The sequence below is a fragment of the Streptomyces sp. NPDC046870 genome (assembly GCF_040704595.1).
Taxonomy (GTDB): Bacteria; Actinomycetota; Actinomycetes; order Streptomycetales; family Streptomycetaceae; genus Streptomyces; species Streptomyces argyrophylli.
Window position 1 is genome coordinate 55,972 of the sequence record NZ_JBEYXM010000022.1, and the last position, 85,685, is coordinate 141,656.

The window sequence follows — 85,685 nt, forward strand, 5'->3', positions numbered from 1 at the left end:
AGAGGGCTGCGCTGTCGACGCTGGTCCGGAACTGTCGGATGACGAGGTCCTGGCTCTGCTGCAGCACGCCCGTGCGCGCCTCTCGGAAGGCAAGCGCTCCGGTGCTCAGAGCGCTGACCACAGCCACCAGCGCGAAAGTCACTACCAGGCGGGGACGCAGGCCGCGCAGCGGCAGCGGAGCTCGCGCGAGAACTGCTCTGAGGAATCGCACCGGCCTGGGGCTCTGTCCGGCCATGACGGCCTCGCCTTCGCGTACAGCCTTGCGTACCCGAAGGGATCTCCTGCCGCTCACGGGGAGCCGAAGCGGTAACCGAAGCCGCGTACGGTCTGAACGTATCGAGGGGCCCCGCCCAGCTCACCGAGTTTGCCGCGCAATCGCGTCACGCACGCGTCCACGAGCCGTATATCACCGTGATAGCTGTGCTCCCACACCGCTTCGAGCAGTTGCTGGCGGCTGAACACCTGGCCGGGCGAGGCCGATAGAGTCAGCAGCAGCCGCAGCTCGGAGGGGGCGAGTGCGACGGGTTCACCACGATGAGTCACCAGGAGTCCCGCCCGGTCAATGACCAACTCGCCGTGCGACTCGGCCCTGGGACGGATGGAGCCGGAGACCGGTGCATCCTGCCGGCGCAGTACCGCCCGTATTCGCGCGTCGAGCACCCGGGCCTGCACAGGCTTGACCACGTAGTCGTCCGCACCGGCCTCCAGCCCGACGACCACGTCGATGTCGTCCCCTTTGGCGGTCACCATGATGATCGGCACTTGGTTGCGATCCCTTATCCGCTGGCATACGTCGAGCCCGGACATGCCGGGCAGCATGAGGTCCAGCACGACGACGTCCGGACGAAAGCGGCGAAGATGTTCCAACCCCTGTTCGCCTGTTTCGGCGGCCAGAATCTCATGGCCCTGATGCCGCAGGCCCAGCTGGACAGCATCACGGACATCTGGGTCATCTTCGATGATAAGCACTCGCGACACCGCGCCAGTGTACGCAGTTCGCGTTGGATGACCGTCCTGGAACGAAGCCCTATCGACGGCTGTTACAAAAGGATCACAAAGGAGTGAGTGCACGGCCGGCCGTTGGTCGGCGTGCCGTCGAACGAGCGACCCCGTCGAACAGACCCGCTCATGAGCGGCGGCAGTAGTCGTTACTCGTTCGTGCTCATCCGAACGTAGGGCGATCATCCGAGGTGCCCAATTTGAACTGCCATGCACTACGTACGAGAACGGGAATCCGCGCAACGTATCGACGGCACCGTGGCTTCCCGCCGCGAAGGCATTCCGCGCCGGTCATCTCATCCCGGTGGCCGCCACCGGTCCCCGCACCGCCGCATCCATCGCTACCTGGTCGGCACGCTGGTGACCGCTGTCCTGCTCGGTTTCACGGCGCACCTCCTGGACGGCAGACGGAACGACGCGTCGAGCGCTGCGCCGCGCCTGCCGGGCACGGTGCACACCACCCCCACGTCCACCCCGACTCCGACGTCGCCCCCCACCAAGATGCACGTCCCTACGAGGGGCACCGGCACCTTCGTCACAGCCGATGGCAGTGGCGCCAAGGCGGGTCATGGTTCACATCCGCTCCGCTACACGGTGAAGGTCGAAACCGGGCTCGACATCTCGCCGAGCCAAGCGGCGAACGAGATCGCCGACATACTTGCCGCCCCCCGCGGCTGGACCCATAACGGTGTCAACTCATTCCTGTTGGTGGGCGCGGGCGAGCCCTCCGACCTCGAAGTGAAGATCGCGACGCCGGGGACGGCAGACACCCTGTGCTGGGAGGGCATCCACCAGGACACCCAAGGCGAATACAACTGCGAGATTCCCAACGGGGTGGTGGTGAACCTCAAGCGCTGGGTCAAGGGCTCGCCCACGTTCGACGGTTCGATCCACGACTACCGGGCACTGATCATCAACCACGAGATGGGGCACTTCCTCGGATACACGCACATGACCTGCGCGGGCCCCGGACAACTGGCCCCCGTGATGATGCAGCAGATCAAGGGTCTGCACGGATGCATCGCGAACGCCTGGCCCTATGACTCGAGTGGTCACCTCGTAGCCGGGCCACACGTGCAGTGAGCCAACCCCGACGAGCAGACCCTTGGTGGGCAGTCCGTGCGCTGCTCTGAAGCGGCTCCCCCCAGCCGCCACGAACAGGTCCGAGCTCGCCACCCTGGTTGTCGTCGCTCGCCGGCGGCGCAGCCCCGCCAGCGGAGCAGACGGCCACCATCGGGTCGGTAGTGCACGTTCGGAGCCTCGAACGTCCTGCGGCGGCTACACATGCGCTGAAAAGGCGGGCCGACATGTGTCCGCACGTGGTGAACCGGCCGTTACAGCTCGGTCATGGGCCGAGCCAACGGCTATGACCTGAGGGCGACACGGTGATCTCCGAGGCGCCGGATCCCGTGCGCTGTCGGCCCATCCCCTCACGCTCCATGAAAGGGCTCGTAGTGTTCGCTCTCGTATTTGGTGGGCATCTGCTGTACGTCCTCCTCGTTACCCTCGTCTCCGCCGCGGTGCTGGGGGTCACCGCGCACGTCCTCCGTGGCCGCTCCGACCGGCCCTGGGTCTACGCGGCCTGGGCGGCGTCGACGACGGCCACCTTGTTCCTGACGCTCTGGTTCAGACCCGTCGGTACAGGGGCGGTAAGGTGCACGGTCAGCAAGGACGTGTGGGAGTCGTTCGGGACGGCCCAGGGCTGGATGAACGTCGCACTGTTCGTGCCGATCGGCTTCTTCGGCATGCGCGCGGCCCAGCGCCCGGTACCTCCGCTGCTGCTGTCCGTCCTCGTGGCCTGCGGGATCGAGGCCGTCCAGGCCGTCCTTCCCGTAATCGGCAGATACTGCGACACCAACGATTTGATCACCAATGTCGCGGGCGCCGCCGCGGGCGTGGGCGCCGGGGTCCTCTTCCCTCGCCTCACTGGATCGCGGCGGTCCCCCTGGCCCACGCGCCGCCGCTGGTTCACGGTCGCTACGACGGCGGCTTTCACGGCCGTCGCCTGCCTGATGACGATCGCCGTCGACGTGCGCGTCGTCGACCATGCCGAGCCGAGCAGGCAGGCGTCCGAGGAACAGCGTGAGGCGCTCAGGCAGGCGGTCCGCGAGGCGCTGGGTGACGACTTCAAGGTCGGTAGCGTCCTGGACAACACGCCGTGCGGTGTTGAGGGCTTGAACGAAACGGTCTGGGCCGGACTGCAACCGAGCGGTATGGCCTCCATGGACTGGCCCGACCAGAACCGGTTCCAGATCGATGTGTCGGCCGCTACCAAGGTCCGGGGCGTGCCGGCCGGCTACCCCATCCCGGGCTCCGCCGGGGCTGTGCGCCACGCGGCCGCCGCCGAGGAGGCCGCCAGCCGGTACCTAGCGGTGCACTACCCCACCGTCGACGCCGAGCGGGCGGTGGCGAAGCGTGCCGACAACGGTCCCGGCGGGGCGTGGAACGTCACCTACCCCTACGGCGACGGCCGGAGTGCGGTCGTCAAGTCACTGAAGGTGACAGTCAGCACCGCCGGACGCCTGCTTGGCGTCCGCCTCGCAGCACGCGTCGACAGCGGTCCGGATGAGGCAACCGAAGGTTGCCCGTGACGGCCCGGAGTGGGGCGCTGGAGATGCCAGACCGGCTCAGACCCGAGAAGAAAGGTAGGGCGTGATGAGCGCAAGCGATTCGTGGCCTTGTGGGTGAAGTAGCTGAGGCGGACCCCCTAGGAGATCGAGGAGATCTTCCACGGCTCGGGCAGCACCTACGGCTCGCCGAAGGTGTTCATCGAGCTGGTGCGCACAGGCTGGCGGGTATCGGTGAACACGGTCGTGAAGGTCATGGCCGAGCTCGGGCCTGCCGGACGTAAGATCCGCGGACGCCGCGCTGACGAGTCCGGGCAGACGGGCAGCCGCCCCGGACTTCGTGCGCCGGGACGTCGCCGCGGAGGAACCCGATCTTGTCTGGGTGTTCGGCCTCACCGAGAGCGAATCTGCACTACCGCACGCAGAGCCTGTTCTTGGTGGGAGACGGCGCCTTGGGGCGACGAGTGGGCGGGTCGTCAGGATTGCGATGGCGGGAGTGGAAACCGGCTGCCGTCACCATGACTGCGCGGCGCGCAGGAGGCATTCCCGTACGGCGGTGACGGCTGGGCGGGGCAGGGCGCCTGTCCGCTGGACCAGGAAGCCGGTGTTGATGGGCGGGTCCTCGGGGGACAGCAGTGTGACGAGCGCCCCCGAGGCGAGGTCGTCCTCGCACAGGTAGCGCGGCAGGACCGTCACGCCCGAACCGGCGGCGACAGAAGACCGCACCCCGCGCAGGTCCGGGACGACGACGGCGGGGCGCGCGGACAGGCGTGCCCGGAAGACGTGGCGCCAGTACCGGCGCAGCAGTGGCAGGTCCTCGGCGTACGCGACGAGCGGGACGTCCCGGAGCGGCCCCGGGTCGTCGCAGGTGAGCGGTCCGATCCGGCTGGCCCAGGCCGGTGCCGCGACGAGGACGAACTCCTCGTCCATGAGCGGGACCGCGGCCAGGGCGCGGCCCCGGGGGCGTACGGCGGATAGGACCAGGTCGAAACGCCCGGCCTGGAGGCCGTCGAGGAGTTCGTCGGCCAGGCCGGTGGTGACACGGAGCTGGACGCCGCCCACCGTCAGCGGGGCAAGGGCGGGCAGTGCCCGTACCGCGAGCATCTCGGCGGGACCGGCCAGATGCACCGGTTCGGAAAACGCCTGCACGCCAGGCCGTCCCCGGTCTGCGACAGCGGCCAGCGCGTCGAGCGGGGCGGCGATCTCTCCGGCCAGCGCATCGGCCACCGTGGTCGGGGCCACACCTCTGGGCAGGCGCTCGAAGAGCTGGCGGCCCAGTTGCGCCTCCAGCGCCTGTACCTGCGCGCTCACGGTGGGCTGGGAGATGCCCAGCTCCCGGGCTGCGGTCGTCAGTGAGCCGGCCCGGTGCACAGCCAAGAAGGTCCGCAACAGACCCAGGTCCAGGGACCCTTTGCCGGTCGGGCGGGGGCCGGGCCCAGTCTCGGAGCCATCGGACTTCTGTCGGGGCATATCGGCTTCCCTATTGGTTTGCTGATGGATTTGCGACCTAGTGTCGTTGACGTTCCGCCGCCGGTCCACCGGCGGCCCGTTCCCCGCCCGGTCACTCCGGGACGTCGAGAAGGCACATGCGACATGTCTGAGATCCTCATGGTGATCACCGGCGCCGATCGTCTGACGATGGCCGACGGCACCGAGCACCCCACCGGCTACTGGGCCGAGGAGTTCCTGGCGCCTTACCGCGCCTTCACCGAGGCCGGGTACCAGGTGTCCGTCGCCACGCCGGGCGGCGCCGCACCCACCGTCGACCCGGCCAGCCTCCGGCCCGAGGTCAACGGCGGCCCAGAGGGTGCCGCCGCGGTCGCGGTCGCGCTGGACGCCGCCGCCGCACTTCGCCGACCGCTCGACCTGGCCGGCATCGATCCCTCCCGTTACGCCGCGGTCTTCTACGTGGGCGGACACGGCCCGATGCAGGACCTTGCGCAGAACGCCGACTCCGCCCGGCTGCTGCGCACCACGCTGGACGCGGGCACGCCCCTCGGCCTGGTGTGCCACGGTGTCGCGGCACTGCTCGCCACCGGAGAGGAAGACGGCACCTGGCCGTTCGCCGGCTACCGGCTCACCGGTTTCAGCGCGGCCGAGGAGCAGCAGACCGGTCTCGCCGACGGGCTGCCCTGGCTGCTGCAGGACCGCGTGGTGGCCCTGGGCGCCGACTATTCCGCGGCCGAGCCCTGGGCGCCGCACGTGGTCGTCGACCGCAGCCTGCACACCGGGCAGAACCCCGCCTCCTCCGCACCGCTGGCCGAGGCTCTGCTCAAGACCATCGGCTGAACCGCCGGCCCGGGCACACCCCGACACACAGAAACGCCTCTTCATGACAACGCCGCTCCAAGATCATGGGCTTGGCCCCGGGCCCGGTCACTCCCCGGCCCCCCGGCGCCCGCGCGGCGGCCGGGGGCTCGTCCCGGCCCTGGGGCTGGGCGCCATGGTCGTATCGATGATGCAGACGCTGCTGGTACCGATCCTCGGCATCATCCAACGGGACCTGCACGCCTCCGCCGCCGACGTCAGCTGGCTGACCACCGCCACCCTGCTGTCCGCCGCCGTCTGCACACCGCTGCTCGGCAGGATGGGTGACCAGTACGGCAGGCGGCCCGTCCTGCTCGGCGTGCTGGCCGTCACCGTCGCTGGATCCGTGCTGGCCGCCCTCACCGACAGCCTGCCCCTGCTGATCGCGGGACGGGTCCTGCAGGGGGCGTCAACGGCCGTCTTCCCGCTCGCGCAAGCGGTGCTGCGCGAGCAACTGCCCGCCCGACGCCTCCCCGCGGCCATGGGCACGGTCAGCGGCACCCTCGCATTCGGAACCGGCCTGGCACTGGTGGGCGCGGGCCTGCTCACCCGCGGGGACGCACCCGACTACCACCGCGTTTTCTGGCTCGCGACGGCCGTTTCCGTGCTGAGCCTGGTGGCGATCGCGGTATACGTTCCCGCCTCCACTGCGACGAGCGGCGGACACACGGACTGGCGAGGTGCCGCGGGACTGACCCTCACGCTCGTCCTGCTGCTGCTCCCGATATCGCGGGGCACTGTGTGGGGCTGGACCTCCGGCTGGACGCTGGGGTGCCTGGCCGCAAGCGGTGCAGCCGCAACCATCTGGGTACGGGTGGAACACTCCGTGCCGGATCCCCTGGTCGACATGCGCGTCCTCGTCCGCAGGCCGGTGTTCTTCGCCAACCTCGCGGGACTGCTGCTGGGTTTCGCGATGTTCTCGCAGTTCATCCTCGTGTCGGCACTGGTGCAGGTCCCGCCGTCCGCCGGCTACGGCTTCGGTGCCTCCGCCCTCGGCGCCTCCCTGCAGTATCTGCTGCCGTCCTCGCTGGTCTCCTTGGTGGCCGCGCAACTGGCCGGCACCCTGGTGCGTCGCACCGGGCCGCGACGAACCCTCGCCATGGGCGCGGTCACGGGTGTCGTCGGGTTCGCGTTGCTCGCGGCCTGGCACAGCAGCAGTGCGGCGGTCCTCGGCTCCGGCATGCTCGTCGGCGTCGCGATCGCGTTCGGCTTCGCCGCGTTGCCGGCCGTCCTGCTCGCCGCGGTGCCGCCGGAGCAGACCGCAGTCGCCAACGGTGTCAATTCCGTGGCCCGCTCGGTGGGCAGCGCGGTGGCCAGCGCCCTTGTGGCCACACTCGTCGCAACGGCAGGTCAGGGCCATCCGCCCGCCGAGTCCCGCTTCACGACGTGCTTCGCCGCCGCCAGCGCCGCGTTCGCCCTGATCGCTCTCTTCGCACGCTTCGGCATGGCCGCACCCCCCGGCGCCCCCCGACACCCGGCCGCTCCCAAAGCCACGAGCAAGCCGGGCACCTGCCCGGCCCGCTAGGCCCCCTACCCCCACCCCCATCCCCCTCATGGGCGGGCGGCACACGCTGCCGCCCGCGCCCGAAAGGTGAACCACATGGCAACGATCCTGATCACTGGCGCCTCCGACGGGCTCGGCCGTGCCCTGGCGGAAGACTTGGCCGCCGACGGCCGGCACACGCTGCTGCTGCACGGCCGCAACAAGGCCCGGCTCGCCCGCGTCGCGGAGACCACCGGTGGCGTGGCCTACCAGGCGGACTTCTCGTCGCTCAACGAAGTCCGGCGCCTCGCCTCCGAGGTCGCCGCCGCGCACGACCGGCTGGACGTGCTCGTCAACAACGCCGGCGTCGGCTTCCACGTCGAGGGCACCGAACGGCTGACCTCCAAGGACGGCCACGAACTGCGCCTGGCCGTCAACTACCTGGCCCCGGTGGCACTCTCCCGGGCACTCCTGCCGCTGCTGCGCCGCGCCGCACCCTCGCGCATCGTCAATGTCGCCTCCATGGGTCAGCAGCCGGTGGACCTCGACGATCTCCAACTCACCCGCGAATACACGGACGTCGCTGCCTACTGCCGTTCCAAGCTGGCGCTGATCTGCCACAGCCTGGACCTCGCCCAGGAACTCTCCGGGAGCGGCGTCACCGTCAACAGCCTGCACCCCGCGGCGTTCATGCCGACCACCATGTCCGAGAACTCCGGCATGGACTTCGTCGAATCACTCGAGCAGGGGGTGGCCGCTACCCGGCGCCTGGTCGACGCTCCCGAGCTGGCCGGAGTGACCGGGCGGTACTTCGACGGCCGTCAGGAAGCCCGGGCGGCAGCCGAGGCCTACGACGCCGAATACCGGCGCCGGCTGGCCGCCATCACCGACCCGCTGCTCTGACGGGCGGGGATCGGACCGGCTGACGAAGACGGCAGCATGGAAGGCACCGGCCGCTTTCGGAACGCGGGTACGGTCTCACGGAAACCGACAGGCCCTGGAGATACCGGGCGTCACCGTCGGCATCCGCGATGACGTGCTGGGCCGTGAAGCCGTGACGCTGGTCCCCTACGGGCCGACAGGCCATCAGATCGCGCTCAGGTCTGGGGCCCGAGCGGTGGTCCGTGCGAACTGCAGGGCGGAGAGCGCGGCGCCACCGCGGCCGGTGGGGTCAGTTGCCGTTGGCTGCCGGACGGGCGCCGGTCGCACCCGAGGATCGGGCCCACGGTGGCGGTGAACGGCCACGAACTGTCGTACAGGAGCAAGTCACCGGGACCGAGTGACGAGTACGTCCGGGCCTGTTCGATGCTCTGCTGTCCGCTGAGGGTCAGCGCCAGCTGGTACGTCTCCGGATCGGACCCTTGGATGAGCCGCGCGGTGCGCTGGGACGCGAGCGGCGTGTAGGCCATAACCGACAGCTGGGCCGGCCCGAGGGCCATGGCCTGGATCCGGGCTTTGAGCCGCTCCGGTTCGAGGAAGGTGGTGCGGGTGGTGATCAGAGCATGCCCAGTGGCCGCCACCCAGGCCGCCGCCCGGTCGGGGGCCGGCAGGTGAGCGGTGTCGAGCACGGTGGTCAGCATGACGTCCTCTGAGTTGATGCCGCCAGGTGGCACGGATGCTAGGCGGACCTGTCCGCCCGTCACGGCACTCGAGGTGGACGTTCCAGCCGGCGCTGAAGGCGCCCTCGTTTGGGCTGCAGCGGCTGGCATCCCAGCCACAGCGCAACAGTCCGGGATCGAAGAGCTACTGCGCTCGCGGGACACCTTGCGGAGTACCTCTTCAGCGTGCTGCTGGACCAGTTGGGCTTTCCCCAGGCCGCCCAGCCCTCACCGGAGCCATAAGAAACGGCGTTTTAACTGACGGGCGTGGGTGATGTCTGCACAGCTGCCCGGCCTGGTCGGGCTGCAGAACAGCACGCGGCCGTTCTCGACCGTGACGACCATGGTCTTGAAGGCGTTTCTTCTTGTGCTCTTGCCGGAGTGAACTTGTCGCGGTCCTTGCGGCCGGCCGCCGGGCCCGGATTTCGGTGCCGTCGACGATCCCGGTCTTGCTGTCGGTGCCGAGCTGGCCGATGGCCTCCGCGGGAGTCCGCAAGCGCACACTGGGACTGATGGTGCAGCCGCCCTCGGCGAGCAGGCGCCGCACCTCGCCGATGGCACGGGTGATGGTGGAGCGGTCCCCACCCACCAGCAGGCCAGCACGCATGAGTGACGGCATGGCGCAGATGCACGAGCGTCGCCAGGAGCGCCGGTCGACGAGCACCAGCTGGTGCATGCACCCGCGCCCACAGCCCGCTTCCGCGGCCTGGACGAGAGTTTGGCCTGGTGTCGCTCGTGCCACAACGGTTCTACCTCAGCAAAGAGTTCAGCGATCACGTCAGCCGACAGGCCGGTGATCCTCCGATCGCTGATGATCACTGCACGAGACGCTTGGCATCCGGCCTGGTGGTCGCCTTTTCGGGTTCCGCCCTGAGGGCCTGGGTTATTCTTCGGGCCGCTGTTCGAACAGATGGCGCAAGCGCATGGACGGATTGGGTGCCGGCTCGGAAGCAGATCGACACTGCGGCCTCTACGGTGCCGTCCGGCCCGTATATCGGGGCCCCCACACAGTGGACGTCCGTAGCCATCATCCTGTCGCTGTTGGAGTAGCCGTTCCTGCGAACGGCGGCCAGCATGGAACGGAGTCGGCCAGGGTCCGTCACGGTTTCCTCGGTGTAGGGAACCAGCGGCTTGCTCAGGTATTCCTCCCGCACCTCGCTGGGGGCGTGTGCAAGCAATACCAGCCCGGCGCCCGTGGCGAAAGTACCGAACCGGCCGCCCGCACGGCTGACGGCCTGCGGGGCGTTGGGCGCGCTGAGACGCTCGAGGATGACGACGTCCATGTGATCTCGAACGGAAAGGTGGATGTGCTGCTGCTTCGTCACGTCGTACAGGCCCTGAAGGAACGGCAGCGCCACATCCCGAATACCATGCCCACGAGGCGCAAGGGCAGCCACCTCCCACAACCGCAGACCCACTGTGTAGCGTCGGTCACGGCCACGCTCAAGGGCTCCCCAGGCGACGAGTTCGGCGGCACGACGATGGACCGTGGGCAGTGACAGGCCCGTGCGCTGCGACAACTCGGTGAGCGTCAGCGCGCGCTCCTCCTGGGAGAAGGCTCCAAGCAGTGCCAGGATCTTGTCAGTGACCGACATACCGCGATCATCGGACATCTTCTCCGCCCCCTTTCGAATGGTCGCCGAATGGCACATTTTTCATTACGCCATCACGAGGGTCCCGTTCCGATCACCGACATCTTCCGGCCGCCGACGGAATCACACCAGGAGGCTAAACAAAATGTCGACTATATGAACATGTGGTCGCAGACGGACTCTGCACGGTCGCGGCCCGCCCTCTGGTCGACTTCCCGGCGAGAGCCGTGATCCACTGTGTCGGGCCGGCGACGCCCGCTGACCGGGTCCCAGTCGTCGCGGCAGCCTCACCTGGTCCGTTCGACCAGTGGGCTTGGGCTGGGAGCCGAGGGTTCGCCAAGGTGGGTCGGGCCGCCGCCGAGCGCCAGGGCGGTGGAGGCGGTCGCGAGGCGGAACCGTCATCTCGCGGCGCCGGTGTGCGGGCCAGCGCCCCGCCCGTTCACCTGCGGGTGGGTTTCCACGGGCGATTCCTCCCGGCTCAGCGCCGAGGTGGCCTCGGTGAACCCGGAGGCGAAGGGCGAGCAGTGCCGCTCCGCCTCCGGCGGCGCTCACGCCGACCGCTCTCCTCACCGGGCGGGACTCCGCCCTTGCCACGTGTCCGTGGGTCCGGTTACCGGCTGCTCTGCGCCGGACGCCTCCCTGCGGCTGAAGCCATGACCCGCGTACGGGTCAGGGTCGGTCGGAGACGGGAGCGGCGATGATCCGGGACGGACGGCTGCCCTTCGGGCTGTCCACCGCAACCGCGATGGCTCCGGCTGTGCGGTCGATGTCCCCAGTTGCGGCCTGTTGCGCGAGGACCGCATTCACTCTGTCGGCCAGGCCGGGGTACTGGCCGTCGTACGCCGAGATCGTCTCGGCGTCGGCTGGATGGACCAGCCCCGCATGCCGGTCGGCTTCCGTCGTGCGCGCATGCGAAACGACGGTGCAGACCTCGATCCCGAATCCTGCCAGTTCTCGTGCGTAGCTCGCCGCCAGGTGGTCGATCAGCGTGACGGTCTCGGAGTGCAAAGCGAGGTAGGGAGTCGTGTCCGCACGGTTCACGGCAGGCAGCACCCACACGAGCAGTCCGTCCCGGCGCTCGCGCATCTGTGGCAACACAGCTCGGTTCACCCGCTGGGTGGAGAGAACGTGCGCGTCATAGATCTGCGCCAGCTGGTAGGGAGTGAAGGATTCGACGGGCCCCCGGGGCACCGGGCCCATGCCATGGACGACCACGTCGATACGGCCGGCCTCCACGGTGATCTCCCTGATCGCGGCGGAAACCGAGCGCTGGTCGGCCACATCAAGCGCCAGGGGCCGCAACCGGATGCCTTCCAGCAACATCTGCTTCTCCAACTCACCAAGACGGGCGGCTGAGAGGCCGGAGGAGGGCCCGATCCCGGCGTACGCCATGTGACCTGCGCAGGCCAACGCCAGTGCTGTTGCGGCACCGAGCCCGGTGGAAGCGGCGGTGACAAGGGCGACCTTGGACATCAGGCTCCTCCCTGTCCGGTGCGTCCGCGCAGCGGAGCGCCGGCGTGGCGAAGCTCGGGCCGCGGGTGCCCGTCAGGCTGCGGCGCGGCTCGGGAGATCGCGTGTCCTCCTGTGTCCGTCGCCGTCGCGGGGTCCACCTTCTGGGTATCCGCAGTGATTTTCATACGAGACCTGGCCCAACATGCCTTGTGCGGCGGACGGAATGTGCTGCCCCTGCCGGGCTGTTCGCTCGGCACGGGTATCCCGGGCTGGGGTCCCGCCCGATAGATGCAAGGTGCACCTGACCACGTCCCCAATATCGGTCCGGCTTGGACCAAGTCGCCTCGGTCAAATGACTGTGCAGGAGACTGCGTCTCGGCGTCCGCGGCTGACCCGTGCGAACCCCGCGCCCCGACGATCCGGTCGCCGGAGCGGGGCGATGTCGAGGCGATTGGTTCCGATGGCCTCAGTGCTCACACGGTCATACAGCCTCACCTGCTGGAAACAGGGCCACTGCGGCCGGGAGCGGTGCACCCGGCGGTCCGCGCGCCCGTGGACCGCCGTCCGAACGGGACCGTCATGGACGATAGGTCCGGACGCCCCTACGTGAGGGGGGAGCGGGAAGTCCGCAGCGCGCTTGTGCCCCGGTAACTCGCACGACGGTGAGGGCTGGACGAACGGCTGTCCAGGACGGGGCGACGCGGTGGCCGATTGACAGATGCACGTCGGGCGGGGCCGGGGAAGCCTGGTGCTCGCCGCTGGACACGCCGCACTCGATGCGTGTCAGGGCGGCCCACGGAGAGTGCCGGTCCGGCTTCCCCTGCGTCGAGCAGCGGTTGTCGGCTGCGGACCGCTCCCCTTCGAGGACACGGCACACGATGCGGCTTCTCGTCCCGTCCATCTCGCCGTTGATCTCGCCCGATCGGGCACGCCTCCACCGCGTGCACAACGTTGACGCAGATGGGAGATCTGATGGACGACACCGGCGGCGGCCAGGGCGGCACGATCGTGCTGATCCACGGGCTGTGGGTGAACCCCCGCAGTTGGGAGGGATGGAAGCACCACTACGAGGCCCGGGGCTACCGGGTGCTCACACCTGCATGGCCCGGCCTCGACCGTGAAGTGGAGGAGATCCAGCGCGACCCCGTCGGAATCGCGGGGGTCGGCCTGGAAGAGGTGGTCGAGCACTACGAGACGATCATTCGCGGTCTGGACCGGCCGCCGATCATCATGGGCCACTCCTACGGGGGCGCGGTCGTGCAGATCCTGCTCGACAGGGGGCTGGGCAGCGCAGGAGTCGCCATCGACTCGGCAGCGGTCAAGGGCGTCCTCTCCCTGCCCCTGTCCACGCTGAGGTCTGCCTGGCCTGTCCTGGGCAATCCCGCCAACAGGAACAAGGCGGTCCCGCTGACGGCGGAGCAGTTCCACTTCGCCGTCACCAACACCTTGAGCGAGAGCGAGTCGGCCGCCCATTACCAGCGATATGCCGTTCCGGGTTCTGCCCGGGTCCTTTTTCAGGGGGCGTTCGCCAATTTCAATCCGAAGGCCGCCACACGTATCAACTTCCGCAACGGCCGGCGGGCCCCGCTCCTGTTCATCGCGGGAGGAGCCGACCGTATCGTCCCGCCCAAGGTGAACAAGGCCAATTGGCACCTTTACCGCAAGTCGCCCGCCATCACGGACTATCGGGAATTCCCCGGGCGTTCGCACTTCATCATCGGCCAGAAGGGCTGGGAGGAGGTCGCCGACTACGCCCTGAACTGGTCTGAGGAACACACTCCCGCCCGGGTGTGACGGCGGGTGGCCGGCCACGCGCCCGCCATGAGCGGGCCCTGCGCGGCACACGCCGACCGGTCCGGCCCTTTCACATCCAGCCCGCACCCTTCGCGCGAACCGAGGTCCCGCACAGTCATGACACAGCCAATCCTGGAGACAGCCATGCACAAGCGTCCCAAGCACCGTACCTTCCGCCTCACCGTACTGGGCGCCACCGGCGTCGCACTCGCGGTCGGTGCGACCACCCTCGCGTCGGCCGCGCCGTCGTACTTCGGCAACTCGGCCCCGAAACCGACTGTCATCCTCGTCAACGGAGCCTGGTCCGGTCCCGCGAGCTGGCATGGCGTGATCAAGCGACTGCAGAGCGCCGGTTACCCCGTCGCCGCCCCGCCCACCGGCCTGCGCAGCCTGCCCGGCGACTCGGCCTACCTGGCCTCCTACCTCAAGACCATAAGGGGCCCCATCGTCCTGGTCGGCCAGTCCTACGGCGGGTCCGTCATCACCAACGCCGCTACCGGCAACCCCAACGTCAAGGCCCTCGTCTACATCTCCGCCTTCGCCCCCGACAAGGGCGAGACCGTCAAGGAGCTGACCGCCAAGTTCCCCGGCACCCATATCACCACCGACCCCAATCCCGATGCCCTGCCGACCGCCCTCGACCCCGTTCCTTTCACCCTCGCGGACGGCACCGGCGGAGTCGACCTCTACGCCAAGGCCGACCAGTACCGCGACCTGTTCCTGAGCAACCGCCTCAGCAGCAAGGACTCTGCCGAACTCGCCGCCGAGCAGAACCCGGTCAACGCGCAGGCCCTCGGCGAGGCGTCCGGTGACCCGGCCTGGAAGACGATCCCCTCCTGGTACCTCGTCTCCAGGGAAGACCACCTCATCCCACCGGCCACCGAGCGCTTCATGGCCGCTCGCGCCCACGCCCACACCGTCGAGGCCGACACCCCCCACGCCGCACAGGTGACCAACCCCGCAACCGTCAGCAAGCTCATCGAACAGGCCACCGACACCATCCGTTGAGAGGACGGCACTCACGCGGTCGCCGGGCCCCCGGGACGCCCCCGCGCTCCGTTCACCGCCGACCGGTGAACGCCACCAGCGGGAAAGGCACCCGGGCCGCCCGGTCATAAGACCACCCGTCGTCCGACCGGACTTCGGAACCGGGCCGCCGGCGACACGGTCAGGAGCGGTGATGGCTCGGCCACCGGTCTGCGGTCCTTCCGGACCCGGATCCCGCAGCGTGCCGCCGTCCGGGCCACCCCAGCCCAAGCGTGCCGACGCCATGCAGTCAGGCAGCCGAGCCGGTATCCGGCCGACGACCCTTTGCGGTCACAGGACAGCCGCCGGCGCCCCCCTTCACCACCCGATACCGCCGGCCCCTGACGTCGGCCCGTCGGTCCCACACCAGCAAGCGAGTGCCGAGCCGCCGTGGCCGGCACGCGACAGTGAGGTAGAACCATGCCCGGAATGAAAGACGTCGCCACCAAGGCGGTGGATGTCGACGGAACGCCCTTCGCCTACCGCGAAACAGGAGCGGCCGGGGGTGTTCCCCTCGTGCTTCTGCACCACGTCACCGCCGTGCTGGACGATTGGGACCCGGCAGTCGTCGACGGCCTAGCGGCCGAGCGGCACGTCATCCTGGTCGACCTGCGGGGGGTGGGCGCTTCCGGCGGCGCGACACCGGACAGTTTCGAAGCCATGGCCGACGATGCCGTGGCGTTCATCGAAGCTCTCGGACTGGGGACAGTCGACCTACTGGGGTACTCCCTGGGCGGCATCGTCGCCCAGGTGATCGCCGAGAGGCACCCCGGCCTCGTCCGCCGGATCATCCTCGCGGCCACCACCCCCGCAGGCGCCCAGGGGCCTGCCGCCACCGGCGCCGTGCTCCAAGCCGCCTTCCAGAAGGCTGCCTCGGAGGGCAAGCACCCCAAGCACTACCTGTTCTTCGAGCCGACGCCCGCCGGCCAGGCAGCGGCGGACTCCTTCCTCCGGCGCCTGGACGAGCGCACCGAGGACCGCGACACTCCTGTGTCCGACGAGACGATCGCGGCGCAGTTGACCGCACTGACCAGATGGGAGAAGGGCGCCTCTCCCGTCGGCCTGAAGAGGCTGGAACATCCCGCCCTGGTGGTCAACGGCGACAACGACACGATGTGGCCGACCGCCGGCACGCTGGAACTCGCCCGGCTGCTGCCCAATGCGAAGCTGGCCATCTACCCGGACTCGGGCCACGGCGGCATCTTCCAGTACCACGAGCTGTTCGTGCAGCAGGCACTGGAATTCCTCCGCTCCTGACACACGCGCGTCAGCCGTCCGCTGCTGTCCCGGGGGCGATCCCTGCCTCACAGCCGTGATCCCCGAGTGTCCGGACACGGTTCGGACCGTGCTCGCTCGAAGCGAGAACCGCCACGTCGACCATCGACTCGCCGCGGCTCGGGCCGGGGGTACGGGGCCTGTGATCCGTCCACACCATCGGTGATGAACCCCATGCGCCCGTCCGTGCCCGCGCCACGGCCGGTCCCTGGCGTGGGTCGGGAAACCGCGACCTGTGATGTTCTCCGTTGCCGTGCGCGGTCTCGCGGTGGCAGCCCTCGTCGGCAGGGGTCCGGCCACCGACGGCTTTCCGCGACAGGCGCCTACCGAGCACCACAGGGATGCACCGCCGAGCGTCAGACGGCCGTGGTGGGCAGTGCCGCCACGGGAGCAGCCGCAACCGTTGTGGAAACACAGTCGTATCTCTCTCCCCGTACGCAGGCCACGTCCTCACAGACCAGGCTTCCCGCACAAGGGAGCCTCGCCTGTCTCATCAGGCCGCCGAACAGGTTCGGCTGGTTGCTCGACTGCCGTGAGTGCCAGCCGTTTGAAGAAGCCTCCAGGTCCAGCAGTTCGCCGAGGGCGCCCGGGAGGCCGCTGCCGTCCAAAGGCCGACGGCACGCGCCCGGGCAACCGCTACCGGTGCGAGATCAAGGCGACGAGGCGCGTCGCCAGGGCCTCCTGCGCGCGGTCGACCTCGTGCGCCCGCACCCCCGGCAACTGCCTTCACCGGGATCGCGCTCGCTCCTTCCAGCCATGCGGAGCTGCTCCTTCCCACTCCCCGGCCGCCGGTGGTCGGCCGAGTCGGTGATCGGGACGGCGACGGCTGCCCTGCGCCACCGACACGAGGAGAACTGCCGGCCCGTCACACGCACGACCGCTCGATCGGATCTCTCGCGCACGCAGTCCACGACGCCCGCCCGCGGTGTGCCCTCACACCACGAGTCACACACCACGAGTCACACACCACGAGTCGGACAGCACTTTCATCCAGTGAAAGTTTTTCGCGGTGCAAAGCCCGGCCGGTAGCATCGGCATCCCATCTTATTCAAGTCTCAAACGGCCCAGGTGTCTCGGTGGACCGGGCTCTGCGCGGACGGTTGACTGGAGCGTGACCGATGGGTGACCTGTTCGAGGGAGACGTGCGCGCCACCCTGGTGGGGCGCACGCGGGAAATCGGGCGCATCTGCGATTTCGTCACCTCCACCAACCGCGGTGGAGCGCTTTTGATATCAGGACAGGCGGGAGTGGGAAAAACGGCCCTGATCGATGCTGCTGCGGACATCGTGTCATCGACCGGAACACGGGTCCTGCGTGCCGCGGGAGTCGCGTTCGAGGCCGACGTGAGCTACTCGGGTCTGAACCAGCTCCTCTTCCCCCTGTCCGATTCGTTCAGCGCCCTCGACAGCGTCCACAACGATGCTCTGCGCATCGCACTGGGCTTCGGCAGCGGACCGCCGCCGGAGCGGCTCGTGGTGTCCAGTGCGACCCTGACGCTTCTGCGTCAGGTGGCCTCCGACGACCGATTGCTGCTCGTCATCGACGACCTGCCGTGGCTGGACCGCGCAAGCGCCGCTGTCCTGGGTTTCGTCGCGCGCAGGCTGGACGGCAGCCGGATTGCTTTCCTAGGGGCCATGCGCTCGGGGACCGAGACCTTCTTCAGTCGCATCGGGCTCCCCGAGTACGAGGTCCCGCCGTTGGACAGGGAGGCGTCGAGGGAGTTGCTGGACGCACGCTTCCCTCATCTCGCCGAGCGGGTGCGGCAGCGGCTGCTGACGGTGGCGGAAGGGAACCCGCTGGCTCTGCTCGAGTTGCCGACCGCGCTGACCGGGCAGCAACACGTTGCGTTGGAGGGTCTTCCGGCCGTTCTGCCCCTCAGTGAGCGACTGCAGGTGCTCTTCGTCTCACGGGTCCTGGCCCTTCCCGCTCCGGCACGGCACCTCCTGCTGCTCGCGACGCTCGACGGAACCGGTGACCTCGGCGTTCTCCAGGCGTCAGCACGCCAGACCGGCCATGACGGCGGTCTGGAGGCTCTCGCGCCCGCCGAGCGGGACCGGCTGGTGTACTTCGAGGAAGCCAGCCGACGTCTCGTCTTCCGCCATCCTTTGATCAGCTCAGCGGTGGTGCAGGCCTGCACCACCGCTGAGCGCCGCTCGGCCCATCTCGCCCTGGCCCACGTACTGGTGGAGCAGCCCGAGCGCCGGGCCTGGCATTTGGGCGAGGCTTCCGTCGAGCCGGACGAGGAGGTGGCCTCCCTCCTCGAACGGGCCGCGCACCTCATCAGCGCGCGCGGCAACGCCGTTGGGGCGGCGGCGGCCCTGGTTCGGAGCGCCGATCTGAGCCCCCGCGGTTCGGACCGTGCCCGAAGGCTGGCCGAAGCAGCCTATATCGGCGCCGATGCGACCGGCGACCTCCGGAGCGTGACTGAACTGCTCGAGAACGCCCGCCAAGCGGATCCGGGCCTAATGGACTCGTTGCACTCCGCTGCTGCCGCCGTCTACCTGACCATCAATGGCGGCGGAGACATCGACACCGCGCACCGACTGCTGGTAGACGCCATCGAGTCCGGCACCCACCGTTACGACGCCAAGGACGCCGCTCTCATCGAGGCGTTCCACCTTCTGCTGCTCCTCTGCTTCTACGGCGGGCGTGCCGAACTCTGGCGTCCTTTCTACACGGCACTCGCCCGCTTGCATCCGGAGCCGCCGGCGCTGTTGTCCGTAGCCGGCAAGACGTTCTCCGATCCGGCTCGCTCGGGGGTCGCGGCCCTGGGGCAACTGCAATCCATCCTCAGTGGACTTCCCGACGAGAGCGACCCCGGCCGCATCGTGCGTATCGGAACCGCGTCGCTCTACGCAGACCGGTTGGCAGACCTGCGCGGCCCTTCCTGGAAAGTCGTTCTCCAGGGACGGGACGGCGGTCCTGCCCGAAGAACTCTCGGCGCCCTCATGCATCTGTGCCTGGGTGACTTCCTGTCCGGAAGGTGGGACGAGTGCACGGAACTGGCCGACGAGGGGCTGCAGTTGTGCGAGGACTCCGGATACGGTTTCTTCGCCTGGTACTTCTGGTACTGCCGAGCTCTCGTCGCCGCCCCGCGCGGTGACGACGCCACAGTCGGCCGTCTGACCGACCAGATCGTCCGCTTCGCGACGCCGCGGGGAATCGGAACAGCGCTGCACTACGCCCGACACGTACGCACCGTCGCGGACCTGGGGCGCGGTGAGTTCGAAAGTGCGTTCCAGCACGCATCGGCCATCAGCCCTCCAGGTATCTTCGCATCCCATGTGCCGCACGCCCTGTGGGTGGCGATGGACCTCGTCGAAGCCGCCGTCCGTACCGACCGCCGGACAGAAGCAGTCGCCCACGTGCGCGCCATGCGCGAGACGGGTATCGCAGCATTCACCCCCAGGCTCGCCCTGCTCGCCGGAGGGTCGGCGGCGCTGTGCACCGAAGACGACGAGGAGGCGATACGTCTGTTCGACGCGGCCTTGGCGTCGCCCGGCGTCGAGCGGTGGCCGTTCGACCTGGCCCGGGTTCGGCTCGCTTACGGTGAGAGGCTGCGCCGGGCACAGGCGAACTTGGAGTGCCGAGGACCGCTGAGCATGGCGCTCGACGCCTTCACTTCGCTCGGCGCCCGTCCCTGGACGGAACGCGCGTACAAGGAGCTGCGCGCCTCCGGATGGATCGCCCCGAGAAAAGCAGCGGCCGGGAACACGTTGCTCACCCCCCAGGAGCGGCAGATCGCGGAACTGGCCGCATCGGGGCTGAGCAACAAGCAAATCGCCGCGCGGCTTTACCTCTCCCCCAGAACAATCGGCGCGCACCTGCACCAGGTCTTTCCCAAGCTCGGCATCGCCTCACGCGCAGCGCTGCGTGACGCACTGACGAAGTTGGATGAATGACCCGCATCCCGGGCACCGCGACCGGCACAGCCGCCGCATGAGCCGCATCACGACACCGAAGCCGTCGCGACAAAATCAATACCCTGTACGGCGAGGACTTTCATCATGGGTGACCGTGCACGCGTCCTCGGTTACGTCGGGTGCACGTCGGTGAGCGCACCTTGATCAGCATGGTGGTGGCTGCGGGAATCGACGTGGCGTACAGCGTGGTGGGTGAGCACGAACCGCTGATCGATCTGATGCGGTCTTTTCCCGGTCGTGTGCGCGTCGTCAGCCCAGGAGAGGCCGCCGAGGCGGGTGCCTTGCTGGTCCTGCTGATGCGATTCGAGAAGCACCGGTCGCTTCCCTCAGGCCTGGGGGCCGGAAAGCCGCTCATCGACATGACCAACCGTTACCTCCGGCGCGTACCGCTCGCCCGGGAACTGGATCGCGAGCGCACGACGAGCAGCGAGTTGCTGCAGCGTCACTTCACTGACGCACACGTCGTCAAGACCATCAACAACATCGGCTACAAGCACTCCAGGGACCTGGCCCAACCTCAGGTCACGGAGAACAAACGGCACTGCCCCTTGCCGGAGACGACGCTGCCGCCAAAGACGACGTCACCCGGCGGCTCCAGCGCCTGGGCTTCGACGTCGTCGACGTGGGCCCGCTGCGCGAAGGGTGGCGCTTTCAGCCCGGACAGCCGGCGTGCCACACTCCCTACGGCGCCGGCGACGCGAGTGACATCCGTCAGCAGTCGGCCGCCCCGGCGCCTGCGGCGAAGCTCAGGCAGATGCTCAATGCCGCTGAGCGCTGACGCCTGCGTCTCAGAGGTGTTGCAGAAGGCTTGGTGGCGGCGTCGGTGGGTGATGGCCGACCTGCTGTTTCACCCTGCCATGGCGAGGTTGTGCATGGTGGCGACGGCCCTGGACGGCGTGGTGGAGGCCGTCGCCGATCCTCCGCGACTGCCGCCAGAGGGTTCCTCCTGGCCGCGCAGGAGGGATCGTCCGGCTCGTCTGCGGTGCGGGACGATCAGGCCGGTACCCAGGCAGGCGCCGTCCGCGATCACCCTGGTGCCCGCCGCCACGGCTGGCGGGTCCGACTCGCGCCAGACATGCGCGTCTGCTTTGTCGCCGGGGGCCGGCCGGAGGGATGTCACCACCAGGCGGGTGTCAGCATGACGATGACCTGCACATTCGCCGAGAACCGGTAGGTGCGTGAGGAGGCTGCGACCTTACGGTCACGGACCGGGATCAGGGTGCCGTCCACGATCCATAACCGGTCGACGCCCGGCACCGGCCTGGGCGCCGGCTCCAGCGCGAGCAACGGCCGCGGACGCTGGATGTTCCGGCAGGCGATGGCAGGTGAGCGGCCGAAGAGCGTCGCGAGCTGCCGCATGGTGAGGTTCGTGCGGTGATACACGGCCACCAACAGCACCCACTCAGCCAGCGGAAGACACCACGGCCGACCACCACCCGGGCCATTGCCGCCCCGGCTCAGCCCTCAACACCCCACCCGTACAGGCAAAATGCCCGCTACCAAGCCTTCTGCAACACCCTTTCGCTTACGTTGCACAACTCACTCAGGAGCTCAGCCGGGCAGGTAGGTCCGCGGGAGGATGTCCGCTCGACGCATCTCATACCGACACCGGTTCGGTGCGGCGCGGTTCGACCGGCGGGCGGCGTGCAGGCGTGGCCTGGCGCCGACCCCGGTCCGGTCCCACGGCCGACGCCAGGCCGTCCGGAGCAGCTCAGGCACGCCGCTGCTGCCACCGGTCGTTCGGGACAAGATCAGCGCACCCGGACACCCCTGGCCTAAATCGCCGAGACCTCAACCCATTCCGGGACGATCAGCTACTCAGTGTTTTTCCCGGCGTGCAGCGCAGCTACGGCTGCGTCTACGTCCGCATCGTTGTTGAAGTAGTGGAAACCGAAGCGGACGCGGTCGGCGAGCGTGGTGGCTCGTATGCCGTGGGCGGCCAGCGTCTCGGATGTGCGTCGCGGGTGTTCGGCCCGCAAGACGACGATGTGGGACCGCGGACCTTGCGCGACCCGGTGGTATCCGAGAGCGGTGGCTTCGACGAGGAGTCGGTCGGCCAGGCGGAGGCAGTGGGCCTCGACCCTGGCCGGGTCCAGCTTCGTCAACAGGCGAAGAGACGCGCAGGCGCCGATCCAGGAGAACCAGGCGGGTGAGGTGTCGCAACGGGACGCCGTGTCGGCGAAGTCGGGTGGGCCCCCGAAATAGCCGTGGGGGGAAGGCGTGGACTTCCAACTCGGGGCAAGTGGTGTGAGTCCGGGCACGCGGCGTGGCTCGGTGACCAGCCACGCCGCACCACGGGGGCAGAGCATCCACTTGTATCCGTGGACAGCCAGGTAGTCCGGCCGCACTGCGTCGTAGTCGAAGCGCAGTGCGCCCAGCGATTGGGTGAGATTGACGAAGAGACGTGCCCCCACCCGGTCGGTCGCCACACGCAGCGCCGGGAGATCCATTCGTTGCCCCTCGCGTGTGGTGACTTCACTGATGGCGAGCATGACAGTGTCGTCATCGATCGCATCGATCAGGTCGGCAACGTGGGTGGTGCCGTTCCTCGGCGGCACTGCGACCACCTCGTGACGGGCGAGCCAGGGGAAGAGATTGCTCCGGAACTCCTCGGCCGCCAGGACGATTCGTCCCGCCGGCAGGGAACCCGCGACGGTCGCTGCTGCTTCGGATAGTGATCCGAGGGCGGTGACCGTCTCCGCCTCCACGCCCAGCAACCCGGCGAACAGCCGGCGCGCTTCGTCAGCGGCGGCGTCCCAGGAGAGCCAGTCGAAGTCGCCGGTCGCCCAGTCGGACAGAGCGGTCCGCAGAGCATCGAGAACGGGAGCGGCGCCAGGTGGGCAGCCGGGGGTGTCCAGCCAGACGGTGGAGGCGAGCGCGGGAAAAAGAGCGCGGAACTCCTCGGGGCTCATGAGCGGGGGATGGCCGCGACGGCCTCGATCTCGACGACGATCTCGGGCGACGCGAGCCCGGCGACCACGATGAGCGACTGTGCGGGCCAGTCCCCGTCGGGATACCAGCGTGCGAAGACGTCGCTACGTGCCGAGCGGCAGCCCGCCACGTGCTCCGTGCCGGCCACCATGGTGAAGACCTTCAGCAGGTGTTCCGGCCCTCCTCCGGCACCGGCGAGCAGGACACCGAGGTTGTCGAGGATCTGCCGGGTCTGGGTGGCGGCGTCGGAGCCTGCCAGGGTGCCGTCGGGCAAGGAGCCGACCTGACCGGAGACGAAGATCAGCTCGTTGTCTGCGCTGGTCGCGGCGAGGTGGCTGTACTGCCCGACCGGGGGGCCGATCTCGGTGGGGCTCCATCGGCGGATCACAGAGCACCCCCGCCGATCCGGTGAAAGCGGAGGGCTCGCCGGGGGCCGGCGCCCTGGTGCGGACGGCTGCCGGCCCCGCAGCAGCGGTGCAGGACCCTGCACCTCCCGTGTGCCATGACGTGTCGCCGATCAGGCCGGCGTGCAAGGCCCTCATGCGCCATGACGTCCTCCTGGCAATCGCAGTGGTGTGAGCTCGACACAGTAGGTCGCACAAAGGTCACGGTGAGCCGCAGGCCGTCAGAGTTTCAGATAATTGAAAAACCTCTTCGATTATGTGCAGATCCTTGGCTTCGACGCCGCATAGTGGTCGGACCGCGGCGACCCGATGCGAGGAGGTACTTCAGATGGCCGGCCAGCCCGAGGGCGAGCGCGTGCTGAAACGCGTCGAGGGGAGCGCAGTGGCCTCGACGAGGCTGCTTCCGGTGAGCGTCCGGCGGAGGAACAAGAGTGGTTGGGAACATCACCTCTGCCTACCGGTGGTCGCATGCGAGGCAGGAGGACAGCGGACACGAAGGGCGGCATCGCAGCCGGTCTCCGGCCACGCTCGATGATCTCGACTTTGGTTCCGATGTCCCTCTGTGGTGCCGCTTGCGGTCCGTGGAAGGAGAAGAAGTGATGGAAGCGGCGGGAGCCCCGGCACTCGCGTCGACCCGGCTGGCAGGTGAACTGGCATGAGCGATGACGACAACGATGAACGCCACACCCTTCTGCGCACACTCGACCGCGGACTGCGCGTGCTGGAGACAGTGGCCGCCGGGGACGGCAGCGCCACCGCCAAGGTGCTCAGCCGACAGCTCGACATCAAGATAGGCACCTGCTACCACTTGCTGCGCACGCTGGTCGTCGGCGGCTACGTGGTCCGTCTCTCCGGAGGACGCTATGACGTCGGCCCCAAGGCCGCGTCGCTGAGTCGGCACCTTCAGCGGCGGTCCGGGCCGTCTCCCGAACTCGCCGTCGTACTCGCCCGCCTGCACGCCAGGACCCAGGAAACGTCCTACCTGGCAGGGTGGTACCACGGCAGCCTCGTACTACAGCACTACCTGACTGGGGCACACACGCTGCACGTCGCCGCTCTCGACGTCGGATACTCCGCCCACACGCATGCCCGGGCCTCCTGCAGGGCGGTACTCGCCCACCTGCCCCCGGAACAGGTGGCTGTGATGTATGAAGGACTTCAGCTGGCGCCCCTCACTCCGCACACCATCACCGACTTCGAGCAGCTCACCGTCGAACTCGCGGCGGTCCGCCGACAGGGTTACGCGATCGAGCGCGAGGAGTTCACCCCGGGTGTCGCCTGTGTCTCGGCCGCCTTCTTCAAGGAGGACGGCGCTCCCGCAGGGGCCTTCGCCGTCGCTGTTCCGGTGAGCCGTTTCGACGAACGGCGGGATCAGCTGGTCGTCGGCGTGCGCGAGGCCGCCTCCATGGCGACCAGCCTGCTACGGACCGGCCGGCTGGGCGTACCGGCACGTTTCCCGTCCGTCCGGTCGGACAGCCACGCGTCGTGAAACCGCCGGAGGGTGCCCGCGCGGTGGTCACCGAAACAGCTCAGCTCGCGGGATCGATAGAGCGTGTGCGCTGCACCCGGCCTCTGCGGGTGCCTCGGTCGCGGCGCTCGACCGTGACCTCTCCTCGGGTGGCACAGCACCTGGCGAGGAGGGTCCGGCCTCACTATCGATCAGGCAGCACGCCGTCGCCTGCGGTGCGAAGGCCGTGCAGGGTCACTGTGATGCAACCGGCCGCGACCAGGTACGTTCGCGATCGGTGCCGTACTCGTCGTGTCGGGCCGGGTCGACGTAGCGGTCTGCAAGCGAAAGGGGGGCGCGGGCCCCGCACATGGCCCTCGGGCCGCTGAAACGGACCTCGCAGAGGTCGACCACGCCCATCGTCTCGGCCTGGTCGGACCGGGCACCGCTGCCAGGAGGCAGCAGGCTCGATGAAGCGGCAGGACGTCGGTTCCCTCGTCAGCCTCTCCTCGGGCAGCGGCCCGGCCCCGGCCCCGGCCTACCAGTGCGATCACACGTACTACGGGACCGCCGGGGCCGCGGTCACCCGGTACGCCCGGTATCTCGCACGCGACCTCGGCCCCCACGGGACCAGGGTCGACGTGATGGCCCCGGCCTGATCTCCACGGGGCGGCTCAAGGCCCGCCACGCCGAGACGGGCCGGCAACCAGATGTTCCTGACGCCGCACTCGGCCGTGCCGGGAACCCCGAGGAGGGGGCCGCCGCGGTCGAGTTCCAGCAACCACCCCACGGCCGGACACTTCACCGGACACGGCCTCGTCGCGAAGGCGACGTTCCCCGCGGAGCCTGACTGTCAGCCCCGCACCACCACCGAAAGGAGCGTGGCCACAGCCATGCCGGAAACAGCCGAACTGCTCGGCTATCTGGAGTCGATGCAACGCATCAGGTTCTTCGAGGAGGAGGTCGCTCGCCTGCGCGCAGCCGGCGACCTCGTCGGATCGATCCACCTGTGCAACGGCCAGGAAGCCATCTACACCGGAGCGTGCGCCGCCCTGGACCTGGACCGGGACGCGGTCTTCCCCACCTACCGCGGCCACGGCTGGACGCTGGCCTGCGGAGCACCGCCCTACCTGCTCTTCGCCGAGCTGCTGGGCCGCCGGACCGGCATCAACGGGGGACGGGGCGGGTCGGCGTACCTGACCGCCCCGGAGTACGGCATGTACGGCGAGAACTCGATCGTGGGCGCCGGAGCACCGATCGCGACGGGAGCCGCTCTGGCGGCCGCCTACGATGGATCGGGACGCGTCGCCCTGGCGGCTTTCGGTGACGGGGCCATGAACCAGGGCGCCGTGCACGAGGCGTTGAACTTCGCCGCTGTCCGTCGTCTGCCGGTGATCTTCCTGGTGGAGAACAACCGCTACTCCGAACTGACGCCGATCGCCGACATGGTGCGCGTGGGCAAGCTGTACAAGCGCGCCTCCGCATACGGCATCACCGGCATGCGTATCGACGGCAACGATCCGCACGGCGTGCACCTAGCGGTCCGGCACGCAGCAGAGCGCGCACGGGGCGGTGAGGGTCCGATCCTCCTGGAAGCGGTAACCCAACGGCTCGTCGGTCACTACATCGGCGACGCACAGCACTACCGGCCCGCCGGCGAACTTGACGAGGCTGCGGCGGACGAGCCCATCGTGCGGCTGTCCGCCGGACTGCGAGCCGCCGGCGTTCCGGCCTCCGAGATCGACGCCGTCGCACACCGAGTGCAGACGGAGATCGCCGAAGCGTCCGCACGCGCACTGGCCGACCCCCTGGCCGACCCCTCGACTGTGCTGGAGCACCTGTATGCCTGACACGAAGCACCTGTCCTATGCGGAAGCGGTCAACGCCGCATTGCGCCGGGCCCTGCAGCAGCGACCCGAGACACTGCTCTTCGGTGAGGACGTCGGCACGCCAGGTGGTGTCTTCGGCGTCACCAAGGGACTGCGCAAGCAGTTCGGTGAGCGGGTCTTCGACACCCCGATCTCCGAAGCGGCCATCCTCGGCGGCGCGGTCGGCGCAGCGATGCTCGGCCGCCGCCCCATCGCCGAGATCATGTGGGCCGACTTCTCCCTCGTCGCCCTCGACCAGATCGTCAACCAGGCTGCCAACGTCCGCTACGTATCCCGAGGCAGCCTCTCCGCGCCTCTCACCATCCGCACCCAGCAAGGCAGCGCCCCGGGGGCCTGCGCCCAGCACTCCCAAAGCCTGGAAGCGCTGTTCGCCCACGTGCCGGGGCTTCAGGTATGCATGCCCGCTACACACCAAGACGCCTACGACCTGTTGCTGGCATCGATCTGGTGCGACGACCCGGTGATCGTCATCGAGAACCGGACTCTCTACCACGCAAACAAAGCCGACGTCCGGGTCGACGGCGAGGTACCACCGATCGGTGGCGCAGCCGTGCGCCGGCCAGGAACCGACGTGACCGTGGTGACCTGGGGCGCAATCCAACAGCAAGTGCTCGACGTGGCGGACAACCTGGACACCGAGGGGATTCGGGCTGAGGTCATCGACGCCAGGTGGATCCGCCCCCTCGACCTGACCACCGTCTTCGCCAGTGTGCAGCGAACCGGGCGTCTGGTGGTCGTCCACGAAGCCCACACCATCGGCGGCGTCGGCGGCGAGATCCTGGCCGCCCTCGCAGAGGCGGGCATCCCCCAGCGCTCCGCCCCCGTACGCGTAGGAACGCCTCCCGTACGCATCCCGGCAGCCCCCGCCCTGGCCGCCGCTGTCATCCCCGGCCGCGACGCCATCGCGGAGGCCATCACACAATCCGTTCGTTCTTGAGCCCGAGCAGGCCGAAGAACATCCGTACCTCACGCGCCGAAGCGGAACCCGCCGAACCCACGCTCGATCCAGTCCCTGAGTGCCGCGCTCGTCGCCGCAGGCGTCGCGAAGTTGTCGGTGGACAAGCTGGGTGCGGTGAGTGAGCCGGAGTCGCCCTCCGGGGCCGAAGCCGTGCCGCATGCTGGGAGCTGACCGGAGCCACGCTCACCGCCTGGCCGGCTCGCTGACCAGGCGTCCGTCGCGGTGGAGGAGGTTGTCAGTGAGCCGTTCGTGCACTATGACCCTGAGAACGGTATGGGCGTGTGGATCGACCAGTTCATCACCGCCTGGCGCATCGATTTGACGGTCGTCCTGCGGACCCGCAGCCCGCGAACCGCCGCGCAGCTGGCGGGGTCCGGTATGGAGGTGACCATCGTGCCGGTGTCCGCACTGGCGGGACGGCCCTCGGCCGTGGTGCGCCGTCGGGAAACTCGGTGCACCGCGATGGCCTCGCCATCACGATGGTTCCCTCCGATGCGCTGGTGCGCAGGTTCATCGATGCGCTGGTGCGCAGGTTCATCGCCGACCTGCGGCGGGGGCTGCCCAGCGTGAACTCCGAGGCGCGGGACCAGCCCGGGGGGCCCGGCCGCGGAGCAGTGAGCCTCGCCACCAGTGACTGTGTGGGAGCTGATCCACGCGCCCGCCGACCGTGAACCGGAGCGTGCCGGCCTGCCTGGCTGTCACACCTACAGTGCTTGTCACGCCAACAGTGCTGGGTGCGTTCCCTGCACCACGCGAGACATGCCGCACGGTTGCTCGCGAAGTAGCATCCGGTACCAGAGGCTGGGGCGATGATAGAGCCTGTTCAGGAACCAGGAGAGTCGGCGCCGTTCGGCGTGGAGCGCGATCCGGCCCGGGTGGTCGCGTTCAGCGACGCCGTCATCGCCATCGCCATCACGCTGCTCGTCCTGGAGATCCGCCCGCCGCACGACACCCGCCACCTGTTGCACGGCCTCGCCACGCTCTGGCCGTCCTACCTGGCCTACGCTGTCACCTTCATGCTCATCGGGCAGGTGTGGGCCAACCATCACATCATGTTCGACCACATCCGTAGCGCCGACCGGGCGGTGCTATTCCTCAACACCGTACTGCTGATGGACATCGCGTTCCTGCCGTTCGCCGCCTCCGTGCTGGCCGACTCGTTCCGCGACGGGCACGGGCAGCGCACCGCCGTCGTCCTGCACGGCATCGCGTTCGAATTCGCGGCCGTTCTGTTCAACGTCATCTGGTGGTACGTCCGTCATGATCGTCGGCTACTCGCCGCCACCATCGATTCCGCCGGCGTGACAGCAATCGGCCGGCGTTTCCAGCTCGCCCTTATCTGGCTCGGTACCGGAACCCTGCTCGGTGCCCTGCTCCCCGTACTCGGCGTGGCTGTGATCAGCGCTTTTATCCTCTATTACTGGCTGCCCATCGCGGGCGAGATCGCCAAGGCAAGGCCTCGGCACGGCCACGGCGATCAGAGCTAACCACTGGAGGTGTCACCCGGCTGCGCCGTCGCGAGTGCGCTGGTAGTGGCGCCGCGCCTTCATGCGGTTGCCACAGACGGCCATCGAACACCATCGGGCCTTGTTCGTCTTGCTGCGGTCAATGAGGAACAGCCGGCACTCCGGGTTAGCGCATGGCCGCAACCGGCCGGGCATCATCTCCTGCAGCGCGCTCCAGGCCAGAACGGCCTCCACCGCGATCCGGCGCTCCGCGGGGGCGTCCAGCTCCCACGACACCCCTGCGGACGAGATGTGCGGGCGGGAGGTGACGTCCTCGAGTAGTGGGGTCAGCGACGCGGCCGGCCGACTGCCACGTACTACGTCCTGCAAGGCATCACGCGCCCGCAGGAGGTGCCGGCGCTCTTCTGCGCTGCCGCTGCCGCCGTGGGCTTGCTGCCAGGAGCCGGCCTCTTCGGCGTCGGCCAGCTGGTCCCGGACTTCCCCGTTGACCACCGGCGTCGTATTGAGGAGCTCCAGCAGTGCGTCCTGCTGTTCCCTGCCGGCCATCATCGCCTACTCCTAACCAGATTAATTCGCTTGACAGGTTACACGAACACAGTGAATGCCTGGGCCGTCGACCGCGTCAGCGGCGGTCGGCTGCGGCCGCCCGTCGGCTGGGCCGCCATCGCCGGTGGCGGTACCCTCGCCGGCATCGGCTTCAAGGTCTCCCTGCTGATCGCGAATCTCGCCTTCACCGAAAGGTCGCTGCAGGAGGCCAAGGTGGGCATCCTGGCCGCGGTCGTGGCATCCAGCCTGCACAGCTCGCCGGTCTACTGCTTCACCGCGCAGCTGCCCGCGCGGCCCGCCACCGCGCCCTACCGGTGCTGAGCCGCCTCTCACCGACCTGGCCAGCGGTGTCGACCCCGGCCTCGATCACGTCAAAGGTCCAGAGGTCGCCGCGGTCACCGTCGTCGAGTACGGCGACGCTGAGGTCGCGGCGGCCCAAAGAGCCTTCTGGCCCATGCACACCTTGCTGCTGCAGCGCCAGGACCGGCTGGAAATGAGCGCGACCTGCTCGGCTACGCCGCCGAACTCGGCCTGGACGTACACACGCTCCGTGAGGACCTGCGCCGCCGGATACACAGCGACCGGATCGAGCGCGACATCGCCTCGGCCGACCGCAGCAGGGTCTCCGGGACACCCGCCTTCTTCTTCAACGGTCAGCGCCATAACAGCGCCCCCGACCTCGGTGCACTCACGCAGGCCCCCGGCGCGGCACGCGAAGGCGCTGAGCGAGCCTGTTTGAGGCCGGAGCCCAAAGAGCAGCTCCGCGTCCTGCGCCTGGCCGTGCGCCGGCACCGAACCCGGGCGCAGCGCGGGCCAACCCGGCCGGGCCGCGCGGGCCGCCGGACCACGACCCGCGCGAGCACCAGGCCGGCGCCCACGCGTCTCAGGCCGGTCGCCAGGAGAGTCCACGGAGCCAAGCCGACGCCCTCCGATGCAGTGCGAGGCGGACAGGCGGGCGTCGACCGCCTGGGTGGGCGCCTGCGCCGGCTGAGGACCTTCCCCAGGCGGAGGCTGGAGCCAGCCACACCGCCCGGGCGTGGCGACACCCCGACCACAACCGCAACCTAACCAGTAAAATTCTATTGACAGGTTAGGATGGGCATGCTCGACTGGAACTGTAACCACTGAAGCTCAACGGAGGGGTTAGGTATATGATCCCCGCAGTTCACCACCGCACAGCCACCGTCAACGGTCTTGAGGTCTTCTACCGGGAGGCCGGTGACCCGCAGCAACCCGCCGTGGTTCTCCTCCACGGCTTCCCGACCAGCTCGCACATGTTCCGCCACCTCATCCCGGCCCTTGCCGACCGCTATCACGTCGTCGCCCCCGACCACATCGGGTTCGGCCAGTCGGCGATGCCCACCCTGCAGGCCTTCCCCTACACCTTCGACGCCCTCACCGACGTCACCTCCGACCTGCTCCAGCAGCTGGGCGTCGACCGGTTCGCGATGTACGTGCAGGACTACGGAGCCCCCATCGGCTGGCGGCTCGCGCTCCAGGCCCCGGACCGCATCAGCGCGATCATCACCCAAAACGGCAACGCCTACGAGGAGGGCTTCGTCAAGCCTTTCTGGGACGGCGTCTTCGCCTACGCCCAGGCCCCGGGACCGGACACCGAGGCACCCATGCGGGGCGCCCTGACCCTGGAGGTCACCCGCTGGCAGTACGTCAACGGTGTCACCGACCCGACCCTGGTCAGCCCCGACAACTGGGTGCACGACCAAGCGCTGTTGGACCGTCCCGGCAACGACGAGATCCAGCTCAGGCTGTTCCGCGACTACCCCACCAACGTGGACCTCTACCCGCAGGTCCACCAGTACTTCCGCGACTCCCGGGTCCCGCTGCTGGCGGTCTGGGGAGCAAACGACGAGATCTTCGGCCCTGCGGGCGCCGAGGCGTTCCGCCAGGACCTGCCCGACGCCGAGATCCATCTGCTCGAGTCCGGGCACTTCGCCCTGGAGAGCCACCTTCCCACCATCACCGAGCACATCCGCGACTTCCTCGCCCGCGTCCTCGCCTGACGCACACGGCGCCGGAAAGGCCGCGGCAATCGCCGGCCCGTCCCCTCCCGCCGCAGCCGACGAAGGACCCGCCAGGCGACACCTCGCCCAACAGGCCGTCGACGCTGACCCGCAGACCGTTCGCGCCGCACGCTACTTCGCGATGCGGGCCCTCGACAGCTGGGGCAGCTGCCGACGCGGTGACCACATCCGGCTCTGCGTCCCGGAACTGGCCGGCAACGCCGTCCAGCATCGAAGGCCGGACGGCCGTACGTACCTGGTCCGCCTCATCCGGCACCCGTACTGCCTCCACGTCGAAGTCCACGACACCACGCACAACTCCCGCGTCCACACCCCGCCCTCCTCACCGAGCGCAGAGGCCGAGCGAGGCATGCGCATCATCCAGGAGCTGTGCGACGACTGGGGAGTACGGGCCCTCACCGGCCAGGGCAAGACCGTCTGGACCTGCTTCCGCCGGCCAGAGGCCCACACCGCTGTTCCTGCACGCTCTGACCGCCGACAACCACCACCTCATCCGGGGTGCGGCCACTGGCGCACCCCGCACCCGGAAGGAACCCGTCATGGGACTGTCCTGGCAGCAAGGCCCCCTCTCCGCGGGTGCCATCGGACGCTTCCTCACCCCCGACCCCCTCCCCGAACGCCTCCTGTTCGCCGAGCGGCTGCGCCGTCGCATGCGCGTGCAGTTCAACAGCACCTGGATCGCCGACAGCGAGAACGTGGTCCTGCTCCACGAGCCAGGCCGCTACCCCGTCGCCTATTTCCCTCGCGAAGACGTGAATGAACAGGCCCTGGTCGCCAGCGACAAGGTCACCCCGCACAAAGACCTCGGCGACACCGCCTGGTACGCGGTGCACGCTGGGGAGCGCACCACCGAACGCGCCGCCTGGGAGTTCACCGCGCTGCCCGCTCACGCCGCCGAACTCCAGGGCCGTATCGCCTTCGCCTGGCGCGCCATGGACGCCTTCTACGAGGAGGACGAACGCATCCTCGGACACGCCGCGGACCCCTACCACCGCATCGACATCCGCAGCACCTCCCGCACCCTGGAAGTCCGCCTCGGCGATGCCGTGATCGCCCGCTCCGAACACCCCGTCGTCCTTTACGAGTCCGGCTTCGCCCCGCGCTGGTACGTCCCGCGCGCCGACATCGACGAAGCCCGGCTGCGCCCGGTGGAAAGCCAGACCTTCTGCCCCTACAAGGGCCTGTGCGGCTACTACGACATCGGCGATGCGCGCCGCGCCGCATGGTCGTACCGCAACGCCTACCGGGAGGTCGACCGCATCAGCGACCTGGTGTCCTTCGAAGCCGACAAGGTCGAGGTCTATCTCGACGGCACGCGCCTGCATCCCGAGCCCGGCCAGAACGTCGTCCCGCACGGTATCGACCGCGGCCTGGACGCCGACGAGGTCGTGCCACACTGACGACCGCGACCGCCGGCCCGTAGCCGCTTTCGGCGTTCGCAATACCTGGGACCGCACACGGAAAAGCGACCATCGCCAGGGCCAGCGCCGCCCCAAGGGTCCAGAGTCGTTTCATGCCCGGCCCGACAAGGCGACCCTGTCTGAGGTGTCGCTGCGGAACATGGCTGCCCCCAGACCCGGGGTCCGGGGTACAGCGGCCTGTCTGCCCGGGTCGGGGGAGCGCCAGCAGACGGGGGTTCAGGTTATCGACAGCAGCATCGACCTTGAGGCCCTGTAGGGCCATCTGACCGCCGTCCCACCTTGATGAGACGAACATCGAAACGCGGGGGACAGCCGCACAGCGGCCTTCCCAGGAGCGTTTGCGCCCCCGGGTCAGGCGGCTAAGCCGATGTTGGTGGCGTACTCGTACTGGCCCCACTCCAAGCCAGGGTCCACCGTCGCGTCGCCCACCCGCGTCGTCCGAGACCGCCTCGTCACCGGCCGCCCATCCGGCGACTATCCGGTCCCAGTGCCGGACGTTGAGCGTGCGGCAGCTCAGCTCCCGCTGCCTCGGGCGGGAGACCTGGGACTGGTTGAGCGGGTGGCACTCCACCCGGGTACCGCGGCCGGCACGGCTGAGGCGGGTCAGAAGGCTGCGGGCCACGTTGCTCCGTGCGGCAGGCGGCCTCGATGCGGACTAGGTTCTGCCGGGATGGGGCTCGTCGCCCTTCCAGCCAGGCCCTCAGGGTGCGGTCGGTGATCGTCAGGCCTGCCTCGCGGGCGGCGGCGCGGGCGCGGTCGGTGCGGGTGAGGTAGTGCAGGCGGGCCAGCAGGCCGCGCCGGACCGTGATAGGCGTGGCGATGAAGCCGGCGATCGCGTCAAGTCGGAGTGGCGCTTGCCCGCCCGGCGGCGAGCCGCTCGAATGCCGGATCTCAGGGCAGGGCCGCGGCGGGTACGGGTGGCTTGGCCCGGAAACGGACCGCGTCCTGGCTGGGCGGGGTGCCGAACATACGGCGATATTCGCGGCTGAACTGTGAGGAGCTCGCGTAGCCGACGGTGTGGCCGACACCGGTGACGTCGGAGGGGCGGCTGGCCAGGAGCAACCGGGCTTCCTGCAGGCGGATGCGCTTGTGGAACTGGATGGGGCTCATTCCCGTCACGGCGTGGAAGTTGCGGTGGAACGCGGACACGCTCATCCCCGCTGTCTGTGCGAGGTCTTCGACCCGGAACGACTCCGCGTAGTGCTCTCGGATCTGCCGGACCGCCCGGCTGATGTGGGCCAGTCCGCTGTCCGCCAGGCCGAGCTGCCGGATGGCGGGCCCCTGCTCGCCGCGCAGCAGGTGCCAGAGGATTTCCCGTTTGACCAGCGGGGCGAGGATCTTGCGGTCGGCGGGCCGGTCCAGCAACCGCAGCAGCCGGACGATGGCATCCAGCAGTTCCGAGGGGGCTTGGCTGACCGCGATGCCGACGGATGCGCTGAGTGCCGGGGCAGGCAGGTCGCGGGGGTCGGCGTCCAGGAGCAGCTGTGCGATGTCGGCGGGGTCGAGGGTCATACCGAAGCCGAGGGTGGGCTGCCCGGTGTCGATGACGTGGCCGGTGACGGGGAGATCGACCGAGCTGACGAGGTACTGACCGGGTCCGTACTCGTACAGGCGCTCGCCCAGGGCCAGACGCTTGCCGCCCTGGGCGATCACCGCCAGCACGGTGCCGGACATGCCCGCGGCAGGAGCGCTGCGCTGGTCGAATCGGCACGCCTGAACACCGTCGATCGCTGTCGTGAAATCGGGGCGCGCATGCCGGTTCAGCAGCTCGCGCATCTCGTCCAGAAGCATGCCTTCACCCTTGCACGGACCCGTCTCAGCCTGCTCTGTCGCAGCAGGATCGGGAAAGGGATGTCATCGCGGGCGCTTGGTCAGAGGTTCTGGCCGCCCGAGACCTCGATGTCCTGGCCGGTGATCCAGCGCCCCTCCTCGGAGACCAGCATGGCCACGACCATGCCGATGTCGTCGGGTTCGCCGATCCGGCCGAGCGCGAACGTCTTCGCCAGGTCCGGAATGATCTCGGGGTTCCTTGCGAAGGCGTCATCGGCGAAGCGGGTGCGGGTGGCGCCGGGGGCGACGGAGTTGACGCGGATGCCGCGGGCGCTGAACTCCTTGGCCATGTACCGGGTGAGGACCACCACGGCGCCCTTGAGGGCCGCGTAGACGGAGTAACCGGGCACGGTCACCTGGGGCAGAGTCGAGTTGCTGGTCAGATTGACGATGGCACCGCCGTCGGCCAGCAGCGGCAGCAGGGTCTGGGTGAGGAAGAACGGGCCTTTGAACAGGCCGTCTGTGAGCTTGTCGAATTCCTGCTCGGTGGCCTCCTCGATCATCGCCATCCCGGCGAAACCCGCGTTGTTGACCAAGTGGTCGAAGGAGTCCCGCTGGAACGTCTCGCGCAGGGCCCCGGCCACCGCCTCACGGAAGGCGGGAAAGCCGGCCGTGTCGCCGATGTCCAGGCGCAGCGCCACGGCGGTGCCGCCCGACTGCTCGATCTCGCGGACGGTGTCCTTCACGCCCTGCTCATTGGAGTTGTAGGTCAGGATGACACCGGGCCCGCGCCTGGCGATCTGGACGGCCGCGCTCTGGCCGATGCCGGAACTGGCGCCGGTGACGACGGCTACCTTCATCTGTGTGCCTCCTGGGCATCCGGAGCCCTGGAGGCTCCGTACGGAATGTGACACCTCAAGCCAACCGCGTCACCATCCTGGCGAACAGAAAGATCCTCCCGACCTCTTGCCCAATCCTGCTGCCCTCCTGAGCTGCGCCGGTGCGGGAGCGCGCCGAGCGGTTCGCCGCCGTGCCCGCCGAGTCCCTTGCCGGCCGCCGAATGCTGTGCGACCTGCTCAGCGCCAGGCCAGCGTGCTGGAGCACAACGTGTCCCCGGAGGAGCCGCCCGGTACAAGAGGGCGGCCATCGACAACGTGGCCGCGCTCGCCGCGCTGGCCCGGGCCAAGCTGCCCGAACCGGGCAACCAGACTGGAAGCTGGCGGCGGCCACCTTCATGGTCATTGGCACCGTGTGGCGGACGCGATGCCTCGCCGTCGCAGGCAAGCGCGGAAACAGCGGGAGCTGCAGGCATTACCGGCGACGATGTGGTCGGGTCTGTGACGAGGCTGGCCCTGACCGGTGCGGGTGACCCGGATGCGTGCCAGGACGGGGCGTGCACACGCACCGGGCAGCCGGTGCAGAGGGCCTTGGCTCTGATCTGGTGTCGCCGCCGGGTGACCAGCGCACGGCGGCCTCGTTGGCCAGGGCCTCGCGTGCATCACCATCCGCCTCTCGCGGATGCGCGAGTGTCAGTTCGCCTCCGGCCCGAAGCGGCGCTTGTATACCGACGGCGTGATGCCGGTCTCGCGGCGCATTAGCGTGCGCAGGTTGGCGGTTGTGCCAAGCCCGCTGCGCCGCGCGACCATCTCGAAACGGGACTCACCTCGCTCGATCAACCGGCACGCTAGGGCAAGCCGTTCCGCCGTGAGCCACGCCCACGGCGTCGTGCCCAGTTGCGCCTGGAAGCGGCGATGCAGCGTCGCCGGGCTGACCGCTGCACGCGCCGCAAGGTCAGACACAGTGAGCGGTGAGTCCAACCGCTCCTGTGCCCAGGCCAGGACAGGCGCCAGGGACTCGTCGGGCAGGTCGGGCATGGGGCGCTCCACGAACTGCCGCTGCCCACCGTCTCGGTGCGCCGCGAAGACCAGTCGCCGGCTCACAGAGTTGGCGATCTCCGCGCCGTAGTCGCGGCGGACGATGTGCAACCCGAGATCGAGCGCAGCCGCGCTCCCCGCGGCGGTGAGGATGTCACCGTCATCAACGAAAAGTACGTCTGATTCGAGCCGGACAGAGGGGAAGCGAGCCCGGAATGAATTCGCCCACTGCCAGTGCGCGGTGGCCCGGCGCCCATCGAGGACTCCGGCTTCGGCCAGCGTAAAAGCGCCGCTGCAGAACCCGACCAGGCGCGCGCCGCGTGCGTGCGCCCGCCGGATGGCATCCAGCACGGCGGGACGGCGGGGCACCTCGGTGTCCGGGCGGTTCGGGACGATCAAGGTGTCCGCCTCGTCGGCCGCTTCCAAACCGGCGACTCCTGTGAGCGTGAAGAATCCGTCTCGCATCATGGTGCGCGGCTCGGGGGAGCAGAGCCTGAAGTTGTAGAGATCACGGCCGATCTCTGGTCTGCGTAGACCGAAGACTTCGGTCGCACAGCCGAGCTCGAAGGGGTTCGAGTTCTCGTCCACGATCACGACGACTCGGTGTGTACCCGCCGTCTGAACAGCGTGCGAGGATTCTTTCGTCATGTGCGATTCTTAGCACTCACGCTGGCCATCCGAAACGGCTCAGTATGAGCCCCATGAGTAACGAGCCCATCCTCCTTCGCCAGGCACTGGCCTCCTTCGATGCCCTGTGGAGTCCCCGCATCGTCACACGTGTCAACGACTATGACGTCCGCATCGCCAAGGTCGAGGGCGAACATATCTGGCACGTTCACGACACCACCGACGAATTCTTCCTGGTAGTCGACGGAGAGCTGCACATCTCCTTGCGTGAGGCCGACGGGGAGCGCACGGTCCTGCTACCGCAGGGGGCAGTCTTCACCGTCCCCCGAGGCACAGAGCACAGGCCATACGCTCCGTCCGGCGCTGCAATCCTCATGTTCGAGCCCACCGGGACCCCGAGCGTGGGCGATCGCCACGATGAGATCCCGGACCACGTGGACTCAACGACCGGGCACGCACTCCCCGGCTGAGCCGGACAGGCTTCGCTCGTGCCCCTCCCCCGACGTCGGCCCGTCAGTCACCGGGTCGCTTACGTTGACCGAGTGTCCGGCGCGGGGCTCAGTCTTTGGCGGTGTCCGGCTCGCGCAGGGGAACTCCGCCGGTCATGACGTGGAATTGAAGGGCTGATGGACCCGCGTGTCGCGCGTGCCGCACAACGACGAGTCCGAGGGCGCCGATCTGGTCTTCCATGCCGTCCTGGTAGCGCTGCTGACGCTATCCAACATGGCCGTGGAAGATCATTCGGGTGAGCACGTGCCAGCCGAAGGGGGGTGGCCCGTGCACCTTGAGCGCGGCCGGTAGCCGGGCCCGTCAGCCAGTCTCAGGATCTTTACGATCTTGGCGATCCGCCCATGGTGGAGGATTCGCGTCGCCCGCCGAGGCCGGTGACCGTCGCGCGGAAGTATCCGCCTTCGCCTGCTGCGTTGCGTACGCGAAGCCAGCGAGGTGTGAGCACGTCGAAGACGATGCCGCTGTAGAAGGCTGTGTCGGCGACGCGCGGCCCAACCCAGGGCCAATCCTTCTCCGATCCGAGGAGCGTTCCAGTGGCTGGAACACCCGTTGAGCCGCTCGGCCGTACGGGCTTGTCTTGAGGAGGTCGTCCTAGGCGGGCTTGTCCCTCCTCAGGCGTCGTAGGCGGACTTCGACCAGCACGGTTGGAGTGCTGCGCCCCACGGCCCTGGCCGCTCGAAGATTCTGACCACCACCGGCGTGGACTGGCGCGCCTATCTGGACAGGGTCATCAGCTCGCCGGATCACCAGAGGACGATTCGAGACCGGAAGGTTGACAAGTGAGCAACGAGGCTGTGTGGGTGAGGGGCGTGACGGGCATCCAACTGCACCACGTCACCAATCTTCAAGATGCCCGGCGATTCCTGGGCAATGCCATCATGGCGCTGAAGGCGGCGCACGTGAGAACCGGCGACGCCAGGTTCTCCGGCTTCGCCGAGCAGCTCAAGGGCATGCTCGCCCAGGCGGGCACCCTGGAGGCCGAGGCCCGAGCACGCATGCAGCAACTGCACGCCATGGACCCCGAGCGCTTCACGCGCTGCCGGGAGGGCGAGGAGCCGTGGCCAGACGAGCTCCAGGCGGGTTTCGTCCCCCGCCACACCTGCCGTGACAAGTGCCTGTACCACGACCATGAAGTGCTGGACGGAATCCTGCAGTGCACCTGCGGTCGTCCCCCGTGCCGCGCCTGCGCGATCGCTGGCACTCCCTGAGCGTGCGTCCGTGCACGTCCGCCCGGGCCACGCAGGCGATGCGGCGGCGAAACGACGACGGGTTCGATAGCGCACGTGCAGCCGAACCATCATGTGGGAAGGGACGCAGCAGTGCTGAAACGATACGACTGCGTGGTGGTGGGGGCCGGGAGCGCCGGCTGTGTGGTGGCCGGTCGACTGTCGGAGGATCCGGACCGCAATGTGCTGCTGATCGAGGCGGGCACCGTGCACTGCCCGGAGGAGAGCCGTGTTCCCGCCCGGTGGCAGGAACTCCTCGGCGGCCCGTATGACTGGGCCTACAGGACTGTGCCCCAGGACGGTACGAACGGCGTCAGCCATGCCTGGCCCCGGGGCAGGATGCTCGGCGGTTCGAGTGCCATCAACGCGATGGCCTTCGCGCGAGGTGACCGTTCCGTCTTTGACGGCTGGCGGGCGGCCGGGGCAGCAGGCTGGTCGTACGACGATCTTCTGCCGTACTTCAAGCGCGGGGAGCACACCGTTGGTCGTGACCCGGCCCACCGCGGCCAGGACGGCCCCCTCAAGCTTGCGCCGGTCACCGCCCGGCACCCGCTGTCCCAGACGTTCCACGACGCCGTGCTCGCGGCAGGACATCCTCACACGGAGGACATCGACGGAGCTCAGCAGTACGGCGTGGGCTGGTACGACGTGAACATCGTCGGCGGTGCACGGCAGAGTGCCGCTGACGCCTACGTCCGCCCGCACCTCGGCCGCCCCAATCTGACGGTCGTCTGCGACGCCCTGGTGCGCAGGCTGCTCGTCAGGAGGGACGTCTGCACGGGAGTCGAGTATGAGATCGCGGGGCAAGCCCGCACCGTCCGCGCGGAGGATGAAGTGATCGTTTGTGCCGGAGCGATCGGTACCCCGCAGTTGCTCATGCTTTCCGGCATCGGACCGGCCGACCACCTGCGCGGCCTGGGGTTGAAGGTCGTGGCCGACGTGTCCGGCGTAGGCGCCAACCTCCACGATCACGTTCAAAGTGGCATTGTCTACGCGTCCCAGCGGCGCATCGAGCCGGGGGTGAACAACCATACGGAGCTGACGGCCCTGCTGCGCACGCATGACTCCGCGCCCGGTCCCGACATCCAGCTGTACCCGATCCACTTCCCCTATTCACCGTCGCTCACCCGGCCACCTGCCTACGGCTACACCCTGGCGGCCGCCGTGTCACTGCCCCGCAGCCGAGGCACCGTGCGGCTGGCGAGCAGCGACATACGGCAGCAGCCGCTGATCGATCCGCACTACCTCGAAGACCCCTACGACATCGACACGCTGGTGGCCGGACTCCGCATGGCCAGGCGGATCGGGACGACGGCGCCGTTCGCCCGCTGGGGGGCCACGGAAGTGAGGCCCTGTGTCGCCGAGGACGACGCCGACGGCTGGCGTGCGTACGCCCGGCACAGCGCGAGTACCCAGTTCCATCCCGTCGGCAGCTGCCGCCTGGGCACGGACGAGACAGCGGCCGTCGACCTCGAACTCCGTGTTCGTGGGGTACGGGGCCTACGCGTTGCGGACGCGTCCGTGATCCCGGCCATCCCATCCATGAACCCCAACGCCACCGTCATCGCGATCGCCGAGCGCGCCGCGAGCTTGCTGACCTAAACACCTCTCGGGACAACGCGGCTGTGGCGTAGCGGCTGATGTCGGGAGAACGGGTCAGTACTCGGACGGTGTTGCGCTGCTTGTAGGCGTCGCGGTCGAAGGCCGGGGGCTTCCCGCCGCGGCTGCCGGGCGTTTGGGGTTGTCGGCCGAGTCAACCGCGACGACCAAGCCGGGGTTGCCTTCGGCGTCGGCCTGGGCGAACAGGGAGGGGATTACCTTTTCCCCGGTGCCGTCGGCAGCTCACTTCCGCTGCCGGTTGAGGGCGCCTTTCCACGAGAGAAGCGCTCGGACAGATCCCCGGCGTCCCGGTGCCGTACCCGCGATCACGTGATCACGTGCCGGTGATCGCGCCACCGCCCGCCCCGCTTCGCAGTCCTGGCAGCAACGGCTCGGGCCGGGCGCGGAGCTGCGTCCAGCGTCTGATGGGCGCCAGGGCGCCGTCAGTCGCGCAGCCAGGGGCCGACGGAGGAGCGGCGGTCGGACACGGACTCCGACACCGGACGCCAGCGTGCGTCGGACTCGGCCTGGACGCGCGCCGCTGCCTCAACGTACTGGTAGGCCTGTGCGCCCAGCACCAGCCGGACGGGCGCGTCGTCGCGGTGGGCGAGGTCGAGGAGGACGTGCGCGACCCTGCAGGGGTCGGTCTCCTCGTGTCCCGAGCCACTGCGTACCGCCTCGGCGAAAGCACCGACCGTCTGCTGGTAGGCATCACTGACCGGGGGGACCGTCATGGAAGGGCCGGCCCAGTCGGTCCGCATCCCGCCGGGCTCGACGACGGTTACCTTGATGCCGAGGGGTGCGACCTCCTGCGCAAGAACCGACGAGAAGCCGCCCACGGCCCACTTCGCACTCTGGTACGCGCTCATTCCCACTGTGGCGAGCCGGCCGCCGATCGACGAGATCTGGAAGATGTGTCCGCCTCCCTGTTCCCGCAGCGTCGGCAGTACTGCCTTGGTGACGTGGACGACGCCGTAAAAGTTCGTGTCGATCTGAGCGCGGAAGTCGTCCAGTGTGACGTCCTCCACGGCGGCCATGTCACCGTAGCCTGCGTTGTTGACGACGACGTCGTAGCGGCCGAAGACCTCCAGCCCTGACCGGACGGCTCGCTGTGCCTGCTCGAAGTCGGTGACGTCGAGTGCTACCGGGTGAATACGGTCACCGTGGCGGGCGACGAGGTCGTCGAGCCGGGACGGCGTCCTGGCGGTGGCCACCACCTGGTGACCGGCGTCCAGCGCAGCCTCGACGACCGCGCGGCCGAGACCGCGTGAACTGCCGGTGACGAACCAGGTCTGAGTCATGACGACAACCTCATTTTCTGCGAGTGCGTGACTGGGCGGAGGGCAAAGAGGGCGTGTGACATCGGCTGCCCTTTTTCAGACCGCTGGTCTGTTGTCCTTGCCGTCAACGTAAGGGACCGGTGGTCTGATGTCAAAGGACCGGTGGTCCGTAGGATGAGGGCATGGCCACGTTTCAGCGCGCGCGCAGTGAACAACAGCGGGAGGTCAGGCGGCAGACCATCCTCGACGCCGCCGCCGCCATGCTCGCCGAGATGTCGGTGAACGAGATGAGCCTCAACGAGCTCAGCCGCCGGGTCGGACTGGCCAAGTCCAACGTGCTGCGCTACTTCGAGTCCCGCGAGGCCATCCTGCTGGAGTTGCTGGATCGCGCCTGGGACCAGTGGACGGCCGACCTGGCGAATCGGCTGCAGGACTCGCCGGACGCCACCACACCGGTGCGGGAGCGCGCCGAGCGGTTCGCCGCCGTGCTCGCCGAGTCCCTTGCCGGCCGCCGAATGCTGTGCGACCTGCTCAGCGCCCAGGCCGGCGTGCTGGAGCACAACGTGTCCCCAGAGGTAGCCGCCCGGTACAAGAGGGCAGCCATCGACAACGTGGCCGCGCTCGCCGCGCTGGCCCGGGCCAAGTTGCCCGAACTGGGCGACCAGGACTGGAAGCTGGCGGCGGCCACCTTCATGGTCATTGGCGCCGTGTGGACGCATGCCCGTCCATCCCGAGCGATGCTGGCCGCCTACGATGCCGACCCGGCCCTGGCCGCACTGCGTCAGGACTTCGAGGACTCCCTCCGAGACATGCTGACCACGGTCATCGCCGGCACGCTCGCTCGTGCCGCTGTCTGACCGGCACCCGCGACCGCTGGTCTTCGCAACCTTCGACCGGCAACGAGGCGGTGGGGTCTCTCGTCCTTGTGGCGGCCAGAGGTTGTTCTGAGTGAGCGGTGGAGCCCTCGTCGCTACGGAGGAAAAGCGGCCAGCAGGCCCGGGACATCACGCGGTACCTCCGAAACTGAGCGTCGACACAAGGCGCATCCCCACGGGCCCGCTGGCTTGTTCTGCTGGCCGGGACAGACCTTGAAGCGTGCGGGTCAGCGGATTTCCCTGAGAGAAGACGGCTCTTCGGTCGGCACCTGCAGGGCATCCGGCAAGCAGTACCGGCGCCCCGCGGCCGACCGCTGAAGTCGTCATCGCTGCGGACGGCCCGACCCTCTCTCTCAGTGCCGGATCCTGCCGCGGGCGCGTCAGCCACCTTCACGTCTCACTGAGGAGCATGTCATGACCCCTCATCCGCCCACCCTGCTGGAGCCCCACACGTCCCCTTCATTGCGCACACAACCTCATGTCATTGTCCGAGGTGAGGGGATAACGGTGTGGGACAGCGACGGGCGCTCCTACCTCGACGGCACATCCGGGATGCTGTGCACCAATCTCGGATACAGCCAGCCCCGGCTGGTGCAGGCCGCTGAACGCCAGATGGCCCGGCTTCCCTTCTTCGCGACCTTCGCTCACCGCACCAACGACGTCACGCTGGCCCTGGCCGAGGATCTCGCCCGGATGTCGCCCATCCCTATGGGCCGTACGTTCTTCGCGAATTCCGGCTCCGAGGCGAACGACAGCGCCTTCAAGCTGGCGTGGTACTACCACCGGTGCCTCGGCCGCCCCGGAAGGACCAAGATCATCTCTCAGGAGCGGGGCTACCACGGCACCACTACGGCCGCCGGGTCGGCGACCGGGCTGGAGTCCATCCACAGCGGCTTCGGCCTCCCGCTGCCCTGCTTCGTCAAGGTCCCGTGCCCGGACCCCCTCGCGCCTCAGGCGCAGAGCATGACACGAGAGCAGTACGTGGACCATCTCATTGCCCATCTGGAACAGCTCGTCGCAGCCGAGGGCGCCGACACGATCGCCGCGTTCATCGCGGAACCGATCCTCGGCGCGGGCGGAATCATCATCCCCCCGCCCGGTTACTACGCTCGCGTACAGGAAGTTCTCGCCCGGTATGACATTCTCTTCATCGCCGACGAGGTCGTGACCGCATTCGGCCGCACCGGGTCCACGTTCGCCACCGCCGAATTCGGGCTCAGGCCTGACCTGGTCACTCTGGCGAAGGGGCTCTCTTCCGCGTATGCACCGATCTCCGCGGTCATGGTGGCGCAGCGGGTCATGGACACCATCGCCGAAGGCGCGAAGAGCATCGGCGCCTTCGGTCACGGCTTCACCTACTCCGGGCATCCGGTGGCCGCAGCCGTCGCGCGCGAGGCCCTCGCCGTCCTCTCCGACGAGGACATTCCCGGTCACGTACGGGACACGGCGCCCCGGCTCATGGAATGTCTCGACGCCTTTCGCGGTGCGGAGGCCGTCCGTGACGTCAGGGGCTACGGTTTCCTCGCTGCGGTCACTTTCACTGCGGGCGTCGACGGCAGAAGGGAAGGCGACATGGGTGCGGCCGTCATGGCCAAGGCCGTCGACAACGGTCTTCTTCTGCGGGCCATCGGCGACACCGTCGCCTTCGCACCGCCGCTGATCACCACCGCCGAGGAGATCACGGTGATGGCGGACCTGTTCGAGAAGTCCTATCGCTCGGTTCTGGCCGAGCCACATGGCGTGTCCCGGTAGCGCCGGCGGCGAACGTCTGCCGTCAGCCCTCGAGGCGACGCATGTCTGAGAGGATCTTGGATGCGACCCTCTCCAGAGGACGCTTGAGGGACTCGACCTCCAGGTTGTCCGGCCGAACGAGGGTGACGACGCCGGTGTCACCGGACGGGAGGAAGAAAGGCGCGGCGATGCAGTTGCACCCCGGGTGCACCTCCTGATATTCGGCGGCCAGCTCCCCGAAACGGAGTGCACGCCAGATCGCGGAGGCCGGGTGGACGGCGGCCAGTCGTTGTTCTGCCGGGGGCATCACGCGGCGGAAGTGCGGTCCGAACCAGCACCAGAGGGTCTCCAAGGTGTCCCCGGACTGCCGGTGCAGTAACAGGGTCGCGCCGGTGGCGTGTGACAGGGCTTGCAGTCGCGGACGCGCAACGAGCGCCTCAGGCGAGGGCTGGTGCGCCGGCCGTGCCAGATCGCCGAAGCCCGGCGCGAGTGCCCACTTGTGATCGCGGCGTGTCACGATACCTTCCCGGGCCATCTGCTCCAGAAGCCTGTGAGCGGTGGTCTTCGGTATACCCACCACCGACGCCAGACCGGTCACGCCGACCGGCCGCTGCGCCTGGCTCAGGACACGTACGAGCGCGAACGTGTTGTGCACCACTCCTGCGGGCGTGGTTTCCTCGCTTGTCACCGCGGGAGCAGCGGTGGGGTCGTCGGTCATTTTTTCGCTCTTCCGACGGGTTCTTGACTCTTCCGACATCGGCCGGTCGGACTGCAGGTGCGGGAAAGCACGCCGACCCGGTTCTCCTCGGTGCCCGACGTCGAGTCTCGAGACACGTGAGAGATTAGCGGAATGTGCCACGGCGAGCGAGGGTCAATTTCGGAAAATACCGAATCAATGCGGGAGCACTATCGAATGACCCGAAATGACGGTCGCTGAGGGTGAGGGAGTTGACACTGGCTGCCGTATGAGAGGTTCCCAGACATGAGGTCGGCGGCCCGTTCGGCGATGGCGAGTACCGCTGCGTTCGTGTTGGCCGCAACGATGGACGGCATGACGGAAGCATCCGCTACACGCAGACCGCGGACACCGTGAACTCGCAGGTGATCGTCTACGACGGCCTCTTCATCGCTTCCGATACGACAGGTACCGGCGTAGTGAAAGTAGGTGGTGAGACTTTCATGTACATGCCGTCGCAGGGCTGATGCATCACGCAGGCCGGGGCCGGGAAGCACCTCCGATCCCCGCCACGCAGAAAGAGCACGCGCCTCACCGATATCGCGGACACATTGCAGACCCAGTACCAGGGCCTCGACGTCGCGACGGTCCTTCAGGTAGTTCGGGTTCACCAGCGGTGCCACGCCAGGCTCACGACTGGCCAGGCGCACCCACCCTCGACTCCGCGGCGCCATGAGGCTCACGGCGATCGAGTAACCCTCCGTAGGCCCGTGCAACGCGGGACTGTGATAAGGGAGCGTTATGAACAAAGCCTGCAGATCGGGCCGGCCGGTCGGTTCGCTGCGCCACAGAACACTGGCCTCGCCATGATTGTTGCGGCTCACCGGGATCGGTGCCGCAGCACTGTAGACAACACTGGTCATTGGATGGTCCTGGAAGTTGGCTCCTACTCCGGGAAGGTCCGCTACCACGTCGACCCCCACATCCCGCAGATGCTCCGAGGGCCCGATGCCTGACAGCATCAACAGGTGTGGTGAGCCGATCGCCCCCGCCGCCAATACCACTTCGCCCGAGCAGTCGACCGTCACCTCCTCCCCGCCCTGGGAGTAGCACACCCCGACGCAACGGTCACCCACCATCCGAAGACGATGTACGAAGGCATCGGTGACGATGTCCAGGTTCGATCGACACAGCACGGGCCGCAGGTAGGCGTCCGCCGCGCTCTGCCGGTGTCCTGCGACGATGGTGAGATCGTGAAGACCCGCTCCCTCCTGCAGACCGCCGGCAGGATCGGTGGCACGCGCATGGCCGACCTCGACGGCCGCTTCCACGCCTGCCACTGATACCGGATGGGGCCGGGACGCCGGCGCCACTCGCATCGGCCCGTGCACACCTCGCACGGACGGATCGCGCCCCCGAGTGCTTTCGCTGCGCCGGAAGAAGGGCAGCAAGTCCGCGAATGACCACCCCCGGGCGCCTGCCTGACCCCAGGCGTCGTAGGAGGAATGGTGCCCACGCAGGAAGACCATTCCGTTGATGCTGCTCGAACCGCCGATTCCCCGCCCACGGGGCAGCGGATACGACACACCCGTGGCCGCCTGCGTCACCGACACATCGTTCCAATCCACGGAAGACCCCATCAGCGACATCCATGCCCGCGGCGTCTGCACCGGTGCCTGGAACTCGGCGCTCCCTGCCTCGATCAGCAGCACTCGCACTGCCGCGTCTTCCGACAACCGAGCCGCGAGCACACTCCCGGCCGTCCCCGCGCCGACCACCACATAGTCGTAACCAGTCACACGAGCCATGATGAAAGGACCTTTCTCAGACGGTCCTCTCGATGGAACGCCGTGGGCTTGCTCCTCCCCCAGGCCTGTGCCAGTGAGCGGAACGGCCTCCGCGGTCCGCTTGGCCAGTCCCTGAGCAGCGCGGCGCCTACGAACGTTGGTGCGTGGGCGGCTGGCCGGTGGCCCGGCGCAACAAGGGCGTCCTTCTCTTGAGGCGGCACCGGGCGCACCGCGGAGCGGGCGGCGGGGTGCGTCTCCCGGCGGTCAGCCGAGAGGGAAGGACGTGGCCGTGAGCCGTTCGGAGAGGTCCCAGAGCTCGGCGGCCAGGCCGGTGTCCTGGGCGGTGGCGCTGCGGGAGACCAGGGTGGGCCGGCCGCGCTGTCCGCCCCGGCCGTCGGGGCCGACGTAGCTCGCCCCGGGCAGGTCCCGGACGGCCGCGAAGAGGGTCGGCTGCGCCCCGTCGATGCCGCTCTGCATGACCAGGCGGCCGGCGATCGCCGCGACCGCCTTCATGGCCGGGCCCAGATGCCGGTTCAGGCCGGTCGTCGCCGCCCCGGGGTGTGCGGCCAGGGCTCGTACGTCGGAGCCCGCCGCGGTCAGTCGGCCTTGCAGTTCGAGGGTGAACAGCAGGTTGGCGAGCTTGGACTGGCCGTAGGCGGCCGAGGAGCGGTAGCTCCGGCGTTCCCAGTTGGGGTCGGTGAGGTCCAGGGCGGCGCTCTTGTGAGCGTTGGAGGCGATGGTGATCACCCGGTCGGTGATCCTCGGAAGCAGCAGGTTGGTGAGGGCGAAGTGGCCCAGGTGGTTGGTCCCGAAGTGGGTCTCGAATCCGTCCGCGGTCCGGCCGAGCGGCACGTTCGCGACACCGGCGTTGTTGATCAGGATGTCGACCGGTTCGACGGACGCCGCGAACGCGCGGACGGACGCGAGGTCGGCCAGGTCAAGTGGACGCAGTTCGGTGGAACCGGGCAGTTGCGCGGCGGTCGGGCGAGCACGGGCGACGTCTCGCACGGCCATGATCACGTGGGCTCCCGCCTGAGCGAACGCACGGGCCGTTTCCAGGCCGATACCACTGTTCGCGCCGGTGATGATCACCGTGCGTCCGTTCTGCGGCGGAAGCTGGCCGACCGTCCAGGGGGCCGCGCTGGGTGAGCTGGTCATACCCTTCAATGTATTCATTGGGCACATTGTAGTCAATGAATACATTGAGCTAGGGTGGCCCCATGAACGAGGCCCGTCCCTACCACCACGGCAACTTGCGCAGCACCCTCCTCCAGCAAGCGGAAAGCGTTCTGACAGAACGCGGCATCGAGGGCCTGTCCCTGCGCGAACTGGCGCGTGCAACAGGGGTGAGCAACAGTGCCCCCCGTCGACACTTCGCCGACAAAACGGCGCTGCTGGATGCGCTCGCGGAAGAGGGTTACGAGCGGCTGGGGCGCAGACTCGACGAGGCCCTGGAGGCTGCCGAGGGCGACTTCACCCAACGGCTCGCCGTCTTCGCCCGGACCTACGTCGAGTTCGGCGTCGAACACCGCGCGCTGCTGAGCCTGATGCACCGCCCGAAGACCGAAGCACGCAACGCCCGCCTCCTGGCCGCCAACGACCGGGCGTTCGCCGCGCCGTTGCGGCTGCTCGCGGAGGCCCGGGACCAGGGTGACATCGAACCGGACACCAGCGGCCGGGTCGACATGACTCTCCTGGCACTCCTCCAGGGGCTGACCGTGCTCGCCTCCACGGGAATGCACGGCGACCTCCCCCTCGACGCGCTCGTCACCGGTTGTGTCGAGACACTGATGTCCGGTTTGCGACCACGCTGATCTGGCCCACACGGGCCTCCCTCACGGGACCACGCCGACAGCAGGCCAGGCACATGACCTTCGTCCAGGAGATGGCCGCCGGGTCGCTCACGCGCCGCCGACGAAGCTCCGTGTCTGGAAGCGCGGTGATCGGGGTGGAGCCGACGTAGGACTCGAGCGCTCCGACGCCTGGCATCGGCGAAGTGCTCAGGTCGCCGCCGACCTCGGCGAGGACGCGTGCGCGACACGCGCGCCTTGGGCCGGTCCGGAGCGGAGGGCCGGGGCGGTGAAGAAGAACTCCGATCCCGCCGGGATGATCGGGCCATGACCGACCGCCGCCCGCTGGGCACCAACACCCACCGTCGAACCGTCCCGCACACAAGAGGCCGATCCGCCGGCGCCGCGCGCCCAGCTCGCCGCCGAACGCCTCCCGTCCGTCCCGGCCACCGAGCCGAAACCCACGCGCCCGGCCGCCGGACGCCGCGCCCTGGGCGCCGGTCCCGCCCCGGACGCGCAGTGACGGCAGCAGAGACGCGGCAGTGGTGACAGCCACCGGGCCGTCCCGCACCTTGAGTTCCCCCGAAGAGGGGCGACGGCGCCCGCTATAGGCTCCCTGCGAACGGGACCGGGCTCCGCCGGTCCGGTCCCGTTCCCCTACAGCCCCCGTAGCGTCACCAGGTCGGCCGGATGCCGATGCACTTCGTCCGGTCGCACGCCACCCGCCGGATGCCGGCGAACCGAACGCACACCTGCACGCCGGCGCCCTGCTCGAAGCTCGCCCATATGTGGCTGAGCATGCCGCGCACGCGCCGGGCGGTCTCCACCGTGCCGTACTGCCGGCCGTCCAGGAACAGGCGCACCGCGCGCGTCTTCGCCTTCTTCGGTGGGTTGATCCAGATCGCCCTGACAGCTTTCCCACCGTTGCGGCCGTCCAGCCGGATGCACACCTGCGGGCCCGACCAGTGATGCGTGCAGGCGCTGGTATCGGCCGCCACCGGTACCGCGCTCGGCAACACCACCGCCAGAGCCAGCGCCACCCCAAGGGCACAGAGTCGTCTCATGCCCGGCCCAACTGCCCGGCCGGGTTCGAGATGTCGCTGGCGGGTACATGGCTGTCCCCAGACCCCAAGAAGAGATGGATCCGGGGGCCAGGGGGACAGGTCTGTCTGCCCACGACACTCGGTACCCAGGACCTTCCCCAGCGGGGAAACCACGGCGGCAACATGAACCTCGCCATGCGCGTCCACGCCCAGGACGACCTCGCCCGGAACAGGAGGATCCGTGGTGGAGGAGGTGCTGCGCTGTCTGGTCGCCATGGTGGTTCGCCTTCCGCGGGTGACGTGCTGGGTGGACGGCACCGGCCCGCTCGGGCGGTCTGAACCGTGATGGCGCCTGAAACTCGGCAAGGCCCCTATTGAGACACGCCCTGTGGCTCGGTACCTGCAGTTGCTGTCCCGCAACGAGAGTCGACACGCCTGTGACTGGACACTTCGGCCATATATCTCATGAGTCAGACCCCCGTCCGGGACGGCACCGCGCAACCGTCCCATCGAGCCCGGCACAACGGCATGACCCGACCACAGCCGAAAAGCTTCGCCCGAACCGGTGCTCAACATGGCCAGGACGAGCTGCCCTGTGTTGACTCTTCGTCTACTTACGGCCGGCATTGGCGGACAGCCTTGCCGCCCGCCTTACGGGCTGTCGTTCGTCGACCATGGCACGAACGGCCCGCCCCCCACGGGGCGGGCCTCGCGCAGCCCGGCGAAGGACTCCTCCCTGCCGAGGCGTCTCGGGTCGTCCCTCGTCGAGCAGCTGCGGGCGTGGCGTTCCCCGAGTCGGGCCAGTCGGGCTTCACTTCCTGCCTGAGTTGCCTGCTTTGCCTGGCCAGCCGGCACGAGGTGATAAGGGTGTCCTGCAACATCGCCTCTTCACCGTCTTGGTCGTTCTTGCCGTCCTCGGTGAGCCGTGCGCAGGAACGACATGCTTGCGGAGTCCGAGGCTCCCCGGCGTGTACCGAGGAAGCCCGGCTTTCTGCGCTGCCTCGGCACACTGGGCCCGTCGGCCGGGTGGGCCGGCCGGGCGCTGTGAGGTCTGTCAGCCTATGTCCGTCAGGAGGGCCGTCAGTTCCTTCTCCTGCTGCGCAGGCGGCATCGGCGGGTTGGAGTGGTCGATGCCGAACGTCTTGAGCACTTTGTCCATCTGGGCGTCGATGGAAGTCCAGCCGGTCTGGTCCAGCGGCTGCAGCGACGCCTGGTCGGCGTCCCATAGGTCTCGCAGCTTCTGGGCGGCCGCGTGGGCCCCGGTCGCGTTCCCCGAGCGTGCGTCCTTGAGCGAGGTGGAGGCGAGGGTCTTCAGCGCGGCGACCTTGGCGGGCGGGAACTTCTTCACCGCCTGTCCGGGAGCCATCTGGACGGCGGAGGTGTTGTCTTCCTCCGGCGCCGGGCCGACGTGCGGCCGGCCGTGGGCCCAGACCAGCAGGCCCGCGGTGGCGGCGGCGAGCAGTCCGAGGCCGGCCAGCGCGGTGCGCTCCTTGCGCGGGTTGCCGGTGACCGGTGCGTCGTGGCTCGCCTCGTGGGTCTCGGTCACGTCCGAGCGCGTCACCGTCAGGTAGACCACCGTCGCCAGGATCAGGCCCAGGAAGATCAGGCTGGTGGTGAACGTGCCCAGATCGAGACCGGTCGGGTCGCCCGGGTTCTGGGCGACCTTGGGGGAGGCGAGCCAGTCGCCGATGTTCGCGCCCAGCGGGCGGGTCAGGATGTAGGCGAGCCAGAAGGACAGCACCGGGTTCGCGCCGAACCTCCACAGCGCCGTGATCGCGGCGATGAGGCCGAGCGGCAGCAACACGGAGACGCCCGGGCTCCAGCCAGTGAGCTCGAGGGTCCAGTCGCCGGTCGCGGTGCCGAGCGCGAAGGTGACGAGTACGGCGAGCCAGTAGAACGACTCCCGCGGCAGCGTGGTGACCGAGTGGATCGAAAGCGTGCGCTCACGCGCCCACCACACGCCGAAGACCGCCGCGAGCAGCACCGAGAAGACCGCGGAACTGATCCACAGTGGCACGTTCAGCTGGTCGGTCAGGATGTCGGTGTACAGGGTGCCGGTGACGCTGACAACGACCACGGTCAGCCAGTAGGGGAACGGGACGTATCGCTTCAGCCGCAGCTGGAGGGCCAGGACCACCACGAAGACCGCGGTGAAGATCCAGGCCGTGTTCACCAGGCCGACGCCCAGCTTCATGTTGATCCAGTCGGCGAAGCTCTCACCGACGGTGGTGCACAGGATCTTGATCACCCAGAACCAGATGGTGACCTCGGGGACCTTGTTAAGCATGAGGCGCCCGCTGCGCGTGCGTGCTTCCGCTGTCGTTGTCATGCGGGGAGGTTTACGCGGGGAATCTGCACATAACCTGACTACGCGGTTGCGCGGGCGGCCGGGAGTGTCACCTCGACGTGACCGCGGCCGTCTGCGATCGCGCGGACCTCCACACCGGCCGAGGCGGCGATGCGCCGGACCACCGGCAGCCCCAGCCCGTATCCCTCGCCGCCGGTCACCCCCGCTTCGAAGACCCGCTCGACGTCCGCGGGATCGAATCCTGGGCCGTCGTCCAGGACATCGACCACGATGGCCTCGCCCTCATTGCGCGCGGTGATCCACACCCGGGACTTCGCATGTCGCAGGCCGTTGTCCAGCAGGGGTGCCAGCAGCGAGACGGCGACGTCGGCCGCCACGGCAACCTCGACCTTCGAGGGGAAGGCGACCTCGACCGCACGGCCGGCGATCGCCTGTCGTGCGGCGGAGCGCAGGTCGCACCGGGTCCCCTTGTCCGTCCGTGCGCGCGCGGCGCGCAAAAGCGTCGTGATCGCCGTATCGAGGCGGTCGGCCTCGCTCAGCACCGCCTCCGTCGGCACCGGCTCCCCGGACAGCTGCGCCAGCTGCGCCTCGGCCCGCAGGACCGTGAGCGGTGTCCGCAGCTCGTGGGCGATCTCATCGGTGAGCCGGCGCTCGTCCGCCAGCGCGTTGTCGACGCGCTCCAGGAGGTGGTCCAGGGTCCGCCCCAGTTCCCCGAACTCGTCGCGGGGGACGCCGAGGTTGAAGCGGCGCCCGGGTTCGTGCTGGCCCCAGTCGTCAGCGAGGGCGGCCATCTCGTGCACGACCCGCAGCGCGCGGCGCACCACGAGGTGTGCGACCCCGCCGGCGAGGAGGACCGTGAGGCCGCCCAGTATCAGGGACAAGGTCAGGCTGCGCTGCTCGGATGTCTCGTAGGGCGTGAGGTCCACCCGGCCGATCACCATGACGTGGTGGCCGTGGATCGGGATCTGCCGCGCGTACAGGAGGTATTTGCCGACAGACGCGGTCTGGGACCGCCCCGAGTCCGCTAGTTCTTCGACGCGATCGACCAGGCTCGGCGGGACGTTTCCGTCGATCAGGCGGCCGTCGGCATACACCCAGGCGACCTCGTCGAGCGCCTCGCTGCTGCTTTCCGTGAGGACGACACGGCCGCCTTTGGCGGTGACGTTCGCCGCGAGGGCCTCGGCGCGAGTACGTGCCAGGTCGTGCGCGTCGGCGTCCGTCACCCGGCTCAACAGTACGTGCGAGACCACGACCAAGATCGCGACCACGGCGGTGGCGATCACCACGGTGAGTGCGACGACCCGCTTACGGAATCCCGTCACTGCCATCGGTAGCCCACGCCGCGGACGGTCGTCAGACGCTCGGCCACACCCAGCGAACCGAGCTTCGCCCGCAGCCGGCGCACATAGGAGTCGAGGGTGTTGTCGCTGACCTGCGCCCCGTGCGGCCAGCCGGCAGCGACGAGCGTGTGGCGGCGTACCGCGTCGCCCGGCGAGGCGATCAAACGGCCCAGCAGCCGAAACTCCGTCGGGGTCAGGCTCATGCTCACCGAATCGTAGGTCACCACGTGTTTCGCCGGATCGAGGACGACCTCGCGCGGTGTGGGCGCCACGGTGGCACGGCGCAGCAGCGCCCGGACACGGACCAGCAGTTCCGGGATGTCGAAGGGTTTGGTCATGTAGTCGTCGGCGCCGGCCTCGAAGCCGCCCACCTTGTGATGCAGGCCGTCCAAGGCGGTGAGCATCAACACCGGCGCGTCGACGCCGCGAGCCCTCAGGGCCAGGCAGACGTCGCGGCCGTCGGCGTCCGGGAGCCCGAGATCCAGGACGACCAGATGGGGCGCCGGTGCGAGCTGCCGCAGCAGGCTGTCGGCCGTGGCGGCGACGGAGACGGTGTGCCCGTCGTGCTCCAGGGCGCGCTTGAGAACGCCGCGGACCGCCGCGTCGTCTTCACACACCATGATGAAAGCCACGCGCTGACCCTAGATACTCCTGTCCTAGTTCTCCATCTTCCCTGGTCAGCCGCCTGAGGGTGGGGAGCAGGCCACTGTTGACGGCCTCACGTGCGGGCTGACCCGCGCAGAACTGCTGCGGCAGCTTGCGCGCACGGACGCAAGCAGGTCTACGGAACTCAGATCGCCGGCGTGAAGGACGGGGCGCCCCTTTCATATGGCCCTGTGAAGAACTCGAGCGCATGGACGAACTCCGTGCGGAAGTCGGCAGCGAGCCCTTCGACGAGTACGTCGCGAAGCTCTCTATGGCCTGACGCTCCTTCCCAGGCTCGTCCGGTGGGTCACTGCCCGGGTTCACCTGCCGCAGGCAGTGGTCCGCCGGGCAAGCCCGGGCAGTCAGCGTGCCGAGCCTGGCCAGTGCGCCAGTCCGTCGAGGACTGGTGCCTGGCTGGTGGCCTCCTGCGGCGAGTCGTAGAACTCGTAGGCGTCGGCCAGGCCGCCGTGCTGGAAGACGGTGCGCATCCGGGCCGAGGGGCACGTGATCCGCAGCGAGCCCTCGCGTTTCCGGATGTGTTTGGTAAGCGTCACGACGGTGCCCAGGAACATCGAGTCCAGGAAGGGCACGAAGCACAGGTCGAGGACGAAGTTGCGGTGTCCCTCATCGAGAAGCCGGATGATTGCCTGGCGTATCAAGGCGTGGGTGTGGATGTCCAGCTCGCCGTCGACCTCGACAACGGTCCAACCGTTGACGAGGTCGCATGCGACGGCGATCTGCTCGGCGCGGACGATGCTCCGGCGCATGGTCCGTCCCTCCTCGCGGTGGCAGGAGACGCAAGGCCCCCTGCGACGCGTTGCACGCCTGTCCGCGGGGGCTTTGCGTGCAGATGCCGCCTGCCTCCATCCAAGGCGTTTCCCGGATGATCGCAAGCCGGGCAAGGCGTGGGCGCGGTGAGGAACGCAGGCCCGCGTGTGCCAGGCGATGCGCGCGAACGGCTTCCTCTCCCCCGTCGTCTTCCTGACCGCCCACCACCGGCCGGCGCGCGGATCCCGGCGACGGACACAGCGGCGCGGGGCTGGGACTGTCACTGGCGCGACGTCTGGGCCGCTTCGCCGGCGGCGAGGTGACGTACGACCCCGGGCACACTCCCGGGGCACGGTTCGTGGTCAGTCTGCCTGCCGGGTGACCACGCCGCACTCGACGCCACCGGAGCGTCACGGCGTGATGTCGCGCTGGACGTCCTTGCGGGAGACGGCCAGGTAGCCGACGAAGCCGAGGATCGCCACCGTCCAGGACAGCGTGACCGGCCCCAGGCCCAGGTCGAGTCCGCCCCGGCCGTGGCCGACGGCCATCCAGTCGGCGACGGAAGCGCCGAGCGGGCGGGTGATGACGTACGCGGCCCAGAACGCGGCGACCGCGTTCAGGCTCCCCCACCGGTGAGCGACGGCCGGGACAGCGATAGCGGCGGCGTACAGCACGGCGGAGCCCAGGTAGCCGAGGCCGATCGTCGCGGTGAGGTCGCCCGCGGCGGTGCCCAGCGCGAACGTGGCCAGCACGGCGGCCCAGTAGAAGCTCTCGCGGCGCCGGGTGTGGATGCTGTGGATGGACAGGGTGCCCTCGCTGCGGTGCCAGAGGGCGAAGACGGCGGACAGGGCGGCCATGAAGAACGGAGTCGAGAGCGTGTACGGCACGCCGAGGCCGACGTGCAGGACATCGGCGGCCATCGTGCCGAACACGCTGACCATGACGATCGCCGTCCAGTAGATCCAGGCCACGTACCGGCGGACGGCGAACTGCACCGCCAGAGCGGCCACCAGGGCGATGCCGCCGAGGCCGACAGCGGGGATCGGGCCGAGCAGGTGGGCCAGGAAGTCGGACGCCGTCTCACCCATCCCGGTGGTCAGCACCTTGATGATCCAGAAGTAGACGGTCACCTCCGGCACCTTGCTTGCCGCGTGACGAGTGTGGCCCGCGGGCCGGTTGTGAGTGAGGTGATCAGTCGACATGGCAGGCACCATGACATGGTGCCCGGCCCTCGCTCCAGACTCCTTTGCCAGAGTTTTGGCGCTCCAGGTACGGGAGTTGTCCAAGGCAGGGCCAAACCTGAACGCAACCTGAACATGGAGTCCGATGCGCTGGTCAGCAGCGTGCGGCCAGTGGTATCGGCTGTCCCCCGGTTCGGCTCGGAGCCGACGTAGGCAAGCAGAAAGGCTCCCGTGAGGATCTTGCCCGCGGGAGCCTTCCGTGTACCGCATGCCGTCGTGAAGGGTGAGAAGACGATCACGAGGCAGGATGCTTCTTGTGCCGTTACGGCTTGAGCAGCAGGCTGTCGCCGCGTTCTTCGGCGGCGGCGTAGCGCTTCGCCTCGTCCTGCCAGTTGGCGACGGCGCACATCGCCTCGATGAAGTCCACCTTCTGGTTCTCGTACTGAAGGTAGAAGGCGTGCTCCCAGGCGTCGAAGACCAGGATCGGGGCGGAGCCCCGACCGACGCTGCCCTGGCGGTGCGCACCGGTGCGGTCGTCGGTGCGTGGCGGCCGCGACCGCAGACACCACCAGCCGGGCTCCAGGCGAGCCCGGCACCGGCCTGGGTGCCGGCTCCGGTGCGAGCAGCCGTCGCAGACGCTGGATGACCCGGCAGACGGTGGCAGGTGAGCAGCCGAAGAAGCGGCGCTAGCTGCCGCATGGTGGGTTGGTGCGGTAGTACACGGCCACCAGCAGCACTCGCTCGGCCAGCGGTAGACATCACGGCCGGCCACCACCGGGGGCCCTTGCCGCCCCGCTCCCGCACCACCCGAAGCAGCTTCTCGAACGGCCCCGTCCGCAACCCGGTGAACGTCTCCACCCACACCGGCTCAGCCCTCAACACCCCACCCATACAGGCGAAATGCCCGCCGTCAAGCCTTCTGCAACACCCTCTAGGGCTGGCGCATCGTGAGTGGGTTCATGACTCACTCGAAAATCCCACGAGGGAGGCCTCTGATGACGTCAGCCACTGCAGCAAGGGCCTGCTGAGCTTCGGCCGTGGTGGCAACCGATTGGCCGGCCATGTCTTCCAGGTTTCCATTGCCGCGCACCACCTCCGCCAGGAATCCGACCACAGCATGCCGTTGGCGCGTAGTCCGGCAGTCGTCGAGGAGGGCGGCCACTCCGTCTAGTGATGAGTCGACCGAGATGAGTGCTCCCCAGGGCTCGGGGATGACGAGATCGGCACGATGGGCCAGCAGTTGCCGTGCGACTCGGTCCACCGCGACGAAGTGCTGGTCCTGGGTCTGGTTCTGACGTTCGAGCAGCTGCTCGGCTGCCACCAGAAGGCGGGCGACCTCCTTTGCCGAGTGTCCATCCGCGCTCATCGTGTGCCCGCCGGACAGTTCGAGGATGAAGCCCTTGTGTCTGTGCCGTTCGGCGAGTCCCCGGATGGCAGCGCGCAGGGCGAGCCAAATACCGGACCCGGCAGTAACCGCGATGACGGCATAGTCCGGAAGGCTGCGGGCGCTATGGTATTCGTCATGCGGCAAAGGCTCCGCGCCGGCTTTGCGTAACTCTTCTTCTAAGGCCGCGTGGCCAGTTACCCGCTCAAGCCGAAGGTAGATCCTCTGAGGCTCGCCAATTCGAGTCGGGCGAAAGTAGAAATTGTCAGCCTCCATGGTGATCACTGCGTAAATAAGACGGGACTCTTCTCGCATAGCCACAGAAGGAAGGTAGCGGAGCCACCTTCCGAGCCGCTACGTGGCGGGTTGAAGTCCACGCTTGATCACGGCGGGGCGGATCACCGGAGGGCCCGATGCCCCGTGCAGCCCTCGAACCTCTGTCGCCTGGCCGCCCGAAGATCGCTGCACTCTGAGGTCCGGTGAAGCCGGGTTCGACCACATGGTGCGGATTGGCCGGGTAGGACTCCCGCAGTCAATCGAGGTCCGCTTCGGCACGAGCCGGGCCGGGGCCGTCAACGTCGCGCTCTACACCACGGCCTGCGTCGACGCGGTCGTGCCCGCCCACCCCGAGGCCGACTGGGAGCAGCTGCGCACGGTGGGGAAGAGCTCGCACCGGGTGCGGAGGGCGTCGTCAGGGCCGCCGGCGGAACCAGTCGCGGCCCCGGACCGGTTCCTGGCCGGGGTCCGGGTCCGGCGGCGCGGCGGCTCGAGACGGGCAGCTTCGGCCGCGGCTTCCTCGCGGGCAACATCATCGGCATGGCGGGTGTGCCGCACACGGACACGTCCCCGGCTTTCCAGGCGGTCCGGTGCGCGGTGGTCTCCTCCCGACGCTGGTCGGTGAACAGCACGTGCATGGCTGAGGCGGGAGCGTGGAATGGTAAGTAGGTTGAACGAGCAAGCAGTTCGGACATATGAGGCAACTGGCCTGCGGGGGAATCAGTGGCACTTACCGCGAGTTGGAGCACCGGCCATGCACTCCACCCCTCATGTGCGCTTCCACGTACTCGGCCCCCTCGAGATCTGGGCGGGAGACCGGCGGATCAGACCTGGTGGCCCTATCAACGAACGCGTACTCGCCATGCTGTTGCTTGAGGCGGGACGGATCGTTCCCGTCGCGCGGCTGATCGAGGCGGTCTGGGAGGAGGAGCCGCCGTCCACAGCGGTCCACCAGGTCCGCAAGGCGGTCGCCGAACTGCGCCGGCGGTTACCGTCCGGGCACGAGCTCATCGTCACCGGACCACCGGGCTACCGCGTGATGATCGAGGACGGCCAGTTGGATCTGCGGATGTTCGACATCCGGTTGCGGCGCGCGCAGGAAGCCCGCACCGAAGGCCTTCTTGAAAACGCTGTCATGCAGTTGAAAGCCGGACTGGACGTCTGGCGTGGACCCATCCTCGGCGGCACGGGAGGCTCCCTCATCGACGCCGCCGCGGCCGCGTGGGAAGAGAAACGCCTGACCGCCACCGAGCAGTGCTTCGAACTGCGCCTCGACCTCGGCGAGGCGAGCGGGCTCATCGGCGAACTGCGCGAGGCCGTCACCGCGCACCCCTACCGGGAGGTGCTGCGGGGCCACCTGCTGCTCGCCCTCTACCGCGCCGGACGACAGGCGGAGGCGCTGGAGGAGTACACGCGGCTGCGGACCTCGCTGGCGGAGGAACTCGGCATCATGCCCGGTCCCAAACTGGCCGCTCTGTACGAGCAGATCCTGCGCGCCGACCCGGAACTGGACGCCCCACCGCTCGCCCGCGACACCGCCGAGCCGCCGTTCGCCGTCACCGGGGCCGCCCCCTGCACACTGCCGTACGACCTCGCGGACTTCACCGGCCGCCACGAGGAGATACAGCGACTCGTCGCCGCACCGTCCCCCGCCGGCGGCCGCACCAGCCCGCACATCCTGCTCGTCGACGGAATGGGCGGAAGCGGCAAGACGGCCCTGGTCGTGCACGCGGCACACCGGCTCGCCGACACCTATCCCGACGGGCAGCTCTACGTCGACCTCCGCGGCTTCACCCCCGGGGAGGAACCCCTCTCCCCGGCGACGGCGCTCGGCGTACTGCTGCGGGCGATGGGGGTGCCCGGTAAGTCCGTGCCCGACGATGTGCTCAGCCGCGTCGCGCTGTGGCGGGTCATCAGCGCCCGCCGACGGCTGCTGCTGGTTCTGGACAACGCTGTCGACGCGGCACAGGTACGCCCGCTCCTGCCCGCCTCCCCCGGCAGTCTGGTCCTGATCACCAGCCGGGTCCGGCTGCCCGAACTGGAGGGCGCCGAAGGGCTCTCCCTGGGGCTGCTGTCCGAGGAGGACAGCGTCGAGATGGTGCGCAGCATCCTCGGCGCCGACCGGGTGGCCGCCGAACCGGACGCCGCCGCGCACCTGGTCCAGCTGTGCGGCCGGCTTCCGCTCGCCCTGCGGGTGTCCGCCGCCCGCCTGCGCAAGCGTCCCCACTGGACGCTGCGCCACCTGACCGAGCGGCTCGGCGACGACGGGCGCATCATGGGCGAGCTGGAGTCCGGAGACCGCAGCGTCGCGACGGCCCTGCGGATGTCGTACGACGCCATGACACCTGAACACCGCGCCCATTTCAGGCTGTTGAGCCAGTACCCGGGAGTCGATTTCGCGGTGCCGGTCGCCGCCGCCCTCCTGGACACCGATCCGCACAGCGCCGAGCGGGTCCTGGAGTACTTGCTGGACGTGCACATGCTGCAGGAGTTCGAGTTCGGCCGGTACTCCTTCCACGACCTGGTGCACAGCTTCGCCCATACCCTGCCGGCCGACGACGCCCCACAGCGCTCCGCCGCGGTGCGGCGACTGGCCGCGCGCATGATGACCGACCTGGAACGCGCGTGTGACGCCCTGTTTCCCGGACGGGTGCGCTACAACTGCGCTCCGCCGACCGAGGCGGTGGCGGCACCGGCCCTGCGCCCCGAGGAGGCGCAGCGGTGGTTCGCCCAGGAGTGGCGAAACGTTGTGGCGGTCGTCCATCTCGCCGACCAGCACGGCCTGCACCGGCACGCCGCGTGGCTCAGTCGCGGCGTCGGCTTCCATCTGCATGCCCAGAACCACTTCTCCGATTTCGAGCACACGGCACGGCTGGCCGTGGACAGCGCCCGCAAGGAGGGCGATCCGGAGCTGCTGTGCGTATCGCTGATCAACCAGGCGGTCGCGCAGTGGCAGCGTGATCTGTTCCAGGAGGGCATCGCCTCGTCCGAGGAGGCGCTGGAGATCACCGCCACGCTGGAGGACCCCCGCATCGAGGCCGCCTGCCTGAGCCGGATCGGGGTGCTGTGCACCAGCGTCGGACGCCTGCGGGAGGCCGTCGGATACCTGGCGCGTGCGAGCGAGGCGCACCGCGCACTCGGATCCGCCCGGGAGGAGGCGCAGGCCCTGGCCAACCTGTGCTTCGCCAGGGAGCGCCTGGGGCGTCTGCCCGAGGCCGTGCAGGCCGGACAGCGGGCCGCCGCACTGGCCCGCGACACAGGTGACGCGGGGATCGAGGTGACCGCGTTGGCCAATCTGTCGCTCGCCCATCTCGGCCTGGAGCGGCTCGATGCGGCGGCCGAGTGCCTCGACCGGGCGCGGACGCTGTGCGAACCGCTGCGCGCACCGGCGCTGACCTCGCTGGTGCTGTGCAACCTGGCCGAGGCGGAACTGCGGTCGGGACGCCCGGACACGGCTCACGAGCACGCGGTGAACGCGCTGGACCTGGCCCGCGGCCACGGCTCGCAGGCCAGACAGGCCGCGGCCGAGAACGTGCTGGGCCGGATCGACGGTGCGCGCGGGGAGCACCGGCGGTCCGTGGACCGCCACCGGGCCGCGCTGGAGCGGGCCACGGGCATCGGGCTGCGCACGGAGATGGTCCGGGCGCACCAGGGGCTGGCCCAGTCGCTGCGTGCCCTGGGCGACGGGACCGCCGCCGACGGGCACGTCCTGGCGGCGCAGGAGCACGCCGCGGCGATGGCGCTGGACACGAGGCCGGAAATGGACCCGGCCGCCGGGCCCTGAGTGTGACGCGTCAGGGCGCGGCGGCCGGAAGCGGGCGGGTGGTGACGGATTCGGCGGTCAGGGCGCGGAGCCGGCCACGACGTCACCGCCCGGCACGTCCGCCGTCACCCTCCGGGCCGCCCGTGTCGCGGACGGGCGGCCCGCGGCCGGGAGCAGCCGTGCGGCGATCAGCCGGGACAGGGCTGCCGCACGGGCCGCCCGCGGGCCCGAGGGCAGCGTGACGAACTCCGTGCCGGACGTGGAGTGGCGGCACCACGCTTGCAGACCGGCTCCGTCGGACCGCGCCGACGTCCGGTCGGTGCAGACCACGAGCCGACTCTCGGTGACCGTGCGACGCACATGGGTCGGGACCGGCGACGTCGTGGTACGACCGGGGGCGACCGCGTCCGACACGAACAGGGTGGTGCAGACGGCGTGCCCGAGCGCCCGCTCGAACACCCCTGCCAGCGCGAGGCCCAGATGGGCACCGGTTCCCCAGCCGTGCACCGCGAAGGGGCCGCACACACCCGCGTCGCGTACCTGACGGGCGAGGACCTCCGGCGGGCCGGGCGGGGTGGACGCCCCTGTGCCGGGGCGCGGCACGACCGGTCGGAGGGCGGCGGGCAGGGCACGGACCAGACCGCTCACCTCCGTCGTCGGGGTGTCCGGTCCCGGCAGGAGAATCAGCGGAAACCGCTCTTGGTGCACCGTCATCACGGTCTCCTCCCGGCCCGGGGCGCGACGGCTGTCAGTGAGTGGGGCCGACATCGGTGGCCAGGACCAGGCTGCGGCCGTCGACGGTGTGCGCGCGGGCGGATTCCGCCGTACCCGCCCAGCCGATCACCGCCGCCATGACCACGGCCACTGCTCCACGTCCCAACCAGCGCATGTCGCGTTCCTTTCAGTTGCCCGTTCTCGATGTGCCACCACCGTGCAACCGACTGATCCCGACGACATCCCGGTCCGATACCGCCCGGTTACCCGGCAGCTCAGAGCCCCTCGCTCCGGTGTCCGACCGCGACGAACACGCGTCGTGCACCGGCACGGAGGACACCGTCGGCCAGCACGGCGAGGGCGTGGCGGCCTGGCGGCGGGCAGTGGCGGCGATCGCCGGGGACGCCGAGATCGATCACCTGGCCGTACGTCCACGGCAGCAGCAGCCGGCCGTGCGCGCAGGCGGTGGCCCGGACCCGCGAAACCGGGCCGTTACCCGCGGTCTCCGGCAGGTCGAGGACGGCCGTATCCTCGGCTCCGTCACCGACGAGGACGGCTTCCCTGAGGTCACCGCGCGGACGTCCGGTGCCTCCGCCGCCGCACTCCTGCCCGTCTCCGCGGGCGATCGCATGCCTCTCTTCACCGTCGGCATGCCCGGCGCCGACGGAGTCCTCCCCGGCTCGCCGGCGGAGCGAACCGACCCCCGATGACCGGCACCGGCTCTGCCTCACCACCGGAGCTGAGTCAGCGCGGCAGGTGGCACGCCTCCCCGCGCGCGTACAAGTACGCCTGCGTCAGAAGGAGTTCGACGACGGCCGACTCCTCATCGTCACGCGGGCCGAAGAGCAGCAGCGAACCGCGCGGTACGACGGTCACGCCCCACCCCGCCGCGACCGCCCGCCGCGCCCACCGGCCGGGCAGCATCAGGTGCACGCTGCCGTCGTACGGCGGATGCACGTGCCCGAACTCCGAACCGGCCAGGAACGCCTCGGCCGGCCCATGGGCGAGGACCGGCGCGAGATGGAACGCGCAGGTCCCCCGTACGCAGACGTACGAGGGACCCGTGCGGACCCCGTCGAGTGCGGCGACGGCGTCGACGAGCCGCTGTCTGAGCTCGGCCGGTGCCGGGTCGGTCAGCTGCTCCACCGGATCACCGGTCACGACCAGCGGGGCGGCGCCCCGGCGTAACGGCAGAGGCATCCGGCGTTCACCCTCTCCCCGTTCGGCTGCCGGTCACGGCGGCACCCTGCACATCGCCGCCGTGCGCGGCAGCGGACACGGATGGCGGCTCACGATCCTCACCCGGCCGCGATGCCCGGGGCGGGCGGTGTTTCGGCGAGGCGGAAGCCCATGGCGTAGATGTCGCGCCGGTACCAGCCGTGCCGGCGGCGGCAGCGGGCGAGGTCCGCGTAGCGGGTGAAGCTGCCACCGCGGGCCACCCGGTAGGTGGCGTCGGTGTCCGCGTGCAAGTCGTCGTCGACGTACTGACCGCCCGGGTAGGGGCGGTAGTCGTCGGCGACGTACTCCTCGACGTTGCCGGCCATGTCGTACGCGCCGAACGGGCTGCGTCCTGCCGGGTACATGCCGACCGGGGTGGTGGCCAGGGGTCCGTACTCCACGGTGTTGGCCAGGTCCTCGCCGGGTTCCTCGCCCCACGGGTAGGCCCGCCCGTCACCGCCCGAGGCCGCGTACTCCCATTCCGCCTCGGTCGGCAGCCTGAAGAGCCGCCCGGTGCGGCGGGCGAGCCAGGCCGCGTACGCGTCGGCGTCCTGCGGGGACACGCTCCACACCGGGTGGTTGGCCAGGTGGGCGGGGTACACGCCGAAGCGCCAGGAGGTGGGCAGCCCGGCCTTCGGGTTCTCGGCCAGGAACAGCCGGTACTCCTCGTTGGTGACGGGGTAGCGGGCGATGCGGAAGGCGGCGATGTCGGCGTCGTACTGCGGTGCCTCCTTCGCGATCCACGCGCGCGTGACGCCCACGTGCCGCCAGGCGGCCGCGACGGCGTCGACCCGGTCGGCCGGCAGGCCCAGCCGCACCCGGGCGGCCGGGACGTCCGCCATCGCCGGTGCCGCCGGGTCGATGCGGGGATCGCCGAGCAGGGCGAGGAGTTGGCCCGCGGCCAGCCGGAGCAGCCAGTCGGCCTCCGGGTCGGCCACCCGCGCGGCCAGCTCCTGCGGGTCCTTGCCCGCGAGCGAGCGGGTCAGCTGCCGCAGCCGGTCCTGGTCGACGCGGTCGGTGAAGGCCGCGGGCAGCCCCATCGCCGTGCGGTCGTCCAGTTCGTTGGGGTTGACCGCGAGGGTGCCGGCCGCGGTCATGGAACCGGCTCCGGCTGCGGCTGGAGGGGGTAGACCCGGCCGTCGTAGGAGGAGGCGAGGAACCGGCCGCGGGCAGCGTCGTAGTGCAGGCTGGAGATGCCCGCCGTGGTGGGCCGCCATACGTGCGGCCAGTCCCCGGTGGTCACGTCGTACACGGCCACCGTGCCCGCGTACGAACCCGTCGCCACCAGGCGGCCGTCCGTGGAGGCGGCGACGCACTTGACGGAGTGGTCGTGCGGCGTGGGCACGGTGCGGCTGGTGCGGCCGTCCCAGATCCGCAGGGTCAGGTCCCGGCTGACGCTGGCGAAGCGGCCGCCCGGCAGCGGGGCGCAGCCGTTCGCGATGCGCGCGTGGGCCTCGTCGACGCGGCCGGTCTCGGTGAACGTCTCCAGGGAGAACCAGGACACCGAGGCGTCCGCGCACACGGCGAACAGCGTGTCACCGGAGACCGCGACGCCCTTGACCGCGTTGGTGTGCAGCGGCAGTGTCGCCACGTGCTCGGGGTCCTGTCCCTCGCGGACGGCGAACACCAGGCCCTCTCCCGTGTAGGCGCCGACCACCACGTGCGGCACGCCGTCGCGGGTGAAGGCGGCCGCGCAGTTCAGCGGTGAGCGGTGCTGGTGCAGGACGCGGCCGTCGCGGGCGTCGAAGACCCGGCCGAGCTGGCCGCCGGTCAGGACACGGTCGCCGACCTCCACGAGGAAGTTGCACAGGCTTCCGGTGGCGGCGCGCTGCTGTCCGTCGACCCATACGATTCCGGCGTCGCCGGTCGTCCAGACCGCGCCGTCGGCGGTGGTGACGACGGCGTTGACGCACGCGGTGGGCTCCACTCCCGTCAGGTCCCAGGTGCCGTCGGTGACGCGGTACACGGCGTAGGACGAGCCGAAGGTGCCGAAGACGAGCGTGGAGTCGTCGAGGAAGGCGCACGAGCGGGCCCACACCTCGGCGGGGAACTCGGCGGTGTGCGTGAGCCGGAGCCCGGCGTCCGCGTCGGAGGCGTCCCATACCCGCAGGGTGCGGTCGTAGCTGAGGCTGACCAGGGACTCCGTGGCCGCGTTGTACACCAGTCGCTTGATGCCGGCCTCGTGGGCGGGGGCCTTGCCGGTGCGGCCGTCGGCGATGGTGATGATCTCGCCGTCGTCATTGCCCGCGTACACCACGCCGGCCCGGGTGATCGCGATGGTGTCGGTCTCCACACCACCGAGGTCGACCTCGCCGACCATGCCGCCGGCCGTCAGGGACCAGCGCTTGACGGTGCCGTCGTCGCTGGAGGTCAGCAGTTCGTCGCCCTCCCCCAGCCAGGCGACGGAGATGACGTCGGCGGTGTGTCCCTCGAACCGGGCCACCAGCGTGCCCGTGAGGTCGTACACCCGCACCAGGTGGTCCCGGGAGGCGGTGGCGACCAGGTCCCGGGTGGGGTGGAAGACGGACATCTCCACGTCGTCCTTGTGGTCGCTCAGGACGGCTTGCAGCTTCAGGTCGGGCACCGACCACAGCCGGGCGGTGTAGTCGCTCGACGAGGTCAGCAGCAGCGTCCCGTCGGGGCTGAAGGCGACCTGGTTGGCCAGGTGGTCGTGGACCGCGCGGGCGAGCGGTACCCGTGCCGCCACGTCCCACAGGATGACCTGGTTGTCGTAGCCGGCCGTGGCCACGTACGCGCCGCCGAAGGCCGCGACGCCGCTGATCGGCCCATGATGGCGTATCACGCTGACTCCTCCAGTCGGATGGTGTGCGAGGTGCGGGCGACCTTCGCCGTCAGGTAGCCGGTGTTGTGCGGGTTGACGAAGACGCCCGTGGCGACGGTGCGCCGCACCCGGATGCCGTAACGGCGCAGCTGCTCGCACTTGTTGGGGTTGTTGGTGAGCAGGTCGATCTCTTCGTGCCCCAGAGCGAGCAGCATCTGCGCGGCCGCCGCGTAGTCGCGCATGTCCTCGCCCAGTCCCAGGGCCCGGTTGGCCTCGTAGGTGTCCAGGCCGCGGTCCTGCAACCCGTACGCGTCGAGCTTGTTGTACAGGCCGATGCCGCGCCCTTCCTGACGCAGGTACAGCAGCAGCCCGCCGGCGGTGTCGATCATGCGCAGGGCCTCGCGCAGCTGGGGGCCGCAGTCGCAGCGGGCGGAGCCGAACACGTCGCCGGTCAGGCACTCGGAGTGCACCCGCACCAGCGGCACGCCGTCCTGGACGCTCCCCAGGCGCAGCGCCAGGTGCTCACGCCCGTCCACCAGTCCGCGGAAGGTCATGACCTGGGCGGTGATCGGCTCTCCAGTCGCCGGGTAGAGGGGGATGCGCACGCTCTGGCGCACCTCCGCCCGCGGCGGCGGGTCACCGGCGCCGTCGCGGTGCCGCCGCCCGGGCACGGAGGGGGACCGGAGGCCAGTGGTGCGGGTGTCGCCGGATATATGGGGCATGTCTTCCTCCTCCTAGGCCGGCTCGGTCGTCGCCGGGTTCGTCGGGGTCCAGGCGGTGCGGGCGCGGTACAGGTGGACCATCACCACCGACGAGACGGCGCCGAGCGCCAGGAACGTGGCGTGCGGGCCCGCAACATGGTCGAGCGGGGGGATCACAACAGGGGACAGCAGCGCGGCGGATCCGGTCAGCAGCCACATCAGGCCCGAGGCCCGGCCCATGACGGCCTGCGGCAGGTAGCGCACCCGCAGCATCACCACGGCGGCCAGCAGTGCGCCCTGGGCGACGGCTCCGAGGACCAGTGCGGTGAGGAACAACGGCCACACCGGCAACGCCAGCAGGGCCAGGGACACCGCGCGGGCGGCGAGGGCCACGGGCAGCAGCGTTCTGGGGCGCAGCCGTCGGCGCTGCGAGACGAGTAGGTTGCCGGTCAGCAGGCTCAGGTTGACGGCGGCGACGACCCAGCCGGCCTGCTGCCCGGACAGCCGCCAGGAGTGGCGCAGTTCGAAGAGGACCAGGGACGTCAGGCCGGTGCCGCAAACGGCTTCCAGCACCATCTGCAGGACGAGCGTGACGGCGATGCGCCGGTCGGCGGTGACGTCGTGCCAGACCTTGCGCAGGCGCGCGGGTTCGTGCCGCCGGACGCCGGCGGCGGCGCGGCGCGGTGGACGCACGCCCGCCGCCCACACCGCCAGCGGTGCGAAGAACGTCGGCAGGTTCAGCCACAGCACGCCCAGGTAGCCGAGCCACGGCAGGCTCGCGGCGACCAGGACCGGCCCGGCCAGGGTGGTGGCGAGGTACAGGCTGTTGAGGGTGCCGCGGGCCCGCGCCGGGCAGCGCGGGAACATCACGGGTACGTCCGTCATCCAGCCGGTCCGGTAGGCGACCCCGCCGGCCGCCACCACCAGGGCGCACACGAACAGCGTCCAGGTCTGCGGACGGCCCCTCCACAGCAGCAGGTTCATCGCCAGGGCCGCCGACGCCTGCGCAAGCAGCCCGTACAGGACGAGGCCGGACGTGCCGCGCCGGTCGGCCACCGAGCCGAACCAGGGGGCGAGGAGCATGCTGATCGGCACGGCGGCGGCCAGCCACGCCATCACCGTCAGCGAGCCGGTCAGCCGGTACGCCAGCAGCGGCAGCGCGGTCGCGTAGAGGGCCTCGCCGACGTTGTTGACGGCGTTGCCGGCGGCGAAGACGAGGAAGGGGCGCTCGGTGAACGGGGAGGGCTCCACCACCTCGTCGCCGCGGGCGGTGCCGTGCCCGGAGCGCACCCGGCCGGCCGTGGTCACGGCCGTGCAGCGCCGGCCGCGGCGGGGAAGGGGCGGGCGCCGGAGGAGCGCGGCAGCCACAGGTCGCGCAGCACGGTCAGCACCGGACCCTCGCCGCTGCGGTCGAGCCGGTACAGGCGCAGGTAGCCGCCCCGGCCGCCGACCACCACGTACGCCCGGCCGTCGGCGCCGCGCAGCGCGGTCATCCCCTTGGGGAAGTCGGGCAAGTCCTCGTGCAGGGCGAGCAGTTCGCCGCTGCCGTGATCGTAGGCGGCGATCTGCATGCCGTAGGTGACCACGCACATCGTGCCGTCGATCAGCGCGCAGTTCTCGGCCGTGTTGTCGAGCAGTTCCACGAACTGCCGCCGCGGCTTGTCCTCGCCGACGACCAGTTCCTTGACGCCGCCGCCCCCGGTGACGCACAGCCGGTCGCCGTCGACCAGCAGCCGCTTGGGGTAGCTCTCCAGTTCCGTCTCCCAGGAGACGCGGCCGCTCTCGTCGTAGGCCGCGAGCCGGCCGGTACGGCAGCCCAACACCCGTCGGCCGTCCGGCAGATAGGCCGACGCCCACGCGCTCGCGGGCAGATCGTCCACGTGCAGCAGCTGCCGGCCGGTGGTCGCGTCGAACTCGAAGCCGCCGGCGTTGCAGGCCACCAGGACGCGGCCGTGGTCCGGCGAGACCGAGACGGTGTGGACGATGCCGGGCAGGCGGGCCTCCCACACGGTGGTGCCGTCGGGGGTGAACCGGCGCACCGTGTCGGGCCAGAAGATCGCCACCCGGTCGTCGCCACACGGCTCGGCCCGGCGGGCGAAGCCCGGCGCGCCGTGATACTCGTCGACCAAGTCCAGCCGGGCGTGTTCGCCGCGGGTGTCGAGGCGCACCACGGCGGTTCCGTCGTCGGTGGCGGCCAGGACGGTGGTGGGGTCACCGGGCAGCGGGTGCAGGTCCCACACACACTGGCGGGAGTAGTCGAGCCGGTGCAGCATCTCGCCCTCCGGGGACAGCGCCGTGATCTCGCCGTCCTGGGTGAGGGTGTAGACGCGCCCCTCCTCGTCGATGGTGACGTCGATGATCTGGTGGCTGAAGCCGGTGACCCGCTTGCGGACGGTCAGTTCGGGGGTGGTGTTGTCGAACAGGAGCAGTTCCCCGTCGAAGCCGCCGATGTAGGCGGTGGCGAAGTCCGGTGAGAAGACGAGTCCTTCGACGTCGTTGCGGGCGAAGTGCATGCGCTGGTCGACCGTGCCGTCGAGCCCGATGGTGACCACGCCGTTGGAGACGTTGTGGGTGTCGCCGATGCCGGCGTCGCCGATGGCCCAGAAGCGGTGGTGCCGGGCGTCGTAGACGACGCGGTGCACGTTGGAGGTGTCGATGCGCACCGTGGTGGGGAACGACCACTCCTCCAGCGAGCCGAGGTGCACGCACCCGTGCCGGTCGGCGACGGCGTGTACGCCCGGGGCGTCGGTGCAGAACCACTCGAGCATGTCGTAGCCGTGGGGCCAGGGCACGATGCGCTCGACGGTGAAGGTCTCGACGTCCAGTACGACGACCTGGAAGTAGCCGTTGTCCACGTACGCCTTGCCGTTCCACACGCCGATGCCGCGCAGCATCGTGGGAGAGGGCTGTTCGCCCTCCAGCAGCAGGGAGCGGTCGGCGGTGGTGCGGGCGTCCAGGCGGTCGGCCAGGCGCAGCGTGTCGGCGTGCCAGCGGCAGATGGTTCCGGTCTTGTCCCGGGTGATGATCCAGTCGCCGGCGAGGGCGACACCGTACACCGGGCAGCCGGCCGGGTCCTGCGCCACGGCGGGCAGACCGGACGACCGGCGCAGGGTCAGGTCGTGGTCGAGGCGGTGCAGGCCACCGCGGACGTCACAGGCCAAGAGCCCGCGGCCGGGCAGGCTGACGATCCGTGTGATCCGTTCGGGGATCTCGGGGATCTCCATGGTGAGACTCCACTCCTGTCGGACGGGCTGAAGCGGCAACAAAAGAGTGAGCAAGGAAATGAGAAGCAAGAAAGAAGGCCGCGCCGGCGCATCACGAGCCGACCTGCGGTGAACGTGGACGTGCCCCCCGGGGCTGGGGTGACCCGGCCCCAGGGGGCGATTCCTCACTGCGTTACAGGGTGAGGACGCATCAGATGGCGGCGCGGGTCACGCGGCGGACGAGCTTCGTCATGGGACTGCACCTCCTTCGCATTCTTACCTCGTGGCAGGGGAACTGACAGGGCGCCTCAGATGGCGGCGCGGGTCACGCGGCGGACGAGCTTCGTCATGCGGGGCACCCCCTTTCCTGTATCCGGGCTCCACGTGACGTGGTGCCGAGGTGAAGTGCCGTCCATGGCCGGACGGACGTTCCTGCCACCGACGCGTACCCTGAGGGCACCTCGCCGGGGGCAAGTCTGTGAGGGACGCGGCGCGTCACGGCACCGCGCCGAAAGCGGCGGTCTCAGGCGACGACCGCGGGGTGCAGCCCACCGTCACCGGCCGGGCGGATCACCTCGGCGTCGGCCGCGCCGCGCCGGGCCGCCCATACGGCGTCGGCCAGTTCCTCCAGCAGGGCGAGGACCGACGGATCGGTGAACCCCTGGTCCGTACGCGGCAGGACTTCCGCGTCTCCGAGCGCGAGGGGCCGGTGGTCGATGAGGACCGCTCCGGAGCGTTCGAGGTTCACCCGCAGTCCCGGCTGGGCGTCCGCCGCACCGCGGGGCCCGGGTGAAGCACTCATCAGCGCCGTCGGCAAGCCGGTGAGGGCGCTGTCGCCCCAGGGCCGGGAGAGCCAGTCCAGGGCGTTCTTCAGGACACCTGGAGCGCCTCCGTTGTAGGAGGGGGTGCTGATCACGAGGGCGTCCGCCGATCCGAGCAGCCGCCGCGCCCGTGCCACCGCGGCCGGGCCGTCGGCCGTGTCGAGGTCCTGGTCGTAGTACGGCACGGTCCGCAGATCCAGCAGCGGAGTGCGCACCTGTGCGCCCCGACGCGCCAGCAGTCGGCCGATCGTCGCGACGGCGGTGCTGTTCACCGAGCCGCGCCGCAGACTGCCCGACATCAGTACGATCCTGGTCACCTCGGTCTCCCTGTCCTTCGGACGGTTCCCCATCGGGCCCCGCCTTCCGATGACTTGAGAGTGCCGGAGCGGGATCCCGACGCGATCCCGATCCGATACCGGAGGCGTGGGACGGGTGGACACACCTGCCGAAGGCCGCGGTTCAGTCGCTCGACCGGTGGTTCATGAACCAGTGGGTGCCGAAGCAGTGGGCCATCGTGAACGGGTGGCGCGGGACGACCACGACCCGGCGGACGAACTCCGCGGCCCGGCGATCGAAGGCGACGTCCTCGCCGTGGAGGACCGGACCACGACGGTCCAGCGATCGGGGTCGTCGCCGTCGGCCTTCCAGCAGTGCGGGTTCTCGTGCTCCGTGCCCGCCCGGTGAACCAGTCCGACACTGCGGATGCCGCGGCGGAGGCTTCAGGGGCGAGTGCGCTACTCACCCGCTCTCGCCGTGATGAAGCCTTCTACGCGTCCGCGACCCAGCTGCCGTGGAAGCCCAGCGGCACACGGCCGGGCAGGTGAACGCGGGCCAGCGGATGGCCTTCGAAGTCCTGGGCCGCGAGGATGAACAGGTCGGTCGCGCCACGCGCGGGGTCGTTCACGTACGACAGGACGTAGCCGTCGTCCTCGTCCCGTGCGCCGTGCCGCGGAACGAACACCGGCTCGCTGACCGCCGCGTCCACGGGAAAGCGATGGACCTGCCTGCCACCGCGCGGCACATCGTGCTTCATCAGGTAGTTGGTGAACTTCTCGTCCGGCCGCTGCCCGTCGACGGTCTCGTACGCACGCCACATCTCGGCCGTGCTCGCGGTGTAGGCGTAGCGGTGACGGCGCGAGACCAGCGTCTCGTTGATGCGGGGAAACTCCTGCGGACGGTCGTCCAGCCTGCTGCTGTGTACCCGGCTCGCCCGCAGGTCGATCACCCAGCGGTCGAGCGTCGGGGCACCGGTCGCCGAGGGTCCGCCCATGCCCCGCCCGGCGACGTGGAACGGGGCGGGGAACGCGGTGTACTCCACCACGACGGTATCGCCTTGGTCGTAGGCGTTGAGGGTGTGCGAGTAGTAGACCGGGTCGACGTCGAACCAGCGCGTGGTACCGCCGGCGCGCGGCAGCAGACCGATGCGCATGGGGTGCCTGTCGTTCCACACGTACGGCACCACCGCGCCCGCTTCCGCGGCGGCACCGTCGAAGGTGATCGGTACGTCCACGATGATCACGTACTTCTCGGTGAGCGCGAAGTCGTGCATCATCGGAGCGTCCGCGACGGGGATCCGTGTGGCCCTCGCCACCTCGCCGGTCCGGTCGATCATGATGTGCCGCACGTGGTCCCACGTGGGGTGGTACGCGATCGCGTGCAACTCGTCGGCCACGGTGTCGTACTTGGTGTGCGCGGTGAAGGCGCTCTTGAGCGTGGAGCGGAAGTCGTACGGGCGGACGGTGTTGAGCTCACCGTCCAGCTCGTACGGCAGCGGCCCGCCTTCCTGCATCGTCAGGATGCGCCCCTTGTACGGGATGACGTGCGTGTTGCAGGCGAAGTCGTCCGGCGGCGCCTGGCCCGAGCAGGACTCTCCCAGTTTCGCCCTCACTTGTGAGGAGCGCACCCATCGGTTGCGGTACCACTCCGCTCGTCCGCCGCGCAACCGAACTCCGTGCACCATTCCGTCACCGAGCATCCAGTGGTGGGCGCGGACGTCCTCGAGGCCCAGCGCGTTCGGGCCGTTGCGCAGGTAGCGGCCGTCCAGATCGTTCGGGATGCGGCCGGTCACCTCGAGAGCGAAGGCGGTCAACTCCTCGGTGACCGGCGCGAAGGCCCCCGTCAGGAACGGTGTCGCCCCGCTAGCGCCGCCCTTGCCGGCCGAGCGGCTCGCCTGTGCCGCGGCCGTGGAGAACCCGGGCGCAAGGCCACTCCCGACCACACTGCCCGCCGCCGCGGCCGCTACACCCCCGAGAACTTCCCGCCGTGTATGACTGGCCATCATGCCTCCCCGCTCCGCTGCCGGCCTCGGCTCATGCAGCCGGGCCCCTGGTGACGAAGGCAACTCTCCTCCGCTGTCGCCCGCGAAGCAGTCGGCCCAGCCCCCGATCACGGGGTGGTGCCGGCGCCACCCCGACAAGCGGCCACACCCTGAACGCTGAGCAGCAGTTGGCCAGGCGGAGCGCTCAGGCGCGGCGGCCCCCGGTCAAGTCGCTGATCCACTGGCGGAACCGGCCGACTGGTCACCCGTGCTCGGTCGGCTGCCGGGCCCGGCCGGTGCCGGTCAGAGACGCGAGGTCCGCCGCCACACCCGCGGTGGCCGTCGGGCTCACTCGTTCAGGCCCCGGCACGGCGCCGGCATGAAGCAGTGCCCGCGCCTGGTCGTGTACGCCCTGACCGACCCCGCCAGGAGCGCCGGTCCGCCTGACTCACGCCGGCTTCGGACATGCATGCGCGGCGAGCAGCCTCCTGTCCGGCACGGGTGGCCGTGGTCACCGGGTCACGAGGGTTCGGCGGCGCGTCGGATTGCAGACCGCCTTGAGCAGGGCATTGGGGTCGGCGGGCAGTGGGGCCAGCCACGCGTAGGCGGGGCGGTCGAGGGCCTGGAATGCGTCCTCGTGGCTCGACGTCGGCTTCGGGGTGGGCGTGTGCGTGGCCTTCCGTGTACATGCGTGAGGTGGACTTCGGCCACCGGTCCGTGTGGTGGCGCGAAACCTGTCGCGTTCGCGTGCGGTGACCGGCGCATCCCCGCGGTCAGTCGATGCGGAGCACCGCGCAGTGATACGGAGCGCGGACGACGGGGCTGCGGAAGCTGAGCGGTGCTGTCGTTCAGCGACTGGAAGGGCCGGGGCGGCAAGCAGGCTCAGTTCCGTCCCGGCATCGGCTCCGCGAGCGCGGCCCGCCAGGCCGGCGCGCCGAAGGGGTCGGCGAAGTACTGCGTCTCGTGCACCACGCGCTGGTCAGCGAATTCCATGATGCTCACCGAGTACGAAGGCACACCGTCGTAGGTGATGACGCATTCGCTCACCCATAGATGCGCATGGCCGGTGATCCGCTGGACGGTGAAGTGTCGGTCGGCCGGGTGCCCGCCGCGTTGCGCCGAGATCGCCGCCCGGCCCCGGAACCGCTCACCTGACTGCGGGTAGTCCAGGATTGCGTCCGTGGCGTAGATGGCGTGCTCAGCTTCGGTGTCCCCGTGTTCCGAGGCGCGCCAATGCTCCTCGATCGCGGCCCTGGTCCGGGAGTCAGCATCCATGGCACCACCCTTCCGTAGCGGTGACAGCCTAGGCACTCCGGGCCACATCCGGCCCGGGGCGAGGCGGACCTGCGCTGTCAGGTCCTCCCTTCGGCCGGACCGGAGGGCGGCAGCCGTCCACCGTGGCAATGGCGTCGAGTGACCGCGGCCCGGCTCACGCCATGCGGCACCAGCCGGGCCGGGGCCGTCGACGTCGCTCTACACCACCGCGTCCGTCGACGCGGTGGTCTCCGCCCAGCCCCAGGTCGACTGGGAGCATCCGCGCACGGTGGAGAAGAGCCGACGCTCTCCGGTGGCATCGCTGCGCCCAGCACCGGCACCCGCGTCGTCCTGCTGCGGGTGCAGCCCTCCACGCCCGGCCCGTGGTCGCACCGGGTGCGGAAGGCGTCGTCAGGGCCGCCGGCGGAACCAGCCGCGGCCCCCGGACCGGTTCCTGGCCGGGGTCCGGGCCCGGCGGCGCGGCGGCTGGAGACGGGCAGCTTCGGCGGCGGATTCCTCCCATGCGACCTCATCGGCATGGCAGGTGCCGCACACGGACACGTCCCCGGCCTTCCACGCAGTCCGGTGCGCGGTGGTCTCCTCCCAACACTGGTCGGTGAACTTCTGCCCGCACCGCTTGCCCACAGGGCGCTGCACCTCCCGCTCAGCGGCACGGCGGCGCCTGTCCTCCGCGTCGGCGCGGGCCTCCTGCTCGCGGACGCATTGCGTGCCTTCACCGTGCGATGTGCGTACGCCTGGCAGAGAGGGCGGGCAGCGCTGGAGGCCGCCGGGGGTGAGCGGGTGACCGCGCTTAGGAGAAGGCCGCGCCCGCCCGAGCCCGGCCCTGAGCCAGTGACCTGCCGGGTGCTCGCAGGTACGGAATATCGAATGCGCGGCGGCCGGCTTGCCGGGCGAGGGGTCCTCGGATGCCGGCGGTGTGAAGGCGTCCACCGCGGCCGGCAGGTCCTGCGCCGCGGCCTCAGGGGGCCCGCCGTGGCCGGGGAGCCAGGCGGGCTCAGCAGCGCGTCCGCCGCGGAGCGCACACACGCCGCAGCCACCGCCGTCACGGCGTCGCGGCGGACCATGAGCCCCGGCGCCACCGGTCTGTCGTGGGCCGCGCCCTCGCCGAACATCCCGGCGCCCACGATCGCCGACCGCACCGGACGGCACCGGCGGAGGGTGCCGGGGCAGGCTCCGAGGGGCGCCGCTTCAGCGACCTGCTGCGGGGGTCCGACCGGCTGCGGCGCACGCTCGACGCCCGGCGGCGACCCGTCGGCGCTGTCCGCCGCGCCCGCCCCGCCCTGCCGTGGGCGAGGCAGGCGGGTCAGCGATCGCCAGGTCGCCGGCCCGGGCCACGGTGCCTGCCGGCGCCCGCCCCAGCCCTGAAGAGCACCCCGTCACCAGCCACCGCCGCGTCATGCGTCCCCCGTCGCCGGATCAGGGAGCGGGGTCTGGTACCGCGCGTCGCAAGGCGGAGGAGCGGTTTCGTCGGGCAGGTCTTCGGTGGGCCAGGCGGGTGTGGTCGTCCAGGACCGTTGTCAGGGGCGGGCCGGGAGCCAGCTTTGCTGGACGGCGCGTACACCGGCCTGGAAGCGGCTGCGGGCGCCGAGGCGGTCCATCAGTTCGGAGGCTATGCGGCGGGCGGTGCGATGGGACACCCCGAGCCGCTTGGCTATGGCCTCGTCTGTGTGGCCCTCGGCGAGCAGGCGCAGGGCGGTGGCCTGCTGACCGGTGAGGCCGTGGGCGTCGGTGGGGACGACCTGGCCGAGGGGCTGGGCGGACTCCCAGGTCGTCTCGAAGAGCGCGCACAAGGCGGTGAGCGTGCCCTGCCCGGTCAGGACCACCGCGCCGGCGGCGGTGTCGTCACTGCTGACGGAGACCATGGCGGTCCGCCGGTCCATGAGGATCATCCGCGTCGGGAGCGACGGCACCGTACGGACCTGACCGCCCAGCCGGGCCAGCCAGTCGGCGTGCTCGACAGTCGGGCGATTGGTGCGCACGCTGTCCAGGTAGATCGTGCGCATCCGCACCCCGCGGCCGAGCAGATCCTCGTTGAGCGGCCGGGACGCGGCCATGTTCTCCGCGGTCTGAGGCCCGCCCGGCGCGAACGTCAGGAACTCCTCGCGCACCTCACGGGTGAGCACGGCCAGCCGGTCGCGGATCTGGTCGAGCCCCACCAGTTGTTCCACGCTGGGGTGGCTGGTGGCCGGCCGCAGTTCGGCGTACTCCGAGATGAGCTGGGCGGCGGCCGCCCGCGAAGCCTCCAGGCGCTGCTGCTGCGCCGCCAGCCGGGCCTGCTGGCGGGCCATCAGGATCTCCATGCCGATGTCCGGCGACACCGCCCGCATCCGCCCCGCGTCCCCGGCGGCGGGACGCACCAGCGCCAACTCGCTCAGGGTGTCGAGGGCGTCGCGCACCTCCTCCTCGGACAGCCCCACCGCGTCGCCGAGGTCCGCGACACCGGCGGACGGGTGTCTGAGCATGGCGCGGTACACCGTCTCCGCGACGGAATCGAGTCCGAGTCCGGTCAGCACGTGTGTCCCCCGTTTTTTTCTGCACCCAACGTCCCCTGTTCGGCGTCGATCCTCGCAGAACGGCAACGTTTCGTCACAGGATCGGGCCGGAACGGGCCAGGGACACAACCGACCACCCCCGGAACCGATGCGGGAACCCGCTTCGTTGAGACGCTGGAGCGCATGTACCTCGTCCACGCGCACCTGGAACTCCCTCCCGGCAGTCACCTGCCGCCGGAGGTCCGCGAGTTGGTGCGCTCGTCCCTGGCCCCCGGCGACCGCGTCGAGCACGTCTCCGTGCACGTCCGCTCCCCCATCCGGCTCACCCTCGGCCTCTATATGCTGGCCGACGGAGTGGAGGAGGCCGAGCACCGGGCCGTCCGCGTCTGTACCAGGCTGCTGTGTGAGGTACCGCAGTTGGCACGGGCGCGACTCACGGGTGCCGGGGTGCCGCTGATCCCTCTGGCGTTCGAGGCACAGCCCTCCGACTGACGTCCAAGGCGCCACCAACCCTCTTGGACGTATCGGTCCAAGGCCCTTTCCGTCCACCGGAGACCCCTTCTCACACGCCCGGCCGGCGACGAACCTGGTGATCACCGGCCGGAGTGCGCGTCACCGCGGGACGCGACGACGGGCCGGACCCCGCACCTCGTCCCGGAAGGAACGGTCTGTCATGCCTCGCACCCGTATCGCCAAGGCCGCCGCGGTCGCCTCCCTTGTCGTCGCCGTGGCCCTCGCCACTCCGGCCGTCACCTCGGCACACAGGACGGACGCCGCCGAGTCCTCCGCCGTCGTCGCCGGTGACGCCGGCTGGCAGGTCACGCCGGAGGACTCCACCCGGCAGGCCACCCCGGCCGACGCCGGCTGGCAGTAGGCCACCCGCCGCCCCGGCCGACACCCGCCGACAGAAAGCCGCCCGCCGTCGGCCGACACCCGCCGGCAGGAGGCCGCCCGCCGCCCCTGACGGCGACTCCCACGCATCCCACCCGCTGGTCCACGACCCGCGACCGCCCTGCCCCACCTCAACCGCTCCCGGGGGGAACCAGAAGTGAAGGAATTCCGCACCAACGGCCGTAGAGCCGCCGGCCTGATGGTCTCCGCCGCCCTGAGCACCGGACTCCTCACGGTGACCGCTCCCACCGCCGACGCGGCCACCACCTGTTCAGGCAGCGTCAACATCTACGGCGTACTCACCGACGGCCGGCTCACGTTCAGCCAGATCAACCCGGCCACCGGCGACCTGGCCAAGGTGCTCGTCGGACCGGACCTCGGCTTCCAGCCGCAGGCCATGGCGACCCTCAACTTCAACACCGTCCTGGTGACGTCGACCACCGGTGCCCTCTACCGCATCGACATCAAGACCAACAACACCAGCCTCGCGCTGCTCAACCCGCCGGTGCGGATCGCCGACAGCGGCTGGACCCACGACAAGCTGACCTACGACGGTCACGGTCACCTCTACGGGACGACCACCTCCGGGCTGCTGCTGCGCTACAACGTCACCGAGGACAAGCCCGCCGGCTCCCAGCACATCGGCGTCCGCACAGAGATGGACACCGGCTTCGTCCTGAAGACCCTCACCGCCACCGGCGACGACCGGCTCGGTGCCACGACCGAGGACGGCCGGCTGCTCGACTACACCATCACCGGTGCCGGTGCCTGGAAGAGCAACGCCCTGAAGTCCTCCGGCTGGTCGGGCTTCAACCAGCTCGTCTCCCCCGGCGGCGGGCTGTATTACGGGCGGCTGTCCACCGGGGCCATGTACTGGTACAAGGACGCCAACCCGACGGACGGCTCCGGCGCGGACATCACGTACCACCTCGACGACCCCGTCAACACCAGTGGCTGGACGCAGAAGCTGCTGTCCGCGCAGCCGGGCACCTACACCTGCACGACCTCCGTGGACACCGTCGACCGCAACGACATCACCGAGGTCAAGGCAGCCGGACGGCAGCTGATGAACGACAAGGACACGGCCTGGGCCAACGCCACCCAGTGGGCCTGCCTGGAGACGCTCTGGGACCACGAGAGCGGCTGGCGGTGGAACGCCACCAACCCGTCCTCCGGTGCGTACGGCGTCCCGCAGGCGCTGCCCGCCTCCAAGATGGACGTCGCGGGTGACGACTGGCACGAGAACCCGCTGACCCAGATCAGATGGGGCCTGAGCTACATCGACGGCCGCTACGGCTCCCCGTGCAGCGCGTGGAACTTCTGGCAGGCGAACAACTGGTACTAGACGCCACGGACACGGCACGACGGCGGCGCCCCCTCGCCAGGAGGGGGCGCCGCCGTCGTGCGCCGGTCAGGCGATCTTGTCGTAGCGCAGGGCGATGTAGGACGAGGCCGGGTGGCTGTCGATGGTTCCGCTGTAGACGTTCGCGGACGAGTAGTTCATGTCCGAGCTCGGGCTGCCCTCGGAGTAGTAGTAGAAGGTGCCCGCGTCCTGGTCCTTCCAGCCCGCGAAGAGGACCGCGTGCCCCTCACTGCTGGAGTTCAGGGCGTCACCGGGCCTGAGGTCGGCCTTGGAGATCTGCGTGCCCGCGGTGGGGAGGGTCTGCGTCGTCAGGGAGGAGGTGAGGTGCCAGGCCATGGAGACGAATCCGGAGCAGTCGGTACGGTACGAGTCGTCGCCCTCGATGTCGGTGGCGTAGGCGCTCTGGCTGTACTGGACGTTGCGGTTGTACCAGTCCCTGGCGCGGGTCATGACCTCGCTGCGGTAGATCGTGCCGCCCTGCACGGAGTGCGGCGGGGCCGGCGGCACGTAGGCGCAGTTGTTCGCGTAGGCCGACAGCAGGGTCTGCGTCCAGCCGGAGGCGTCCACCGGGTCGTTCGGGTGGTAGGCGATGTCGGAGCCGTCCGCGTCGGTCGGGTCGGCGTCGTGGTACCAGTACATGCCGCCGTTGGTACGGCCGTAGTAGAGGCCCCCGCCAGGTGAGGACAGCGAGTCGACCGCCGACCAGCCGCTCGTCTTCAGCACCGCGCGGTCCCAGTCGTTCACGCCGTTGATCTTGTAGCTGAGCAGGCGCCCGTCCGAGGTGGAGGCGATGATGCGGTCGTCGCCCGCGGCGGCCAGCGTCTTGAGGACGAAGCCCGTGTCGATCACGACGTGCTGGCCTATGTGGGCCGATCCGGAGGGCTTGTCCTGGGACACCAGGTACTGGTGGAGCTGCCCGTCGACCGTGCCGTAGAGGTGGCCTGCGCCGTCGTACACCATCTTGTCGAAGGTCCAGCCGCCGTCCCAGATCTTGACGACCCCTGCGAGGCCCAGGGACGTGTTGTTGGTCTGGACGTCGACGCGGTAGAGGTCACCGGCGGTCGACGTGACCAGCACCGTGTTGAAGTTGAGCGTTGCCATCGCCTTCGGCGTGAAGCCGAGGTTCGGACCGATGAGCGTCTTGACGCGGTCGCCGGTGTTCGGCTCGATCTGCGTGTACGTCAGTCTGCCGTCCGTCAGCGTGCCGTAGATCGACACGTCACCGGTGCAGGAGGCGACGGCCTGCGCGGCCCCGCCGGCGACGGTGACCAGACCCAGGGACATCGCGCCGACGGCGAGGGCGGCGGACGTACGGCGAACGGCATGACTCAGCTTCATGGTCTCTCCTGCGGCACCGATGTCGGGCGGGCGCACGCACATCCCTGCCCCGGGCAGCGGCCCTGCGGGTACGGCTGCGCGGGTTGTTCGCGGGTGTGGCGCCCGGTGGCGGGACCTACTCTCGCCACAGGTCAGGGCTACCGGAAGAGAGACACGGTGGCCGTAAAGGTCCCTGGCCGCTTGCGTCCTGACGGTCCGTTGTTCATGTGCGCGGCAGGTGACGGTACCGAGCCCACGGCGCCCGGACCGGCGGCGGGCCGTTCACGTTCGTGTCCCGCTTGGCAGGGGGTAGGCAGGGAGCCCCGCCCAGCGAGAGCAGCGGGGTGATGGGAGCCGGCCAGGGACCGGTCACGGACTTGATCGTGTACGGGAAGTTCTCCTGTTGCCGGACCACCGTGAGCCGGGCGGTCGGGCCGGTGCGGGTCCAGCGCGAAATCCAGAAGGGTGCGCGGGCACCCTTTCGGCTGTCGCCGCTCCTTCCATCGTGCGCGAGCGGGGACGCCGTGTCTGCGGTTCCTCGCCGTCGCAGCCGGGGGTCGGACTCTGTCCACAGGCCAGGCTGGCGCAGTCAGCTCGAATGGCTGCGGCTGCCCTTGTCGCGTATCTGGCGGTTAGCGGGCGAGGACGTCCTTGTCGAGGTCGCGGTGGACCAGGTGCACGACCAGGTCGCGGTCGGTGAACTGCTCGGCGGTGTCGACCAGCCCGTACGCGGCGGCCTCCTGGACGTCCCCTGTGATCACGGCGCGCAGGGCCATGGGCGTGGTAGCTGCGCTTTCCGGACTAAGAGGTCATCGTTGGCTGCACCTGCCGCAGGGCCGGGGCAGCTTCGAGGTTTCGCCCGCCGTTGCCGGTTACGGCTGAACCGTCTTCATTCGTGGTCGCGCAGGAAGGCAGGGATCTCGTCGCGGGTCGGGTAGTTCGGCAGGGGCGCCGGCTTGTCCTGAAGGAACGCGGTGATGACGGCGACGGCTCGGTGGTTGTTGTCGTCGAGGCCGTTCCACATGTGGTGTCCGACTCCGGGCATGTACTGCGTGCGCTGGAGGGCGGGGTCATTGGCAAGGACGGTGGTCTCCCATTGACGGATCTGGGAGGAGCACTCGGCGATCATCAGCATCGCGGGGGTCCGGGACTGCCTCAGTTGTGAGGCGATGGAGGGTGAGTCCTTGACCGTCTGCTGGATGTGGAGGCTGGCGGCGGGGCTGAAGGAGAAGTTCTGTGCGGTCTCCTCGGCGGGGATGCGTCGCGCGTCGCGCGCACAGTAGGCGGATGCGGTGTCGCTGCCGAGGTCTGCGGCGGTGAAGGCGTTGTCACCTTCGGCCTGTCCGATCAGTGCGGTGTCGGGACTGAGGAGTCCGAGCCGCATGAGGCCGAATGCCACGGCGTACCGGGGGACGTGTGTCGATCGCGGTCCGGTCGGGGCCGGCGCGAGGCCGCGTGCGGATTTTCGGCCCATGTGCCCGGCGATGTGGGCGGTGGGGCCGTCCATGGGGCCGGGCTCGGCGATGATCGCCCGGTGCAGGCGGGCGGCGACGCTCGGGTCGGCCAGGGCTCGGGTGAGCACGGCCCCGCCGGAGGAGAATCCGAGGATGTCGGCCCTGCCCTTGTTCAGGCGGTCGATGAAGGCGGCGAGGTCGCTGACCGACCTGGAGATCGTGTACTGGCCCATGGGGAGCAGGTCGCTGCGTCCGCCGCCGGCCTGTTCGTAGGCGTAGACGTCGTAGCCCTGGCGGGCCAGGAGTTGCAGGAACCGGTGGTCGAGTACCGAGATGCCGCGGACCGGTCCGCCGTTGAGGTACACGAGCGGGATGGGATGCCGGGGGCTGGGGTGCGCGGGCGGGTAGTGGTACACCGCGACCCGGCTGCCCGTGGTCAGGCTCCAGTGCTGCGTGGTCACGAAGGGTAGCGCGGGCGGGTACCGCCGGGCCGTCGGCACGGTCGGGATGCAGACCGACGCCGTCAACGCCGCCGCGACAGCCACCGGCAGGAACGGCACGAGCCGCGCCGGCCAAGTGCGGCGCCGGCCCCGCCACGTCGCGAGGACAGCCCCGGCTCCAAGGGTCATCAGCCATGCGGCGAGCCCTGAGCCTGCCCCGTCTGTGAGGGCGATCAGTGCGAGAAAGACGACGACCAGCATCGCGACGGCGGCCAGGGCCCGCAGTAAGCGTCCGGTGAAGCGGACAAGACGTATGGCTGACGTAGGCATAGCGGACCTCCACAGTTTCAGAACACCGTTTCAAAACGACGTTATCAAACAGAGGTAGGCTGCTGCCCGTGGGTAGGCCGAGAACGAACGACGAGGCCGTCAAAGAGCGGCTTGTGGAGTGCGCGACCGAGATGCTTGCCACCCGTCCGCGGGAGTCGCTCACGGTCCGCGCCGTGGCCGCTGCTGCCGAGGCGTCGACGACGGCGGTGTATTCGTTGTTCGGCGGTAAGGACGGGCTGATCGGTGCGGTGCGCGACAGAGCCGTCGCAGGCCTGTTCCAGGACCTGTCGGCGGCGCAGACCTCCGCGGACCCTCTCGCCGACCTCTACGCACTGGCCGTCGCCTACCGTCGTTGGGGCCGCGGACACAGCCACCTGTACACGGTGCTGTTCGGTGGTGTGCAGTCCTTCGACCCGTCGGGGGAGGTCGGTGCCAGTGACCCGGTCCGTCCGCTCCTCGCGGCGATCGATCGCGCGTTGGCGGCGTCCGTCCTCGTCGGCGAGGCAACGTCGATCGCCTTGTCCATCTGGGCCACCCTGCACGGGCTGGTGACTCTCGAACTGGCCGGGGCTCTCGACGCCGCCACGGCCGAGGTCGCGTTCCGATCGGCGATTTACGCCACGTTGCGCGGGTGGGCGACCCCGGCGGTGTTCCGCAGCCTTCGCCAGGCGGAACTCGCTCACTGAGAGGATCAGGGCGGTTATCCGCGTCCTCCCGATCCCTGCCGGGGTGAGGGTGCGTGCTCGGTGAAGACCGGCATGCCATGGTCGACCAGCTGCGGCCGGCCATCGGTTGGAGATCGCTTGAGGCTGTTGAGCTTGGCCATCGCAGCGTCGAAACCGACCTGGAGTCCATCGACCTCGCCGAGCCAGCCGTTGGCGCGGGCCTCGGTAGGGCGCTCACGGAGGTTCTGGATGATCTCGATGAGGCGTGGCCTCTGGCGAGGATCTCGACTGGTTCCGGAGGCAGTTGGTGATCAGCAGAGGCACGGACGTTGATGCCAAATCACGGCACCGCCGTGTCCCAAGACCCGGACTGACGTTCCGCGCGTTGCGGTCGTCGTCGCCGTGATGCAGGCCTTCACTGGGGCTGCCCGGGTGCTCTCGCGTGGTGCCGAGAAGATCGTCCTGGCCCCGTCCGACGCTGAGGCACTGGCCCTCAAGGAGAGCCATCCGGGTTGGCTGGCCCTGAAGGACGGTGCCCGGCAACGGGCTTCGACACGGTGAACTCACCCGGTCTGATCAGGTCGCTCGATCTGGCCGGTCGCACGGTGGTGCAGAAGACGACGGCTGGAACCGTCGGCGCGCTGGCCGTCGCGAGCGCACCGCTCGTCCTGTGCGCGAGTTTCGTCGTGGCCGGCGCGACAACGCGCTTTCTGACAACCGATGGTTCCGGGCCGGTGACGTTCGTGATCACCGGCGGCGCAGGCCAGGCCGCCGAGGACCTGGCCTGCGCTGCATACATCGGTCAGCATCTCGCCGGTGGCGATACCTCGGTGGCCCCGTATCTCCACCGTGCGAGGACCTCCCGGGCAGCCGCCGACCTTGCTGACGGGGTGCGACACGGATACCAGGGTGTTCATCCCGACGATGTCGCCCTGTGCCTGGAAGTGGACAGGTTCCTCTTCGCGATGGTCGCTCGCCTGGAAGATTCTCTGACCGTGCTGCGTCCCGTCGCAGTGCCTGGCGAGCCGGCCGAGGCCCGCTGACCTGTTGCCGCTGCCGGTCGGGTCATCCCGCTTGGGCATCGTTTCCGCTTGAGCGCTTTCCGTTTTCGGCTGTGGCCTTGAGGTTGCGGAGCCAGGCGTCGAGGGACGCGTCGAGTGCCGCCTGCAGGTTTGCGGTGTCGGACTCGACGGGAGCGCCGGACCAGGACTCCTCGGTGTGGACGTGTACTCCGTCGCGTTCCTGGCGGAAGGTCCATACGTGTACGGCGGTGATGCCCTGGGCGGGGCCGCCCCAGACGATGCGGTGCCCGGGACGGGCCTGCTTCACGGTTGAGGTGATGTTCTGCAGGCCGTTGACCGACCACACGAACACGGAGCCCTTCCGCAGTGGACCGGGGGTCTGCTTGGCGGCCTCTGTGACGTCGGGCTGCCAGGTGGGCCAGGCGTCCACGTCGGTCTGGATGTTCCAGACGCGTATCAGCGGTGCCTGGATCACGATGTCGTCGCGGGTGATCACGGGGGCGTCCGGGTCGATGCCCGGCGGCTGATGGGGAGCCGCGGCCTGTCCTGACAGACCGATCAGGAGGGCGGTGGGCCCGGCTGCAGCCTTCGTGAGCAGGGTGGTGAGCATGGCGTTCTCCGTCTGTGCGCGGTGGTGGGTCCGGGGCGTTGGGTGCGGGGGCGGCGTGGTTACGGGACGAGGACGACCTTGCCGCTGACCGTGCCGGACTCGGCCAGGCGCAGGGCTTGGGCGACGCGGTCGAGGCGCAGTTGGGCGGCGATGGCCGGGGTGATGTCACCTCGGTGCAGGGCGGTGAAGACTTCAGTGAGGTCGTTGCGCAGTCGGGTCCTGAAGCGGCTGGGGGTGAGGGCGCGGCCGGCCCAGACGTTGAAGAAGTAGGCGTGGCGGCGGTTGGGCAGGGCGTTCCACAGCCATACGCGGCCCAGGAGTTTGAGGACGGGCCACTGCTTGGAGCCCTCATCGTCGCGGGTGGAGGCGCTGCCGTAGGAGACGAGGGTGCCGCCGGGGGCGAGGAGGTGCCAGGAGTCGGTGACGCTGCGGCCGCCGACGTGGTCGAAGACGGCGTCGACGCCGCCCGGGGCGAGTGCACGGACGCGGGCGGGGATGTTCTCGGTGCGGTAGTCGATCGGTGTCACTCCCGCTTCGCGCAGGGCGGCGTGGTGGCG

Annotated in this window: 76 protein-coding genes and 8 pseudogenes (1 of these 84 running past the window's edge); 37 read left to right on the forward strand and 47 right to left on the reverse strand. The window is 69.6% G+C overall.

What is annotated here, in order from left to right; genetic code table 11:
- Together AB0946_RS32520 and AB0946_RS32525 are read right to left on the reverse strand one after the other, a co-directional pair.
- Nucleotides 1–235: the 5' end (the start) of an ATP-binding protein gene (locus AB0946_RS32520; RefSeq protein ID WP_366764262.1), read on the reverse strand. The gene continues 1,304 nt to the left of window position 1, outside the view; only the first 235 of its 1,539 coding nucleotides appear in the window; it begins with the start codon at nucleotides 233–235; the stop codon falls past the left edge of the window.
- Between the two features lie 53 nt (nucleotides 236–288).
- Nucleotides 289–978 (reverse strand): response regulator transcription factor, encoded by a 690-nt coding sequence (locus AB0946_RS32525; RefSeq protein WP_366764263.1) that lies wholly within the window; start codon nucleotides 976–978, stop codon nucleotides 289–291.
- Nucleotides 979–1,209: 231 nt separating this feature from the next.
- Between AB0946_RS32525 and AB0946_RS32530 the strand changes: the two genes are divergently transcribed.
- The 3 genes from AB0946_RS32530 (at nucleotide 1,210) to AB0946_RS32540 (ending at nucleotide 4,088) form a co-directional block, all read left to right on the forward strand.
- On the forward strand, nucleotides 1,210–2,082 hold the full coding sequence (locus AB0946_RS32530) for a DUF3152 domain-containing protein (protein ID WP_366764264.1): 873 nt from the start codon (nucleotides 1,210–1,212) through the stop codon (nucleotides 2,080–2,082).
- Nucleotides 2,083–2,384: 302 nt separating this feature from the next.
- On the forward strand, nucleotides 2,385–3,590 hold the full coding sequence (locus tag AB0946_RS32535) for a VanZ family protein (RefSeq protein ID WP_366764265.1): 1,206 nt from the start codon (nucleotides 2,385–2,387) through the stop codon (nucleotides 3,588–3,590).
- 132 nt (nucleotides 3,591–3,722) lie between these two features.
- Complete coding sequence (locus AB0946_RS32540; protein WP_366764343.1) at nucleotides 3,723–4,088, forward strand: IS3 family transposase; 366 nt, start codon at nucleotides 3,723–3,725, stop codon at nucleotides 4,086–4,088.
- Here AB0946_RS32540 and AB0946_RS32545 read toward each other — a convergent pair.
- Nucleotides 4,080–5,036 (reverse strand): LysR family transcriptional regulator, encoded by a 957-nt coding sequence (locus AB0946_RS32545; protein ID WP_366764266.1) that lies wholly within the window; start codon nucleotides 5,034–5,036, stop codon nucleotides 4,080–4,082. The two genes, AB0946_RS32540 and AB0946_RS32545, sit on opposite strands and share 9 nt — an antisense overlap.
- 123 nt (nucleotides 5,037–5,159) lie before the next feature.
- Here AB0946_RS32545 and AB0946_RS32550 point away from each other — a divergent pair, with 123 nt between their 5' ends.
- The 3 genes from AB0946_RS32550 to AB0946_RS32560 all read left to right on the forward strand — a co-directional run bounded on the left by AB0946_RS32550 (nucleotide 5,160) and on the right by AB0946_RS32560 (nucleotide 8,259).
- Nucleotides 5,160–5,855, forward strand: coding sequence for a type 1 glutamine amidotransferase domain-containing protein (locus AB0946_RS32550; RefSeq protein WP_366764267.1), 696 nt, complete (start codon nucleotides 5,160–5,162; stop codon nucleotides 5,853–5,855).
- A gap of 154 nt (nucleotides 5,856–6,009) precedes the next feature.
- Entirely contained in the window at nucleotides 6,010–7,398 is a 1,389-nt protein-coding gene (locus AB0946_RS32555; RefSeq protein ID WP_366764268.1) for an MFS transporter, read from the forward strand.
- A 75-nt stretch (nucleotides 7,399–7,473) separates the two neighbouring features.
- A complete protein-coding gene (locus AB0946_RS32560; protein ID WP_366764269.1) occupies nucleotides 7,474–8,259 on the forward strand; it encodes an SDR family NAD(P)-dependent oxidoreductase in 786 nt (261 codons plus the stop codon).
- Between the two features lie 194 nt (nucleotides 8,260–8,453).
- Here the strand turns inward: AB0946_RS32560 and AB0946_RS32565 are convergent, their stop codons facing one another.
- The 3 genes from AB0946_RS32565 to AB0946_RS32575 all read right to left on the reverse strand — a co-directional run bounded on the left by AB0946_RS32565 (nucleotide 8,454) and on the right by AB0946_RS32575 (nucleotide 12,019).
- Nucleotides 8,454–8,936, reverse strand: coding sequence for a hypothetical protein (locus AB0946_RS32565; protein WP_366764270.1), 483 nt, complete (start codon nucleotides 8,934–8,936; stop codon nucleotides 8,454–8,456).
- 833 nt (nucleotides 8,937–9,769) lie between these two features.
- Nucleotides 9,770–10,549 (reverse strand): IclR family transcriptional regulator, encoded by a 780-nt coding sequence (locus AB0946_RS32570; RefSeq protein ID WP_366764271.1) that lies wholly within the window; start codon nucleotides 10,547–10,549, stop codon nucleotides 9,770–9,772.
- 666 nt (nucleotides 10,550–11,215) lie between these two features.
- Nucleotides 11,216–12,019, reverse strand: a complete 804-nt coding sequence (locus tag AB0946_RS32575) for an SDR family NAD(P)-dependent oxidoreductase (protein WP_366764272.1) — start codon at nucleotides 12,017–12,019, stop codon at nucleotides 11,216–11,218.
- 951 nt (nucleotides 12,020–12,970) lie between these two features.
- Between AB0946_RS32575 and AB0946_RS32580 the strand changes: the two genes are divergently transcribed.
- The 4 genes from AB0946_RS32580 to AB0946_RS32595 all read left to right on the forward strand — a co-directional run bounded on the left by AB0946_RS32580 (nucleotide 12,971) and on the right by AB0946_RS32595 (nucleotide 19,995).
- Nucleotides 12,971–13,792: an alpha/beta hydrolase gene (locus AB0946_RS32580; RefSeq protein WP_366764273.1), complete on the forward strand. Its 822-nt coding sequence runs from the start codon at nucleotides 12,971–12,973 to the stop codon at nucleotides 13,790–13,792.
- A gap of 117 nt (nucleotides 13,793–13,909) precedes the next feature.
- Nucleotides 13,910–14,800: an alpha/beta hydrolase gene (locus tag AB0946_RS32585; protein WP_366764274.1), complete on the forward strand. Its 891-nt coding sequence runs from the start codon at nucleotides 13,910–13,912 to the stop codon at nucleotides 14,798–14,800.
- A gap of 438 nt (nucleotides 14,801–15,238) precedes the next feature.
- Nucleotides 15,239–16,075, forward strand: coding sequence for an alpha/beta hydrolase (locus AB0946_RS32590; RefSeq protein WP_366764275.1), 837 nt, complete (start codon nucleotides 15,239–15,241; stop codon nucleotides 16,073–16,075).
- Between the two features lie 1,136 nt (nucleotides 16,076–17,211).
- Nucleotides 17,212–19,995: an AAA family ATPase gene (locus AB0946_RS32595; protein WP_366764276.1), complete on the forward strand. Its 2,784-nt coding sequence runs from the start codon at nucleotides 17,212–17,214 to the stop codon at nucleotides 19,993–19,995.
- Between the two features lie 131 nt (nucleotides 19,996–20,126).
- Here the strand turns inward: AB0946_RS32595 and AB0946_RS32600 are convergent, their stop codons facing one another.
- The 6 genes and pseudogenes from AB0946_RS32600 to AB0946_RS32625 form a co-directional block, all read right to left on the reverse strand.
- Nucleotides 20,127–20,330, reverse strand: coding sequence for a hypothetical protein (locus tag AB0946_RS32600; RefSeq protein WP_366764277.1), 204 nt, complete (start codon nucleotides 20,328–20,330; stop codon nucleotides 20,127–20,129).
- Nucleotides 20,331–20,342: 12 nt separating this feature from the next.
- The gene (locus tag AB0946_RS32605; RefSeq protein WP_366764278.1) at nucleotides 20,343–20,513 is read right to left on the reverse strand and encodes a hypothetical protein; all 171 of its coding nucleotides are present in this window, start codon (nucleotides 20,511–20,513) and stop codon (nucleotides 20,343–20,345) included.
- 20 nt (nucleotides 20,514–20,533) lie between these two features.
- Nucleotides 20,534–20,692, reverse strand: coding sequence for a hypothetical protein (locus AB0946_RS32610; protein WP_366764279.1), 159 nt, complete (start codon nucleotides 20,690–20,692; stop codon nucleotides 20,534–20,536).
- 171 nt (nucleotides 20,693–20,863) lie between these two features.
- Nucleotides 20,864–21,471: pseudogene (locus AB0946_RS32615) on the reverse strand (transposase family protein); the annotation flags it as partial.
- A 359-nt stretch (nucleotides 21,472–21,830) separates the two neighbouring features.
- A complete protein-coding gene (locus AB0946_RS32620) occupies nucleotides 21,831–22,928 on the reverse strand; it encodes an aminotransferase class V-fold PLP-dependent enzyme (RefSeq protein WP_366764280.1) in 1,098 nt (365 codons plus the stop codon).
- Entirely contained in the window at nucleotides 22,925–23,335 is a 411-nt protein-coding gene (locus AB0946_RS32625) for a RidA family protein (RefSeq protein WP_366764281.1), read from the reverse strand. The genes AB0946_RS32620 and AB0946_RS32625 overlap by 4 nt, the downstream gene beginning before the upstream one ends.
- Before the next feature lie 671 nt (nucleotides 23,336–24,006).
- Here AB0946_RS32625 and AB0946_RS32630 point away from each other — a divergent pair.
- From AB0946_RS32630 to AB0946_RS32655, 6 genes and pseudogenes are all read left to right on the forward strand, one after another.
- A complete protein-coding gene (locus tag AB0946_RS32630) occupies nucleotides 24,007–24,840 on the forward strand; it encodes an IclR family transcriptional regulator (protein WP_366764282.1) in 834 nt (277 codons plus the stop codon).
- Nucleotides 24,841–25,259: 419 nt separating this feature from the next.
- A pseudogene (locus AB0946_RS32635) lies at nucleotides 25,260–25,457 on the forward strand (SDR family oxidoreductase); the annotation flags it as partial.
- Nucleotides 25,458–25,691: 234 nt separating this feature from the next.
- Nucleotides 25,692–26,648, forward strand: a complete 957-nt coding sequence (locus AB0946_RS32640) for a thiamine pyrophosphate-dependent dehydrogenase E1 component subunit alpha (RefSeq protein WP_366764283.1) — start codon at nucleotides 25,692–25,694, stop codon at nucleotides 26,646–26,648.
- Nucleotides 26,641–27,624 (forward strand): transketolase C-terminal domain-containing protein, encoded by a 984-nt coding sequence (locus tag AB0946_RS32645; RefSeq protein WP_366764284.1) that lies wholly within the window; start codon nucleotides 26,641–26,643, stop codon nucleotides 27,622–27,624. The genes AB0946_RS32640 and AB0946_RS32645 overlap by 8 nt, the downstream gene beginning before the upstream one ends.
- A 243-nt stretch (nucleotides 27,625–27,867) precedes the next feature.
- Complete coding sequence (locus AB0946_RS32650) at nucleotides 27,868–28,215, forward strand: LysR substrate-binding domain-containing protein (RefSeq protein ID WP_366764285.1); 348 nt, start codon at nucleotides 27,868–27,870, stop codon at nucleotides 28,213–28,215.
- 239 nt (nucleotides 28,216–28,454) lie between these two features.
- Nucleotides 28,455–29,132, forward strand: a complete 678-nt coding sequence (locus AB0946_RS32655) for a TMEM175 family protein (RefSeq protein ID WP_366764286.1) — start codon at nucleotides 28,455–28,457, stop codon at nucleotides 29,130–29,132.
- Between the two features lie 12 nt (nucleotides 29,133–29,144).
- On the opposite strand, the gene AB0946_RS32660 is transcribed toward AB0946_RS32655, so the two are convergent.
- Nucleotides 29,145–29,660 carry a CGNR zinc finger domain-containing protein gene (locus AB0946_RS32660; RefSeq protein ID WP_366764287.1) on the reverse strand — a complete coding sequence of 172 codons (516 nt, stop codon included), beginning with the start codon at nucleotides 29,658–29,660 and terminating at the stop codon, nucleotides 29,145–29,147.
- 27 nt (nucleotides 29,661–29,687) lie between these two features.
- On the opposite strand from AB0946_RS32660, the gene AB0946_RS32665 reads away from it, so the two are divergent.
- From AB0946_RS32665 to AB0946_RS32685, 5 genes and pseudogenes are all read left to right on the forward strand, one after another.
- Entirely contained in the window at nucleotides 29,688–29,978 is a 291-nt protein-coding gene (locus AB0946_RS32665) for a Na+/H+ antiporter NhaA (RefSeq protein WP_366764288.1), read from the forward strand.
- Nucleotides 29,979–30,188: 210 nt separating this feature from the next.
- Nucleotides 30,189–30,725 (forward strand): hypothetical protein, encoded by a 537-nt coding sequence (locus AB0946_RS32670; RefSeq protein WP_366764344.1) that lies wholly within the window; start codon nucleotides 30,189–30,191, stop codon nucleotides 30,723–30,725.
- Nucleotides 30,726–30,808: 83 nt separating this feature from the next.
- A complete protein-coding gene (locus tag AB0946_RS32675) occupies nucleotides 30,809–31,678 on the forward strand; it encodes an alpha/beta hydrolase (protein WP_366764289.1) in 870 nt (289 codons plus the stop codon).
- Nucleotides 31,679–31,706: 28 nt separating this feature from the next.
- Nucleotides 31,707–32,111: pseudogene (locus AB0946_RS32680) on the forward strand (ATP-binding protein); the annotation flags it as partial.
- Between the two features lie 127 nt (nucleotides 32,112–32,238).
- A complete protein-coding gene (locus AB0946_RS32685; RefSeq protein ID WP_366764290.1) occupies nucleotides 32,239–33,099 on the forward strand; it encodes a DUF427 domain-containing protein in 861 nt (286 codons plus the stop codon).
- A 372-nt stretch (nucleotides 33,100–33,471) separates the two neighbouring features.
- Here AB0946_RS32685 and AB0946_RS32690 read toward each other — a convergent pair.
- The 4 genes and pseudogenes from AB0946_RS32690 to AB0946_RS32705 all read right to left on the reverse strand — a co-directional run.
- Nucleotides 33,472–33,965, reverse strand: a pseudogene (locus AB0946_RS32690) (transcriptional regulator); the annotation flags it as partial.
- Between the two features lie 46 nt (nucleotides 33,966–34,011).
- Nucleotides 34,012–34,911 carry an AraC family transcriptional regulator gene (locus AB0946_RS32695; protein WP_366764291.1) on the reverse strand — a complete coding sequence of 300 codons (900 nt, stop codon included), beginning with the start codon at nucleotides 34,909–34,911 and terminating at the stop codon, nucleotides 34,012–34,014.
- Nucleotides 34,912–34,991: 80 nt separating this feature from the next.
- A complete protein-coding gene (locus AB0946_RS32700; protein WP_366764293.1) occupies nucleotides 34,992–35,750 on the reverse strand; it encodes an SDR family oxidoreductase in 759 nt (252 codons plus the stop codon).
- 669 nt (nucleotides 35,751–36,419) lie between these two features.
- Entirely contained in the window at nucleotides 36,420–37,412 is a 993-nt protein-coding gene (locus AB0946_RS32705) for a helix-turn-helix domain-containing protein (RefSeq protein ID WP_366764294.1), read from the reverse strand.
- A gap of 53 nt (nucleotides 37,413–37,465) precedes the next feature.
- Between AB0946_RS32705 and AB0946_RS32710 the strand changes: the two genes are divergently transcribed.
- The 3 genes from AB0946_RS32710 (at nucleotide 37,466) to AB0946_RS32720 (ending at nucleotide 40,729) form a co-directional block, all read left to right on the forward strand.
- Entirely contained in the window at nucleotides 37,466–37,861 is a 396-nt protein-coding gene (locus AB0946_RS32710; RefSeq protein WP_366764295.1) for a cupin domain-containing protein, read from the forward strand.
- Between the two features lie 819 nt (nucleotides 37,862–38,680).
- Entirely contained in the window at nucleotides 38,681–39,109 is a 429-nt protein-coding gene (locus tag AB0946_RS32715; RefSeq protein ID WP_366764296.1) for a hypothetical protein, read from the forward strand.
- A gap of 75 nt (nucleotides 39,110–39,184) precedes the next feature.
- A complete protein-coding gene (locus AB0946_RS32720) occupies nucleotides 39,185–40,729 on the forward strand; it encodes a GMC family oxidoreductase N-terminal domain-containing protein (RefSeq protein ID WP_366764298.1) in 1,545 nt (514 codons plus the stop codon).
- 440 nt (nucleotides 40,730–41,169) lie between these two features.
- Here AB0946_RS32720 and AB0946_RS32725 read toward each other — a convergent pair whose 3' ends face one another.
- Nucleotides 41,170–42,027 carry an SDR family NAD(P)-dependent oxidoreductase gene (locus AB0946_RS32725; RefSeq protein ID WP_366764299.1) on the reverse strand — a complete coding sequence of 286 codons (858 nt, stop codon included), beginning with the start codon at nucleotides 42,025–42,027 and terminating at the stop codon, nucleotides 41,170–41,172.
- A gap of 161 nt (nucleotides 42,028–42,188) precedes the next feature.
- Here AB0946_RS32725 and AB0946_RS32730 point away from each other — a divergent pair, with 161 nt between their 5' ends.
- Both AB0946_RS32730 and AB0946_RS32735 read left to right on the forward strand, forming a co-directional pair.
- Nucleotides 42,189–42,863 (forward strand): TetR family transcriptional regulator, encoded by a 675-nt coding sequence (locus AB0946_RS32730; protein WP_366764300.1) that lies wholly within the window; start codon nucleotides 42,189–42,191, stop codon nucleotides 42,861–42,863.
- Between the two features lie 432 nt (nucleotides 42,864–43,295).
- Nucleotides 43,296–44,633, forward strand: a complete 1,338-nt coding sequence (locus AB0946_RS32735) for an aminotransferase class III-fold pyridoxal phosphate-dependent enzyme (protein WP_366764301.1) — start codon at nucleotides 43,296–43,298, stop codon at nucleotides 44,631–44,633.
- 22 nt (nucleotides 44,634–44,655) lie between these two features.
- Here AB0946_RS32735 and AB0946_RS32740 read toward each other — a convergent pair whose 3' ends face one another.
- The 3 genes from AB0946_RS32740 to AB0946_RS32750 all read right to left on the reverse strand — a co-directional run bounded on the left by AB0946_RS32740 (nucleotide 44,656) and on the right by AB0946_RS32750 (nucleotide 48,233).
- On the reverse strand, nucleotides 44,656–45,330 hold the full coding sequence (locus AB0946_RS32740; RefSeq protein WP_366764302.1) for a helix-turn-helix domain-containing protein: 675 nt from the start codon (nucleotides 45,328–45,330) through the stop codon (nucleotides 44,656–44,658).
- A gap of 188 nt (nucleotides 45,331–45,518) precedes the next feature.
- Nucleotides 45,519–47,087, reverse strand: a complete 1,569-nt coding sequence (locus AB0946_RS32745) for a GMC family oxidoreductase N-terminal domain-containing protein (RefSeq protein WP_366764303.1) — start codon at nucleotides 47,085–47,087, stop codon at nucleotides 45,519–45,521.
- A 252-nt stretch (nucleotides 47,088–47,339) separates the two neighbouring features.
- Nucleotides 47,340–48,233, reverse strand: a complete 894-nt coding sequence (locus tag AB0946_RS32750) for an oxidoreductase (RefSeq protein WP_366764304.1) — start codon at nucleotides 48,231–48,233, stop codon at nucleotides 47,340–47,342.
- A gap of 62 nt (nucleotides 48,234–48,295) precedes the next feature.
- Here AB0946_RS32750 and AB0946_RS32755 point away from each other — a divergent pair, with 62 nt between their 5' ends.
- The gene (locus AB0946_RS32755; RefSeq protein WP_366764305.1) at nucleotides 48,296–48,889 is read left to right on the forward strand and encodes a TetR/AcrR family transcriptional regulator; all 594 of its coding nucleotides are present in this window, start codon (nucleotides 48,296–48,298) and stop codon (nucleotides 48,887–48,889) included.
- 650 nt (nucleotides 48,890–49,539) lie between these two features.
- Here AB0946_RS32755 and AB0946_RS32760 read toward each other — a convergent pair.
- The 5 genes from AB0946_RS32760 to AB0946_RS32780 form a co-directional block, all read right to left on the reverse strand.
- The gene (locus tag AB0946_RS32760; RefSeq protein ID WP_366764307.1) at nucleotides 49,540–49,905 is read right to left on the reverse strand and encodes a hypothetical protein; all 366 of its coding nucleotides are present in this window, start codon (nucleotides 49,903–49,905) and stop codon (nucleotides 49,540–49,542) included.
- Nucleotides 49,906–50,962: 1,057 nt separating this feature from the next.
- On the reverse strand, nucleotides 50,963–52,237 hold the full coding sequence (locus tag AB0946_RS32765; protein ID WP_366764308.1) for a hypothetical protein: 1,275 nt from the start codon (nucleotides 52,235–52,237) through the stop codon (nucleotides 50,963–50,965).
- 38 nt (nucleotides 52,238–52,275) lie between these two features.
- Nucleotides 52,276–53,544, reverse strand: a complete 1,269-nt coding sequence (locus AB0946_RS32770) for a HAMP domain-containing sensor histidine kinase (RefSeq protein WP_366764310.1) — start codon at nucleotides 53,542–53,544, stop codon at nucleotides 52,276–52,278.
- Entirely contained in the window at nucleotides 53,535–54,188 is a 654-nt protein-coding gene (locus tag AB0946_RS32775; protein WP_366764311.1) for a response regulator transcription factor, read from the reverse strand. The genes AB0946_RS32770 and AB0946_RS32775 overlap by 10 nt, the downstream gene beginning before the upstream one ends.
- A 375-nt stretch (nucleotides 54,189–54,563) precedes the next feature.
- Nucleotides 54,564–54,968, reverse strand: coding sequence for an STAS domain-containing protein (locus tag AB0946_RS32780; RefSeq protein ID WP_366764312.1), 405 nt, complete (start codon nucleotides 54,966–54,968; stop codon nucleotides 54,564–54,566).
- A 230-nt stretch (nucleotides 54,969–55,198) separates the two neighbouring features.
- On the opposite strand from AB0946_RS32780, the pseudogene AB0946_RS32785 reads away from it, so the two are divergent.
- Nucleotides 55,199–55,351, forward strand: a pseudogene (locus tag AB0946_RS32785) (sensor histidine kinase); the annotation flags it as partial.
- Between the two features lie 28 nt (nucleotides 55,352–55,379).
- Here the strand turns inward: AB0946_RS32785 and AB0946_RS32790 are convergent.
- The 4 genes and pseudogenes from AB0946_RS32790 to AB0946_RS32805 all read right to left on the reverse strand — a co-directional run bounded on the left by AB0946_RS32790 (nucleotide 55,380) and on the right by AB0946_RS32805 (nucleotide 57,819).
- A complete protein-coding gene (locus AB0946_RS32790) occupies nucleotides 55,380–56,171 on the reverse strand; it encodes a hypothetical protein (RefSeq protein WP_366764313.1) in 792 nt (263 codons plus the stop codon).
- Between the two features lie 301 nt (nucleotides 56,172–56,472).
- Nucleotides 56,473–56,670 (reverse strand): annotated as a pseudogene (locus AB0946_RS32795) (Fe-Mn family superoxide dismutase); the annotation flags it as partial.
- Nucleotides 56,671–56,758: 88 nt separating this feature from the next.
- Nucleotides 56,759–57,041: pseudogene (locus tag AB0946_RS32800) on the reverse strand (transposase family protein); the annotation flags it as partial.
- 73 nt (nucleotides 57,042–57,114) lie between these two features.
- Nucleotides 57,115–57,819, reverse strand: coding sequence for a hypothetical protein (locus AB0946_RS32805; RefSeq protein WP_366764314.1), 705 nt, complete (start codon nucleotides 57,817–57,819; stop codon nucleotides 57,115–57,117).
- 745 nt (nucleotides 57,820–58,564) lie between these two features.
- Between AB0946_RS32805 and AB0946_RS32810 the strand changes: the two genes are divergently transcribed.
- The gene (locus AB0946_RS32810; RefSeq protein WP_366764315.1) at nucleotides 58,565–61,594 is read left to right on the forward strand and encodes a BTAD domain-containing putative transcriptional regulator; all 3,030 of its coding nucleotides are present in this window, start codon (nucleotides 58,565–58,567) and stop codon (nucleotides 61,592–61,594) included.
- Nucleotides 61,595–61,651: 57 nt separating this feature from the next.
- On the opposite strand, the gene AB0946_RS32815 is transcribed toward AB0946_RS32810, so the two are convergent.
- Together AB0946_RS32815 and AB0946_RS32820 are read right to left on the reverse strand one after the other, a co-directional pair.
- Complete coding sequence (locus tag AB0946_RS32815; protein ID WP_366764316.1) at nucleotides 61,652–62,287, reverse strand: hypothetical protein; 636 nt, start codon at nucleotides 62,285–62,287, stop codon at nucleotides 61,652–61,654.
- A gap of 34 nt (nucleotides 62,288–62,321) precedes the next feature.
- Nucleotides 62,322–62,462, reverse strand: a complete 141-nt coding sequence (locus tag AB0946_RS32820) for a hypothetical protein (protein ID WP_366764317.1) — start codon at nucleotides 62,460–62,462, stop codon at nucleotides 62,322–62,324.
- Nucleotides 62,463–62,580: 118 nt separating this feature from the next.
- Between AB0946_RS32820 and AB0946_RS32825 the strand changes: the two genes are divergently transcribed.
- The gene (locus tag AB0946_RS32825; protein ID WP_366764318.1) at nucleotides 62,581–62,997 is read left to right on the forward strand and encodes a hypothetical protein; all 417 of its coding nucleotides are present in this window, start codon (nucleotides 62,581–62,583) and stop codon (nucleotides 62,995–62,997) included.
- A 34-nt stretch (nucleotides 62,998–63,031) separates the two neighbouring features.
- Here the strand turns inward: AB0946_RS32825 and AB0946_RS32830 are convergent, their stop codons facing one another.
- The 7 genes from AB0946_RS32830 to AB0946_RS32860 form a co-directional block, all read right to left on the reverse strand.
- On the reverse strand, nucleotides 63,032–63,487 hold the full coding sequence (locus AB0946_RS32830; RefSeq protein ID WP_366764319.1) for a luciferase family protein: 456 nt from the start codon (nucleotides 63,485–63,487) through the stop codon (nucleotides 63,032–63,034).
- A gap of 98 nt (nucleotides 63,488–63,585) precedes the next feature.
- Nucleotides 63,586–64,602 carry an SUMF1/EgtB/PvdO family nonheme iron enzyme gene (locus tag AB0946_RS32835; protein ID WP_366764321.1) on the reverse strand — a complete coding sequence of 339 codons (1,017 nt, stop codon included), beginning with the start codon at nucleotides 64,600–64,602 and terminating at the stop codon, nucleotides 63,586–63,588.
- The gene (locus AB0946_RS32840; RefSeq protein ID WP_366764322.1) at nucleotides 64,599–66,308 is read right to left on the reverse strand and encodes a WD40 repeat domain-containing protein; all 1,710 of its coding nucleotides are present in this window, start codon (nucleotides 66,306–66,308) and stop codon (nucleotides 64,599–64,601) included. Before AB0946_RS32840 ends, AB0946_RS32835 begins: the two co-directional genes overlap by 4 nt.
- A complete protein-coding gene (gene ribA / locus AB0946_RS32845) occupies nucleotides 66,305–67,009 on the reverse strand; it encodes a GTP cyclohydrolase II (RefSeq protein WP_356348800.1) in 705 nt (234 codons plus the stop codon). Before ribA ends, AB0946_RS32840 begins: the two co-directional genes overlap by 4 nt.
- Nucleotides 67,010–67,021: 12 nt before the next feature.
- Nucleotides 67,022–68,296 carry an MFS transporter gene (locus AB0946_RS32850; protein WP_366764323.1) on the reverse strand — a complete coding sequence of 425 codons (1,275 nt, stop codon included), beginning with the start codon at nucleotides 68,294–68,296 and terminating at the stop codon, nucleotides 67,022–67,024.
- Nucleotides 68,293–70,212, reverse strand: a complete 1,920-nt coding sequence (locus AB0946_RS32855) for a PQQ-binding-like beta-propeller repeat protein (RefSeq protein WP_366764324.1) — start codon at nucleotides 70,210–70,212, stop codon at nucleotides 68,293–68,295. The genes AB0946_RS32850 and AB0946_RS32855 overlap by 4 nt, the downstream gene beginning before the upstream one ends.
- Before the next feature lie 502 nt (nucleotides 70,213–70,714).
- Nucleotides 70,715–71,329 (reverse strand): NADPH-dependent FMN reductase, encoded by a 615-nt coding sequence (locus tag AB0946_RS32860; RefSeq protein WP_366764325.1) that lies wholly within the window; start codon nucleotides 71,327–71,329, stop codon nucleotides 70,715–70,717.
- Nucleotides 71,330–71,534: 205 nt separating this feature from the next.
- Between AB0946_RS32860 and AB0946_RS32865 the strand changes: the two genes are divergently transcribed.
- Nucleotides 71,535–71,696: a hypothetical protein gene (locus AB0946_RS32865; protein ID WP_366764326.1), complete on the forward strand. Its 162-nt coding sequence runs from the start codon at nucleotides 71,535–71,537 to the stop codon at nucleotides 71,694–71,696.
- An 82-nt stretch (nucleotides 71,697–71,778) separates the two neighbouring features.
- On the opposite strand, the gene AB0946_RS32870 is transcribed toward AB0946_RS32865, so the two are convergent.
- The 3 genes from AB0946_RS32870 to AB0946_RS32880 form a co-directional block, all read right to left on the reverse strand.
- Nucleotides 71,779–73,290, reverse strand: a complete 1,512-nt coding sequence (locus tag AB0946_RS32870; protein WP_366764345.1) for a carotenoid oxygenase family protein — start codon at nucleotides 73,288–73,290, stop codon at nucleotides 71,779–71,781.
- Nucleotides 73,291–74,151: 861 nt separating this feature from the next.
- The gene (locus AB0946_RS32875) at nucleotides 74,152–74,544 is read right to left on the reverse strand and encodes a nuclear transport factor 2 family protein (RefSeq protein WP_366764328.1); all 393 of its coding nucleotides are present in this window, start codon (nucleotides 74,542–74,544) and stop codon (nucleotides 74,152–74,154) included.
- 1,517 nt (nucleotides 74,545–76,061) lie between these two features.
- A complete protein-coding gene (locus AB0946_RS32880) occupies nucleotides 76,062–77,057 on the reverse strand; it encodes a helix-turn-helix transcriptional regulator (RefSeq protein WP_366764329.1) in 996 nt (331 codons plus the stop codon).
- Nucleotides 77,058–77,219: 162 nt separating this feature from the next.
- Between AB0946_RS32880 and AB0946_RS32885 the strand changes: the two genes are divergently transcribed.
- The 3 genes from AB0946_RS32885 to AB0946_RS32895 all read left to right on the forward strand — a co-directional run bounded on the left by AB0946_RS32885 (nucleotide 77,220) and on the right by AB0946_RS32895 (nucleotide 79,272).
- Nucleotides 77,220–77,528, forward strand: a complete 309-nt coding sequence (locus AB0946_RS32885) for a hypothetical protein (protein ID WP_366764330.1) — start codon at nucleotides 77,220–77,222, stop codon at nucleotides 77,526–77,528.
- Between the two features lie 181 nt (nucleotides 77,529–77,709).
- Nucleotides 77,710–77,910: a hypothetical protein gene (locus AB0946_RS32890; RefSeq protein WP_366764331.1), complete on the forward strand. Its 201-nt coding sequence runs from the start codon at nucleotides 77,710–77,712 to the stop codon at nucleotides 77,908–77,910.
- Between the two features lie 216 nt (nucleotides 77,911–78,126).
- Nucleotides 78,127–79,272, forward strand: a complete 1,146-nt coding sequence (locus tag AB0946_RS32895) for a tachylectin-related carbohydrate-binding protein (RefSeq protein ID WP_366764346.1) — start codon at nucleotides 78,127–78,129, stop codon at nucleotides 79,270–79,272.
- A 66-nt stretch (nucleotides 79,273–79,338) separates the two neighbouring features.
- On the opposite strand, the gene AB0946_RS32900 is transcribed toward AB0946_RS32895, so the two are convergent.
- The 3 genes from AB0946_RS32900 to AB0946_RS32910 form a co-directional block, all read right to left on the reverse strand.
- A complete protein-coding gene (locus AB0946_RS32900) occupies nucleotides 79,339–80,628 on the reverse strand; it encodes a tachylectin-related carbohydrate-binding protein (RefSeq protein WP_366764332.1) in 1,290 nt (429 codons plus the stop codon).
- Between the two features lie 611 nt (nucleotides 80,629–81,239).
- Nucleotides 81,240–81,383 carry a hypothetical protein gene (locus AB0946_RS32905; RefSeq protein WP_366764333.1) on the reverse strand — a complete coding sequence of 48 codons (144 nt, stop codon included), beginning with the start codon at nucleotides 81,381–81,383 and terminating at the stop codon, nucleotides 81,240–81,242.
- Nucleotides 81,384–81,496: 113 nt separating this feature from the next.
- A complete protein-coding gene (locus AB0946_RS32910) occupies nucleotides 81,497–82,522 on the reverse strand; it encodes an alpha/beta hydrolase (protein ID WP_366764334.1) in 1,026 nt (341 codons plus the stop codon).
- Between the two features lie 377 nt (nucleotides 82,523–82,899).
- Between AB0946_RS32910 and AB0946_RS32915 the strand changes: the two genes are divergently transcribed.
- The 3 genes and pseudogenes from AB0946_RS32915 (at nucleotide 82,900) to AB0946_RS32925 (ending at nucleotide 84,539) form a co-directional block, all read left to right on the forward strand.
- Nucleotides 82,900–83,517 (forward strand): TetR-like C-terminal domain-containing protein, encoded by a 618-nt coding sequence (locus AB0946_RS32915; RefSeq protein WP_366764336.1) that lies wholly within the window; start codon nucleotides 82,900–82,902, stop codon nucleotides 83,515–83,517.
- A gap of 77 nt (nucleotides 83,518–83,594) precedes the next feature.
- Nucleotides 83,595–83,807, forward strand: coding sequence for a hypothetical protein (locus AB0946_RS32920; RefSeq protein ID WP_366764337.1), 213 nt, complete (start codon nucleotides 83,595–83,597; stop codon nucleotides 83,805–83,807).
- A 94-nt stretch (nucleotides 83,808–83,901) separates the two neighbouring features.
- Nucleotides 83,902–84,539, forward strand: a pseudogene (locus tag AB0946_RS32925) (2-phosphosulfolactate phosphatase).
- A gap of 22 nt (nucleotides 84,540–84,561) precedes the next feature.
- Here AB0946_RS32925 and AB0946_RS32930 read toward each other — a convergent pair.
- Nucleotides 84,562–85,128: an SRPBCC family protein gene (locus tag AB0946_RS32930; protein ID WP_366764338.1), complete on the reverse strand. Its 567-nt coding sequence runs from the start codon at nucleotides 85,126–85,128 to the stop codon at nucleotides 84,562–84,564.
- Between the two features lie 59 nt (nucleotides 85,129–85,187).
- Nucleotides 85,188–85,685, reverse strand: a 498-nt coding sequence (locus AB0946_RS32935; protein WP_366764339.1) for a zinc-binding dehydrogenase, incomplete at its 5' end; no start/stop codon positions are given.

Excerpts from the sequence above, each read along its gene's own strand:
- AB0946_RS32530 (WP_366764264.1), top strand. The coding sequence starts at position 1,210 with ATGCACTACGTACGAGAACGGGAATCCGCGCAACGTATCGACGGCACC.
- AB0946_RS32545 (WP_366764266.1), bottom strand. The coding sequence starts at position 5,036 with ATGCCCCGACAGAAGTCCGATGGCTCCGAGACTGGGCCCGGCCCCCGC.
- AB0946_RS32550 (WP_366764267.1), top strand. The coding sequence starts at position 5,160 with ATGTCTGAGATCCTCATGGTGATCACCGGCGCCGATCGTCTGACGATG.
- AB0946_RS32555 (WP_366764268.1), top strand. The coding sequence starts at position 6,010 with ATGGTCGTATCGATGATGCAGACGCTGCTGGTACCGATCCTCGGCATC.
- AB0946_RS32560 (WP_366764269.1), top strand. The coding sequence starts at position 7,474 with ATGGCAACGATCCTGATCACTGGCGCCTCCGACGGGCTCGGCCGTGCC.
- AB0946_RS32565 (WP_366764270.1), bottom strand. The coding sequence starts at position 8,936 with ATGCTGACCACCGTGCTCGACACCGCTCACCTGCCGGCCCCCGACCGG.
- AB0946_RS32570 (WP_366764271.1), bottom strand. The coding sequence starts at position 10,549 with ATGTCGGTCACTGACAAGATCCTGGCACTGCTTGGAGCCTTCTCCCAG.
- AB0946_RS32575 (WP_366764272.1), bottom strand. The coding sequence starts at position 12,019 with ATGTCCAAGGTCGCCCTTGTCACCGCCGCTTCCACCGGGCTCGGTGCC.
- AB0946_RS32580 (WP_366764273.1), top strand. The coding sequence starts at position 12,971 with ATGGACGACACCGGCGGCGGCCAGGGCGGCACGATCGTGCTGATCCAC.
- AB0946_RS32585 (WP_366764274.1), top strand. The coding sequence starts at position 13,910 with ATGACACAGCCAATCCTGGAGACAGCCATGCACAAGCGTCCCAAGCAC.
- AB0946_RS32590 (WP_366764275.1), top strand. The coding sequence starts at position 15,239 with ATGCCCGGAATGAAAGACGTCGCCACCAAGGCGGTGGATGTCGACGGA.
- AB0946_RS32595 (WP_366764276.1), top strand. The coding sequence starts at position 17,212 with ATGGGTGACCTGTTCGAGGGAGACGTGCGCGCCACCCTGGTGGGGCGC.
- AB0946_RS32620 (WP_366764280.1), bottom strand. The coding sequence starts at position 22,928 with ATGAGCCCCGAGGAGTTCCGCGCTCTTTTTCCCGCGCTCGCCTCCACC.
- AB0946_RS32630 (WP_366764282.1), top strand. The coding sequence starts at position 24,007 with ATGAGCGATGACGACAACGATGAACGCCACACCCTTCTGCGCACACTC.
- AB0946_RS32640 (WP_366764283.1), top strand. The coding sequence starts at position 25,692 with ATGCCGGAAACAGCCGAACTGCTCGGCTATCTGGAGTCGATGCAACGC.
- AB0946_RS32645 (WP_366764284.1), top strand. The coding sequence starts at position 26,641 with ATGCCTGACACGAAGCACCTGTCCTATGCGGAAGCGGTCAACGCCGCA.
- AB0946_RS32655 (WP_366764286.1), top strand. The coding sequence starts at position 28,455 with ATGATAGAGCCTGTTCAGGAACCAGGAGAGTCGGCGCCGTTCGGCGTG.
- AB0946_RS32660 (WP_366764287.1), bottom strand. The coding sequence starts at position 29,660 with ATGATGGCCGGCAGGGAACAGCAGGACGCACTGCTGGAGCTCCTCAAT.
- AB0946_RS32675 (WP_366764289.1), top strand. The coding sequence starts at position 30,809 with ATGATCCCCGCAGTTCACCACCGCACAGCCACCGTCAACGGTCTTGAG.
- AB0946_RS32685 (WP_366764290.1), top strand. The coding sequence starts at position 32,239 with ATGGGACTGTCCTGGCAGCAAGGCCCCCTCTCCGCGGGTGCCATCGGA.
- AB0946_RS32695 (WP_366764291.1), bottom strand. The coding sequence starts at position 34,911 with ATGCTTCTGGACGAGATGCGCGAGCTGCTGAACCGGCATGCGCGCCCC.
- AB0946_RS32700 (WP_366764293.1), bottom strand. The coding sequence starts at position 35,750 with ATGAAGGTAGCCGTCGTCACCGGCGCCAGTTCCGGCATCGGCCAGAGC.
- AB0946_RS32705 (WP_366764294.1), bottom strand. The coding sequence starts at position 37,412 with ATGACGAAAGAATCCTCGCACGCTGTTCAGACGGCGGGTACACACCGA.
- AB0946_RS32710 (WP_366764295.1), top strand. The coding sequence starts at position 37,466 with ATGAGTAACGAGCCCATCCTCCTTCGCCAGGCACTGGCCTCCTTCGAT.
- AB0946_RS32725 (WP_366764299.1), bottom strand. The coding sequence starts at position 42,027 with ATGACTCAGACCTGGTTCGTCACCGGCAGTTCACGCGGTCTCGGCCGC.
- AB0946_RS32730 (WP_366764300.1), top strand. The coding sequence starts at position 42,189 with ATGGCCACGTTTCAGCGCGCGCGCAGTGAACAACAGCGGGAGGTCAGG.
- AB0946_RS32735 (WP_366764301.1), top strand. The coding sequence starts at position 43,296 with ATGACCCCTCATCCGCCCACCCTGCTGGAGCCCCACACGTCCCCTTCA.
- AB0946_RS32740 (WP_366764302.1), bottom strand. The coding sequence starts at position 45,330 with ATGACCGACGACCCCACCGCTGCTCCCGCGGTGACAAGCGAGGAAACC.
- AB0946_RS32750 (WP_366764304.1), bottom strand. The coding sequence starts at position 48,233 with ATGACCAGCTCACCCAGCGCGGCCCCCTGGACGGTCGGCCAGCTTCCG.
- AB0946_RS32755 (WP_366764305.1), top strand. The coding sequence starts at position 48,296 with ATGAACGAGGCCCGTCCCTACCACCACGGCAACTTGCGCAGCACCCTC.
- AB0946_RS32765 (WP_366764308.1), bottom strand. The coding sequence starts at position 52,237 with ATGACAACGACAGCGGAAGCACGCACGCGCAGCGGGCGCCTCATGCTT.
- AB0946_RS32770 (WP_366764310.1), bottom strand. The coding sequence starts at position 53,544 with ATGGCAGTGACGGGATTCCGTAAGCGGGTCGTCGCACTCACCGTGGTG.
- AB0946_RS32780 (WP_366764312.1), bottom strand. The coding sequence starts at position 54,968 with ATGCGCCGGAGCATCGTCCGCGCCGAGCAGATCGCCGTCGCATGCGAC.
- AB0946_RS32790 (WP_366764313.1), bottom strand. The coding sequence starts at position 56,171 with ATGTCGACTGATCACCTCACTCACAACCGGCCCGCGGGCCACACTCGT.
- AB0946_RS32810 (WP_366764315.1), top strand. The coding sequence starts at position 58,565 with ATGCACTCCACCCCTCATGTGCGCTTCCACGTACTCGGCCCCCTCGAG.
- AB0946_RS32815 (WP_366764316.1), bottom strand. The coding sequence starts at position 62,287 with ATGACGGTGCACCAAGAGCGGTTTCCGCTGATTCTCCTGCCGGGACCG.
- AB0946_RS32820 (WP_366764317.1), bottom strand. The coding sequence starts at position 62,462 with ATGCGCTGGTTGGGACGTGGAGCAGTGGCCGTGGTCATGGCGGCGGTG.
- AB0946_RS32830 (WP_366764319.1), bottom strand. The coding sequence starts at position 63,487 with ATGCCTCTGCCGTTACGCCGGGGCGCCGCCCCGCTGGTCGTGACCGGT.
- AB0946_RS32835 (WP_366764321.1), bottom strand. The coding sequence starts at position 64,602 with ATGACCGCGGCCGGCACCCTCGCGGTCAACCCCAACGAACTGGACGAC.
- ribA (WP_356348800.1), bottom strand. The coding sequence starts at position 67,009 with ATGCCCCATATATCCGGCGACACCCGCACCACTGGCCTCCGGTCCCCC.
- AB0946_RS32855 (WP_366764324.1), bottom strand. The coding sequence starts at position 70,212 with ATGGAGATCCCCGAGATCCCCGAACGGATCACACGGATCGTCAGCCTG.
- AB0946_RS32870 (WP_366764345.1), bottom strand. The coding sequence starts at position 73,290 with ATGGCCAGTCATACACGGCGGGAAGTTCTCGGGGGTGTAGCGGCCGCG.
- AB0946_RS32875 (WP_366764328.1), bottom strand. The coding sequence starts at position 74,544 with ATGGATGCTGACTCCCGGACCAGGGCCGCGATCGAGGAGCATTGGCGC.
- AB0946_RS32885 (WP_366764330.1), top strand. The coding sequence starts at position 77,220 with ATGTACCTCGTCCACGCGCACCTGGAACTCCCTCCCGGCAGTCACCTG.
- AB0946_RS32890 (WP_366764331.1), top strand. The coding sequence starts at position 77,710 with ATGCCTCGCACCCGTATCGCCAAGGCCGCCGCGGTCGCCTCCCTTGTC.
- AB0946_RS32895 (WP_366764346.1), top strand. The coding sequence starts at position 78,127 with ATGGTCTCCGCCGCCCTGAGCACCGGACTCCTCACGGTGACCGCTCCC.
- AB0946_RS32900 (WP_366764332.1), bottom strand. The coding sequence starts at position 80,628 with ATGAAGCTGAGTCATGCCGTTCGCCGTACGTCCGCCGCCCTCGCCGTC.
- AB0946_RS32905 (WP_366764333.1), bottom strand. The coding sequence starts at position 81,383 with ATGGCCCTGCGCGCCGTGATCACAGGGGACGTCCAGGAGGCCGCCGCG.
- AB0946_RS32920 (WP_366764337.1), top strand. The coding sequence starts at position 83,595 with ATGGTCGACCAGCTGCGGCCGGCCATCGGTTGGAGATCGCTTGAGGCT.
- AB0946_RS32930 (WP_366764338.1), bottom strand. The coding sequence starts at position 85,128 with ATGCTCACCACCCTGCTCACGAAGGCTGCAGCCGGGCCCACCGCCCTC.